The 115,343-nt window shown below is 37.6% G+C and carries 95 protein-coding genes, 3 tRNA genes and 7 pseudogenes (1 of these 105 running past the window's edge); 52 read left to right on the top strand and 53 right to left on the bottom strand.

Annotated features, from left to right (window positions below; translation table 11 throughout):
• Window positions 1–3, top strand: the 3' portion of a protein-coding gene (locus tag EJF25_RS06685) for an AraC family transcriptional regulator (protein ID WP_125040594.1). Its footprint begins 837 nt before the window's first position; only the last 3 of its 840 coding nucleotides appear in the window; its start codon lies off the left edge, out of view; the stop codon is at window positions 1–3.
• A 172-nt stretch (window positions 4–175) separates the two neighbouring features.
• Here the strand turns inward: EJF25_RS06685 and EJF25_RS06690 are convergent, their stop codons facing one another.
• The 4 genes from EJF25_RS06690 to EJF25_RS06705 form a co-directional block, all read right to left on the bottom strand.
• Complete coding sequence (locus EJF25_RS06690; protein ID WP_125040595.1) at window positions 176–2,383, bottom strand: heavy metal translocating P-type ATPase; 2,208 nt, start codon at window positions 2,381–2,383, stop codon at window positions 176–178.
• A 98-nt stretch (window positions 2,384–2,481) separates the two neighbouring features.
• Window positions 2,482–2,805: a heavy-metal-associated domain-containing protein gene (locus EJF25_RS06695; RefSeq protein WP_125040596.1), complete on the bottom strand. Its 324-nt coding sequence runs from the start codon at window positions 2,803–2,805 to the stop codon at window positions 2,482–2,484.
• A 36-nt stretch (window positions 2,806–2,841) separates the two neighbouring features.
• Entirely contained in the window at window positions 2,842–5,058 is a 2,217-nt protein-coding gene (locus EJF25_RS06700) for a TonB-dependent receptor (protein WP_125040597.1), read from the bottom strand.
• Between the two features lie 147 nt (window positions 5,059–5,205).
• Window positions 5,206–5,604: a hypothetical protein gene (locus EJF25_RS06705; protein ID WP_125040598.1), complete on the bottom strand. Its 399-nt coding sequence runs from the start codon at window positions 5,602–5,604 to the stop codon at window positions 5,206–5,208.
• A 186-nt stretch (window positions 5,605–5,790) separates the two neighbouring features.
• Between EJF25_RS06705 and EJF25_RS06710 the strand changes: the two genes are divergently transcribed.
• The 4 genes from EJF25_RS06710 (at window position 5,791) to gcvP (ending at window position 11,036) form a co-directional block, all read left to right on the top strand.
• Window positions 5,791–6,642 carry a DUF3298 and DUF4163 domain-containing protein gene (locus EJF25_RS06710; protein WP_125040599.1) on the top strand — a complete coding sequence of 284 codons (852 nt, stop codon included), beginning with the start codon at window positions 5,791–5,793 and terminating at the stop codon, window positions 6,640–6,642.
• Window positions 6,643–6,680: 38 nt separating this feature from the next.
• On the top strand, window positions 6,681–7,301 hold the full coding sequence (gene rsmG / locus EJF25_RS06715; RefSeq protein ID WP_125040600.1) for a 16S rRNA (guanine(527)-N(7))-methyltransferase RsmG: 621 nt from the start codon (window positions 6,681–6,683) through the stop codon (window positions 7,299–7,301).
• A 21-nt stretch (window positions 7,302–7,322) separates the two neighbouring features.
• Entirely contained in the window at window positions 7,323–7,961 is a 639-nt protein-coding gene (locus EJF25_RS06720) for an MBL fold metallo-hydrolase (RefSeq protein WP_125040601.1), read from the top strand.
• A gap of 177 nt (window positions 7,962–8,138) precedes the next feature.
• Complete coding sequence (gcvP, locus tag EJF25_RS06725) at window positions 8,139–11,036, top strand: aminomethyl-transferring glycine dehydrogenase (protein WP_125040602.1); 2,898 nt, start codon at window positions 8,139–8,141, stop codon at window positions 11,034–11,036.
• Window positions 11,037–11,272: 236 nt separating this feature from the next.
• Here gcvP and EJF25_RS06730 read toward each other — a convergent pair whose 3' ends face one another.
• The 15 genes from EJF25_RS06730 to EJF25_RS06800 form a co-directional block, all read right to left on the bottom strand.
• Window positions 11,273–11,842 (bottom strand): nitroreductase family protein, encoded by a 570-nt coding sequence (locus EJF25_RS06730; RefSeq protein WP_125040603.1) that lies wholly within the window; start codon window positions 11,840–11,842, stop codon window positions 11,273–11,275.
• A gap of 158 nt (window positions 11,843–12,000) precedes the next feature.
• A complete protein-coding gene (locus tag EJF25_RS06735; protein WP_125040604.1) occupies window positions 12,001–13,086 on the bottom strand; it encodes an HpaII family restriction endonuclease in 1,086 nt (361 codons plus the stop codon).
• 12 nt (window positions 13,087–13,098) lie between these two features.
• Window positions 13,099–13,707, bottom strand: a complete 609-nt coding sequence (locus tag EJF25_RS06740) for an IMPACT family protein (protein WP_125040796.1) — start codon at window positions 13,705–13,707, stop codon at window positions 13,099–13,101.
• A gap of 1,125 nt (window positions 13,708–14,832) precedes the next feature.
• Window positions 14,833–16,080 (bottom strand): DUF1015 domain-containing protein, encoded by a 1,248-nt coding sequence (locus EJF25_RS06745; protein ID WP_125040605.1) that lies wholly within the window; start codon window positions 16,078–16,080, stop codon window positions 14,833–14,835.
• Window positions 16,081–16,219: 139 nt separating this feature from the next.
• A complete protein-coding gene (locus EJF25_RS06750) occupies window positions 16,220–17,140 on the bottom strand; it encodes an NAD(P)-dependent oxidoreductase (RefSeq protein ID WP_125040606.1) in 921 nt (306 codons plus the stop codon).
• Window positions 17,141–17,242: 102 nt separating this feature from the next.
• Entirely contained in the window at window positions 17,243–18,310 is a 1,068-nt protein-coding gene (gene serC, locus EJF25_RS06755; RefSeq protein ID WP_125040607.1) for a 3-phosphoserine/phosphohydroxythreonine transaminase, read from the bottom strand.
• Window positions 18,311–18,887: 577 nt separating this feature from the next.
• Entirely contained in the window at window positions 18,888–20,222 is a 1,335-nt protein-coding gene (locus EJF25_RS06760; RefSeq protein WP_125040608.1) for a DEAD/DEAH box helicase, read from the bottom strand.
• Between the two features lie 40 nt (window positions 20,223–20,262).
• A complete protein-coding gene (locus tag EJF25_RS06765; RefSeq protein WP_125040609.1) occupies window positions 20,263–20,445 on the bottom strand; it encodes a hypothetical protein in 183 nt (60 codons plus the stop codon).
• Window positions 20,446–20,829: 384 nt separating this feature from the next.
• On the bottom strand, window positions 20,830–22,104 hold the full coding sequence (gene nqrF, locus EJF25_RS06770; RefSeq protein ID WP_125040610.1) for an NADH:ubiquinone reductase (Na(+)-transporting) subunit F: 1,275 nt from the start codon (window positions 22,102–22,104) through the stop codon (window positions 20,830–20,832).
• 18 nt (window positions 22,105–22,122) lie between these two features.
• Window positions 22,123–22,749: an NADH:ubiquinone reductase (Na(+)-transporting) subunit E gene (gene nqrE / locus EJF25_RS06775; protein ID WP_125040611.1), complete on the bottom strand. Its 627-nt coding sequence runs from the start codon at window positions 22,747–22,749 to the stop codon at window positions 22,123–22,125.
• A gap of 128 nt (window positions 22,750–22,877) precedes the next feature.
• Window positions 22,878–23,513 carry an NADH:ubiquinone reductase (Na(+)-transporting) subunit D gene (locus tag EJF25_RS06780; RefSeq protein ID WP_125040612.1) on the bottom strand — a complete coding sequence of 212 codons (636 nt, stop codon included), beginning with the start codon at window positions 23,511–23,513 and terminating at the stop codon, window positions 22,878–22,880.
• A gap of 21 nt (window positions 23,514–23,534) precedes the next feature.
• Window positions 23,535–24,209 (bottom strand): Na(+)-translocating NADH-quinone reductase subunit C, encoded by a 675-nt coding sequence (locus EJF25_RS06785; RefSeq protein WP_200832878.1) that lies wholly within the window; start codon window positions 24,207–24,209, stop codon window positions 23,535–23,537.
• A gap of 13 nt (window positions 24,210–24,222) precedes the next feature.
• Window positions 24,223–25,392 carry an NADH:ubiquinone reductase (Na(+)-transporting) subunit B gene (locus EJF25_RS06790; RefSeq protein ID WP_125040614.1) on the bottom strand — a complete coding sequence of 390 codons (1,170 nt, stop codon included), beginning with the start codon at window positions 25,390–25,392 and terminating at the stop codon, window positions 24,223–24,225.
• A 54-nt stretch (window positions 25,393–25,446) separates the two neighbouring features.
• A complete protein-coding gene (locus EJF25_RS06795; protein WP_125040615.1) occupies window positions 25,447–26,796 on the bottom strand; it encodes a Na(+)-translocating NADH-quinone reductase subunit A in 1,350 nt (449 codons plus the stop codon).
• Window positions 26,797–27,284: 488 nt separating this feature from the next.
• A complete protein-coding gene (locus tag EJF25_RS06800; protein ID WP_125040616.1) occupies window positions 27,285–28,685 on the bottom strand; it encodes a C1 family peptidase in 1,401 nt (466 codons plus the stop codon).
• A 217-nt stretch (window positions 28,686–28,902) separates the two neighbouring features.
• Between EJF25_RS06800 and EJF25_RS06805 the strand changes: the two genes are divergently transcribed.
• From EJF25_RS06805 to EJF25_RS06835, 7 genes are all read left to right on the top strand, one after another.
• Entirely contained in the window at window positions 28,903–29,949 is a 1,047-nt protein-coding gene (locus tag EJF25_RS06805) for an acyltransferase family protein (RefSeq protein WP_125040617.1), read from the top strand.
• An 85-nt stretch (window positions 29,950–30,034) separates the two neighbouring features.
• Entirely contained in the window at window positions 30,035–31,306 is a 1,272-nt protein-coding gene (locus EJF25_RS06810) for a BamA/TamA family outer membrane protein (RefSeq protein WP_200832879.1), read from the top strand.
• A gap of 123 nt (window positions 31,307–31,429) precedes the next feature.
• The gene (locus EJF25_RS06815) at window positions 31,430–32,179 is read left to right on the top strand and encodes a TolC family protein (RefSeq protein WP_125040618.1); all 750 of its coding nucleotides are present in this window, start codon (window positions 31,430–31,432) and stop codon (window positions 32,177–32,179) included.
• Between the two features lie 9 nt (window positions 32,180–32,188).
• On the top strand, window positions 32,189–34,420 hold the full coding sequence (locus EJF25_RS06820; RefSeq protein ID WP_125040619.1) for a GumC family protein: 2,232 nt from the start codon (window positions 32,189–32,191) through the stop codon (window positions 34,418–34,420).
• Entirely contained in the window at window positions 34,410–35,900 is a 1,491-nt protein-coding gene (locus EJF25_RS06825; protein WP_125040620.1) for an O-antigen ligase family protein, read from the top strand. The genes EJF25_RS06820 and EJF25_RS06825 overlap by 11 nt, the downstream gene beginning before the upstream one ends.
• A gap of 3 nt (window positions 35,901–35,903) precedes the next feature.
• The gene (locus tag EJF25_RS06830; protein WP_125040798.1) at window positions 35,904–36,809 is read left to right on the top strand and encodes a glycosyltransferase family 2 protein; all 906 of its coding nucleotides are present in this window, start codon (window positions 35,904–35,906) and stop codon (window positions 36,807–36,809) included.
• A gap of 24 nt (window positions 36,810–36,833) precedes the next feature.
• On the top strand, window positions 36,834–38,033 hold the full coding sequence (locus EJF25_RS06835; RefSeq protein ID WP_200832881.1) for a glycosyltransferase family 2 protein: 1,200 nt from the start codon (window positions 36,834–36,836) through the stop codon (window positions 38,031–38,033).
• Window positions 38,034–38,135: 102 nt separating this feature from the next.
• On the opposite strand, the pseudogene EJF25_RS06840 reads toward EJF25_RS06835, so the two are convergent.
• Window positions 38,136–38,529 (bottom strand): annotated as a pseudogene (locus EJF25_RS06840) (N-acetylmuramoyl-L-alanine amidase).
• Window positions 38,530–38,702: 173 nt separating this feature from the next.
• A pseudogene (locus EJF25_RS25525) lies at window positions 38,703–39,250 on the bottom strand (HU family DNA-binding protein).
• Window positions 39,251–39,482: 232 nt separating this feature from the next.
• On the opposite strand from EJF25_RS25525, the pseudogene EJF25_RS06850 reads away from it, so the two are divergent.
• Window positions 39,483–39,728, top strand: a pseudogene (locus EJF25_RS06850) (DUF4248 domain-containing protein).
• A gap of 100 nt (window positions 39,729–39,828) precedes the next feature.
• Here EJF25_RS06850 and EJF25_RS06855 read toward each other — a convergent pair.
• Window positions 39,829–40,113 (bottom strand): annotated as a pseudogene (locus EJF25_RS06855) (DNA primase); the annotation flags it as partial.
• A gap of 16 nt (window positions 40,114–40,129) precedes the next feature.
• Here EJF25_RS06855 and EJF25_RS06860 point away from each other — a divergent pair.
• The 13 genes and pseudogenes from EJF25_RS06860 (at window position 40,130) to EJF25_RS06925 (ending at window position 55,986) form a co-directional block, all read left to right on the top strand.
• Window positions 40,130–40,486 carry a hypothetical protein gene (locus EJF25_RS06860; RefSeq protein WP_125040622.1) on the top strand — a complete coding sequence of 119 codons (357 nt, stop codon included), beginning with the start codon at window positions 40,130–40,132 and terminating at the stop codon, window positions 40,484–40,486.
• 154 nt (window positions 40,487–40,640) lie between these two features.
• Window positions 40,641–41,756: a glycosyltransferase family protein gene (locus EJF25_RS06865; RefSeq protein ID WP_125040623.1), complete on the top strand. Its 1,116-nt coding sequence runs from the start codon at window positions 40,641–40,643 to the stop codon at window positions 41,754–41,756.
• 39 nt (window positions 41,757–41,795) lie between these two features.
• Entirely contained in the window at window positions 41,796–42,755 is a 960-nt protein-coding gene (locus tag EJF25_RS06870) for a glycosyltransferase (protein ID WP_125040624.1), read from the top strand.
• On the top strand, window positions 42,755–44,209 hold the full coding sequence (locus tag EJF25_RS06875) for a lipopolysaccharide biosynthesis protein (protein ID WP_125040625.1): 1,455 nt from the start codon (window positions 42,755–42,757) through the stop codon (window positions 44,207–44,209). Before EJF25_RS06870 ends, EJF25_RS06875 begins: the two co-directional genes overlap by 1 nt.
• Before the next feature lie 29 nt (window positions 44,210–44,238).
• On the top strand, window positions 44,239–45,369 hold the full coding sequence (locus tag EJF25_RS06880) for a glycosyltransferase family protein (RefSeq protein WP_125040626.1): 1,131 nt from the start codon (window positions 44,239–44,241) through the stop codon (window positions 45,367–45,369).
• Window positions 45,366–46,517, top strand: coding sequence for a glycosyltransferase family 4 protein (locus EJF25_RS06885; protein WP_125040627.1), 1,152 nt, complete (start codon window positions 45,366–45,368; stop codon window positions 46,515–46,517). The genes EJF25_RS06880 and EJF25_RS06885 overlap by 4 nt, the downstream gene beginning before the upstream one ends.
• Window position 46,518: 1 nt before the next feature.
• Window positions 46,519–47,430: an SP_1767 family glycosyltransferase gene (locus EJF25_RS06890; RefSeq protein WP_125040628.1), complete on the top strand. Its 912-nt coding sequence runs from the start codon at window positions 46,519–46,521 to the stop codon at window positions 47,428–47,430.
• A gap of 2 nt (window positions 47,431–47,432) precedes the next feature.
• Entirely contained in the window at window positions 47,433–48,482 is a 1,050-nt protein-coding gene (locus EJF25_RS06895) for a glycosyltransferase family 2 protein (protein WP_125040629.1), read from the top strand.
• Window positions 48,483–48,491: 9 nt separating this feature from the next.
• Entirely contained in the window at window positions 48,492–49,646 is a 1,155-nt protein-coding gene (locus tag EJF25_RS06900; protein ID WP_160119385.1) for a glycosyltransferase family 4 protein, read from the top strand.
• Between the two features lie 3 nt (window positions 49,647–49,649).
• Window positions 49,650–50,501 (top strand): glycosyltransferase family 2 protein, encoded by an 852-nt coding sequence (locus EJF25_RS06905; RefSeq protein ID WP_125040631.1) that lies wholly within the window; start codon window positions 49,650–49,652, stop codon window positions 50,499–50,501.
• Window positions 50,502–50,555: 54 nt separating this feature from the next.
• Window positions 50,556–51,771: pseudogene (locus tag EJF25_RS06910) on the top strand (glycosyltransferase family 2 protein).
• 118 nt (window positions 51,772–51,889) lie between these two features.
• On the top strand, window positions 51,890–54,571 hold the full coding sequence (locus tag EJF25_RS06915) for a hybrid sensor histidine kinase/response regulator (RefSeq protein ID WP_125040632.1): 2,682 nt from the start codon (window positions 51,890–51,892) through the stop codon (window positions 54,569–54,571).
• Window positions 54,572–54,690: 119 nt separating this feature from the next.
• Window positions 54,691–55,986, top strand: coding sequence for an endonuclease/exonuclease/phosphatase family protein (locus EJF25_RS06925; protein WP_235016757.1), 1,296 nt, complete (start codon window positions 54,691–54,693; stop codon window positions 55,984–55,986).
• Between the two features lie 1,003 nt (window positions 55,987–56,989).
• Here the strand turns inward: EJF25_RS06925 and EJF25_RS06930 are convergent.
• From EJF25_RS06930 to ettA, 4 genes are all read right to left on the bottom strand, one after another.
• Window positions 56,990–57,169, bottom strand: coding sequence for a hypothetical protein (locus EJF25_RS06930; protein WP_125040633.1), 180 nt, complete (start codon window positions 57,167–57,169; stop codon window positions 56,990–56,992).
• Window positions 57,170–57,352: 183 nt separating this feature from the next.
• Window positions 57,353–57,841 carry a hypothetical protein gene (locus tag EJF25_RS06935; protein ID WP_125040634.1) on the bottom strand — a complete coding sequence of 163 codons (489 nt, stop codon included), beginning with the start codon at window positions 57,839–57,841 and terminating at the stop codon, window positions 57,353–57,355.
• 415 nt (window positions 57,842–58,256) lie between these two features.
• Complete coding sequence (locus tag EJF25_RS06940; protein WP_125040635.1) at window positions 58,257–61,625, bottom strand: TonB-dependent receptor; 3,369 nt, start codon at window positions 61,623–61,625, stop codon at window positions 58,257–58,259.
• Window positions 61,626–61,838: 213 nt separating this feature from the next.
• A complete protein-coding gene (gene ettA / locus EJF25_RS06945; protein ID WP_125040636.1) occupies window positions 61,839–63,527 on the bottom strand; it encodes an energy-dependent translational throttle protein EttA in 1,689 nt (562 codons plus the stop codon).
• Between the two features lie 122 nt (window positions 63,528–63,649).
• On the opposite strand from ettA, the gene EJF25_RS06950 reads away from it, so the two are divergent.
• A tRNA-Lys gene (locus EJF25_RS06950) sits at window positions 63,650–63,722 on the top strand.
• Window positions 63,723–63,875: 153 nt separating this feature from the next.
• On the opposite strand, the gene EJF25_RS06955 is transcribed toward EJF25_RS06950, so the two are convergent.
• The 4 genes from EJF25_RS06955 to EJF25_RS06970 all read right to left on the bottom strand — a co-directional run bounded on the left by EJF25_RS06955 (window position 63,876) and on the right by EJF25_RS06970 (window position 66,418).
• Window positions 63,876–63,948, bottom strand: a tRNA-Lys gene (locus tag EJF25_RS06955).
• Window positions 63,949–63,981: 33 nt separating this feature from the next.
• Window positions 63,982–64,054, bottom strand: a tRNA-Lys gene (locus EJF25_RS06960).
• A gap of 89 nt (window positions 64,055–64,143) precedes the next feature.
• Window positions 64,144–64,947, bottom strand: coding sequence for an MBL fold metallo-hydrolase (locus tag EJF25_RS06965; RefSeq protein WP_125040637.1), 804 nt, complete (start codon window positions 64,945–64,947; stop codon window positions 64,144–64,146).
• An 82-nt stretch (window positions 64,948–65,029) separates the two neighbouring features.
• Window positions 65,030–66,418 carry a peptide MFS transporter gene (locus EJF25_RS06970; RefSeq protein WP_125040638.1) on the bottom strand — a complete coding sequence of 463 codons (1,389 nt, stop codon included), beginning with the start codon at window positions 66,416–66,418 and terminating at the stop codon, window positions 65,030–65,032.
• A 99-nt stretch (window positions 66,419–66,517) separates the two neighbouring features.
• Here EJF25_RS06970 and EJF25_RS06975 point away from each other — a divergent pair, with 99 nt between their 5' ends.
• Complete coding sequence (locus EJF25_RS06975; RefSeq protein WP_125040639.1) at window positions 66,518–66,937, top strand: BT0820 family HAD-type phosphatase; 420 nt, start codon at window positions 66,518–66,520, stop codon at window positions 66,935–66,937.
• A gap of 118 nt (window positions 66,938–67,055) precedes the next feature.
• On the opposite strand, the gene EJF25_RS06980 is transcribed toward EJF25_RS06975, so the two are convergent.
• Window positions 67,056–67,307 carry a DUF6965 family protein gene (locus EJF25_RS06980; RefSeq protein ID WP_125040640.1) on the bottom strand — a complete coding sequence of 84 codons (252 nt, stop codon included), beginning with the start codon at window positions 67,305–67,307 and terminating at the stop codon, window positions 67,056–67,058.
• 145 nt (window positions 67,308–67,452) lie between these two features.
• Between EJF25_RS06980 and EJF25_RS06985 the strand changes: the two genes are divergently transcribed.
• The 3 genes from EJF25_RS06985 (at window position 67,453) to EJF25_RS06995 (ending at window position 69,138) form a co-directional block, all read left to right on the top strand.
• Window positions 67,453–67,887: a copper resistance protein NlpE gene (locus EJF25_RS06985; protein WP_125040641.1), complete on the top strand. Its 435-nt coding sequence runs from the start codon at window positions 67,453–67,455 to the stop codon at window positions 67,885–67,887.
• 152 nt (window positions 67,888–68,039) lie between these two features.
• A complete protein-coding gene (locus tag EJF25_RS06990; protein ID WP_125040642.1) occupies window positions 68,040–68,477 on the top strand; it encodes a DoxX family protein in 438 nt (145 codons plus the stop codon).
• Between the two features lie 106 nt (window positions 68,478–68,583).
• A complete protein-coding gene (locus tag EJF25_RS06995) occupies window positions 68,584–69,138 on the top strand; it encodes a DUF3332 domain-containing protein (protein ID WP_125040643.1) in 555 nt (184 codons plus the stop codon).
• Window positions 69,139–69,196: 58 nt separating this feature from the next.
• Here the strand turns inward: EJF25_RS06995 and tamL are convergent, their stop codons facing one another.
• The 3 genes from tamL to EJF25_RS07010 all read right to left on the bottom strand — a co-directional run bounded on the left by tamL (window position 69,197) and on the right by EJF25_RS07010 (window position 73,439).
• Window positions 69,197–71,509 carry a translocation and assembly module lipoprotein TamL gene (gene tamL, locus EJF25_RS07000; protein WP_125040644.1) on the bottom strand — a complete coding sequence of 771 codons (2,313 nt, stop codon included), beginning with the start codon at window positions 71,507–71,509 and terminating at the stop codon, window positions 69,197–69,199.
• Window positions 71,510–71,721: 212 nt separating this feature from the next.
• Window positions 71,722–73,065, bottom strand: coding sequence for a M56 family metallopeptidase (locus EJF25_RS07005; protein ID WP_125040645.1), 1,344 nt, complete (start codon window positions 73,063–73,065; stop codon window positions 71,722–71,724).
• Window positions 73,066–73,076: 11 nt separating this feature from the next.
• The gene (locus EJF25_RS07010; protein WP_125040646.1) at window positions 73,077–73,439 is read right to left on the bottom strand and encodes a BlaI/MecI/CopY family transcriptional regulator; all 363 of its coding nucleotides are present in this window, start codon (window positions 73,437–73,439) and stop codon (window positions 73,077–73,079) included.
• A gap of 184 nt (window positions 73,440–73,623) precedes the next feature.
• Between EJF25_RS07010 and EJF25_RS07015 the strand changes: the two genes are divergently transcribed.
• Window positions 73,624–74,391 (top strand): RNA methyltransferase, encoded by a 768-nt coding sequence (locus EJF25_RS07015; RefSeq protein WP_125040647.1) that lies wholly within the window; start codon window positions 73,624–73,626, stop codon window positions 74,389–74,391.
• Here the strand turns inward: EJF25_RS07015 and EJF25_RS07020 are convergent.
• The 5 genes from EJF25_RS07020 to ileS form a co-directional block, all read right to left on the bottom strand.
• Window positions 74,342–74,716, bottom strand: coding sequence for a hypothetical protein (locus EJF25_RS07020; protein WP_125040648.1), 375 nt, complete (start codon window positions 74,714–74,716; stop codon window positions 74,342–74,344). The genes EJF25_RS07015 and EJF25_RS07020 overlap by 50 nt on opposite strands.
• A 4-nt stretch (window positions 74,717–74,720) precedes the next feature.
• Window positions 74,721–75,800, bottom strand: a complete 1,080-nt coding sequence (locus EJF25_RS07025) for a DUF4296 domain-containing protein (RefSeq protein WP_125040649.1) — start codon at window positions 75,798–75,800, stop codon at window positions 74,721–74,723.
• A complete protein-coding gene (locus EJF25_RS07030) occupies window positions 75,790–76,443 on the bottom strand; it encodes a lipoprotein signal peptidase (RefSeq protein WP_125040650.1) in 654 nt (217 codons plus the stop codon). Before EJF25_RS07030 ends, EJF25_RS07025 begins: the two co-directional genes overlap by 11 nt.
• 96 nt (window positions 76,444–76,539) lie before the next feature.
• Window positions 76,540–76,920 (bottom strand): TraR/DksA family transcriptional regulator, encoded by a 381-nt coding sequence (locus EJF25_RS07035; RefSeq protein ID WP_005931903.1) that lies wholly within the window; start codon window positions 76,918–76,920, stop codon window positions 76,540–76,542.
• A gap of 38 nt (window positions 76,921–76,958) precedes the next feature.
• Complete coding sequence (gene ileS / locus EJF25_RS07040; protein ID WP_125040651.1) at window positions 76,959–80,447, bottom strand: isoleucine--tRNA ligase; 3,489 nt, start codon at window positions 80,445–80,447, stop codon at window positions 76,959–76,961.
• 211 nt (window positions 80,448–80,658) lie between these two features.
• Here ileS and EJF25_RS07045 point away from each other — a divergent pair, with 211 nt between their 5' ends.
• The 5 genes from EJF25_RS07045 to sucD all read left to right on the top strand — a co-directional run bounded on the left by EJF25_RS07045 (window position 80,659) and on the right by sucD (window position 86,303).
• Window positions 80,659–81,711 (top strand): DUF2776 domain-containing protein, encoded by a 1,053-nt coding sequence (locus EJF25_RS07045; protein ID WP_125040652.1) that lies wholly within the window; start codon window positions 80,659–80,661, stop codon window positions 81,709–81,711.
• 652 nt (window positions 81,712–82,363) lie between these two features.
• Window positions 82,364–83,161, top strand: coding sequence for a bifunctional hydroxymethylpyrimidine kinase/phosphomethylpyrimidine kinase (thiD, locus tag EJF25_RS07055; RefSeq protein WP_125040653.1), 798 nt, complete (start codon window positions 82,364–82,366; stop codon window positions 83,159–83,161).
• Between the two features lie 92 nt (window positions 83,162–83,253).
• Entirely contained in the window at window positions 83,254–84,141 is an 888-nt protein-coding gene (fabD, locus tag EJF25_RS07060) for an ACP S-malonyltransferase (RefSeq protein WP_125040654.1), read from the top strand.
• A gap of 144 nt (window positions 84,142–84,285) precedes the next feature.
• Entirely contained in the window at window positions 84,286–85,434 is a 1,149-nt protein-coding gene (gene sucC / locus EJF25_RS07065) for an ADP-forming succinate--CoA ligase subunit beta (RefSeq protein ID WP_125040655.1), read from the top strand.
• Window positions 85,431–86,303 (top strand): succinate--CoA ligase subunit alpha, encoded by an 873-nt coding sequence (gene sucD, locus EJF25_RS07070; RefSeq protein ID WP_125040656.1) that lies wholly within the window; start codon window positions 85,431–85,433, stop codon window positions 86,301–86,303. Before sucC ends, sucD begins: the two co-directional genes overlap by 4 nt.
• Before the next feature lie 10 nt (window positions 86,304–86,313).
• Here the strand turns inward: sucD and EJF25_RS07075 are convergent, their stop codons facing one another.
• Window positions 86,314–87,048 carry a DUF4396 domain-containing protein gene (locus tag EJF25_RS07075; RefSeq protein WP_125040657.1) on the bottom strand — a complete coding sequence of 245 codons (735 nt, stop codon included), beginning with the start codon at window positions 87,046–87,048 and terminating at the stop codon, window positions 86,314–86,316.
• 138 nt (window positions 87,049–87,186) lie between these two features.
• Here EJF25_RS07075 and EJF25_RS25060 point away from each other — a divergent pair, with 138 nt between their 5' ends.
• The gene (locus tag EJF25_RS25060) at window positions 87,187–87,360 is read left to right on the top strand and encodes a hypothetical protein (RefSeq protein WP_187367590.1); all 174 of its coding nucleotides are present in this window, start codon (window positions 87,187–87,189) and stop codon (window positions 87,358–87,360) included.
• 70 nt (window positions 87,361–87,430) lie between these two features.
• Here the strand turns inward: EJF25_RS25060 and rbp are convergent, their stop codons facing one another.
• Complete coding sequence (gene rbp, locus EJF25_RS07080; protein WP_025075302.1) at window positions 87,431–87,676, bottom strand: RNA-binding regulator; 246 nt, start codon at window positions 87,674–87,676, stop codon at window positions 87,431–87,433.
• Between the two features lie 373 nt (window positions 87,677–88,049).
• On the opposite strand from rbp, the gene EJF25_RS07085 reads away from it, so the two are divergent.
• The 3 genes from EJF25_RS07085 to EJF25_RS07095 all read left to right on the top strand — a co-directional run bounded on the left by EJF25_RS07085 (window position 88,050) and on the right by EJF25_RS07095 (window position 90,073).
• Window positions 88,050–88,760, top strand: a complete 711-nt coding sequence (locus EJF25_RS07085) for an SIMPL domain-containing protein (protein ID WP_125040658.1) — start codon at window positions 88,050–88,052, stop codon at window positions 88,758–88,760.
• A gap of 11 nt (window positions 88,761–88,771) precedes the next feature.
• Window positions 88,772–89,305 (top strand): GNAT family N-acetyltransferase, encoded by a 534-nt coding sequence (locus tag EJF25_RS07090; RefSeq protein WP_125040659.1) that lies wholly within the window; start codon window positions 88,772–88,774, stop codon window positions 89,303–89,305.
• Between the two features lie 204 nt (window positions 89,306–89,509).
• Window positions 89,510–90,073 (top strand): Crp/Fnr family transcriptional regulator, encoded by a 564-nt coding sequence (locus EJF25_RS07095; protein ID WP_125040660.1) that lies wholly within the window; start codon window positions 89,510–89,512, stop codon window positions 90,071–90,073.
• A 181-nt stretch (window positions 90,074–90,254) separates the two neighbouring features.
• On the opposite strand, the gene EJF25_RS07100 is transcribed toward EJF25_RS07095, so the two are convergent.
• Together EJF25_RS07100 and EJF25_RS07105 are read right to left on the bottom strand one after the other, a co-directional pair.
• Window positions 90,255–90,569, bottom strand: coding sequence for a hypothetical protein (locus EJF25_RS07100; protein WP_125040661.1), 315 nt, complete (start codon window positions 90,567–90,569; stop codon window positions 90,255–90,257).
• Between the two features lie 307 nt (window positions 90,570–90,876).
• Entirely contained in the window at window positions 90,877–92,379 is a 1,503-nt protein-coding gene (locus EJF25_RS07105) for a glutamine synthetase family protein (protein WP_125040662.1), read from the bottom strand.
• Window positions 92,380–92,590: 211 nt separating this feature from the next.
• Between EJF25_RS07105 and EJF25_RS07110 the strand changes: the two are divergent.
• From EJF25_RS07110 to EJF25_RS07155, 10 genes and pseudogenes are all read left to right on the top strand, one after another.
• Window positions 92,591–93,479: pseudogene (locus EJF25_RS07110) on the top strand (polyphosphate kinase 2 family protein).
• A 92-nt stretch (window positions 93,480–93,571) separates the two neighbouring features.
• Window positions 93,572–94,285, top strand: coding sequence for a DUF169 domain-containing protein (locus EJF25_RS07115; protein WP_125040663.1), 714 nt, complete (start codon window positions 93,572–93,574; stop codon window positions 94,283–94,285).
• 373 nt (window positions 94,286–94,658) lie between these two features.
• On the top strand, window positions 94,659–95,390 hold the full coding sequence (locus tag EJF25_RS07120) for a nitroreductase family protein (protein ID WP_125040664.1): 732 nt from the start codon (window positions 94,659–94,661) through the stop codon (window positions 95,388–95,390).
• A 588-nt stretch (window positions 95,391–95,978) separates the two neighbouring features.
• Window positions 95,979–97,100, top strand: coding sequence for a DUF362 domain-containing protein (locus EJF25_RS07125; protein WP_125040665.1), 1,122 nt, complete (start codon window positions 95,979–95,981; stop codon window positions 97,098–97,100).
• A 72-nt stretch (window positions 97,101–97,172) separates the two neighbouring features.
• Entirely contained in the window at window positions 97,173–97,682 is a 510-nt protein-coding gene (locus tag EJF25_RS07130; RefSeq protein WP_200832882.1) for an ECF transporter S component, read from the top strand.
• 12 nt (window positions 97,683–97,694) lie between these two features.
• Window positions 97,695–98,630, top strand: a complete 936-nt coding sequence (locus EJF25_RS07135) for a DUF362 domain-containing protein (protein ID WP_125040667.1) — start codon at window positions 97,695–97,697, stop codon at window positions 98,628–98,630.
• A 6-nt stretch (window positions 98,631–98,636) separates the two neighbouring features.
• Window positions 98,637–100,196 carry a 4Fe-4S binding protein gene (locus EJF25_RS07140; protein WP_125040668.1) on the top strand — a complete coding sequence of 520 codons (1,560 nt, stop codon included), beginning with the start codon at window positions 98,637–98,639 and terminating at the stop codon, window positions 100,194–100,196.
• 125 nt (window positions 100,197–100,321) lie between these two features.
• The gene (locus EJF25_RS07145) at window positions 100,322–101,128 is read left to right on the top strand and encodes a patatin-like phospholipase family protein (RefSeq protein ID WP_125040669.1); all 807 of its coding nucleotides are present in this window, start codon (window positions 100,322–100,324) and stop codon (window positions 101,126–101,128) included.
• A 13-nt stretch (window positions 101,129–101,141) separates the two neighbouring features.
• Window positions 101,142–102,839: an alpha-amylase family protein gene (locus EJF25_RS07150; RefSeq protein WP_125040670.1), complete on the top strand. Its 1,698-nt coding sequence runs from the start codon at window positions 101,142–101,144 to the stop codon at window positions 102,837–102,839.
• Window positions 102,840–103,183: 344 nt separating this feature from the next.
• The gene (locus EJF25_RS07155) at window positions 103,184–103,660 is read left to right on the top strand and encodes a PepSY-like domain-containing protein (RefSeq protein ID WP_125040671.1); all 477 of its coding nucleotides are present in this window, start codon (window positions 103,184–103,186) and stop codon (window positions 103,658–103,660) included.
• Window positions 103,661–103,766: 106 nt separating this feature from the next.
• Here EJF25_RS07155 and EJF25_RS07160 read toward each other — a convergent pair whose 3' ends face one another.
• The 6 genes from EJF25_RS07160 to EJF25_RS07185 form a co-directional block, all read right to left on the bottom strand.
• Window positions 103,767–105,779, bottom strand: a complete 2,013-nt coding sequence (locus EJF25_RS07160) for an alpha amylase C-terminal domain-containing protein (RefSeq protein WP_125040672.1) — start codon at window positions 105,777–105,779, stop codon at window positions 103,767–103,769.
• A 12-nt stretch (window positions 105,780–105,791) separates the two neighbouring features.
• Entirely contained in the window at window positions 105,792–106,244 is a 453-nt protein-coding gene (locus tag EJF25_RS07165) for a NanQ anomerase/TabA/YiaL family protein (RefSeq protein ID WP_125040673.1), read from the bottom strand.
• Window positions 106,245–106,276: 32 nt separating this feature from the next.
• Window positions 106,277–106,942: a DUF2461 domain-containing protein gene (locus tag EJF25_RS07170; protein ID WP_200832888.1), complete on the bottom strand. Its 666-nt coding sequence runs from the start codon at window positions 106,940–106,942 to the stop codon at window positions 106,277–106,279.
• Window positions 106,943–107,241: 299 nt separating this feature from the next.
• Window positions 107,242–107,838, bottom strand: a complete 597-nt coding sequence (locus tag EJF25_RS07175) for an aminotransferase class IV family protein (protein ID WP_125040675.1) — start codon at window positions 107,836–107,838, stop codon at window positions 107,242–107,244.
• Window positions 107,822–108,838: an aminodeoxychorismate synthase component I gene (locus EJF25_RS07180; protein WP_125040676.1), complete on the bottom strand. Its 1,017-nt coding sequence runs from the start codon at window positions 108,836–108,838 to the stop codon at window positions 107,822–107,824. Before EJF25_RS07180 ends, EJF25_RS07175 begins: the two co-directional genes overlap by 17 nt.
• A 119-nt stretch (window positions 108,839–108,957) precedes the next feature.
• Window positions 108,958–109,692: a tetratricopeptide repeat protein gene (locus tag EJF25_RS07185; RefSeq protein WP_125040677.1), complete on the bottom strand. Its 735-nt coding sequence runs from the start codon at window positions 109,690–109,692 to the stop codon at window positions 108,958–108,960.
• Window positions 109,693–109,917: 225 nt separating this feature from the next.
• On the opposite strand from EJF25_RS07185, the gene EJF25_RS07190 reads away from it, so the two are divergent.
• Window positions 109,918–110,166 carry a hypothetical protein gene (locus EJF25_RS07190; protein ID WP_200832883.1) on the top strand — a complete coding sequence of 83 codons (249 nt, stop codon included), beginning with the start codon at window positions 109,918–109,920 and terminating at the stop codon, window positions 110,164–110,166.
• Window positions 110,167–110,487: 321 nt separating this feature from the next.
• Here EJF25_RS07190 and EJF25_RS07195 read toward each other — a convergent pair whose 3' ends face one another.
• The 4 genes and pseudogenes from EJF25_RS07195 to EJF25_RS07215 form a co-directional block, all read right to left on the bottom strand.
• Window positions 110,488–111,615: a cytochrome-c peroxidase gene (locus EJF25_RS07195; RefSeq protein WP_125040678.1), complete on the bottom strand. Its 1,128-nt coding sequence runs from the start codon at window positions 111,613–111,615 to the stop codon at window positions 110,488–110,490.
• Window positions 111,616–112,175: 560 nt separating this feature from the next.
• Complete coding sequence (locus tag EJF25_RS07200) at window positions 112,176–112,919, bottom strand: DUF5131 family protein (protein ID WP_235016744.1); 744 nt, start codon at window positions 112,917–112,919, stop codon at window positions 112,176–112,178.
• A 303-nt stretch (window positions 112,920–113,222) separates the two neighbouring features.
• A pseudogene (locus tag EJF25_RS25530) lies at window positions 113,223–113,784 on the bottom strand (PAS domain-containing sensor histidine kinase); the annotation flags it as partial.
• A 143-nt stretch (window positions 113,785–113,927) separates the two neighbouring features.
• On the bottom strand, window positions 113,928–115,313 hold the full coding sequence (locus tag EJF25_RS07215; protein ID WP_125040681.1) for a GDSL-type esterase/lipase family protein: 1,386 nt from the start codon (window positions 115,311–115,313) through the stop codon (window positions 113,928–113,930).
• Window positions 115,314–115,343: the final 30 nt, after the last annotated feature.

Genomic DNA, 115,343 nt, shown 5'->3' on the forward strand with positions numbered 1-115,343 from the left:
TAAAATAGATAATATCTTTGATTGTCTTATCATTCTGTCATCCAGAACGAAGTGAAGGACCCCTTCTTTCACTCATACAAAAGTAGATTCTTCGCTGCGTTCAGAATGGCAGAGCGAGATGATAACAATCAACAATAAGGTAATTTATTGATATTCCCTTTTGAGACATCCATTATTATTTTCTTCCCAGACTCAGAGAATTGAGTACCACACTTACACTGGAAAATGCCATAGCAGCACTTGCCAACATTGGATTCAATAATAAACCATTGAGTGGAAATAAGACTCCGGCAGCAATAGGAATACCAATCAGATTATAAATAAATGCCCAGAAAAGATTCTGATGAATCAGTCTTACGGTCTGTTTTGATAATTCAAAAGCTTTAGGAAGTAACAACAGATCGGATGTCATCAAGGTTACCATTGCCACATCCATTGCAATATCTGTTCCTTTTCCCATCGCAATGCTGACATCGGCCAAAGCCAATGCTTGTGAGTCATTAATTCCGTCACCAACCATAGCTACCTTTTTCCCTTGTAATTGTAGTTCACGAACAAACTCAGCTTTATCATCCGGCAAAGCATCGGCAACAAAGCGTTCAATACCCAACCGGGAAGAAACAGCCAACGCAGTACGCTGTCCGTCACCTGTTAGCATACAAATATCAATACCCAGACGCTTCAGTTCTCTTACAGCTTCCGCAGAAGTCGCCTTCACAGGATCAGAGACAGCAATAATGGCCAATAATTCACTTCCCCGACCAAAATAAATAATACCTTGACCATCGGACTCATATTGCACCAACATATCAGCCATGATATCTATTACTATTGCATTGAAGTCTTTCAGTAATTTATGGCTTCCAACCCAATAAGTATATCCTTCATAAGAAACTTTTATTCCTTTTCCGGTAATACTTTCGAAACTATCTAAAGTGACAGGCTTGATATTTTCTTCTTGTAGAGCTGCTACAATAGCACCTGCAAGTGGATGTTCAGATTTCATTTCCGCTGCCAACAATACATCTTTGAAATGTATTTCCTGTGGTTGCGCCCACAACCATCCAGTAGCAGTAGGATGACCTTCGGTCAATGTTCCCGTTTTATCAAGTACGATTACATCCACTTTTCTCATTTGCTCCAAAGCAACAGCATCTTTTATAAGAATATGCTGGCTGGCAGCTTTACCAATTCCGACCATTAATGCAGTAGGAGTAGCAAGTCCCAGAGCACAAGGACAAGCAATCACAAGTACAGATACGGCAGAAAGAATTCCATAGGAGATATATTCATTACCGCCAATCACAATCCATAATATAAATGTCAGAATAGCAATAACTAGTACGACAGGGACAAAAATACCCGTAATACGATCTACAATACGTTGTACGGGGGCTTTACTGCCCTGAGCTTCCTGTACCATACGGATGATACGTGCAAGCACAGTTTCAGTTCCAACCTGTGCAGCACGAATAATGAATGAACCACGTTGATTTATTGTTCCGGCTAGTACCTTATCTCCTTTTTTCTTTTCCACAGGAACCGGTTCACCACTGATCATGCTTTCGTCTACATAAGAATCACCTTCAGAAAGCTGGCCGTCTACAGGAATCTGCTCTCCTGGACGAACGACCACCAGATCTCCGACTTGCAATTGTTCTATCAGAATTTCTTCTTCCACTCCATTCCTTAAAACGCGGGCAATCTTCGGCTGCATTCCCATTAGTTTACGAATAGCAGTCGATGTATTCCCTTTAGCGCGTTCTTCCATCAGCTTTCCTGTCAGTACAAAAGCGATAATCACAGCAGAAGCTTCGTAATAGACATGCGGCTCCAATCCACGAGCATACCAGAACTCGGGGAAGAATGTATTGAATACACTGAATAAAAAAGCAATGGATGTACTCAGTGCTACTAGTGTATCCATGTTACTACGTCCTAACTTTGCCTGTTTCCATGCACCGGTGAAAAAAGAACCTCCGAAAAGGATCATTACCGGAATAGTAAGTACTAACTGAATCTCACTTGAATAAGGCATATGCATCAGCACCATAGAAAACAAAAGCAATGGAACAACCAGTATCCAAGCTCCAATAACTTTTCGTTTCAAACGAAGATAACGCTTATGCTGTTCCTCTTCCTGACGTTCTTCTTTATGTGCTTCTTCAATAATTAAATCGTATCCGGCAGCAAGCACTGCAGCACGAATCTCTCCGGGAGTCAATTGCCCGCTCTCATAGGATACGGTTAATGTATTCGTTGCAAAATTGACCGAAGCTTCTACAACTCCGGTCAGTTTCTTAACTGTTTTTTCGACATTATTAGCGCACCCTGCACAGTGCATATTCAACACAGGGAACGATTTCTTTACTATATTACCCATACAATCTATATTTAACCTCTCCCCTTCCTTCACCAAAAAGGAATTGAGAAGAGGCTGTTCTTTTATTTATAAACAAGCAGATACGGGTCTTTGTTCGATTACTTCTTATCTGCTTTCTTATCTTCCTTCTTTGTTTCTTTTACAAATTCCGCTTCATATTCGAACTTCTTAAAACCAGCCTGCAAGTTCTTTACATTCGTCTTTTCAGCATCATAAGTGATGGTTACCGTTTTTGTCTTCAGCTCGGTAGCCAGTTCTTTTACACCCTTTTCGAAGCGTATGTTGTTTTTCACTTTCCGTTCACAATTTTCACAGTGCATCTGAGATACTTTGAATACTGCTATACGGATATCTTTTGCCATTACGGCTGTTACACCTAAAAGAGCTACGATACATGTAGCCATCCATCTTTTTGTTTTCATTGTCTTTCTCTTATTCGTTTAAATATTATATAATTATCAATTTCTTGCCAAATTAAATCGTACTCCGATATAAGCTTTTGCTCCATGTACAGGTCCCCATATCATCGTTGAATCGAAATTATCTCCCCAAGGATTCGAAGCATCTATTATAGGATTCTTCTGCTTAAAATTAGTAAGGTTCTCCCCTCCTACATAGATAGACCAACGACGAAAATAACGGGTTATCTGTGCACTCACTTGTTCGAAACTACCATAGCGGCGCTCCCAGGACAGTCTTCCATCCGTCAATTCATAAGGGGACGGCATTCTGCCACTACCATTAAGCTGAAGCGTAGCATCAAATTGCCAAATTCCCATTGGAGTCTGGTAGGAAGCAGTCAATAGCCCCTTATACTTACTCGTCAGAGGCTTTTCCATCCGCTGACCTTTATAGGTAGTTTGTACATCTGTCAATCGATAAGCCCCAGTCAGTGTAAATCCTTTGAAAAAAGGATAGCTCGCTTCTATCTGGAATACATGAGAATAGGAACGTCCATCCAAATTATAAAAAGAGACTTCATGCGGATTACTATCCATGTCCACAATTACTTGTTTCAGAAAGTTTGTGTAATAATATTCTGCATTGACATTCAATGTCTTTCCAAAGATTGGAATATAAGTAGCTACGCTGGCCCCATAGTTCCATGCTTCCTCCATATCCAGATTTTGGGCTATCGCAACTTTTCGACTACTAGAGAGTAAGTAATTGTTTTCAGCTAAAACATGATTTGTCCGATAACCTTTTCCGGCTGAAAGGCGAAAATGAACATATTCATTCGGATTATATTTAAGGTGTGCACGCGGAGTCATAAAAAATCCATGCTCGCTACTGTAATCTCCACGCAAACCTGCCATAAACATCCACTGGTCATTCAGATTTAGTGTATATTGCACATAAGCTCCGGGCACAGCTTCTTTATCAAAAGCTTTACGCAAGAGCCCTTCTGCATCATTTTCCAAACGGTAATGTTGATCGAATGCATCATAATTAAAACTCAATCCTGCAGAAATACTATTCTGCTTATTTAATTCCGTCTCAAACATTAATGAAGCATACAGATTGGTCTGGTCCACATTATAAAGTTTCTTTCCATATAATGCATCTTGATTATGCCAGGTAGCAGATAAAATCAACGCTAAATTAGTGTTTTTCTCTTTATTAAAAATATAAGCATTTTTGGTAAAAAGCTCATAACGCTCCGTATCAATGCCGACTTTATATAAGTCTGAAGCTAACATATTTCCATGATGAGTTTGTCCACTGTTACGACTTTCGGATAATGCCTTAAATCCCGCCTGGAAAACATAATGGTCACCCATGTATGCCCAACGGTTCCATATATTATATTGTTCCACTTGCGGAATATCCACAAAACCATCATTATTGCCATCATGCGCTTTAGTCTCATTTTCGTAATGTGCCAATAGAGAGGTACTCCAACGTTTGGAAACCTTTAGAGTAGCATCTGCATTCGCTTCATAACGGTTGGTAGAACTCGCAAAAAGATTGGCAAATACCCAATCAGCTTCCGGCAATTGCGGTTTCTTAAACTCTACATTAATTTGCCCGGTAATGGCTTCATAACCATTTTTTACGGAAGAGGTTCCTTTTGAGACCTGTATACTTTGCATCCAAGGCCCGGGAACATATCCTAATCTATAAGGAGAAGCAGCTCCGCGATAGTTCGGAATATTCTCTGTAAGCATTTGTACGTAGGTACCGGACAAGCCTAAAAGTTTTATCTGCTTTGCTCCTGTCGCTGCATCCGAGTAGCTAACATCCACTGAAGGATTCGTTACAAAACTTTCTCCCAGATTACAACAAGCTGCTCTGCTCAATTCCGCACTAGTTATGATATCTTCATTAAGAACACTATTACGTATCTTCATTGTTCCCATTTTGCGTCTAACGACACTGATTTCATTTAGTTCTACTCCATCTTGAAGTACAATATCCAACTCATCATTCTTACCGCTAACATGAATCGTATCATTCCGGAAACCAATAAAACTTACCACCAACATATGTTCTTTTGCTGGTTTATAAATAGAAAAGCTACCATCTTCTTTTGTGGTTACACCTTGTCCTGTAGTCAACCAAAAAATATTTGCTCCAGGAACCGGTTCTCCAGTATTATCTTTTACTATTCCTCGCACTTGCGCACAGATATTGAATGCTAACAGCGAGAATAAACTTAATATTATATATTTCATTTATTTTATTTTCGAGATACAAAAATAGATTACTTCTAATGCAACCAAGTTGCATTACTTTATTCTTAGTCTAATTGACCAAAAGTAAAACACAGATTAACGCCGAATCCATTCAGGAATCCACGTCAGAAAAATATAAGATGTAAGCTAAATGATAAGTACAGAATGTAGTGCCAACCTCTGTCGAGGACAGCCATGTGGCGGATCCCAAAAACGAGAATAGACCTCCGAATAGTCCATACATATCGAAGCCATCCATTCATTTATCTGTCCATAAAATAATGCAATCACCGGAACAGAAACTGTCATCTCGGAAGTGTGCTTCATCAAATCAATCTTGTAGATAGTAGCTGTACAGCCTTCTTCCTTACAATCTTTCTTTGAATCACAAGAATGAACTTTTCGGCATTTAGAACAACCATCCATACAACAGTTCTGTGCACTCTCACAACGAACACAGCAATAATGCATAATAGACACCCCTACTCCTGAATAAATTATCAGAAGAGAAAGAAACATTACTGTTATGTAAGATAGTTTTTTCATTATGGGAACAAAGATAGTCATAAAAATAGAGAGCCCTATATTTTTAACAATAATAATGAGAAAGATCGATATGCCGTTCGAAATACCTAATATTTTTCCTTTTTTATTCGTCGGATTCGGTAAATTCATTTATATTTGTCGATAAGGAAAGAGACAACAAATATAGAATTTATAGTAAAAACGAATATGAAAAAACAATATGTCAGCCTGCTTGCGATTATCCTTTCGGCTAGCGGCTTTTTGTTTTCTTGTCATGACAAGATGAACAAAAATACAGGAGCATTAAAATTCGATAGTATTCAGGTAAACGAAACTGTACATCTCTTTAATGATACAGCTAAACCTGCATGTAACATAGTTGTTAATTTCACTTATGCTGTCAAGTCATCAGATCCGGTTTTAAAAGACAGCATCAACTCCTATTTCATTTCTACTTTCTTCAGTGATAAATACATTGGAGAACAACCTAAGAAAATCGTGAAAGAATATACAGACGAATATATCAACACATATCTTCACGACCAAGAACCGATGTATCTGGAAAGTGAAAAAAACAAAGATGACGAATCGGCAATAGGATCATGGTATTCTTTCTATAAAAGTCTTGAAAGTCGTGTACAACTTTATGAGAAAGACCTTCTCGTTTACCGTATTGACTATAACGAATACACCGGAGGGGCTCATGGTATGTACATGACTACTTATCTAAATATGGACCTTACCTTAATGCGTCCGCTTCGTCTGGACGATCTTTTCGTTGGAGACTACAAAGATGCGCTGACTGACCTGATTTGGAATCAATTAATGGCCGAAAACAATGTAACGACCCATGAAGCTCTAGAAGACTTAGGATATGCTTCTACCGGAGACATTACCCCTATAGAAAACTTTTATCTGAGTAAGGATGGTATTACCTTCTACTATAATATATATGATATCACACCGTACTCCATGGGACCGGTCAAAGTAACGATCCCTTTCTCCATGATGGAGCACTTGTTAGGTAGCAATCCGATTCTAGGAGATTTGAAAGGCTAAAAAGTCATAATCGATAAATTATAATTCAAAACAAGAAAGTGGAAATCATTCTTAAATATTTTCCGAATCTCACGGAAGAGCAGTTCAAACAGTTTGCCGCTCTATACGACCTCTATATTGATTGGAATTCTAAAATCAATGTGATCTCTCGCAAAGATATCGAGAACTTATATGAGCATCATGTACTTCATTCATTAGGTATCGCCAAAGTGATCAAATTCCATCCCGGCACTAGTGTCATGGATCTCGGTACCGGGGGAGGTTTCCCGGGCATTCCTTTGGCAATTCTATTTCCTGAGGTAAAATTTCATATGGTAGACAGTATTGGTAAAAAAGTACGTGTAGCAACAGAAATAGCCAATGCTATCGGATTGAAAAATGTCACTTTCCGTCATGCGCGTGCCGAAGAGGAAAAACAACAGTTTGATTTTGTTGTAAGTCGTGCCGTTATGCCTTTGGCTGATTTAATAAAAATCATAAAAAAAAATATATCCCCCAAACAACAGAACGCTTTGCCTAACGGATTAATCTGCCTTAAAGGCGGCGAGCTGGAACATGAAACAACGCCATTCAAGCATAAAGTCGTGATGAGCAACCTCAGTGACAATTTTGAAGAAGAATTCTTTAAAACCAAAAAGGTAGTGTATGTCCCACTTTAAAGAGAAATCATTATTAAAACCATGAAAATAAAGAGATTTGAATTTAATATGTTTCCTGTAAACTGTTATGTTATATGGGACGAGACTAAAGAAGCCGTGGTTATTGATCCCGGTTGCTTTTATGATGAAGAGAGACAGACTTTAAAGAACTTTATCCTTACCAATAATCTGAATGTAAAGCATTTGCTCAACACTCACCTACACTTGGACCATATTTTCGGCAATCCGTTTATGCTGAAAGAGTTCGGGCTGTCGGCAGAAGCTAATAAAGCGGATGAGTATTGGATTGACGAAGCTCCGAAACAAAGCCGTATGTTTGGTTTCCAATTACAAGAAGAACCTGTTCCATTAGGTAAATACCTTCATGATGGAGATATCATAACTTTCGGGAATACAAAACTGGAAGCCATTCATGTACCAGGTCATTCCCCAGGAAGTTTGGTTTATTATTGCAAAGAAGATAATTGTATGTTTTCAGGAGACGTATTATTTCAGGGAAGTATCGGTCGTGCTGACCTCACAGGCGGAAACTTTGACGAACTAATAGAGCATATTTGCAGCCGTTTGTTCGTACTTCCCAATGAAACAGTTGTTTATCCGGGACACGGTGCGCCCACAACTATCGGCATGGAGAAAGCTGAGAATCCATTTTTTAGGTAAAATGCTTCTGAAGCTACCTGATAATAGTAATAATCAGAAAATGAAAAAGCATGGAGCTGACTAAAAAGATAGAATCATTTATCTTCCTTACTATAAATATCTATAGGAAATACAAACAATGAATATTCAGACTTTTTAGTCAACTCCCCAAAAATAAGACTTTAAATTAATACATGTATGGACAATACAGAAACATCCAGAAATTCCTTCTCCTTTGTCGGAGAAAACTGGGGAACAACTTTTGCTAGCCGTCATATCGGTATCAATGAAGAAGATATCACTGTGATGCTTCGTAAAATTGGTGTGAATTCATTAGACGAATTGATTGACCAAATAATTCCTGCCAATATCCGACTAAAAACACCATTAGCATTGACACCTCCACTTACGGAGTATGAATTCAGCCGCCACATTTCAGAGCTTGCAAACAAAAATAAATTATATGCTACCTATATCGGTATGGGATGGTATAATACCATCACTCCTGCCGTAATCCAACGAAATGTATTTGAAAATCCTGTATGGTACACATCCTATACTCCTTATCAAACGGAAGTATCACAAGGACGATTGGAAGCACTGATGAATTTTCAGACAGCAATCTGTGACCTCACAGCCATGCCACTAGCCAACTGCTCGTTACTGGACGAAGCGACTGCTGCTGCCGAAGCTGTCAGCATGATGTATTCCTTGCGATCACGTGCACAGCAAAAAACAGGTGCAAATGTCGTTTTTGTCGATGAAAATATCTTTCCGCAAACATTGGCAGTAATGACCACGCGTGCCATTCCCCAAGGGATTGAGTTACGAGTTGGGAAATATAAAGAATTCGAACCGACACCGGAAGTTTTCGCTTGTATATTGCAATATCCCAATTCTAATGGAAACGTAGAAGACTACGCTGCATTTACTGAAAAAGCGCATACCGCGGAATGTAAAGTTGCCATTGCAGCAGATATTCTCAGCCTTGCTTTATTGACTCCTCCGGGAGAATGGGGGGCAGATATCGTATTTGGAACCACACAACGTCTTGGAACACCAATGTTCTATGGAGGTCCTTCAGCTGCTTATTTTGCTACACGCGACGAGTATAAACGAAATATGCCGGGACGAATCATCGGATGGTCTAAAGATAAATACGGAAAACTCTGTTATCGCATGGCTTTACAAACCCGCGAACAGCATATTAAACGTGAAAAGGCAACCTCAAATATCTGCACAGCACAAGCTTTACTGGCTACGATGGCAGGTTTCTATGCAGTTTATCATGGGCAAGAGGGTATCCGAACGATTGCATCACGTATCCATAGTATCACTGTTTTGCTCGAAAAACAACTGAAAAAACTTGGTTATACACAAGTCAATGCAAACTACTTTGATACTCTTCGTTTCGAACTCCCTGAACAAACTTCCGCTCAACAGATACGTACTATTGCACTAAGCAAAGAAGTCAATCTACGTTACTATGACAACGGAAATGTCGGCTTCAGCATTGACGAAACTACAGATATTGCTGCTACCAACGTATTACTTTCCATTTTTGCCATCGCTGCCGGGAAAGACTATCAGAAAATAGAAGAAATTCCCGAAAAATGGAATATTGACAAGTCACTAAAACGTTCATCATCTTTTCTGACGCATGAGGTATTCTGCAAATATCACACAGAAACAGAAATGATGCGATATATCAAACGTCTGGATCGGAAAGATATATCACTCGTACAATCCATGATTTCACTAGGATCGTGTACAATGAAATTGAATGCAGCAGCAGAAATGCTACCTCTGAGTTGTCCGGAATTTATGAGTATGCATCCGTTCGTTCCCGAAGAACAAGCAGAAGGCTATCGTGAATTAATCAATAATCTTAGTAATGATTTAAAAATTATCACTGGATTTGCAGGAGTAAGTCTACAACCTAATTCAGGTGCCGCGGGAGAATATGCAGGCCTTCGTGTTATCCGTGCCTATCTCGAAAGTATCGGTCAGGGACATCGTAACAAAATATTAATTCCTGCTTCAGCTCATGGAACAAATCCGGCTTCTGCTGTTCAGGCAGGTTTCGATACAGTTATCTGTGCATGTGATGAACATGGAAATGTGGACATGAATGACCTTCGTGCAAAAGCAGGAGAAAACAAAGGCGAGTTGGCTGCACTAATGATTACTTATCCCTCTACACATGGTATCTTTGAAACAGAAATAAAAGAAATCTGTGATATTATCCATAGCTGTGGTGCACAAGTCTATATGGATGGTGCAAACATGAATGCACAAGTCGGACTTACAAATCCGGGATTTATCGGTGCAGACGTTTGTCACTTAAATCTACACAAAACATTCGCTTCACCTCACGGTGGAGGAGGTCCAGGGGTAGGTCCTATTTGTGTAGCTAAACATTTAGTTCCTTTCCTCCCTGGACATAGCATTTTCGGTAATTCTCAAAATCAGGTATCTTCTGCTCCGTTCGGTAGTGCAGGTATTTTGCCTATTACTTATGGATATATTCGAATGATGGGAACGCAAGGTCTTACTCAAGCTACCAAGATAGCTATTTTGAATGCTAATTATCTGGCTGCTTGTCTAAAAGACACTTATGGAATAGTTTATCGGGGGGCTAATGGTTTCGTAGGTCATGAAATGATTCTGGAATGTCGCAAACTGTACGAAGAAACCAGAATATCAGAGAATGATATTGCCAAACGTCTCATGGATTACGGTTACCACGCACCTACCCTATCCTTCCCTGTTCATGGTACATTGATGATTGAACCGACTGAAAGTGAGAGTCTTTCTGAACTGGACAATTTCGTGAATGTAATGCTCACTATCTGGAAGGAAATCCAAGAAGTGAAAGATGGCGAAGCAAACAAAAACGACAATGTATTGGTGAATGCTCCTCATCCGGAATATGAAGTAGTCAGTGATCATTGGGAACACTGCTATTCACGGGAAAAGGCAGCATATCCGATTGAAAGCGTACGTGAAAATAAATTTTGGGTAAATGTAGCCCGGGTAGATAATACACTGGGAGACCGCAAGTTATTAGCAACACGTTACGGATCATTCGAATAGATTTTCTATCTATCAACAAAACAAAAGAACTGTTCCAAACAGATACTTTCTGTTATAACTAATAAAGTGCACCTTAAAAGTAGATAAACAAACTTATAAGGTGCACTTTACATAAGCCCTGGGATTACATTGACTGATCCCAAGACTTATGTTTTTTCATCCCAGATCTTTTTAGAATTCATTCCTGAACTCATGGATGTTCATCCCAGAGGTTATTGAAGTTATGCAGGAATCTCTTATTTTACAATCGTCACCGTTCCGACTTTTACTGTCTTTTCTTTCTTCGGTATCTGCGGATCGGCAAATCCCAATGCAACACAACCGTATACCTTATGATTTTCAGGAACACCTAATGAGGTAATAAATTCCCGCACTTCCGGATCATCGCAAGTTGTTCCAAGTTGATTAATCCAGCAAGAACCAATACCCAAGGAAGTAGCGGCCAAAAACATATTTTCAATAGCACAAGCACAATCCATACCAGCCCACCATTGAGTAGATTCGTTAGATACAATCACTAAAGTTGGCGCATGATAATAACAACAATAGCTTTGATTATGTCCACGTTCCTGCATACGTTGGTCATCACTTTTGGCAAATGCCCCTTTGATGCAGTTATTCAATTCAGTCAGTTTATCAGCGTTTTGAATAGCAGTAAAATGCCATGATTCATAATGCATTCCGTTTGGAGCATATGTAGCTGCTTCCAAAATAGTTTGCAAATCCTCGTAAGATATTTGCTGATCTGTATAAGCTCGCACACTACGACGTGCTTTAATATTTTCTAAAACTTCATTTGTCTTCATACTCCTTATCTCATTTCATTTCTGTACAAACTGTTTTTACTTCTCCTGATACTTCCGGTTCCATTACAATATAATTCAAGTCCATTCTCATACGAATAATCCAGATAACACAATTATATACAAAACCAGTTTTTTCCCTATGATTTATTCAGTTACACTTATCGTTTCGTCAACCCAATCTTAACATTCAACTTGAAATAATACGTACCATTCTCTTTTTCCAGGAAGCCGTATTTATCTTTATCCAACGATCCTTTCTCCAAACGTGAATTCCGGAAAAGAAAATCTTCCATCACCTGTTTTTCTGATTTATGATAACATAGCACATTGCCACCTCCATCCATTAGTAATATCCCTTCTACAGCAGAATCCTGCCCGTTATATATTTTTGCAGGACGCATCCCCAACGCCAATGCCATAAGGAACTGCTTTATCTTAAACTCATAAAAACAATGTTTATTTATCAATTCATTTTTTATCTTTAAAGGATTGATTTGCTTAATAAGCTCAGTTAATTCACTGATACGAGTCACATCATCTAAGTGCATAATACGTACCATTTCAGCCAACACTCGTGGAAAATGTAAATCAATCATCGACAAATTACTACGAAATATCCGATCGGCTACATCCGAATATTTAAGCACACCACCCAAACGTTCAATCATCATGATTCGCTCAGCCACCTCAGTCGGCGATTCCGGTAATGCATTAATCTTATTTACTGTGGGGGTAGCAAATTTGATTCCACTCTGTTCCAACTTCAAGTTTGCTGCACGTCCCCCATCTAGCAACGGATTCATAACACTCAACCGCGAGCGTACATTAAATCCGCTCAGAGGTGCTTCAGGATGCCAGAAAGCAATAGAAAAATCTGTGCGGTCTTCCGTCTTCGCCTCCAAATCAAAGATAGCCACTTCATCCAGAAACTCTTCCACCCCGTCAGGAGAAGTTACTTCATTCTCCGATGAACTCTTTACGGCCTGTAATATCAAATCTGCTACTATACTAAAATCTTCACGAGGTATAGATTTTGTACTGTTATCGCTTTCGATACGAATATCTTCTTTTTCTATATAATAACGACGTGTACCATCATGTTCTTCTCGCTGAATCATAGCGATAGGCCAACATACACCTCCTTTTTTCACATCAACTGTACCTAATGCTACTTTTCCGTCAGCAAGTAAACGGAAGAAGGTTACTAGTTCACACCATTCTCTTTTTGTTGCTTCAAATGCCATATATTTCTGTTCTCATTTTTTATCCATAATACGTGCTGTTTCCACCTTTTCCAACCTTGCACGCAACTTTGACATCATCGAACGACGGATTCTCAACGTCATACTGCAATCCATATCATAGGTTTGACTGATAATCTCCGGTTCTTCTTCTTTCACGATACGCATGATGTCATTCATAAAAGGATATTCAAACATTACCGTTACTTCTTCATCAACTGTTTTTTCTATAATAGTTGCAGCCGCAATTGCTTCGGCAGCAGCAGCTTTATAAGCTACAATCAAGCCACTTGTACCCAACTTAATTCCTCCGAAATATCGAACTACAATAATCAGAATATCAGTCAGTTCATTCGAATTTATCTGTCCTAGTATTGGTTTACCTGCAGTTCCGGAAGGTTCTCCATTATCGTTTGCACGAAAATCTTTTCGCATTGCTCCCAACATGTATGCATAACATACATGACGGGCATCATAATATTTCTTCTGATACGTTTCAAGATGTGTCTTAATTTCATCGATCGTACGCACAGGAAGGGCAATAGCAATAAACTTGCTTCGCTTTTCTGTATAAATACCTTCGGAAGGTTCGACTATGGTTTTATAAGTATCTTCAGCAGTCATGGTGCAAAGATACAGCTTTATTGATAGAATTCCATCTCTCACCTGGAAATTATTGTTTACTCAACAGGAACTTAAACAAGTTAAAAAATGCCTTGCAATTTTAGAAAAAACTCATATAGTCTTATAAAACAGTTTTCTAAAGAAACAAAGCCCGACTCTCAGATTCTGGGATGAATACAATAATAAACAAAATGTCTAATAGAAAGATACGGTATTGTTCTTCTAGCTTTCAGCTTAAATTTAGTTACCAATGTCTCTTGAACCCACATTATCATTATCTGTATTAGAACAATTGAAAGGAGGTACTAGACTTCTTTGGAAGATATATTAGAGTTACTCAAAAGATGTACTAGAGTTGTTTGAAAGATATACAATAACAGATCGAAAGATGTACATGACTTGGCTGGAAGATGTACTTAGATTAATCGTTTTTTTCACAAGATACGACTGTTCTTCTTTTGCAGATCGAGAAGTCAGTAGAACTGGATTGAACACTCGACTTTATTGAATCAAATACTTTAATTACTAATGAAATGTTTAACTTCAAACCTTTCAATGTTCTGTGATAAACTATTCGATCTTTTTTTTAATCACAAACGAGGTTTGAAACAAACATTGAGAAGATTATCATGAAAAATTTCAATCATTCTTTTAGAAATCCTGTCTACGGAAAGTAAATGAAATCTCTTTTCTGTCATGTCATATTTTACTGTATATCGTTATCAATCTGAGAGATATAATGAAGGAACATATTTATACCACTTTCTATTGTCGTAAAAGATTCAACCCGAAGAATGAGACATACAGAAAAGGAACTAAATCTGCTTCTTCATCATAAGTAATTATAACACATATAGATAGAACAAAATATGACGATGAATGAAAATGAAATAGCAATTATCAAATGAATGATTTTAGTATATGTTTTCCTAAAAAGAAACTATATATAAAACAAATAAAAAAATGAACGGTTAATCCGATAACTTCATACGGTTAATTTAATAACATTATACGATGAATTTAGTAACATTATACGGTCAATCATATATAAATGAGAGCAGTCAATTCAATACAATTAATAGGATGATTATGATGAACTGACCGCTCGAATTTATAAAAGTTCTCTTAGTCTAACTTATGAATCACTAACCCGGAGCGTAGTTTTGGTTCAAACCAAGTAGTCTTTGGAGGCATGATATTACCAGTATCCGCAATATCCATCAATTGTTTCATTGATACTGGATAAAGGGCCAAAGCTACTTTCATTTCACCACTATCTACTCTTTTCTTCAATTCTCCTAAACCACGAATACCACCAACAAAGTCAATGCGTTTATCAGAACGGAGATCTTTAATTCCTAGAATTTCATCCAATATCAGGTTAGAAGAAATGGTCACATCAAGTACTCCGATAGGGTCATTGTCATCATAAGTACCAGTCTTTGCAGTTAAGCTATACCACTTTCCCTCCAGATAAAGAGAGAAATTGTGTAAACCTGACGGTTTATAAATATCAATTCCCTCCTCTTTCACAATAAAGTTTTTCTGTAAAGCTGCCAAAAACTGTTCTGGAGTCAATCCGTTGAGATCTTTCACGACACGGTTATAGTCAATGATAGTTAGTTGATTTGCAGGAAAGCAAACGGCCATAAAATAGTTATACTCTTCATCCCCACAATGGTTTGCATTCTGCTTCGCTTTTTCGGCACCTACCAATGCAGCAGCTGCAGAACGATGATGCCCATCGGCAATATAAAGAGCCGGCATTTTTGCAAATTCAGAAGTGATAGTAGCAATATCTTCATCCTGATCTATAATCCAGAATGAATGACCAAAACCATCACCCGGAGCGATAAAGTCATAAACAGGTTTATTAGCTACATATTTCTTAATGATACCATCCAGTTTCACATTATCGGGATAAGCAAAGAAAACAGGTTCGATATTGGCATTATTCACACGAACATGTTTCATACGGTCTTCTTCTTTGTCACGACGTGTCAGTTCGTGTTTCTTGATAACACCATTCATGTAATCAGGTACATAAGCACCGACTACCAGCCCATATTGGGTTTTGCCGTTCATCGTCTGGGCATAGATGTAATAGTTCTCTTTTACATCCTGTACCAGCCAACCTTTGTCCTGGAAAAGTTGGAAATTCTCAGCAGCTTTTTCATATACACGCTCATCGTGTTCATCCGTACCGACTGGGAAATCTATTTCAGGTTTAATGATATGATAAAGGGACTTTTCGTTACCTTCCGCTTCTACGCGGGCTTCTTCGGAGTTCAGTACATCATAAGGACGTGAAGCAACCTGCTCAACCAGGTCTTGTGGAGGGCGAATGCCTTTGAAAGGTTTAATTATAGCCATGATATTAGGTATTTTATATGAAAAATTAAAAGCCACAGACTTATTGAAAATCTGTGGCTCAAATATACTACTTATTTCTATAATAGACGTTTTGTAGTGAACTGTTTTTATTCAAAATACTTACTAATGACTTTGAATATTACTTATTCACTCTGAATTTCTCGCAACCGTCTTTTAGGAAACCTACGATTTGTTTAGCAGCAGCAATACCTGCATTGATATTTGCTTCGGCTGTCTGTGCACCCATCTTCTTAGGAGTTGAGAAATAACGTCCTGCAAATTTCTCTGCAAATTCAGCATTAGCAGCAGGCATAATGTCTGTAAGATACTTAAAGTCAGCACGTTCTTCCATCAACTTAATCAACTCTGCTTCGTTGATAACTTCCTTACGAGCTGTGTTTACCAACATAGCACCTTTCGGCATATCTTTCAGCAAAGCATAGTTAATAGAGTTTTTAGTTTCAGCAGTTGCAGGAATATGAAGAGATACTACCTGACAAGTCTTATACAATTCTTCTGCTGAATCAAGTGCTTTTACACCATCTTTTTCGATCACGTCCTTCGGGCAGAATGCATCATAAGCGTACACTTCCATTCCGAAGCCTTTTGCTACGCGTGCTACATTGCGACCTACGTTTCCGTAAGCATGAATACCCAATTTCTTACCCATCAATTCAGTACCGGAAGTTCCGTTATAGAAGTTACGAACGGCATAAACCATCATGCCCAAAGCTAATTCAGCTACAGCATTAGAGTTCTGTCCCGGAGTATTCATCACACATACACCATGGGCAGTAGCAGCTTCCAAATCTACATTATCATATCCCGCACCTGCACGAACAACGATTTTCAATTCTTTGGCTGCATCCAATACTTCGGCATCAATAATATCACTACGGATAATGATAGCATTAACATCTTTCACTGCGTCCAACAGTTGAGCTTTTTCTGTATATTTTTCCAGCAAAGCAAGTTCATAACCTGCTGCTTCTATTTCTTTACGAATACCGTCTACAGCAACTTTTGCAAACGGTTTATCAGTAGCTATAAGTATTTTCATAATCTAATTCTATTTATAAAGACTCACCACAGATTACGCAGACTTCTTCAGATTATTTTATTCAATATCCGGAAATCCACGTAACCTGTGGCGAAAATAATATTAATGAAGTTTCTCAAATTCCTGCATACAGTCGATCAAAGCCTGTACGCTTTCTTTCGGCATTGCATTGTAGCAAGATGCACGGAAACCACCTACCGAACGGTGTCCTTTGATACCTACCATACCTCTTTCTGTAGCAAACTTCATGAAGTCAGCTTCAAGGTCTTTGTATTCAGGCGCCATTACGAAACAGATATTCATGCGTGAACGGTCTTCCTTAACAGCAGTGCCTACAAACATTTTGTTACGGTCGATTTCTGCATATAGCATATCAGCCTTTTCGATAGCACGACGTTGCATTTCTTCTACACCACCTTGTGCTTTGATCCAACGTAAATTCAGCAATGCTGCATAGATAGGTACTACTGGAGGAGTGTTGAACATAGAACCATTGTCAATATGTGTCTGATAATTCAACATAGACGGAATGTAACGGGAAACTTTACCTACAGCATCATTCTTTACAATTACAAAAGTAAGACCTGCAGGAGCCAAGTTCTTCTGTGCACCACCATAGATACAGATATATTTAGAAACGTCAATCGGACGTGAGAAAATATCAGAAGACATATCAGCTACCATAGGAACAGGAGAGTCAAGATCACTCTTCAACTCAGTACCGTAAATAGTGTTATTAGTGGTAATATGGAAATAATCTGCGTCTGCCGGAACTGTATAATCTTTTGGAATGTATGTATAAGTGGCTTCAGCAGAAGAGGCAACTTCGACAACCTCTCCGAATCCTTTCGCTTCTTTCATTGCTTTCTTAGCCCAAACACCAGTGTTCAAGTAAGCAGCTTTCTTTTCAAGAAAGTTGAAAGGCACCATGCAGAACTCCATACTAGCTCCTCCACCCAAGAACAATACCGAATAACCTTCGGGGATATTAAGTAATTCCTTGAATAAGGCCACTGCTTCATCAACCACAGGTTGGAAGTCTTTGGCGCGGTGGCTGATTTCCATCAGAGAGAGACCAGAGCCGTTGAAATCTAAAATAGCCTTCGCTGTATCCTCTATCACCTCACGCGGAAGAATGGAAGGTCCTGCATTGAAATTATGCTTTTTCATTTGAAGTTTGTTTTTGGTTTAACAATTTCGTTAGTTTATGTCGTTAGACCCTGCGAATTTACGAATTAATTTCCGCCACACAAATCTTTCCTTATAAAAATACTGTTTTAAAGCAGATTTCTCTTTCTTTTTATTGGTTTATACAGGATATATACACCATATTGTTATCTATACATATCAAGTTAGGGATTTTAGACGAAAATAAAAACTTGCTAGAAATATTGATATGAAAAGGCTTTTGATATAATTATAAAAAGAAGATTGAGGAATATTAAGATTCGGATAATGACTCAAAAATACCGATCTCTCAAATTACTCCATTCTCACTAATGCCTAAAATTACAAAATCTCTGCCTAAAAGTATATATTTAGACTTAATATATCTCCTATTAAAAGATACATATATTTCTACGGAACTAGCGTTCCCCAAAAATATGATACTATTTTTGACAACCTTCTAATAATATAACAACATATAAAAACGTCATATTAGTGTAAGTTCAATAACCAACCCATATAACGTTTAAACACCTCATCAATTACGAGGCAAATCCCAAAAGCATTTATTACCTCTTTTTTATTTGGCTTCTTCAATAATGGTTTTCATTCCTTTGATCTTCTCGCCTTGAATAAGATTTAATAATTGCTTCACCTTAGTACGACGAATTGCCACAAACGAATAATGTTCTTTCACATCAATGGCTCCAACATCTTCGCGACTTAGATTACCTTTTTTATATAAGAATCCGGCAATATCGATTCGGCTCAATTTTTCTTTCTTTCCTTTACCTATATATATAGTAGCCCAAACCGATTTCGGAGGACGAGGAGGAGACTCCGGTAATACTACCGTTTCTATGTCTTGCGAAATATAGGATGGCAATTTCTCTTCTTCATTAAGAATCAGATATGAAGTACCTGTTGCATCCCAACGGGCAGTACGACCATTGCGATGTGTAAACGCTTCTTCATTCACAGGCAAATGATAATGAATGATATGCTCAATTTCAGGTATATCAAGTCCACGTGCTGCAAGATCGGTAGAAATCAGAACATGACAACTGCCGTTACGGAATTTATATAATGCACGTTCCCGGTCGGGCTGTTCCATTCCTCCATGAAAACGTTCAGTAGACAATTTTTTCTCTGCCAATAATTTATGTACACGATCTACAGCATCCCGATGATTGCAAAAAACAATACTCGAACTACTGCCCAATGTACAAAGCAGATTATAAAGCGTATCTACTTTATCTTTCGAAGGAGATATTACCTTCATCAAAGTCAAACGAGAATCTCGCTCCTCAGAAGTTTCCGGAAGGAAATTCAATTTAACCGTTCGGTTTAATCCTGTAAATTGAGGGATCTCTTCAGCATCAGTAGCAGACAAAAGAATCCGTTTCTTTAATCCCGGTAGTTGATTGATAATCTCTGCCATTTCATCATGAAAACCGAACTCCAACGATTTATCAAATTCATCGATAACCAATGTATGGATAGTTTCTGGATTGAAATTTCCTTTTGATAAATGATCAGTGATACGTCCCGGTGTACCTATAATAATAGCAGGATGATTACCTGCAATACTTTTCTTCTCTTCAGCAATAGGATGTCCACCATAGCAGCAACAAGTCTTCCAGGAAGTATCCATTGATTTGAAAACAGTATCTATCTGCAAAGCTAACTCACGTGAAGGAACAAGAATCAACACCTGTACACTGTTATCACCCGATTTCAGAGTGAGCAACAAAGGTAACAGATATGCCAAAGTCTTGCCTGAACCTGTCGGCGACAAGAGAATCACATCTTTCTTGCCCATAGCTTGTTCAAGAGATGCTTCCTGCATCGGATTCAGCGCCTCAATATTCAAATTACGAAGGGCTGACTCTATTATTTCATTATTCTGTAACATGAAAACAAAGATATGAAAAGAAATGAAGAATGAAAGTAAATTATGATATTTTAGCCATGCCTGTTAATATGTAACGACCTTTTAAATCATGTTCCTTCATATAAATTACAACCTCCGCCCGGCAGGCTGATACCAAGGCATATCCTGTAAGATTCTCATTGATAGCTTTGGTAAACGAATATTCTGTGTCATTGTGGATAAAAGATATACGGTGATATTCCATAACATAATGTATTTAAAAGATCAATATTGGTGTCAAATGTACAAAAATAATAGATAATATTAATAAAGAACAGGAAACTATATTTGGAATCCATATGAAATTTATCAATTAGAAATGAAAGCGAAAAGCAAAAAAATAAACGGGAAATCTGAAAGACATGATTGTCTTTTTCAGATTTCCCATTAGTCTTATATGCTATATTTCTGATGAATATTCACTCAGGAAAATAGACTCTTTTATTCTAAAACTGTTCTTTCCATATTACAGTACATACTTCGTTTCTAAAACGATGCCTCAAGTATTTTTAATTCAACTCTCAACTTACATACTAAAAGCAGCAAAGAACTATTTTTGAAGTTTTACAAGTTCAGGCTTGTTCGAATATTATCCTCCGAAGTTATCGAACATCAAGTTCTGTGCCGGAACGCCCAGATCGTCAAGCATCTTCTCAACAGCTTTGGACATCGGACCAGGACCACACATATAATATTCAATATCTTCCGGTGCTTCGTGATTCTTCAAATATGTCTCATAAATTACATTATGAACAAATCCCGGAGTATATTTCACACCTTCTGCATCAGCTGCAGGATCCGGACGGTCTAGTGCCAGATGGAATGTGAAGTTCGGGAAGTCTCTTTCAAGCTGCAAGAAGTCTTCTAAATAGAATACCTCGTTCAAAGCACGTGCACCATAAAAATAAGACATTTTACGATCCGTAATATGCAATGTCTTCGTCAAGTGCATGATTTGTGCACGCAACGGAGCCATACCGGCACCACCACCAATCCACATCATTTCTTTCTTAGAATCTAAGATTGGATGGAAATCTCCGTAAGGACCACTCATAATCACCTTGTCACCCGGTTTCAGGGTAAAGATGTATGAAGAAGCGATACCCGCGGGTACATCCATAAATCCAGGACCTTGATCTTTCGGTTTAAACGGTGGAGTAGCAATACGTACTGTCAGCATAATACGGTCACCTTCTGCCGGGTAGTTAGCCATAGAATAAGCACGAATTGTTTCTTCGTTGTTTGTACACTTCAGACCAAACAGACCGAATTTCTCCCAAGCCGGCAAATATTCCTCACCGATCAGACTCTTATCAATGTCTTTATTGTAATCCATTGTATATTTAGGGATCTTGATCTGTGCATAAGATCCTGGGATAAAGTCCATATGCTCGCCCTTAGGCAGTGCAACAATGAATTCCTTGATAAATGTAGCAACGTTCTTGTTAGAGATAACTTCGCACTCCCACTCTTTTACGCCAAGTACAGATTCATCAATCTTAATAGCCATATCGCCTTTCACCTTTACCTGGCAACCCAGACGCCAGTGGTCTTGTTGCTGTTTGCGACTGAAATGAGGGACTTCAGAAGGCAAAATTTCTCCACCACCTTCAAGTACCTGACATTTACACTGACCACAAGAACCCTTACCACCACAAGCGGATGACAAGAATATTCCGTTTACAGACAGTGTGTTCAGCAAAGTAGAGCCGGAAGCTACTTCCAGTTCTTTTTCGCCATTAATTGTAAGTTTCACGTCTCCTGAAGGTACCAAGAATTTCTTGGAAACCAACAAGATGATAACAAGCAGCAGAATAACCACAAGGAATACCCCAATGCTCGCTAATATTAAATTCATATCCATTGTTTATTCCTTTCTTTATTAGATGTTCAAACCAGAGAAACACATAAATGCGATGGCCATCAAACCTACTGTGATAAATGTGATACCCAAGCCTTTCAAAGGAGCAGGTACATCAGAGTAAGCCATTTTCTCACGGATAGCAGCCAAACCAACAATAGCCAGCAACCAACCGATACCTGAACCCAGTGCGTAAGAGAGTGCATCCCAAATGTCACCAATATATTTCGGATCGCTCGGAGCCAGGTTGATACGCTGTTGCATGAACAGCGAAGCACCCATGATGGCACAGTTTACAGCAATCAACGGCAAGAAGATACCGAGCGAAGCATACAGCGACGGGCTGAAGCGCTCTACCACCATCTCTACCAATTGCACGATACCGGCAATAACGGCAATGAAAAGAATAAAACTCAAGAAACTAAGATCAACACCTTCGATGATAGCGTTAGCTGCCAACACCTTAGTTTGCAATAAGTAATTGACTGGAAGAGTAACGATCAACACGAAAGTTACAGCAATACCTAGTCCTACGGCAGTCTTCACATTCTTCGATACAGCCAAGTATGAGCACATACCCAAGAAGAATGCGAATATCATGTTGTCCACAAAGATGGAGCGGACGAATAAACTTAATAAATGTTCCATATCTTTAAATTAAGAATTAAGAAAGAAGAAGTCAGATTGAAGAAAGCACTACGAACAGTAACATAAAAGTGTACACACTGCGCAGTCCCAATTCTTCGTTCCTCATTTTTCATTCTTCATTTATATTATTACTTTTCTTGCAGTTCTTTGTGACGTGCACGTTGATACCAGATAATGCAAGCTACGATAATCAATGCCATCGGCGGCATCAACATCAGACCATTGTTTACGTATCCAGTTTTCTGAATCGGTTCATAGTTCAAGATGTTGAAACCAAGCAATGTTCCCGAGCCAAACAGTTCGCGGAAGAAAGCTACGATTACCAAAATTTTTGCATATCCCAAACCGTTACCCACACCGTCAAGGAATGATTCCCAAGGGCCGTTTTGCATAGCAAATGCCTCTAAACGTCCCATCAAGATACAGTTTGTGATGATCAAACCTACGTAAACAGAAAGCTGTACACTTACATCATAAGCAAATGCTTTCAGGATTTCACTTACGATAGTTACCAAAGCTGCTACAACCACCAACTGAACGATGATACGTATACGGTTAGGAATGGTTTTGCGCAACAGTGAAATAACGACGTTAGAGAATGCAGTAATCACTGTTACTGAAAGTCCCATCACGATAGCAGGTTCCAGTTTAGCGGTTACAGCAAGTGCCGAACAGATACCCAACACCTGTACGGTTACCGGATTATCCATTCCCAGCGGAGCAGAGAATACTTCTTTATTTCTCTTTGAAAACAACTGTCCCATATTCTTATTTCTCCTCCTTTATTATTTAGTTAAAAAACTCAAGTAACTACTCAGACAAGCCTTCAACATGGCATCCACACCCACTGATGTGATTGTACCACCGGAAATACCGTCTACCTGATAATCAGGTTTCTCTACCTTACCATTCTTAGTAACGCCAAGAGCGACAGCACCATTTTCTATTGTTTTCTTGCCTTCAAACTCTTTTTGGAACCAGTCAGTTGCAATTTCAGCACCCAGACCCGGAGTTTCACTTGCATGTGAGAAATAAGTACCATAAACAGTATCTTTATCTTCGTTCAGTGCAACATATCCCCAAATAGCCCCCCAAAGACCGGCACCGTATACAGGAACTACATATTTAGTCTGACCGTCTACTTCGCATACAAATACGTGCAAACGTTGATTCTCTTTTGCTTCCTTCTCGTAGTTGGTAACGAATTCACCTGTATTTTCAGCCAGCGTACCATCTACGTTCATCAGCATATCACCTTTTACATATTTCTTATATTCTGCATCCGCATCTTCCACATTCTTGATGTTCAGAGCAGCGAGAATTTGTTTCTTAGTATCCAACTGTACATTCTTACTTTGCGTTTCTCTTAAAGAAGAACTAACGAATGCCAGCAGGAATGCAACGATAACAACCATTACCGAAGCATAAATGATAGTATAACTATTACTATTCGTATTCATTTTCATTCGGTATTTATTGGTTAGACTTTACAGCGCGTTTTTCGCGACGAGTGATGTTGCTCTGTACTATACAGTAGTCAATCAACGGAGCGAAGATGTTCATCAGTAAGATTGCGAGCATCATACCTTCCGGATAACCTGGATTCAGTACGCGGATAACGATAGCCATTACACCAATCAGGAATCCGAAGATATATTTACCTGTTTCTGTACGTGCAGAAGTTACAGGGTCAGTAGCCATAAACACAGCACCAAAGCAGAAACCACCTAATACAAGATGTTCGTACCAAGGCATGTGAGCCATTGCAGTGTCAGGACCAATGGTATTAAATACCCAAGCCATGAATGCACCACCAACAAATACAGAAATCATTGTCTTCCAGCTTGCAACACCTGTCCACAAAAGGATAGCAGCACCAATCAGGATGGCGATCACACTTGTTTCACCGATAGAACCCGGGATTAGACCTGTAATCATATCCAGACTAAATGGAGGAACTGCACCGGTTGTTGCAGCTTCACCCAATGGAGTAGCTACGGTCAATCCGTCTACAGCCTGTCCCATACCAAAGATACTGTCACCAGATACCCAAACGGCATCACCGGACATCTTAGTCGGATAAGCGAAGAACAAGAATGCACGAGTAATCAATGCTACGTTGAAAATATTCATACCTGTACCACCAAATACTTCTTTTGCGAAGATTACAGAGAATGCAGTAGCTACGGCAAGAATCCACAACGGACAGTCTACCGGAACAATCATCGGGATCAGGATACCAGAAACCAAGAATCCTTCCTGAATTTCTTCCTTCTTCCATTGAGCTACAACAAACTCAATACCCAGACCTACTACATACGATACAATAATTTTAGGCAATACAGCCAAGAATCCGTAGATAAACATTTCGATGAAGCTGCCAGTAGCACCTGTATGAGTGAAATGTTGGTAACCTACGTTGTACATACCGAACAACAAAGCCGGTATTAATGAGATAACCACAATCGACATGATACGTTTACTGTCGATGGCGTCGTGTATATGCGTTCCCGTTTTCGCAGTCTTGTTGGGCACGAACAGGAATGTTTCGAAGCCGTCGAACACCGACTGGAATGCGTGGAATTTGCCGCCCTCTTCAAAGTTCGGCTTTATCTTATCGAGATAATTTCTTAACGCTTTCATTAATATATTTACAATTTTACGATTTACAATTTACGATTTGCCATACGAACATTATTATGCCATTTCTGCACGAAGCATGTCAAGTCCGGCACGAACGATGCGTTGCAGTTCCATCTTTGAGGAGCAAACGAATTCGCAGAGAGCAAAGTCTTCAGGAGCTACTTCATAGATACCCAGTGCTTCCATACGGTCGATATCAGCAGCAATGATCGCTTTAATCAGATATTCAGGCAGAATATCCATCGGGAATACCTTATCATATTCACCAGACATGATCATGTGACGTTCGCCACCTTTCACACGTGCATCCAATGTGTATTCCTTTTTGGCCATCAGCCAGCTGAAATAAGAGTGGTTAGCACTGTATTGATTAAAACGAGGCATAATCCATCCCAACATTTCGTGAATTTCATCACCTTCAGGAATCACAGTCAGTTGGCTGTCGAAAGCCCCAAGGAATCCGTTTGGAGACACTTGTTTACCTGTCAATACATTACCACTGATGTATCGCAAATCTTTATCAGTTGTTACGTTACCAGCAAAAACGTTTGTCAACAATGCACCTACCTGAAGTTTGCAATATGCAGGTTTCAACACTTCGGAACCTGTAACAGCTACAGTACGTGTAAAGTCTACACGACCCGTATTAAAGAGACGGCCGATAAAAATAACAGCTTGAGGATCGATAGTCCATACCGTTTCACCTTTAGATACCGGATCCAAATGGTTGATTTGAACACCTACATTTCCAGCAGGATTCGGACCATCAAATGCAGTAATGGTAACGTTCTTAGCCTGAGTCAGAGCAGCAGCAGTTTGTTTCACGCTGATATTCAGGTAAGTTTTTGCCATTTTGGCGAGAGCATCAAGACCTGTTTGGAAGTTTGTCTCTTCTCCTTTCAAGGCAAACTCGAAGTCGGGAGCCAATGGATTGGTGTCGAATGCAGAAACGAAGATTCCTTTCGGAGTAACCGTCGGATCAGCAATGATGGCATACGGACGTTGTTTGATAAATGCGAAAATTCCTGCTTCCAACAAAGCAGTTTTCACAGCATCAGCATCCATAGAAACCACATTCTTTTTACCGAAATCTTCGTAGTCTTGTTCAGCAGCAGCTTCCACTACGATGTTTAATACTTTACGGCGGGCGCCACGTTCTACGCTCGTCACTACGCCACTTACGGGCGAAACAAATTTCACTTCAGGATGATTCTTGTCGATAAACAAGGGTCCACCGGCCATCACATACTCCTGCTCTTTCACAACTACTTTCGGTGTCACTCCAGGGAAATCATCGGGTACAAGTGCGTAGAATCCCGGTTCCTTCACTGTTGCATACGTCTCAGCAGCTTTTCCTTTCAGGTTTATGTCAAGGCCTTTACGTAACTTTATTACATTTGCCATGCTATATAAAATAATGGTTTCATAAATTTGCCGCAAAAGTAATAAATAATAATGTGATTCAAGAGGAAAAAAGAGAGGAATTACGGAGAAATTTCCGTAATTCCTCTCGTGTTCGTACACGCTAGTATTATTCCTCTGTTTTGAAGTAAATAAAAGAACTAAAGAGAAATCGCAGAAAGCCTTTATACATGGTATATTCAAGTAAGGTTTTAGTAGTTCCCACTTGAGAGAGCTCTTTAATGCAAACTTTTTTCTTTACTTATTCTTCCATTTCACTAAAGGATAGAAGTCACTTCTACATAAATAGACTTCCTTCTTAAATACTTTGACATGATACTCTGATGGATATCTGTAGGACAAGAAAGAGGCAAACTAGTGTCTTTTAGGGAGTATCCCCTATTGAATATATCTCACCAAATCTTCAACCACAGAAGTTAATATCACAATTATGTATTACTAATAGAATCAAGTATGCAACAGAGAAGAAATTATTCTTCTCCGGCAAACATTGGATCCCAGGCAGGAAGACGTATAGGCTTCTGCTTCAGTATTTCAAGAGCTTCTGGAGTCGCAAATTTCGTTTCTACGACCAGACGGAACATATATTCATTGAACCATTCGTCAGTCATAATAAGATGTCCCTGATAGCCAGAACCAACTCCCCAACTATTTTCAACCATCCACTTGGTCGGCTTTCCATTTTTATCGAGATCTACAGCCATGAGAGTCATAGCATGACTGGAACCACTATCAAAGGTTTGAATACGTTGTTTCTTATCCATACCAAAAGAAGTCCCCATCAGAGATTCATAATCATAGTTTTTAACGTCAAGAAGGCCACGATCAGAATTCAGACATTTGCCTACATCACAAGAAAAGTACATCATAGTGCTATCCTTTAAGGAAGCAATTGCCATTTCCTTAATATCCTCGATCGGAAGATTCACATATTTCCAGTTAGTTCCGTCGTAACGATGCCGATCATAATCTATTTCGTAGCACTTATAATACTCGCGACTTGGATCGTTCATTAACATTACATAGTTACCGATTAAGTTTTCATCGCCAAACTTCTTCAGGAAAGACAGCGGAGTATATGTAGCCGTCTCAACAGCTTCACCTTTTGAGTTATATTGTGTCCATGTAAATTCAGTGGGAGGGACACCAAGATTCAGGACTAACATACGGTATATAGTACCTAGCATTTCCGTTTTAGCTTTTTTCAAAGCAGCAGGTTTAGCACCTTTTGACACCATGTCCCGAAGCTGCAATCCTTGTTCACGAAGCTTTAAAGTAATCAATCCTGCCATACGGGAAGTATTTTCACTGCTATTTGTTTCAGGCATCACTTCTTTGGGAACCAAGCCGTATTTGCTTACAATGTCTGCAACTCCTGTAAATGTACCTCCATCACTCAAAGGATGGTTAAAGAGCCATTCCACCATTTTATCGTTCATCGGTTTATCACTGGTGTCAATAATACCTTGTAAGAAAAGGTTTGCTTTTTCCAGTTGGTCAAAGAAGAAAGGATAAATCTGCGAAAATTCGAAAGAGCCAAGGTTATATTTAGCAATGGTTTTGGCGCGCATCACATTTAGCCCGGTGAAAAGCCAGCAACGTCCTGATGACTTCTGATCAGTAATACCTTTAGAAGACACTTTGATGGAAAAATGCGTATCCATACCTTTTAAATTATCCTGATTCAAAGCTAGCTTACGGATGTCGTTACTACCGATAGCGTTTCGGATTGCTTTATCAGCGGATGTTTCTTGATAAGTTTGTTTGATCTGCTGCATCATAGCATCGCTGATACCGCCTTTTCCTCCTTGTGCTTGTGCAGAATAATAAAGAGCACATAAAACAAATACAGATAAAATTCGTTTATTCATAACTTTAATATACTATTTATACTATTATCATCTTTACTTTTTGTGAACGTAAACTGTATGTTTGCAAAGATCACTGAATAATCAGACATATGCAAAAGATTTCAAAAGAAATATAGTTTAATGAATTAAAGAAATGATCTTCAAAAAGAACACACAAAAGGATAAATATAACAAATAGTTTATATATTTGCATCCTAAACAAAACAATCATACAAAGATGTCAAACATAAATTCAACACGATACAATTGGGTAGATTGGTGTAAATCCATTGCCATTTTTTTAGTCATTTGGGGCCATTTGCCTATGCATTCCATAGCTATATCAATAATCTATTCTTTTCATATGCCATTGTTTTTTCTTATATCTGGATATTTATATAAACCTCAAAAAACAGCAAAAGAAGAATTCAAAAAAGATTTCAAGACCTTATTTGTACCCTATTTAATCTATCAACTCATTTTTTATCCATATTGGATAGTAAAAGAATCTTTAGTCTTTCATCAATCATTCACTGTATATGACAGTATTATACGTCCAATTATTCAGTCATTGGTTTCAGATGCAATTAATGGACCTACGTGGTTTATATATTGTTTATTAGCATTCAAGATATATGCTTACTGTATACAAAAAAAAGGATCACTGTCTGTTCCACTTACATGTTTCAGTTGCATACTCTCAATACTCATATGCTTCTGGTTAAACAACAGATCTCTTTACGTAACTTATGCAATACACCATTTTTTCACTTTGCTAATATTCTTCTTTGCAGGACAAGCTTTAAAACACATCAATCTAAAATATATTTCAGATTCCTTATATAAAAGTATTATTTGGCTTTTATTCTTTACCATCATATTTGGTATATTAATCCGGACAGGATATAATTCTAGTTATACAACGTTATTAGAATCAGTCAAATTCTATACATTAGGTTTCACAGGGAGTGGCATGATACTAGGCGTTGGATTTATATTAAACCGTATTAATTCCAAAGTCATATATAATATTTCCATAGGAACCATGGTTATTTTGGGGATACACTGGATGTTGATTGGAGTCCTCAATTTCTCCATTGAGAAATATCTACATTTATCCGAGGATATTTCATACTCGACTTCTACAGCATTTTTTATAAGTGTAGCCATTACGATAATAATGTATCCAACGATTCTATTTTGTAAAAAACACCTACCTATATTATTAGGAAAAGGCTTTTCCTTCAATAAATGTAGAAAGCTTATTAATTCACCTTCAGTCTAACTTTTTTAGATTTATTATCTATGACAATAAAAACTAATCAAAATAAAATAGTTTCCTTTGCAGCCGAATTACTCAATGAGACAATATGAAGAAATATATAGTAGCTGTATTGATGATGTTCCTAGTCACCAATATTACATTAGCCCGGACCACCGATATAACAGTAGAAGGCAATGAACAACAAGAAATAACGACACACCTCAACAACGTCATTTCAAGTAATGACATTGTAGTTCTGGCAGACACTACTCCTATTCTTTCGAAACGTGCATTACGACGTCAGCGTGTGGCAAAACGGAATCTTCATTATAATATATTAGGTGGCCCCAGTTACACTCCAGACTTCGGTTTATTAGTAGGTGGTAGCGCATTGATGACATTTCGAATGAACCCAAGTGACACAACCCAACGACGTTCAGTAGTCCCCATGGCAATCGCCCTCATGTTCAAAGGAGGATTAAACCTGATGACCAAACCACAACTTTTCTTCAAGGGCGACCGTTTCCGTATCTTTGGAACTTTCTCATACAAAAATACATTAGAGAATTTTTATGGCATCGGATATACGACCAATAAGGATTACGAGCGTGGAAAAGAGACAAGCGAATACCGTTATAGTGGTATTCAGGTGAATCCTTGGTTCCTGTTCCGTTTAGGAAAAAGTGATTTCTTTGCAGGTCCTCAAATTGATTTCAATTATGACAAAATTACCAAACCTGCCCCTGGATTGGTAGAACAACCTTCATACATAGCAGCAGGAGGCACAGAACAAGGTTATAGTAATCAAAGTTCCGGTTTGGGGTTCTTACTGACGTACGATACACGAGATATTCCAGCGAATGCATACAAAGGTATTTACCTTGATTTTCGTGGCATGATGTACAACAAAGCTTTTGGTGGAGACAATAATTTCTATCGTTTAGAAATCGACTATCGTCAGTATAAAAGTTTCGGACGCCGCAGAGTTCTTGCCTGGACAGCACAAACAAAAAATGTATTCGGTAATGTACCTTTAACAAAGTATGTTCTTAGTGGTACTCCATTCGATCTTCGTGGCTATTATATGGGCCAATATCGTGACAAGTCATCACATGTGGTAATGGCAGAATACCGTCAAATGATTAATACAGACAAAAGCACTTGGATGAAGAAAATGCTAAGCCACGTAGGATATGTGGCATGGGGCGGATGTGGTTTTATGGGGCCTACTCCAGGCAAAATTGAAGGTGTACTACCTAATCTTGGAGTCGGTTTACGCATTGAGGTACAGCCCCGTATGAACGTTCGTCTAGACTTTGGCAGAAACATGGTGAATAAGCAAAGCCTGTTCTATTTTAACATGACCGAAGCTTTTTAACCTAACATATCCTTATAATCTACACAATTTTTGCAAAAATAAAGTAGAAAAACATCGCTCAATGAACTTAATTGTTACCTTTGTATATTCGAAAACAAACAAAAACAAAGACATAAGTTCATTATGAAGCATTTTAAGATTCCTATCATTATAACATTGCTACTGATAATTCCCATAAAAAGTATCATAGCACAGGAAGTGAGTGACTACACAAAGTTGGAACCTCAGGATTATTCTAAAATCACCCTTCCACCTTTAGACCTTCTTTTTGAGAATGCCAAAAGTGCTCCCACCTATGAGTTGGCAGCCGTACAAGAACAAATAGAACGAAAATTACTCGCAAAAGAAAAACGCGCCATCCTTAGTTTTTTCAGTTTGCGTGGCAGTTATCAATATGGTATGTTCGGTAATGAATCCACATTTACTGATGTAACTATTGCCCCCTATCTTAGTTATTCCACACAAGCACAGAATGGATATACAATAGGTGCAGGAGTCAATATCCCGTTAGATGGTCTATTTGATTTAACCGCGCGGGTAAAACGTCAAAAGTTAAGTGTACGTACAGCAGAACTTGAAAAAGAAGCCAAGTTTGAAGAAATGAAAAAAGAAATTATACTATTATATGCAACTGCCACTTCACAACTAAATATATTAAAGTTAAATGCCGAAGCCCTTATTTTGGCTAATGTTCAGTACGGTATATCCGAAAAGAATTTTGCTAACGGTACTATCGACTCTAATGATCTATCTTCTGAGAAATCCCGGCAATCAGTAGCACAGGAGAAATTTGAAAATAGCAAATCCGAACTCACAAAGAGCTTGATGGTACTTGAAGTAATTACACGTACCCCCATCCTCAAAAACAAATAAAACTTATTTATGGAATACATACTTTACATCACCAGGTTCTTATACCGTATTCGTTGGTGGCTAATCATTGGTACAATCCTTATAACATCCGCTACTTGGTGGTTGGGAAAGCAAATGATAGGTAGGAACTACCATACAGAAGCGACACTCTACACAGGAATCGCTTCAGGATATAGTATGGAAGGTGGAGGTAGCAAAGTAGACTGGGCAACCGCACAGAATGCTATGGATAATCTGATGAATATCATTAAATCAGAAAGTACATTGAAACGAGTATCTATGCGTTTATATGCACGTAGCCTGATAAATGGTGATCCCCATAAAGACAATGAATACATCAAAGCAAATAATTACAACCGGATTTATAACCACTTGAGTCAAAGTCCTAATGGAAAAGAAATACTTGCTTTGATAGATAAAAGCAGCGAAGACAAGACTGTGGAAAATTTCTACAAATATTTAAAGCCGACTCAATCTAACTACCTATATGGTATCTTTTATTACAACTTACATCATTATTGCTATAATGAACTTAAAAATATACAAGCAGCTCGTAAAGGGGCTAGTGATCTGATAGAAATAAGCTATGAAGCAGATGATCCGGGCATTGCATACAATACGATCGACATTCTTACCAAAGAATTTGTAAATGAATATCGTGCCCTACGTTATGCCGAGACTGATAAGGTAATTGAATATTTCAACAGTGAACTCAAACGAATTGGAAAGGAACTTCGTATAAATGAAGACTCCTTGACAAAATATAATGTAGATAAGCGTATCATTAATTATTATGATGAAACTAAAGAGATTGCTGCTATAAATAAAGAATTCGAATTACGTGAACAAAATGCATATATAGAAGTTAATAGCGCAAAAGCTATGCTAAGCGAACTAGAAACACACATGAACAGTAACGCAAAGCAAGTACTCAATAATATTCTGTTTTTGAACAAGTTGAATGAAGCATCTTCACTTACAGGAAAAATATCAGAAATGGAAACAGTCTCCGGTGGTGAGACCTCCAAACAGAAAGAAATACTTAAAAGCTATAAAGACAGTCTGACAATAGTTCGTAAAGAGTTATCTAATTTATCGGATAAATATGTAGAACATCGATACACCAAAGAAGGGGTGTCCAAGAACAATATCATTGAACAATGGTTGGAGCAAACTTTAAAATTCGAGAAAGCCAAATCTGATTTACAAATTATTCAAGAAAGCCAAAGAGCACTAGATGAAAGGTATAAGTTTTATGCTCCTGTGGGTTCTACTATCAAACGTAAAGAGCGTAATATAAATTTCATAGAACAGAATTACTTATCGGTGCTCAAGAGTTATAATGATGCTCTTATGCGAAGGAAGAATCTGGAAATGACATCAGCAACACTAAAGGTTCTGAATACTCCGGCCTATCCAATCAATCCAATGCCCACTCAATTGAGAAAGATAGTAATGGCAACCTGCGCTGGCACTTTTTTGTTCATATTAGGATTCTTCCTTATTCTTGAACTTTTAGACCGTACTTTACGTGACTCTATTCGTACCCGTCGACTTGTTGGTCTTCCATTACTGGGTGCTTTCCCTAAAAACTCTATTTTAGAATATCATGGTCAAGTTGAAAAGGCTCAAAACATTGCCAGCAAGCAATTAAGTAGTAGTATTTTGCAATTCTGCAATGAAAAGAAAGAAGGATTACCGTATATAATCAATTTTATTAGCACAGAAGGTGATGAAGGTAAGAGTAAACTTATTGATGAGCTGAAAGTATATTGGAGCAATATCGGTTTAAAAGTAAGAACGGTGATTGGGGGGAAAGATTTTAATCCCTCTTCTCGTGAATTTTACCTTGCTAAAAGTATCACCGACTTTTACATTCCGGAAGAAGAAGATATATTACTTGTTGAATACCCCAATTTGCGTGAAATCAATATTGCACCGGAGTTATTACAAGAAGCAAACCTGAATATAGTAGTTGCCAGAGCTGATCGTGGCTGGAAAGAAACTGATAAGCTATTAGTCGAGAAACTACAAAAACAAGTTGTACAAACACCTCTTTATGTATATCTAACTTATGCATCACGTAATGTTGTAGAAGATTTCACTGGTATGTTACCGCCTTATTCAATATGGAGAAAAATGGTTTACCGCTTATCTCAATTGGCATTGACCGAAAGTGTCTCAACATTGTTTAAAAGAAAGGAACAAGCAAAGGAAGCAACCAACGAAGATGATGATTGACAAGAAAAAATACGGTGAAAATTTAATAGCAATGGGCAACTTTTTTGCCAGTAAAGGATGGGTGTATTTAGTACTGTTAGGAGGTTTATATGTTTTATATAAAGCTATTTTTCGTACATCTACTCCTATTTTTCTAGCATTTAGCCTGTTACCGTTAGCCTTTTTCTTTTTTTTATTAATAATCAAATATTCCAAACAAGGTTTTTATACTTTATTTATCATTCAGTTTCTGATAGCAATAATTGGTATAGTGATAATAATACCAATAGGGATAAGCACATTAGTATCTACGTTGTTCGTAGCAGTCTTGGTCATTTCATATTCAATGTACCAGAAAATAGACTGGAACGAAAGTCGTAATGGCATGTTCTGGCTCTTTTTGATATTGGGGTTGTATTATATATTAGAAATTGCCAATCCAAACAATGTTCAAGCAGCTTGGAATGTCTCTATCACTCACTACTTTGTTTATCCACTGATATGCGCTGTATTGGTTCCATTAGCTATCCGTGACATTAAAGGAATCCAATGGCTATTAATTATCTGGTCTATATTCATCCTGATAGCTGCTGCTAAAGGATATTGGCAGAAAAATTACGGTTTTAATGAACGCGAACAATACTTCTTATTTGTATTAGGAGGCGCCAAAACGCATATTATTTGGTCTGGTATCCGCTATTTCTCATTGTTCAGTGATGCAGCAAATTTTGGTGTACATATGGCTTTAGCCATTCCTCTTTTTGGAATATCCTTACTTTATGTGAAAAATAAGTGGTTGAAAGTTTATTTTGCATTCATTGTTATAGCGGCGGTTTATGGTATGGGTATCTCCGGAACTCGTTCTGCGATTGCTGTCCCTGTAGGCGCATTAGGGCTTTTCATTATTCTCTCTCGTAATATAAAAATTAGTATTGCAGGAATCTCAGTTTTAGCATTGGTATTTATGTTCTTCTTGTTTACCGATATCGGTGATAGTAATCAATACATACGTAAGATGCGTACAGCTTTCCGTCCTTCCGAAGATGCTTCTTATCTTCTGCGTGTAGAAAACCGAAAAAAGATGAGAGAACTGATGGTTCATAAACCTTTCGGTTACGGAGTAGGATTATCTAAAGGTGAACACTTTCACCCCAAAGAACGCATGCCCTACCCGCCCGATTCATGGCTTGTATCGGTATGGGTGGAGACAGGAATAGTTGGGCTCATACTTTATCTCGTTATTCATGGCACTCTTTTCGCATGGTGCTCTTGGATACTGATGTTTAAAATAATAAACAAACAATTACGCGGATTGCTTACCGCATGGCTTTGCATGGCAGCGGGATTCTTCCTGTCGGCCTATACCAATGATGTGATGCAATACCCCAATACCATACCCATATACACTGCTTTCGCCCTCTGCTTCGCAGGACTACATATCGACAAACGGATACAGCAAGACAAGGGAAAGACACAGAAAGTAAAAACAACAAATAGATAAATGATGACCGACAGACCTCAAATCTCTTTTATTACCATCTGCTACAATGGTTTCAACGATACCTGCGAACTAATAGAATCTTTAGAAAAGAATATTCACTCCGTAAGTTATGAAATCATCGTTGTAGATAATGCATCACGTGCAGATGAAGCGATTGCGATCAGTAAATGTTATCCGAATGTTATCACTTTACGGAGCAAGGCCAACTTAGGATTCTCTGGAGGCAACAACCTCGGTATCCGCATTGCAAAAGGAAAATACATTTTCCTAATCAACAACGACACATACATCGAAACAGACGGATTCCACTCCCTAGTAGAACGTCTTGAAAGCCGTCCGGAAATAGGTGCTGTCTCCCCAAAGATACGTTTTGCTTTTCCACCACAAAACATACAATTTACGGGATTCACTCCACTGACACCCATCACTCTGCGCAACAGTCCTATCGGCTTCGGACACATTGATGATGGACGTTTCGACACCCCGCACCCTTCTCCTTATTTACATGGAGCCGCCATGATAATAAAACGAGAAGTGATTGAAAAGGTAGGATTGATGCCGGAAATATATTTTTTATATTACGAAGAGATGGATTGGTGTACCCAGATGACTAATGCCGGCTACGAACTATGGTATGAACCCCGTTGCACCATTTTCCATAAAGAAAGCCAAAGCACCGGACAACTTAGTAAACTACGTACTTACTACATGACGCGCAATCGTCTACTCTACGCCCGGCGCAACCGTACAGGATCTCATCGACTACTGTCTATACTTTATCAATCTACCATAGCCGCCGGAAAGAACAGTCTCCAGTTTGCCTTGAAAGGCCATTTCGACCTATTTTTCGCTGTATGGAAAGGAATTATAGGAGGTGTTTTCCTTACACCTCCTACAATAACAAAATAAAACAACACTCAATTAAGAACAACTATGCATATATTTACCTTGATCGACTGGATACTCTTTAGTTTGTTAGCACTCTGCGTTTTTTATTTACTATTCTACGCAATTGCTTCCAAATTTTACCGTCCGCGCAAATTCTCCATAGCCAAGACACAGCGCCGTTTTTTGGTACTATTTCCCGCATACAAAGAAGATCGCGTAATTGTATCCACCGTCCGCAGTTTCCTCAAGCAGGAATATCCACAAGATAAATTCGACATTGTTGTCATTTCAGACCAAATGCAACCAGCCACCAACGACACCTTACAAGCACTCCCCATCCAGCTACAAACAGCTGACTACGCCAATAGCTCCAAAGCTAAAGCGTTATCATTGGCAATGGATATCACCATGGATAAGAATCACGACATAGTTGTCATAATGGATGCCGATAATCTTACTACCCCAAATTTCCTGGCAGAAATCAACTGTGCATTCGAAAGCGGATGCCGTTCAATACAAGCACGACGAACAGGTAAAAACTTAAATACAGACATTTCTATTTTAGATGCAGTCAGCGAAGAGATCAATAATGGATTTTTCCGTAGTGGACACAATGCAGTTGGTCTATCAGCCGGTCTGACCGGTTCAGGAATGGCTTTTGATGCGGATTGGTTCCGCCAAAATGTAAAGCATCTGCAAACCTCCGGAGAAGACAAAGAATTGGAAGCATTGTTACTAAAACAACGAGTTCATACCGAATATTTGGCACAACTCTCCGTATATGATGAAAAAACGCAGAAGAAGGAAGCAATCAAGAATCAACGTAAACGCTGGATCGCCGCTCAATACGGAGCATTACGCGCTTCATTGCCAAATTTTCCGAAAGCATTTCTACATGGCAATGTTGATTATTGCGACAAAATACTTCAATGGATGTTACCACCTCGCTTAGTACAATTAGCAGGGGTTTTCGGCTTCACTTTTCTGATTACTGTCATTTGTATATGGATAAGTCTTCAAAATGAGAGCAATGAATGGTATATTGGAATAAAATGGTGGTTACTTTCAGTAGCCCAAGTCATTGCAATGATACTTCCTATGCCCAGAAAGTTATTTAATAAAAAACTAGGAAAAGCCATCATGCAAGTACCAACATTGGCACTCATCATGATAGCTAATCTGTTTAAGCTCAAAGGAGCCAACAAGAAATTTATACATACAGAGCATGGAGAGGAAAAAGAATAATCTCATGCGATCAATCGGTTACTATTAAGAGTCGCATTGCCTTGTGTTCTTTCTCAACAAATCCAAATATTCTTTTACATTGAAATATGGACATGCCTTAATTCACTCTTCCGGTTCAATCTCCCCATTCAGATCAGGACTTAAGTCCCGATGTCCACAACACAACAACCGGAATAATCACGCAGAAGCGTAAGAATGAGCACCCAAAGTGAATGTTTCTGCCATTCGGTACGAGTATCAGACGAATGCCCATGACAATTGGGCCTACCTTCGTAGCAGATACCAATACTTGTCAGATTGTGTCCTTTCACGTGAGCCCCGCGGTCCTCTCTAGCGAACGAGTAGTTTTGATATCTCCATTTTTACGAATATAAAAATGATAACTGATACCGTTGAACCCACGCCTTCGGTGGCACACTTCAAGATCCTATTCTGTAAAATCCCTGTCCGCCCTTAAGGCGGAACAGTGAATCACAATCAGGTCAATCTTCTTCATCGACCTGCCCTTTCATTCTTTTACTTTTTCTCTTTCTGCGAAAGAAAAAAATACTTCCAATACGATACCAAAATCTTATTAATCATCATCTTTCTGTTTTTATGAACGTTTTATAAATACCGTCAGCTGAAAGGGAAACGGGCCCATCTCCCCCTTCCAACAAACATTTATGACTAAAGAGTAGGATACGGAGATTCTCCATCATCGGATCCCCCACCTTCATTGCCACCTCCACCTTCAGAAGCGGATTTACCGGCAGAGATCAGTTCAAACATCACGTTATTTTTCCACCACGAGTAGTAGCAGTACTGTTATTAGCAAGACGCAATGAATTATCTATCTTGAAACGAACATTGACACGAGTAATATTCTTCACCGTACAATCTTTGGCTGCTTCCACTCTAGGACAGGTAAGCGTCGTATAAAAAATCCCTAATCCATCCACTTTCACTTTATTACCTGCCACAAGCACCTTCTTCATCGAACAGACAAAGGATTTCATAACGTGCACCACGTCCTCTACCGAAAGAAAAACAATAGATTCTATTTCACAAGCCAATGACTCAATGGAATAGATTTTCGACTCTCCCAACTTGAGCTTGAGAGCAAATACCATCGGCAATTCCTTATCGCTAATCTGTTTTCTGTGCTGATAACGCACTACGGAACTGTTACCATATAAAAATGTTTTAAGAAAAGAAGGATATTCTTCCTTTCTGATGATAAAACAAAGGTACAACAACCTGCCATTCGTCTTCGGAATAATACCGGGCTAAGCCTGACTACACAGAATTAAACAGGATTAAAGAATACATAGCAAAGAGTCATAGAAACCTCAGATAAAAAACAACAGAATACTTTTCATTTCCTATAAATTCACTCTCTCCGCCCTTGTATATTCCAGTAAAAAAGCGTAACTTTATAGCATTATAACAAACTAATTAGGTGAATAAATGAAAGCAACTAATCTCACACAAGAATACCGGAAAGAGAAAAGATTCAACTACCGAAGCTACAAAAAGGAGAACTGGTACAGCTATACCCTCCCAATATAAAGCAACAAAGCGCAGTAGAACGATTTAATAATATGGATAGAAACCTCCCCCGGATTAAAAGAACGGCTTATAGCTACCGAAATGAACGTCAAAAGCAGATATTACACTCCGGCACAAGTACGCCTTATAATAGAATTCCCATAAGAACCTTAGTCCAAAGAATAAAAAATAACATGAATCTGCTATTGAAGCAAGCTTTTATTTAACCCATTATTACCCAGTTATCAGTTAAATGATAAAAGAGTTATTCATTTGTCCAGTCCTCACTAAACAATTCCTTCTCCGACAACCAACAAGTATTATCGAACTCTGTATCACCGACTCGCCTGTCGGGTGGAACCGCAAAGTCTTTCGATTTCACAGAAGGCGAATAACGCCCATTGACCGGATCATAAACCAATGTAGCTATCCCTCTATGTCCCAAATGTTTGAATTTCCCCTTCTCCACATGTACACATGTCACTCCGAATTCATCATCTCGTTCAATAACCAGTCCGTAATCTGCTTTGTTATAAAAATCAGCAGAACCTACTTTTAGCCACAGGATGTATAATTCGGAAAATCCGTATGCTATCCTCCTTGTTTCACAACGAAGTCAATATGCGATCTTCTCTCAATTCGGGTACAAAATGGAGGCTGGAACACATGCGCAACTGTCACATACTGACACTTACGCCAAAGCATTCTTCCAACACTTTAAAGCATTAAAATGCATCTTCATGCTTCACTACCTCTATTATCAAGTCCATAAAGCAATACTCGAAGAAAAATGTATAGTGATGGAGCTAAAGAACTTCGAATACCTAGACAAATATGATCCGAAACAAGTCCTCTTTCTACAAGAATGTAACGACAAAGAAGAATTACTAAAACGACTCATCCAAGAACAGAAAATTCTCTAGATCAGTGGTAAACTAGTGGAACAACACAAGGAGAAAAAACGAAAAAAGAAAAAGCAAGACAAAAAGAATTGCACAAAAAAGAGGAAGTTATCATAACTTTTTCTATCTTTGTGTCAAGAGTATAAACTCGTCAAAACTAAGTTGAATAAAAAACATGAACGGTTGTAAAACGGACGATATAAGTATAAGAGCATTAATCATTTTTCGGGAAACCAGCGACACGGATAACCTTTTTGCACCTATATTGTGCGAGGCTATCCGGTTGACCGGCATTGATGTCCGATGTTCTACCGAAGAGTTTTGGGAGTCTGACACGACTTATGATATCATTCATTTTCAATGGCCCGAAGAAGTGGTAGGTTGGAACTGCAACGATCCTAACATTATTTCCCGTCTGAAAGAACGAATAGATTGGTGGCGTTCACAGGGAGCGCATTTTGTATACACTCGCCATAATATCTGTCCATCCTCTGCGAATGAAATCATTAGTCATGTTTATGAAATAATAGAAACAGAGAGTGACATTGTAGTACATATGGGACGCTACAGCCTTCATGAATTTACCCATGACCATCCCAATGACCGAAATGTCATTATCCCCCATCCTATTTACGAATATACATACCGGGAAGATATCAGTATAGAGCGGGCGCGTCAATATCTCAAAATGCCACAAAATGCGTTTATCGTTACTGCATTCGGAAAATTCCGTAATAATAAAGAAAGACGCATGACACTGGATGCATTCCGCAAGTGGAATAAAAACAATAAGTTATTGGTAGCTCCCCGTTTCTATCCTTTTTCAAGAATCAAAAAGTACGGTCGCAATTTCCTGAAACGTTGGGCCTCCCGTATAGGTTACTATCTGCTAATACCTTTACTTAACCGATGGCTGAATATACATGCCGGAGCTGAAGACGAAATAATAGACAATTGCGATTTGCCGTACTATATTGCTGCCAGTGACATAGTGTTTATCCAACGGAAAGACGCATTAAACTCGGCTATGGTCCCGCTCGCTTTTTTATATCATAAGGTAGTAGTAGGGCCTAATGTGGGAAATATCGGTGAGTTGCTATATGAAACAAGTAATCCATCCTTCAATCCTGATGACCTGCCAAGTATCGTGAAAGCGTTGGAAAAAGGAAATTTGCAGACTATCTGGTACAAAGGTGAAGGTAATTATTCGTACGCAATGGAACACATGAACATAAAAAAAATAGGAAAAGAGTACGCCCAGATTTACATGAACTTAACAAACAATAAATAAGCAGAAGCCATCTGAATGATGTGCAACTGATTAGTGAAAATGGAAAGCAATAAAATCAAAGTCAGTATTATCATACCCGTTTATAATACTGAAAAATATATCCGTCAAACAGTGGAAAGTATCATGAGCCAGACACTGAAGGAACTTGAAATCATTATCATCAATGATGGTTCGACGGACGAAAGCCTGAAAATCGTAGAAAAACTTGCCTTACAAGACAATCGTATACAGACATATTCACAAGCCAATCAGGGAGTATCCGTAGCCCGTAACGAAGGTATCGCACGTGCCCAAGGAGAATATATCTATTTTATGGATAGCGATGACTTGCTCGATACGGACGCTCTTGAAATGTGCTGTCATAAATGTGAAGAAGAAGAATTGGACTTTATCTTTTTTGATGCCCGTACTTTTCGAGAAGACAGTTTCACCAACACTCCCCAACTAAGTTATCAGCATACTGAAAAACTGGATGATAATAAAGTGTACAGTGGTATCGAGGTGCTCAAAATGCAATTGCAGAACTATGTTTTTACCCCTTCTCCTTGTCTCAATGTCATCCGCAGACAGTTTCTTGCCAATTGTCATCTACTGTTTTATCCGGGCATTGTGCATGAAGACCAATTATTCATGGTAAAACTTTACCTGCAAGCCCCCAAAGTAGCTTGTATTCGCCGAGCTTTTTTCCAACGTCGCCTACGAGAAAACTCTATAATGACAAGCAAATTTTCGTCCTATAATCTGAAAGGCTATCTTACCGTAACACATGAACTTCTGAACTTCAAAAAGCAAATTCAGAAGAAAGAAATTAAAGAAGTTATTGATCTGCACCTCTCACAAATGCTGAATGCTATCGCATGGCAAGCGCAAACACTTTCTCCGAGAAAACGTTTACATTTAGTACTCCGCTTTATTTTTCAGTATAAGCGATATGTATCAACCAGAGGTATAGCTGTCTTATTATTCAAACCATTTATCAAGCAACAATCTAACAAATAATGGCCAATAACATCAAGCAACAACTTTTTTCCGGTGTATTTTATACGGCTGTGGCCAAGTACAGTGGAATCATCATTTCACTCGTTGTAGCAGGCGTACTAGCACGTTTGCTTTCACCCGACGATTTCGGAATTGTAGCAATCGCCAGCGTCATTATCGCCTTTTTCAACCTTTTCACTGACATGGGGGTATCTGCCTCTATCGTGCAAAATAAATCATTGACAAAAGAAGAACTATCAGATATATTTTCGTTCACCGTATGGACGGGAATCGGAATCAGTATCTTATTTTTCACCGCATCGTGGCTCATTGCTGACTATTACAAAAGTGATATTCTACGGACACTTTGTCAGCTACTGGCAGTCAATTTGTTTTTTGCTTCAGCGAATATTGTTCCCGGGACGATGTTTTACCGGAATAAGGAGTTTAAATTCATCGCCATTCGGAGCTTTGTGATCCAAGTAGCAGGTGGCGCTGCCGCCGTAATTGCCGCTATCTATGGGGCAGGGCTCTATGCATTGATTATCAATCCGATATTATCTAGCATCCTGTTATTCGCCATTTCCTATCAGCGCTATCCCCAACGGCTACGTTTGACACTGGGAATGAAGGTGTTGCGGAAGATTTTCTCTTATTCCGCCTACCAATTCTTATTCAATATTATCAATTATTTCAGCCGTAACCTTGATAAATTACTTATAGGAAAATATATGAATATGTCTGCTCTGGGTTATTACGAGAAATCCTACCGGCTCATGATGCTTCCGTTACAGAATATCACACAAGTGATCACTCCTGTGATGCACCCGGTTTTCAGCGATTTTCAAAATGACAAAGAGCGTCTGGCATCCTCATACGAACGCATTGTACAGTTTTTGGCATTCATCGGTTTGCCATTGAGTATGCTGCTCTTTTTCACTGCTAAAGAAGTGACACTTATTATCTTCGGCGACCAATGGTTACCATCCGTTCCGGTATTCCAGATCTTATCACTCTCGGTAGGTATTCAAATTATACTTTCTTCTTCCGGCTCCATTTTTCAGGCATCAGGAGACACACGAAGCTTGTTTATCTGCGGAGTATTTTCGTCTATACTCAACGTGACAGGGATCTTGCTCGGAATCTTCTACTTCGGTACATTGACGGCAGTTGCCACTTGTATTACCGTCACATTTACAATCAACTTTGCACAATGCTTTTGGCAGATGTACCGAATTACCTTCCAAAGAAGCTTCTGGCAGTTCGTACGGCAACTCTTTTCGCCAATAGTAATCAGTTTATTAGTTGCGGCCTGCCTCTTGCCTCTAAATTATGCAATGGAAGGAATGAACATTTTTGTTACACTGATCGTGAAAAGTATAATTAGTTTTATTATCTTTGGAGAATATATACAATTGACGCATACTTATGACATTATAGGTAAAGCGAAAAGCATTTTGAAGAAAAAGAAATGATCTCATAATCAACAAAGGCAAACAAACAAATGAAAGCAATCTTCCTCATATTCCACGGTTTCGAAGAATCCAACGGAATCAGTAAGAAAATACGCTATCAAGTAAAAGCGCTTAAAGAGTGTGGAGTGGATGTACGTATCTGTTGGCTGGACGATACGGATAACCGGAAGCGCCGAATGGTGGACGATCTGGTTATAGAAAACTATGGAAATGGGATTAAAGGAAAAATACGGAAGCGTACCAATCTAGATTGTGTCTACCGATATGCAATGAAAGAAGGGATAGAAGTAGTCTATGTACGGTCGGACCATAATACGACTCCCTTCTTGATCAACCTTTACCGAAAGCTACGAAAAAAAGGAATAAAAATTGCTTTAGAAATACCAACTTATCCCTATGATCAAGAATATAAAGGGTTATCTTTTGGTTATCAACGAGTGCTGTGGATCGATAAATGTCTCAGGCACTTCATGGCTCATTATATAAATAAAATCGTTACTTTTTCCAATGATTCTTTTATTTTTGGGCGGCCCACTATTCAAATTTCCAATGGTATTGACTTTGACGTTGTTCCCTTAAAAAAACAACTACCGCACCCTTCCGAAAATGAGCTGCATCTAATAGCAGTTGCTACTATTCATCCCTGGCATGGTTTTGACCGCGCCATCTGTGGCTTGGCTGAATATTATCAGAGTAATGTTAATGCTACGCCCCCTCTCCGAGTATTTTTGCACATCGTAGGTGAAGGAGTGCCCGAAGTAGTAAGTAACTACCATCGTCTCACAAACGAAAATAATCTGCAAGAGTATGTTATTTTTCACGGTCCCCTGTTCGGTGGAGCTTTGAATGCTGTTTTCGACCAATGTGAGCTGGGAATCGGTAGTCTTGCAAGACACCGAAGCGGGATCACTCACTTACGTTCCCTAAAAAACAGGGAGTATGCTGCACGAGGTATCCCGTTTGCTTACTCCGAAATAGATGATGATTTTGAAGGAATGCCATATATACTCAAAATAAAACCAGATGAATCACCTCTTAACATAGCACAAATCATCCGTTTCCAACAAACAGTATCGATACCGCCGCACGAGATCAGGCAATCTATCGAACAGAGTCTATCATGGAAAGTACAAATGAATAAAGTTATAGACAGCCTATGAATAATTCAACCATTAAAATAGTATATTGCACCGATGACCTGTATGGTCCCGGAGGTATGCAGCGGGTACTGTCTTTGAAAGCCAGTTATCTGGCAGACGTATTAGGATATGATGTTACGATATGTCTGACAGAGGAAAAGGGACGTCCCCTCTTCTATCCCTTATCTTCCAAAGTACACGTAGTCAATTTTGACATCAACTTTTACCGGATGTACGACCATACACCGTTCCCATTAAAGGTTTTGAAATATAAACTTTATATGAGACGATATAAAAAGATGCTTTCACAAAAGCTGATGGAATTAAGACCGGATATCACTGTTTCCCTACTTAGAAAAGACATAAACTTTATCAACTCCATTAAGGACGGAAGCAAGAAAATAGGAGAAATACATTTCGATAAAAGTAATTACCGGATTTTCAACGGTCCGTTACCAGCTTTTATCTGCAATATGATCTCGCACCAATGGATGAAACAACTCATCAAGCAACTCAGAAAATTGGATACATTTGTCGTACTAACCAATGAAGACTTGGAAAATTGGACTGAACTGAACAACGTAATCTGTATCCACAATCCGGTTTCATTTGATAATATACCTGTACATTCCTCTTCGACCAGCAAACAAGTGATAGCTATCGGCAGATATACCTATCAAAAAGGAATTGATTTGCTTTTACAAGCTTGGCAAAAAGTAAGCCAACGCCATCCGGATTGGAAGCTACAAGTTTTTGGTGATGGGGCACGGGAGTCATACTTACAATTAGCGGAAGATTTAAATATAAACCACTCTTGCCATCTCAATCCTCCGACAAACAATATAACCGACAAACTGATCGAAAGTTCGATATTCGTTCTTTCGTCAAGATATGAAGGAATGCCAATGGTACTAGGCGAAGCTATGGCACACGGTTTACCTCCAGTGGCTTTTACCTGCCCCTGCGGTCCACGTGACATCATAATGGATGGAGAGGATGGGTTACTTGTTGAAAATGGGAATATCGATCAGTTAGCAGAAAAGATATGTTATCTCATCGAGCACGAAGATATCCGGAAAGAAATGGGGAAGAATGCCACACAGAATATCAAACGTTTCTACATTAAAAATATTATACCATATTGGGATGAACTCTTTAAAAAACAGTAAGATGAACGTTCGGCAACTCATACAAACACTTCGCTACAAGTTAAAATATGGCAGCACAGTAGAGTGGTATAACTTTTGGTATATCATTTTGCGAAAACGGCAAAATATCATTCCTAAAGTTACTTCTATCGACGAAACAATTAAGAAAATTATTACAAGCCATTGTTCAGTCAGCCGCTTTGGCGACGGAGAGCTTTTGCTCACTAATCCGAACAAAGAAATTGGCTTCCAGAAAGGAAATCAGCAGTTGGCTCAGAGATTGAAAGAAGTGCTAACGAGCCATGAAGAAGGGCACATTGTATGTATATCTGATGTTTTTGAGAACTTATACCGTTACAATCGGAAAAGCCGCCGGTTCTGGAGAACTCATTTTTTCCTGTACGGTTCCTACTGGGATGAGTTCCTCACTCCCGGACAAACTTACTATAATACCTTTGTCACACGTCCTTATATGGATTTCGCACAAAAAGAGGATTCTGCACGTTGGTTTCGTGCTATGAAAGGCATTTGGAATGACAGAGATATCGTTTTCATTGAAGGGGAAAAAAGTCGGTTGGGAGTCGGTAATAATCTGTTTGACAATGTTCGGAGTATCCGCCGGATTCTTTGTCCGACAAAAGATGCATTCGACCGTTACGATAAAATCCTGAAAGAAGCCAGAAAGTTGGAAAAGGGGGTTCTTTTTCTTATCGCTCTAGGTCCCACAGCTACAGTATTGGCGTACGATCTGTCGCGAGCTGGCTATCAGGCAATTGATGCGGGACACGTAGATGTAGAATACGAATGGTGGCGAATGAGAGCCAAAAGAAAAGTGAAACTGGAACGAAAATACGTGAACGAGGCTGCCGACGGAAAGCAGGTTGCCGACGCAGGTGAAGAATATAGCAAACAAATTATTGCTAAAATAAGCTGAGTATGAAGTATTTTGTAACGATTGCCATCCCGCTATACAACGCCGGTAAATATATTAATGAAACAATGGAGTCTGCCCTGAACCAGACTTTTCAGGAGATAGAATTCCTTATCATTAATGACCGAGGAACGGACGACTCCGTAAAAATGATCCGGCAGTTACAGGAAAATCATTTACGGGGAAAAGATATACGTATTGTATCGCATGACCACAATTTGGGAGTAGCTGCCGCCAGAAACACAGCTATTAACAAAGCACAAGGAGACTATCTTTTCTTTCTGGATAGCGATGATCTTATCACGCCTGATTGTATTGAAATACTCTATAAGACTGCCACCAAGGAAAAGGCGGAATTAACCTATGCATCTTATCGGGAAGAATGGGAAAACAAGAAAAAATGCGGAACGGATTTTATATTATCAGACATGAGGTTCGACGGTGAAGACCAATTAGCCCAATTTGCCAATCAGAACTTATATCGTACACTACGCTCCTTTACGTGGAATGTACTGTATGACTTATCCTTCCTTCGTAGTACGCACGTTAAGTTCCAGTCGGTCACTATTTGGGAAGATCTGCTTTTCTACTATGATCTTATCCCTTTAGTGAAGAAAGCTGTTCTGATAAAAGATATTACTTACATATATATCAAACGGGAAGGCTCTCTCTCAAATTATCAGCCCCGTACAGAGATTCCACGAGAAGAAATCAGAGAACATATACAGATCAGAGAGTATTGCAAAGAGAGATGTAAGCAATTGACTGGTAAACCATATTTTGACAATCTGGTAACAAAAACGATGAAGCTTTGTGTAGATACTGCCGCCGTTGCCATAGAAAAACGTAAGATGTTTGTTCCCCGACTGGAGACTTCGGAGATCAAAAAATTATTGAAACATCCTCTGAGTTACTCTGATATCCGTAAACTCAAAAATTATCGAACGTTTAATACACTAACATATATCTTAAATTTACTGCCGGGTTGGATGATTACTTTTTTACTGGCAACTTATATTCGTACACTAAAGACGTATAGAAAACATAAAAATTAAATGCATATTATGAGAATCGTATACATATTTCAATCATTGGCAAAAACGGCAGGTACAGAGCGTATCCTAACGGACAAGATGAATTATTTCGCAGAACACACTTCGAACGAAATTACTCTTATCACTTGTGAACAGGGAGATCATCCCCACCCTTTTCCTCTTTCACCCAAAGTGAAACATATCGATTTAAACGTACGTTTTTTCACTTTGTCCCGCTATGGTCGAATCAAGCACAGATTCATAGAGCTCATTATGAAGCACGAATATAAGAAGCGGCTGAAAAAATGCTTAAAACAAATTCAACCGAATGTTATATGCTGCACTACTTATGCTTTATTTGAAATAAGCGCTGTGATCCGTTTAGCTAATGGAGCAGTTAGTGTTGTTGAAGCTCACACAGCCAAAGAATCTAACGAGAAACAACAAAATTTTCCTCCTAATAGTATTCGCAGATTTATTGCAAAGTTGTATGATAACCATGTCTATAGAACGATCAGTAAATGTCAGGTGTTGGTTGCTCTTACATCCGGAGATGCAGAGAATTGGAAGAACGTAAAACAAGCAGTAGTCATCCCCAATATGCTGGGGCATTACCCCATAGAACTCAAGCCATATCCTAAGACAAACAGAGTGATTACTGTAGGGAGACTCACCAAACAAAAGGGGTATGATCTCTTGATTGATGCTTGGAAAATTGTACATGAGCATCACCCGGAGTGGCATCTGGATATTTATGGAACAGGAGAAGATAAAGAAAAACTGACTCACCAAGTCTCACAACACAACCTCAATGAGGTGATTCACTTTCATGCTCCTACGCTACAGATTTTTGATAAATATATGGAGAGTGACTTTTATGTTATGAGTTCCCGCTGGGAAGGTTTCAGTCTTGTATTGATTGAAGCGATGTCATGCGGTCTGCCCTGCGTTTCGTTTAATTGCCCACATGGACCGGAAGACATTATCAAAAATGAGGAGGATGGTTTGATCGTGGAGAACGGAAACATAGAGCTATTTGCCGAGAAGATCAATTATATGATAGTACAGAAAAATGTTCGTAAAGAAATGGGACGTAAGGCAAGAGAAAATATAAAACGTTATCTACCTGAAAACATTATGCCCCAATGGCAACAATTATTCGAATCACTAACCAACAATAAGTAATGTATGACTAAGTGGTATGAGCCTTATATGGAGGTATATGAAAAGCCGTTTGCGGACGCTCCGAAAAGCGTGATTGATAAGGTGCGCGGGAATCTGCAAAAGTTACAAAGCGAATCTCCATTTGTTACTATATCTATAATAGGATATAATGAAGAAAAGCATCTGTTGGCCTGTCTCTGGTCATTAAGTGAAATGAAATGTAAGTATCCAGTAGAAATTATTGGAGTAGATAATGATTCAAAAGATCGTACAACTGAGGTGTTTGAAACGTGTGGCATACCTTATTATACGGAACTTCAACATAGCTGTGGCTTTGCCCGTTCTTGTGGTCTTAATCATGCACGTGGAAAATATCATATAAACATTGATTCAGATACTATGTATCCACCTCATTATGTAGAGACTATGATTGACGTACTTGAACAACCCGGAGTTGTTGCAGTAAGTGCATTGTGGAGTTATGTTCCCGACAAATCTCACTCTAAATTGGGATTAGCTTCTTATGAAACTGCTCGTGACATGTATTTATGGTTACAATCTTTCAAGCGTCCGGAGCTAAGTGTACGAGGATTGGTTTTTGCTTATCGTACAGACTACGCTCGAGAAGTGGGTATCCGTACGGATATCAAACGTGGTGAGGATGGGTATCTGGCACTGCAACTGAAAGCATATGGAAAAATCGTTTTTGTACGTAACAGGAAAGCTCGTGCTATTACCGGATATGGAACAGTCGGTGTAGATGGTACATTACTCAATAGTTTCCGGGTACGCGTTATCAAAGCGATAAAGGGGATGACCGGATTGTTTACTAAAAAGTTGGAATATAAGGACGAAGAATCTAATCTGATAAAATAGTAATTGAAAAGCGGATTAAATAATAAGACACATGATATTAAATTATATATGACTATGAATAATACCTTTACCCTCTGTCTCGAAATCCTTTTTTGGTTTGCCCTGTTCATCGTATTCTACACTTATCTGGGCTACGGTATTCTGCTCTACGCTCTTGTTAAACTGAAAGAACTTTTCGTAAAACCAGTGAAACGATCGCTTCCGACATCGGACAGTGATCTGCCGAAGGTAACTCTTTTCATCACAGCTTTCAACGAAGAAGATGTAGTTGACAAAAAAAATGATGAACAGCCTCGCATTGGATTATCCTTCGGATAAACTTCACATCGTTTGGGTGACGGATGGTAGCAATGATGGAACCAACGACCGCCTGCAAACCCAATGGGACGGAAAGGTTACTGTTTACTTTCAACCCAAACGACAAGGTAAGACTGCTGCCATGACACGTGGAATGACGTTTATTAAAACTCCCATTGTTGTCTTCACTGATGCTAATACAATGATAAATAGTGAAGCAATCCGGGAAATAGTGCTCGCTTTTCAAAATCCCAAAGTTGGCTGCGTGGCAGGAGAAAAACGCATTGCTGTACAAAGCAAAGATGGAGCTGCTGCGGGTGGAGAAGGTATTTACTGGAAATATGAATCGAGTTTAAAAGCACTTGACGCACGACTTTATTCTACTGTTGGAGCTGCCGGAGAGTTGTTTGCAGTACGTCGTGAGCTTTTTGAGCCAATGGCACCGGATACCTTGTTGGATGACTTTATCCTTTCCCTCCGTATTACGATGAAAGGATATATTATTGCTTATTGCACCAATGCCTACGCCATCGAAAGCAGTTCTGCGGATATGCGTGAAGAAGAAAAAAGAAAGATACGTATCGCTGCCGGTGGATTGCAATCCATCGCTCGTTTGCGTCCTTTGCTAAATCCCTTCCGTTATGGGGTTCTTAGCTTTCAATACACCTCACACCGGGTATTAAGGTGGTCTGTTACTCCATTTTTATTGTTTGCATTATTTCCACTAAATATAGTACTTCTGTTTTCTAGTAGCGCACCTGTATTCTATGGGATTCTGCTCATTTTACAGATTCTGTTCTATGTAATGGGATACTGGGGGTATTATTTATCTACCAAACAAATAAAAAATAAGTTGCTTTTTATCCCCTACTACTTCCTTTTCATGAACGTTAATGTACTAAAAGGCATCGGTTATCTGAAGCAAAAAAAGGCAAATGGAACATGGGAAAAGGCAAAACGAGCAGAGTCTTAACTAAATGGATCAGAAAATACAACTTATTGATTGATAATTCTATAGATTGTACAAACAATTGACCAATTCTTTTGTTATCTTTGCCGGAAGAAAAACTCCTATAATCTAATTAAAGGGCATGAACAGGACATTACATGATGCAAACAATGCACAAAGGATATTGAAACTTACTGCTGATACGATGTTACTGATTGATCGGGGCGGTGTTTGCATAGATATCAATACTCATAGCGAGTTGTGGTTTTTACAAGAAGAGAAATTACTTGGCAAAAATATATTTGAATTACTCCCCGAATATACAAGAGAGAAGGTGTTTCCTATTTTCCAAACTGTATTGAATGAAAAACGAAGTATCACTAAGAATTTCAAATTGGAATTGTCAAATGATACGTATTATTTCAAATGTATCATGTATCCTTACGATGACATGGTACTGTGTCAATATCGCGATATCACGCAACGTAGCAATGTAAAACGCCTGCTGGAACAAGTGAACAGGAATCTACGCGAAATACAGAAGGTAGCACAGATTGGACAGTGGACGTACAACACCCGAGAAAATAGATTCCATTATATGGGGCATACCGGCATTTTATGTACCGAAGATGTGAAAAGCATTTCATTCAACGACTATATACAATCCATCGTTGAAGAGGACCGTTATATCTTTAATGACTGGTGCAAAAGAAATATAGAAAACTTTGATCAGGAAAGTATTAGCTACCGCATTCTTCATAATAATGAAATATACTATGTGCAACTTCAAGCATATGCGCACGAACAACTTTCTGATGGTAGCTTTAACATCGAAGGGTATATCCAGAATATTACCGATACTCAACGTCGCAGAAATGATATCAATACCTTAACACACGCTATCAATAATGCCAAGGAGAGTATCTTCGCCACTAAAGAAGATGGTACGCTCATCTTTGCCAACCGCCAATTTATGCAGAATCATGGAATTTCCGAAAATGAGGATATCAGTAAGCTGAAAATTTATGAAGTGGTAGCCGACATAAATACACAGAAGGAGTGGCGCGAACGATGTAGGAGTATTATGACTTCAGGAAGCAATTATATCATCCAAAATCCTTCCAAGAATAATAAGGATATTTTAGCGTACGAGGGTATTATGTATAATGTTACCAATGATTCAGGAGAGGAAAGTTACTGGTCGTTCAGCCATGATATTTCTGAAAGATTACGTTATGAAGCGCAAATCAAACGATTGAATCAAATCATGGACACGACGATCAACAATCTTCCCGCAGGTATCGTCGTGAAGGATATTAACAATGATTTTCGTTATATCTATCGAAACCGAGAATCATATAACCGAGATATTTGTAATGGAGATTCTATCGGTAAAAATGACTTTGACTACTATCCGCTAGAAGTAGCTGAAGAGAAAAGAAAAGGAGATATTGAAGTTGCCACTACCGGAAAGAAACTTCATTGGACAACTGAGGGAAAAGATAAGAATGGAAATTTACTGATCCTTGACAAACGAAAAATGCGTGTGGACGGTGATGAGATGACTTCTTCAATTATCATCAGCATAGAATGGGATATCACAGCTATGGAACTGATGAAACGGGAATTACAAGCCTCTAAAGAAAAAGCAGAATTATCTGATAATTTAAAGTCTGCCTTTCTTGCTAATATGAGCCATGAAATCCGTACTCCGCTAAATGCTATTGTCGGATTTTCACATTTAATCGCTGAAAGTGAAGATCGGGCAGAACGAAAATCGTATTATGAAATTGTTGAAGCCAATAATGAACGTTTGTTGCAATTGATCAATGAGATACTCGATCTCTCAAAGATTGAATCTGGCATTGTAGAATTTACTTATAGTCCTACAAATCTCCACAAACTTTGTAAAGAGGTGCACGACGCTCATGTATTCCGTACTCCTCCGGGGGTTGGTCTGATTTATGAACCTTCAAACGAGAAGTTGATGATAACGACAGACAAGAACCGGGTGTTTCAGGTATTCTCAAATCTGATTGGAAATGCTTTCAAATTCACGAAAGAAGGAAATATCAGTTATGGATTTGAACAGAAGAATGATTATATTATCTTTCACGTTACAGATACCGGAGCGGGTATTGAATCAAGTAAAGTAGGACGCGTATTCGAACGCTTCGCTAAACTGAATAATTATGCTCAGGGTACTGGATTGGGATTGTCAATCTGTAAAACAATTATTGAAAGACTTGGAGGAGAAATTTCAGTTACATCTGAAGTAGGTAAAGGTACTACTTTTACTTTTCATCTACCTTATGAAGCGAAGCAACTCTCGGCAGAATCATCGACGTTACCAAACGGAACAGCTTCATTGTCCGATGAGTCTCAACAATCCGATAGCAATAATCCTGTTGTAAACTCTGAATTGTCTACCTTTGCTACACCCGAAATAGAAAAGACTTTTTCTAAGCCTACCATATTAATAGCTGAAGATACGGACAGTAATTATGATTTGTTGAACGCTATCTTAGGTAAGCAATATAAGCTTGTACGCGCACATGATGGCATAGAAATAGTCACCATGTACGATGAAGTAAAACCGGATCTCATTTTAATGGATATAAAGATGCCTAATCTGGACGGATTCGAGGCTACAAAAATCATTCGCGAATTATCGTCTGATGTACCCATTATCGCTCAAAGTGCTTACGCGTATGGCCATGATCTGAAAACGGCTAAAGAAGCGGGATGTAATGACTTTATTGCTAAACCGATCTCACAGGTCAAGTTAAAGGAAATAATAAAGCAATGGCTACCGCAAACTTAAAAGATCAGAAACAACCGGATAGGAAAAATGTAGATAGCCAAAGAACCAAGTAGGGCAGTAACTTGACAGCAATAAGCATATACAATAAATTGAATAAAAAAATAGAGATCAAAGGAAGTATGAAGGCTTTGTACAGATTATTTTATTATATATCGATTTTACTAACAGGAATTCTCGCAATCTTTACATTAGCCGGAATTTTTGTTGAGGATACTCCACCAGATAACTCAATGTTATTGCCTTTCATCGGGTTAATATTACCTATGCTTTTGCTTATGAATCTAGTTGTGACCATCTATTGGGTTATTCGTTGGAGATGTTGGGTATTTATCCCAATCATTGCTATTGTTGGTAATTGGACATTTCTAAGTCGTGTATTGCAGTTCCCTCTCTTTGATTCGGCTGCTAAGCCCATAACAAGTGTGATTATCGAGAAGAGAAATCAAACAGGTAATAGTAAGGAAATTGAAATTGGGAATGATCAAAAAATTCAAATAGTATCCGAACAAGAAACTCAAATGGAAGCTAATCAAGATACTTTAGTGGAAACTAATTCTAATATTTCGCTAGTATCTGATCAAAAAGTAGATTCAGTAGCTATTGCGATAACTGGAAATTCTTCTTCTTCTGCTGCTGCTTTCTTAACGGTAGCAACTTACAACGTTGATAGCTTCAATCAAGAACATACAGGGTACTCCTGTAAACAAATAGCCGAGTGCATGAAGAATCTAGGAGTGGATATCTTCTGTTTTCAGGAATTTGGTATCAATAAAGAGTTTGGAGTAGATAGCCTTTATGTATCACTTTCAGAATGGCCTTATCATTATATCCCTTCTTCTCCTGAAGGAGAAAATCTTCTTCAGCTCGCTTTGTTCAGCCGTTATCCTATCCAGGATCAACAGCTTATCACCTACCCTGAGTCTAACAACTGTAGCCTTTGGTGTGACATCGACTTCAACGGACGTACAGTCCGTCTATTCAACAATCACTTGCAAACCACCGATGTTAGCAGTAATAAACGTAAACTGGAAAAAGAACTTAAAGCTGATGACTCTGCAAAAGTTGAACTTGCAGCTATCACCCTTGCTAACAGTCTGTACAATAACTTCAAGAAACGTGCCACCCAAGCTAATCAAATCAATCAACTGATTAAAGTTTCCCCCCATCCTACTCTTGTCTGCGGTGACTTCAACTCTCTACCTTCCTCTTATATTTATCGTACGGTAAAAGGAAATCTGAATGATGGTTTCCAGACCTGCGGACATGGGTATATGTACACTTTCCGCTATTTTAAACATTTGCTAAGAATCGACTATATTTTTCATTCTCAGGAATTTGAAGGAATGGATTATTTTTCTCCGGATATTAATTACAGTGATCATAATCCGGTGGTGATGAGGATGAAACTTAATTAGCAGAAACCTCTTTTAATACTGATTCTATCAGATTCAAACTTTTAATCTGTGGGAATTGCGCTAATTTATTTTTCTTATCTTAATAAGATCGAATCAACTTTTTTATAATGCAACTGTAATTTTAAAAGATAATAAACTAAAAGTAAATTAGCTAATTACCTTTCTGATTATCTAATCTTAAAAAGGAATATTCTGCAAATGTTCCATTTAGGATAATTGTTACTGAGTAAAGTATAGTTTCATATAGTTTTTGCTCAGCATTTTTGCATAATGTCCCCCTCGGGTATACAACTAAAATTTAGTTTTTTCTCATACTCTTTTATCGCTTCATACTTTTTTACCTCAAAATTATCATATTAAGATATATATATCCTGAGAAGGTTATCTAATATTCTTTTTTTTGACTATACCAACAGTTCTTTTCTTCTTTTCAACTTTGTTTATTATATAGGCCGAATTAACTGTATGTATTATTCTGAAAAAGATCCAAAATATTTCTGCCTTCTTGTTCCTTTCTTTGACTTTGGCTAGGAAGTATTTTTTGGTATTCCTAAATTTCACTCCAGCTTGGTTACTCTCTCCCAACTGGGTACCGAACACCCTATTTCACGAAGCTTTTCATCTTTATAAGCTTGTCCACCTTATACGCCATAGTATAAGATGACTTTTACTGTAAAACGTATGACAGGATCCTCTTTAAGAGATCAATTCGAATTTAAATCATTATGAGTCCCATATACAATATAATCAGGATTAATTTTTTCAGTCCAAATTATATCTTGTCCCACAATTTCCACATCTGCAATTTCTTTTACAGCAGGATTAATCATAAGGAAAAGCTCCTCCTTCTGTTCCGGTTCCACTTAATGCCATATTTACCTTTATAGTCATACTTATGGGAGTTTCTGTACTACCTCCAATAACAACATTTAATAAATTCACAAAGTGCCTTTGGAAAATCCGCTGTTGCTGCAGACAATGCACTAAAAATCCCCTTTGATATTTATAAAAAAATATAACTATTAATTCCTAATTTATTTGTACCTTGCTCTTTATCAATTGTATTTTTGGTAATAAAATCCCTCCCAATCCCAGCAAGTACACCAGTTCCTACAGTTTTTCCAATCCAAATTAACGGTGTAAAGAAATTCGGTTCAGAAGCCCTCCCAATAACTCCATTCAATTGACCAACTGCATTTCCTCCGAATTCTATTCTTTAAATATTATAATAATTTAAACTACAACTTAATTGAATTTGATCATACGGAATCTGAGTCAAACTTGGATCGTATGCCATTTCATACTGCATCATACACCAGCTATTCGAAGCTAAAGGCAAAGACCCATCATGCGGAGCAGACTGCATCTAAACATATTGAGTACTCCTTTTGTCAGCATCAGCAACTTCTTGCCTCAATAAGTTCAGTAACCTAGTACCATGATTAGAAATAAGAGAAATTCCATCTTGAATATAAGACGAAGTTGTTAAAAATGAAGTTGTTAAATAAAGATAGACACGCATAATCCCCCTGTACTTACTATAAAGTATAAAATATGGATTTATTAAAAGAGTAGTAACACTGCTATTAAACGTATTATATAATAATTCCCAACCATCAAATGCTCGTCTATCATTAATAACATCAAGTCCATACATTCCAGCCAAACTGCTCTGACCAACCCATGGAGAAGGTATCCGAGACTGTATAGATGGCGTTGGGATCCAATCCGCATTCTCCCAATCAAAAGAAGGAGTTGGTATAGCATGCGTTTGCACCTCTGTTGCATTATTCAACTCATCAATCTTATAATCATCACTACAACTTTCAATTGAAAAACTAATAAAAAGACTCAAAACGACCAATAATACTGATCATAAAGACTTAATAACTAATATTTTCATAATGTTCTAAATTTAAAAGTTAATACTCTGAATAAAATACTGACATCATTCATAAATAACAATTTAGATAAGTAATCAATTTTCCATAGGCTATTGTATTTTTCTTAAATAAAATACAAAAAAAGTAAGTAAACAAAATTACAAAGCTATTTTCTTACATGAGTACGATAAAAAATCATAGCTACATTACAATATATGGTACATAAAGATTGATAATTATGTTAATTTTTCACATAAAAAAGCATAGTGTTATATCCAAATGTTCATATATAAAACTTGCCCAAATATACATTAAAACTTTGTATACTTGGGCAAGAGATAATTCTAAGAGGAGATCAACCAATAGTCTTTTTCTTAGAATACCTTATTAGTTAAAAATATAACGCACACTAAATTGTACTGAATAAGTGGAATTGAAACTTTGATAGGTACGATAAGTATCTTTCATAATATCTTGCCCATTCTTATTCATTGTATATTTACCCGTTTTAGTGTCATAACCCAACAATGATGAATTATTAACTTGCTTATATAAACCCCAACTATTATTTAATAAGTTAGGAAGGTTCTTTATATCAACACCTACTTGCAAAATATTCTTCTTTCCATTAACTTTTAGGAAAAAATCCTGATTCAACTTGAAATCAACCTGATGATGCCAAGGCATAATAGCACCTCCTCTTTCTGCATATTTTCCTTTCCGGTTCTTTAAATAACTATCTTGATTAATATAATTCCAGAAGTCATCTTTCTGATCTTTCGCTGAATATGTCACATTACCCGATTTATCTGTAACATCAGCAAAATTCCATTGATCTAAGTCGCCACGTGAAGCTGGGATATATAATAAGTTATTCGCACCATAATCACCTACAACATTTCCAGAGAAAGTGTATGAGTAACGGCTATATGAATAGGTTCCCGCAAATCCCATCTGCATTCCTTCATACAACAATGAGACACTTGTTGCGAAATTCTTTCCATACTCTTTACGATAACCAATAGTCGCCAGTATACGGTCAGGAGCTACATATGTTCCATATCCCAATTCGTGCTCATTAATACCATTCACAGAATAAGTGTTTGTCTTATAAGCAGATGTTACTTGGTCTCCGATGCCATCACCATATGAACGTGCTTTTGAGTGAGTATAAGCAAATGACAAGTTAAGACCAAAGCCAAAGTTCTTACGCAATTGTGCAGAAATTGAATAATAATATGCACCTTTTTTCCAATTCTCCAACAAATAAACATTCTGATACTGATTCGTCCAAGTCTTATCTCCATACATCGTATATACATTACGCACATCATTAGGTGAGATTGTTTTAGTATCTTCTGATGGCTTATAACCACGATTAGAAACTACTACTGGATTATAATCACGACTGTATATTCCTTCTACTGTAAAATTAACGTCACCTGGCAATTTCATATCGAAAGCCAACGAAGTCTTCCAAGTAGAAGGCATCTTTAAGTCTTTATCAATAATTGTAGGATCCTTAGGAGCTACGATATTATTAGGAGTAAAATTTCCATTATATAAATCCTGCAAGATATCTTTTACATTAGCATGAAAATTTGGTTGTCTAGTCACTTGTGAAGTAGCTTCATTATAATAGTACGAAGTCTGTCCTACACCTGAATTTCCTACTGCTGAAACTAACCAAACGAAAGGTAATCGTCCAACAAATAAGCCCGTACCACCACGTAACACATATTTGCGTTCACCAGTTATATCCCAATTAAAACCTACACGAGGAGATACTGACAGTTTAGTCCCAGGCAATTGATCAGTTGAATATTGTGTATCACCAAAATTTAGTTTTGCAAAATCTTCATTATAATTACCTTTCAACGAAGGATAAATAGGTAACTCAAAACGGACTCCACCAGTTACCTTCAAGTTTTCTGATACAGCAACTTCATCCTGTAAATAAAGAGAATATTGTTGGAATTTCATCTCAGCCATAAATTGAGACAGATCATCAGCATTTGAATGGGTAATACCAAAAGCTGAAGGTTTACGACCTTCAACGAAGGATTCCCATGAATCAAACACATAAAATCCACCGCCCGCTTGCATATATCCATTGGTAGCTTTTGTATGTTCATACTGAAGACCGACCATGAATTTATTTATTCCTAAGTTCCAGTTAAATTCATCTGTAATTGTATATACGGAAGTCTTACGAAGGTTCCCTTCTGTAAATACATCCATACCAAAATTAGCATAAGTTGCTCCATCTTTCAAAATATCCACAGTTGGAAATGCCATTCCATCAAAACTACGTGGCTCATTCTGATAAGAATACGCAAAACGTAACATATTATTCATAGCACCTTCTGCAATACGGGAATTCCATTCGCCTGCTAAAGAAGTAAAATCACGTACTTGATAATAATTAGAATTCTCAAATCCCATTGCATATTTTGAAGAACGTCCGGCATCCCTTCCTCCCTGTATTCCTTGCGATCCCGGATATATTTTAGAAGCATCTAGCGGATTCGTTGATGACGAAGGGAAATTAGAATCTTTAGTATGAGTCTTAGAAAAACGAAGACTTATTTTATTATTTTGATTGGCATTCCAATCCAAACGGGTCATAATACGGTAGGCAGGAGTATTAACCGAATAGTTATTGTAACGACCAGGATCATAGCCATATTTATCTTTCAGATAATTTCTGATATCGTTTAATCCAACCCATGTGTTTTTTGTTCCATCGGGATTTGTCTGAATAATCGTATTTTCTACAGGACGATGAATATTTCCTGTATAATTCTGATCTAAAGACGTACGTGGCTGAAAACTAGAACCTGCTGACACATTATCTTCATACTCACCATTTACAAAGAAAAACAATTTATCTTTGATGATCGGACCACCAATACTAGCACCATATGTATAATATTGCGATTTTGAACGATTCAGTTCATATCCATCAACTTTATTTCCTTTTAATTTCTCATTATTGAAATACATATAGGCTGTTCCACTAAACTGATTGTTTCCCGAACGAGTTACTGCACTGATGGCACCTCCCGTAAAACCGCTCTGACGAACATCAAATGGAGTAACAGATACAGCAACCTGTTCCAATGCATCTAAAGATATAGGAGCACCATTTGCAGGAAGGTTTCCACCCAAACCAAAAGTATTATTAAAGGCAGCACCATCTACAGTCACAAACGACTGACGGTAATTACCACCGCCTACTGCAAATCCATTACCAACATCAGCACCTTGCGGAGAAAGACGCATAATATCACTAATGCTACGAGATATTGTAGGAGTGGCAGTTATTATTTCGCGATTCGCATTCATGATTGCACCTGCACGGTCGCTCTTCATATTACTATTTCTTGTAGCAGTAACTACTATTTCATCCAATAACTCTGAACTTTCCTTCAAAGATACATTCAGTACATAATTTTCTCCCAAAGATAGATTAATTCCCTTATAAATAGCAGTCTGATAACCTACATAAGAAATTTCAACTTTATAGGGTCCTCCCGTACGCATACCTTGAAGATTAAATTGTCCGCTGACATTGGTCACAGTGCCGTAACGTGTTCCAGAAGACTCATGGATAGCAGTAATTGTTGCTCCAATAATCGGTTCATCTTGTGCTGTCACTTTACCGCTCATGCTAGCAGTTGTAACCTGCGCACTCATCGTAGCAGTAATTAGCAATATTACTACCACTAGAAAAGATCGCATTCTTTTTAACATAATGTAATTGATTAGTTTTACTAATTGTTTTGTTCATTAAACTGAGCACAAAGATAATTAATATTATTTAGATTTACATTACATTTGCAATACAATAATTTAAGAGAGATAAACATTTCAATGTGAACAAAACAAAAAGCCCCTACAAGTATTTGTAGAGGCTTTGTGCTGAAATACAAAAGATTGTTGTATTTTCCCGACTATTACAACGTGTTAATCATTCATTAACTTTCTATAACGAACACGCTTCGGCTCTTCATTACCTAATCGCTTCATTTTGTTTTCTTCATATTCCGAATATGATCCTTCAAAATAGAAAACATTGGAATCTCCTTCAAAAGCTAGAATATGTGTACAAATACGGTCAAGGAACCATCGGTCATGAGAAATAACAACTGCACAACCTGCAAAATCCTCCAAACCTTCTTCCAATGCTCGCAACGTATTTACGTCTATATCATTGGTAGGTTCGTCAAGTAATAGCACGTTACCTTCTTCCTTCAAAGCCATAGCCAGATGCAGACGATTTCTTTCACCACCAGAAAGTACGCTACAAAGCTTTTCCTGATCTGCTCCTGCAAAATTGAAACGAGAAAGATATGCACGCGCATTGATATCACGTCCTCCCATACGAATCAATTCATTGCCACCAGAAATCACCTGATAAACACTTTTATTCGGATCAATATCTTTATGCTGTTGATCTACGTAAGCCACCTTTACAGTCTCTCCCACATCAAATTCACCTTTGTCTACTGTTTCCATTTCCATAATCAAGCGGAATAGGGTAGTTTTTCCTGCACCATTCGGACCGATTACTCCAACAATACCATTAGGAGGAAGCATAAAATTCAAATCGTCAAACAATAATTTATCGCCATATGCCTTCGCTACATGTTTGGCTTCAATTACCTTATTACCCAAACGCGGACCATTCGGAATAAAGATTTCCAACTTTTCTTCCTTCTCTTTTACATCCTCATTCAATAATTTATCGTATGAATTAAGGCGAGCTTTTCCTTTTGCCTGACGAGCTTTCGGAGCCATGCGTACCCATTCCAATTCGCGTTCCAACGTTTTACGGCGCTTACTGACAGTTTTTTCTTCCATCTCCATACGCTTGGTCTTTTGTTCAAGCCAAGAAGAGTAGTTTCCTTTCCATGGAATACCTTCTCCCCGATCCAGTTCAAGAATCCATCCGGCTACGTGATCAAGGAAATAACGGTCATGTGTTACAGCAATTACCGTACCTTCATATTGCTGCAAATGTTGCTCAAGCCAATCAATAGATTCAGCATCCAAATGGTTAGTTGGCTCATCAAGCAACAGAATATCAGGTTTTTGCAACAGCAAACGACAAAGAGCCACCCGACGGCATTCACCTCCTGAAAGATTCTCTACCAGCTGATCTTCAGGCGGACAACGGAGTGCATCCATTGCACGTTCCAATTTGCTATCCAAATTCCAAGCATCAGTTGCATCAATAATATCCTGTAATTCTCCTTGACGCGTAAATAGAGCATCCATTTTGTCCTGATCTTCATAGTACTCAGGCAAAGCAAATTTTTGGTTGATTTCTTCGTATTCCGTCAGTGCATCAACGATAGGTTGTACACCTTCCATTACTATCTCTTTTACAGTTTTGGTATTGTCTAGGTATGGTTCTTGCGCCAAATACCCTACAGAATATCCTGGAGAGAACACGACTTCTCCCTGATAGGATTTCTCCAAACCTGCAATAATCTTTAACAACGTAGATTTACCGGAACCATTCAGACCAATAATACCGATCTTCGCTCCATAAAAAAACGACAGGTAAATGTCTTTCAGCACATTTTTATTTGGTTGGAAAGCTTTGCTCACTCCCACCATTGAGAAGATAATTTTTTTATCGTCAGCCATATATTATTATTGTATATTGTTGATAATCGCACAAAGATAACAAAAATGTTTGAAATGCTTTGGAGTTCTAAAAAAATGTTCTACCTTTGCACCCGCATTTCAAAAGAAAGAGCAAAAGGATTGATTCGCTAGCTCAGCAGGTAGAGCACAACACTTTTAATGTTGGGGTCCTGGGTTCGAGCCCCAGGCGGATCACTTGAATGAAAGAAAAAATTGTAAAATCTCTGATAATGTATGATTATCAGAGATTTTTCTTTTATGTAACACCTACAATTTATCACTAATAGTAAAATGGTAAGTAATAAAAAAGAAAAGGAGAACTAAAAAAGCTCTCCTTAATTGTCTTCGTACACCCTCAGGGATTCGAACCCTGGACCCACTGATTAAGAGTCAGTTGCTCTACCAACTGAGCTAAGAGTGCAGAATTATTATAACAATTGCCAACTGATATTTGTACACCCTCAGGGATTCGAACCCTGGACCCACTGATTAAGAGTCAGTTGCTCTACCAACTGAGCTAAGAGTGCCTTTTTCCTCGTTTGCGGTTGCAAAAGTAGGTCTTTTATTTCATTTGTCCAAACAATAATGCAGCTTTTTTACTGTCTTTTTTTCGTTGTTATTCGAACACATAAAGCTCAGAAGGCGTATTCCGCTTTAAAGCAAGTAGTTGCACATCTTTGCCAACAATAACTCCTTTGTTCTTTAATTTCCATTCTACAGTTTTGTATGCCAACTCCGGATGATTATTGTCCTTACTTAGATGACACAACCAGATATATTCCAAATGTTCAGTGATATTTTCTGCTAAGAACTCAGCTGTATCAGAATTACTCATATGTCCAGTTTTACTTGTGATTCTTTCTTTCAGATATTGGGGGTAAGGTCCCATCTTAAGCATTTCCTCATCATAATTAGCTTCCAGTATCAAATAATTGGCTTTACAAATATAATGAGCAGCTGTAGGAGTAATTTCACCAAGGTCGGTCAGAAAAGAGAATACTTTTCCATCTACCTCTATACAATATCCAACATTATCAGTGCCATCATGAGGAACTTCAAAAGATTCGATATGAAAATCATCCAAAATCATAGGCTCTTGTTTCTCCAAATAACGAGCCGAAGTAATAAGTTTTTCCGTCATGCAATAACTACGGTTAATACCTTCATGAACACGTTTTGTTGTATATACAGGAATATTTAGTTTCTCTCCCAGATGCCCTACGGCTTTAATGTGATCTGCATGATCATGCGTGACAAATACAGCACGTATGCTATCCATCAAAATGTTGAAGTCCTTCAGCGTTTTTTTTATAGTACGAATGCCAATTCCTGCATCTATTAATATTCCAGAGGTTTCGGTGCCTAGATAATAACAGTTCCCACTACTGCCACTTGCCAGACTTATAAATCTTACTTTCATGTTTTATCTTCCTTCATTAAAAAACAAAATGCCACCACTTTTACAGCAAAGTGACGGCAAATATACGCAAAAAAGAAGATAACTATCGAGAAGATTCCTTCTTTTTGTCGATGGATTCGGTAATTTTAGCGAATAAAAGTAGAGCTACGGCAGCAATCAACCCAATTGCAGCAAAATAATACCAAATATAATGAGCATTTGCGCTAGCCAACTCCCATGCCCCTCGAGTCTCAAACAATGCAGGATCTGGACAATACTTAGTCAATAAGATTCCCGCCAATCCAAAACCGAAAATAGAAGAAAGAAAAGAGTGTAAATGACTAAATCCTAAATACATACCCTCTTCTCCTTTGGGTGCCTGTAATGAAAAATACTCCAGATAACGCGGTGATATGAAACATTCGGCAAGTGCTTGCACCACAATACCAGCTACCATCATCAAAGTAATGTTACTCATACCGGAAATAATATCGTTTCCTAAAATGTTACCACAAGCCATCAACAAAGCCGAAACTGGGATCAAAAACATTCCCACATTCATAGAAGTTATTGCACTACGCTTTGCCATCAGACGCGTAATAAAGCTAACACAACATACCACGACAAACGGATTTACATTGGCAATCCAACCTGGTTTTGCTGTTTCGCCAGCCATGCGTATCACATACTTAGGCATTGTTGCATAAAGTTGCTGCTGTACCATCCAAAAACCAGTCACTATCAGAATAAGAACCAATAAACGCCAATTTGTTACAATTCTCATAAAACCCTGTCCTATTTCATGTAAGCTCTTTCCTTCACCGGCTGTATGGGTAGATCTATAAAAGAGAATTACAGCAAGTAAAGCAATGATAGTCATTGCCCCGGAAAAATAATTAATATAGATATAAGCTTGTTCACCAATCATATTTCTCAGAGGATCTATAATTGTTTTACCAGTGAAAGCACCCACATTTACCATCATATAAAAGATGGAATATCCACGAGCACGTGTTGCTTCAGTTGTTTCTTTGGCTACCGACGCTGAAATAATGGATTTAATAAAGGACCCGCCGATCATCAGAATAAACAAGATAGGAACAATCGTCCACCGGGCATAGCTATCTGGTAAACCATTGAATTGAGTCGTTTCACCATAGCTTACCAATCCTGTCGCTTCGAGAAATGTAGGCAAGGCACCTAACCCTAAATAAGCAATAGATAACAAAGTAAAAGCTAAGATCATTGATTTCCGGAAACCAATCTTATCAGCATAAGCCCCTGAGAAAATAGGTAATAAATACAATCCACCGGAGAAAAGACCGGAAATCATACTTGCTTCAAAATCATTGAAACCTAAAATATTGGATAAATAAATAGTGAGAACGATAAATACGGCATAATAGGCCATACGTTCAAACAGTTCGACTGTGTTGCTAACCCAAAAAGCTCGTGTAAAACCTTTGGCTGCACGCTGAGGGGAATTGTTCATGTAAAATGTATTTTATTAATATGTTAATTCGCGACAAAGATACATTTTTTTAGCATACAGTTCGTATCTTTGTTACAAATTACGTATTCTAAATAAGTTATGGTTATAGCGGTTGATTTTGACGGAACAATTGTAAAGCATCGATATCCTCGTATTGGAGAAGAAATCCCCTTTGCTATTGAAACTCTGAAATTATTACAACAAGAGCAACATCGTTTAATCTTGTGGAGTGTGCGGGAAGGCAAATTATTAGATGAAGCAGTAGAATGGTGCAAAAACAGAGGATTGGAGTTTTACGCAGTCAATAAAGATTATCCTGAAGAACAGAAAGATCACCTAAGTTTCTCACGCAAACTAAAAGCCGACTTATTTATTGATGACCGAAATCTTGGCGGACTTCCTGATTGGGGATTGATTTATGAAATGATCAAAGAAAATAAAACTTTTGCAGAAATATATAATTCAGACGTAGAAAGGCTTACAACTCCAAAGAAAAAAAGTAAATGGTTTCCATTTTAATAACGGTGTCGTTACAATAGTTGATGATGCAAAATACGGAATAACTCTTTTTTAATTTCCTATTATTTTGCATCATCAATAAGTGAAGAACATAGTTCTCTAATCTCCACTTTTATATTTACTTTTCTTCCCTACTCTCCCACTTTTCTCTGTATTCCCATAGTTGCTCAATAGTAGAATGAAATGTTGGATTTTCCCAGTTTCTAGAGATCATTGCAATCAATGATTCTAAATAAAGTTTTCCATTAATAATGGACGTACATTTATTAATTTGATATTTCTCCGTTGGATAATTTTTAGTCTCAAGCATCTTCTTTGCCCAGCCTATTAATTCTTGAACCGATTCATTGTCATAAGTATGTTGTGCCATATTCACTGTAATTTTTCACAAAGATAATAAGTTTATCAGTTCATAAATAAAGTTATAGTTCATTTTTATGGTAGATATACTAAAGATTACTTCATATCTTTATACTCCAATAACTAGATTTGATAAAACTTAAAAAAGTAAAATCATGAAAAAGATTCTCATTTTAGCGTGTTCATGTATGCTTCTTGTAGCATGTGGTAACAGCTCAAAAGCTAATAAAAGTACTGGAATTGATAGTACTTCTACCAAAGTAGTCGATACGCACAGTACAGAAATATCTCTCGATTATGAAGGTACTTATAAAGGAGTTTTTCCGGCAGCTGATTGCCCCGGTATCGAAACAACTCTCACTTTAAATAAAGACAAAACATTTACTCTCCATTCCGTTTATATCGACCGGAATAGTTCTTTTGACGAAAAAGGTACCTACACCCTGAAAGATAACATATTGACTTTAAAAGAAGAAGGTGGAGAAGAATCGTACTATAAAGTAGGCAAAAACCACCTGCGCAAACTGATGGCAGATAAAAAAGAAGTTACCGGTGAACTTGCAGAACATTATATTTTGAATAAAGAATAATCTTAAAATCATAGACATTTAATAAATAGTGGGAATAAGAAGGTACACCAACTAGTTTATTCCCATTATTTATTTTCCAATATTTACTTTCCATAAAGAACAAAATCAAGATATTTTATGTTTATAAAGATGAACTTAAAATAGAATAACTTATGGTTTACAACTTTTTATTCCCAACTAAGCCAAATACAACTAAAGTATCTTTGTTCCTATTGGCAGTCCGAATTATATTCGGAATATTATTAATGAATCATGGTATTCAGAAATGGAGTAATTTTCAGGAACTTTCGATGACTTTTCCTGATCCTCTAGGTTTAGGAAGTCCCCTATCTCTCGGATTAGCCATTTTTGGAGAACTTGTATGTTCAATGGGGTTCATCATTGGTTTTTTATATAGACTAGCAATGATTCCAATGATCTTTACAATATCCGTCGCTTTTTTTGTGATTCATGCCAATGATGTCTTTGCAGTAAAAGAGTTAGCATTCATCTACTTAGTAGTATTTATATTCATGTATATTGCAGGACCTGGTAAATTTTCTATTGATTATTTTATAGGAAACCAACTAATAAAAAGGAATATGAAATAAAACAAAAATGAGAATTCACAACTTAAGCTGATTAAAAAATATTATATTTGCATCCAATTAAGAAATATAATAGTAACATTGTTTATTAATCAGAATTTGTTAAGTTATGAAAAGAAACAGACTAACATTAGTAGCAGTTGTACTGAGTGGAAGCTTACTATTCAGTTCCTGTGTAGGTTCATTCGGTTTATTTAATCGTCTGACTTCTTGGAACCAATCTGTTGGAACCAAATTTGTAAATGAACTTGTATTTTTGGCATTCAACATCATTCCTGTTTACGGTGTGGCTTATCTGGCCGATGCTTTAGTAATCAACTCTATCGAGTTCTGGAGTGGTACCAATCCGATGGCTAATGTAGGAGACGTGAAAAAGGTGAAAGGAGAAAATGGAAACTACATGGTAAAAACACTTGAGAATGGTTATTCCATTACTAAAGAAGGCGAAACTGCTTCTATGGATTTGCTCTATGATCAAGCAACTAATACTTGGAATGTAGTTGCCAATGGTGAGACTGCTCCCCTTGTTAAAATGAACAATGACGGTACCGCTGATATGTTCATGCCGAATGGTGAAAGAATGAACGTAACCCTTGATGCCCAAGGCATGATTGCAGCTCGTCAGGCTACAACAAGTAATCCGATGTTTTTTGCAGCTCGCTAAGAACTAAAAGAACAAATACAAAAAAGAGATGGAACACAACGTTTCATCTCTTTTTGTATCAGAAAGGATATCCTACCGCAAAATGGAAAGCAAAATCACGACTAAACTTAGGATGAATGATCGGATAATGTTCCTTCTTAGTCTCATAAGCCGGGTTTATAGCTTTCATACCTCCATCAAAACGGAGAATAAAGAAGTCCAGATCTAAACGAAGTCCCAATCCATATGCCATAGCTATCTGCTTATAGAATCTATTAAATTTAAAGACTCCTCCTGGTTGATTAGCATAATCACGAATAGTCCAGATATTACCTGCGTCAATAAATAATGCGCCCTGAAACTTCCAAAACAGCTTACTGCGATACTCAATGCTGGCATCTAATTTAATATCTCCCGATTGATCCATTAAGCTTCCTTTTCCTGCAAAAGAACCTGGTCCCAGATCACGTACCGACCATCCACGAACACTATTGGCACCACCGGAAAAATACTGCTTCTCAAATGGAATCGTCTTTGCATTACCATAAGGTACAGCCACCCCTATACCTGCATGAAAAGCCAATGAGTTACGGTGATCAATTCTTATATTTTTAGCAAAATCAAATTCACCTTTAACGTATTGTGCATAAGGGATTCCTAAAATAGCATATTCACCATTATCATTCTTTCGGATATTTGTCGCTTTAGATAAAGCATACATAATATTTCCTGCCGATTCAAAATTGAAACGTACAGAATAAGAATCGGATGATATTGTATTATTCACAATAGAACCTCCTGTACTATTGTAGTGATAACTATACCCCATATTAATAATCAGTCGGTCCTGATAATTATATTGGAAAATATCATTTTGTCCTTTATTGATATAATCTTCTCTAAACTTAGGAGAGATGCGTGGCAAATAAAGGAAACCGATATTAATCAAATCAATCTTATGTTGAATTTTCAGACGTTGAGACCACTTGTAGCTCCATGATGCAGAAGCCATTGTACGCAAGAATTCAGGACGCAGCTGGTAATTGTACTGTAATCCAAACTCCGTCGTAGCCCTAATTCTACGCTTAAAGTCAGAAGAGACAAATGGAAATAAAAAATTCGGGAAATTGATACTTGTCTCTACACCAAATTCTGTATAATTATTATTTGAGTATCCTGCCTGAAGCCCGGAAATAACTTCGTAAGCTCCACGAAACTTGACCATAAAAGTTTCCGACCCATGAAACAAGTTCCGATTCTGAAAAGAAACGGAAGCTGCTGCCCCCAAGTCGCCAGCGGAATTCGTCCCTTCCACTTCAAAAGCAATAGATTTATGTTTGCTTTTGGTCAGCATCACATAACAGTTAAGTTTTGCCGTATCACCTACCTGAGTTTCTATGAAACGAATATTCGTATATTTTAATGCAGACAAGCGACCAAAACTAGAATAAGTTTGCTGTACATCTTGTTCTTTATATAAATCACCGGAAGCAAAACGAAGATTATCTGTCAGCACTTTAGGACGCAAATAAAGTTTATCTTTATAATAAATAGGAAATCCTTTATAATGAATAGAATCATTTATATTAATGCTACTTAATGCTGACGACTGCAATACATCATAATCTGTTATAAAATTTATCTTATTGATCTGATATTGTTTATGCGCTTCAGCAGAATCATTTTCATGAGCTCTATACGCTCGTAAATGCAAAGTTAAATCTACATCATAAGTATTGCGAACAGTGTCTGCCGTATAACCGATATAATCTTTATTAAACTTATAATAACCGTTTTGAAGTAGTTTATTAGTTATACGTTGTCTTTCTGCATCCAATACATTTACATCAAATATCATTCCTTCTCTTAATAAACTCTTCACCGAGTCCTGTCTTAAAAGAGAATCTATTTTAGTATCATGTATATCGAGTTTTAAAGATTTAATAATATAAGGTTCACCAACCGTTACATCATACAGTAATTTAATCTTTTTTTTCTTAATCTTTGTCGATCTTTTTACGGTAGCAGCCATATAACCCATATTACGCACTGCTTTCATAATTTCCTCCTGAGACCGAAGAGCTTCACCCTCATTATATATAACAGGAGCATCACCTATCCTTCTCAGAAACTTATTTCCCCATTTAGTTGAATCACGTCCTGAAAGGTTATAAACATAAAGTTGGGTTTTAATGAGACTAAACCATTTTGCATTGGAATTCTGACGTACATACATTTTCAGGGATGAAGGACGAACATTTTTATTATCTGTATGGATTTTGACTTCATCCAACAGATAAGAGCCATCCGGCACAAACTTCGTTGCAGTACACGAAGCTAGCAACAAGATAATAATAGCACAAGTAAATAAGCCATGAAATCCTTTCCTCATACGGTATCCCTATAAACCTGAAGTAAAATGTATGGCAAAGATAGAGCATATTTTCCGTTCGGAGAAATTATCAAAACGATAAATGACATTTAAAATGTACTTTTTACCACAGTGCGGAAATTTTCACAACAATAACAAATGTATGATTAATAACATGTCTGTGATAATTTCCGCAAACTGTGGAAAGAAGAAAGATTTCTAACAGAATTCAATCATCTAAGTCTGAATATGACAGGAACTGTAAATTTAACATTCACTGGTTTCCCCTTATTAGTACCCGGTTCCCATTTAGGCATTTTATTAATTACACGAAGAGCCTCTTTATCCAGATACGGATCAACACTACGTGCAATTTTTGCCTCTGAGATAGAACCATCCTTACCGACTACAAATTCTACGACAACACGTCCTTGAACACCCTTTTCCTTTGCGTTGGTCGGATACTCAATATTTTCACCTAAATAAGCCAAAAGAGCTGACTGTCCACCCGGAAAAACCGGCATATTTTCTACAATATCATGAATAGTGGAATCGTTTTTCACTTCATCAGCTTTTGCCTTACTCATTTCTGCCATTTCTTTCGTATTATGGTTACGATCATCAATCTTAACCACTGCCGAAGAATCCTTTTTTACTTCACCAGTAGACATACCACTTTCTGCTTTATTTGCACAATTACTGAAAAGTACCAATAATGCAACTACTGGTATAAACATCAGATATTTACTTAACATGATGTTACTGGTTCGTTTTTTATTCAACATCTTAATTCGTTTTTTTAAAGGTAATACACTAAAATTATTATATATGTTTGCTGCAGCCAATGATGAATGTTCCATTCCTAATAAATGGTATTGATAAGACTTTTTATCATGCCCTAAAGTTATTACTTGTTTATCTGCCAGATACTCATGATTCATACGGATTTCACTACGTATCAACCACGCAAACGGATTAAACCAACATAATATAATTATCAATTGAGCCAATAGAATATCCAATGAATGAAACTCGCGCATATGTGTACGCTCATGTATCAATATCTCACTGATCTCTTTATCCGAATGTCGTGCCGGGTTAATGAATATCCAATGAAAAAATGAATAAGGTTCATCTATTTCTACCGATTGATATACATACGTACCATTCAAAAAGCAATGACTAGAGCGAAGTAATAAAGTATGCATTTTGAACATCTCAAATGTTGTACGTAGTATCAGTAGAGCAATCCCTATTCCATATATCATCCATAAATAAGTATCAACTGTCCAACGTATATTCTCGGCACCAGAAAAAGTACTGAATGCATGAACCGAAACTTCTGGCAGAATTTTTGCATAAACAACTGCAAGTGTTTCTCCCACTGGATGATTACCCCAATCAGCCCAAACCGGAAAATCAATAAAAGGATAAACAAATGAAGTCACACATATTAATAGTAACATCATCCGTCTCAATCTGAAAAATGTATCCTTACTAAAAGACAACTTATAGAAAGTATATAATACAATCAATGCAACATTGACTTTTATTAAATAAATTACAAAAGATTCCATACGTATTCAGTTTATGATTCCTCATTTTCTATTATTTTCATCAATTCTTCAAGCTCCTTTTTACCGATCTTTCGATCCCGGACAAAGAATGAAACCATTTCTTTATACGAACCAGTAAAATACTTAGTTACTATCCCATTCAAAAAGTTACGTTTATAATCGCTTTCTTTTACCAATGAATGGTATTGAATAGAATTTCCTAATTTGAATGGCGACAAATACTTCTTCTTCTCTAAATTACGAACGACTGAAGCTACACTCGTATAAGGAGGCTTTGGATCTGGCATTTCATTAACGACCTCTCGGATAAAACTTGGTCCCATTCTCCAAAAGTAAATCATTACTTCTTCTTCTTGTTGCGTCAATCTTTCCATACAATTTCTATTTTATATTGAATATCAAACTACTATTTTTAAGCAAATCTACTAAAATTAAGTAGATAGTATATTTTTATTTATGCAATAATTGTTAATAGCCTGAATAATTATCAGGAAAAAATAGAAATAATAACCGATTAATTGGAAATATCTTTATAGCTTTGTCCAAAATATCAATTATATGACATCACTAAGCAAGAACAAAATCAAATATATCCACTCGTTGGAACTAAAAAAGATACGTAAAGAAGAACAAGTGTTTCTGGCAGAAGGTCCTAAGCTAGTTAGTGATTTGCTTGGATATTTTCCTTGTCGCTTTTTGGCTGCTACAAGTTCTTGGCTACAAAGCCACCCAGATTGTAAAGCACATGAAATCATAGAGGTCTCACAAGAAGAACTTTCCCGTGCCAGTCTATTGAAAACTCCACAACAAGTACTTGCTATTTTCGAACAACCACAATATAAATTAAATCCGGAGATCGTTCACCAATCACTTTGTCTGGCTCTGGATGACGTACAGGATCCCGGTAACCTAGGGACAATTATCCGCTTAGCCGATTGGTTTGGCATCGAACATATTATCTGTTCAACAAACACAGTAGATGTATACAATCCCAAAACAGTACAAGCCACCATGGGAGGAATTGCCAGAGTGAAAGTACATTATACTCCCCTACCTGATTTTATCAGTTCACTTGGAGACGATACACCAATATTCGGAACATTCCTGAATGGAGAAAATATGTACGAACAACCATTAACCACCCATGGACTTATTGTAATGGGCAACGAAGGTAACGGAATAGGAAAAGAAGTGGAAGCTTTGATTAACCGGAAACTATATATTCCCAATTACCCACAAGGTCAGAAAACCTCGGAATCACTTAATGTAGCAATTGCTACCGCAGTAATCTGTGCCGAGTTTCGGCGACAGGCTGCATGGAAATAAAATCGAAGGGATAAAATAAATAAGGATACAGAGTTTTACTCTTCTGTAATGACTCCTCAAATACCTTAAAAAAACATTGAGAAGATTGATTTGAAACATAGGGAAGATTAGATTCAAACATTGGGATGTTTGTAAAAATCATCCCAATGTTTTTTATCTCATTTGTGGAAAGCAAAGCTATTACTCCCGGCAGCCATTCAACAGATTCAATTTCCTCAGTTAATGGAAAAACAACCTGAGCACTTCCTCCTTCGACCTCCACCACGTGCTGTTTAATAAAACCAATACCCGGCAAAAACAGATAATGAGCTGCAAAACGTTTCATAGAATTAACGAGTAGTCTGTTGGCGCCTCTGCTGCTGTCTACGCTGATTTATCTGACGCTCTCTTCTCTGTTCTATCCGTTCCCGTTGAATATGCTGTTCCACTTCTATTTGTTCCGGTCTCTTTTCCGGACGAGCGCCCGACCGGCGACGATTCATTTCCTCCGGAGTCAAACGCTGATTGTCATCCTTCAATCCTTCTTCAGTCTTTAAGGAATCCATATTCTCTTTAGTAGCAGAAACCTTCTTCAAAGAATCCGCTTGTAAAGCTTCAATCTTATTCAGAGAATCACGTACAACAAATGAAAGTGTATCTTTACAGTGGTAACGAGTCATAACAAAACGATCCGCCAATAACGGAGCACTCTTCAAACTATCTTCCACCGAGTAGAAAATAAAGCCTTTTATCTCCTTCATACCACCTAATGTATCAGCATACAAACGAATTTGCTGAACACCCGGAGAGGTAAACGTTTTCCAATGACTAACTGTATCCTTTTCATATATTACTTGTAAAGCCATTGTCGTTGCTCTCAAAGAATCAGCAAGCATCGGTCCCAGAAAACTATAACGTACTTCCCATACCAATGTATCACGATCTTTGTAATTTGAGTCTGTTGGCAAAACAAATGAATATCGGTTATTCATCATCTCACCTGTCAGACGTATCATACGTTGCCAAGGCCAAACATCAATACTATCACCATTCTTTGTCATTTTTGGCTTTTTATCGCGTTTGGCAATCAAATCCCCTATAATCTCTTGCTCACTTTTCAAACGGTTCTTCACCTTTTCATAGACTTTCGATAAAACCTCTGTATTACGTGTATACCAAACCATTGATGAATCAAACACAGCTTCTGTAGTACCGTATTTCTTAAAAACAGCATCGATATAAAGAGACTTCTTATAATTTTCATTATAAGGTAAATTTTCTCCCATAGCTTTTGCTATATGATAATCATACAATATATCTTCCATCTTCGATTCCGGAATGACATCATCGGGTCTTTTCACTTTACATCCAGCAATCGCCAACGCTAACATACAGATGCAACACAGATGAAATCGAAACCTATTTTTCATGATCCACATTTTCCTTTTTATTATCCAATGAATGATAAGATTCATTCAGATATTTACTATAAAAAAGTAACAAAGCAATAATACCACAGCTAATGGCAGCGTCTGCAAAGTTAAAGATTGGACTAAAGAAAATAAAATGCTCTCCGCCTACAAACGGCATCCATGTCGGCCAGTTTGTTTCAATTATCGGGAAATAAAACATATCTACTACCTTGCCGTAGAACCAAGTAGAATATCCTCCCCCTTCAGGCATAAAACTAGCAATCTGCGAATGAGTACTTTCATTGAATATTACTCCATAAAATATACTATCGATAATATTCCCCAAAGCCCCTGTCAAGATCAGAGATACACAGATAATATAACCTGTTTTGAAACCTTTCTTAATAATTTTATAAAGATACCAGCCAATCAAACCAACTGCCACAATACGGAAAGTGGTAAGGAAAAGTTTTCCAAATATTTCCATACCGAAAGCCATTCCGTTGTTTTCAGTGAAATAAATATAGAACCAATCTGTCACACGTATACTTTCATGCCAATACATGTGTGTTTTGATCCAAATTTTAATAACTTGATCGATAATCAATACAGAAAAGATAACAAGCAGAGCAATTCTCCCTTTCGTAAGTAGTTTCTTCATTTGTCTGTCTAAAATTAAAAATAACGAGCTACAAGTGCCGTGCGAAAATATTGCGCAGCTACTTGTAGCCCGTCACTAGTAGCTTGTAGCTAACTATTATTTCTTACCACTGTTCTTTGCTTCGATGCTCAACGTTGCATGAGGAACAGCACGCAAACGTTCGGCAGGAATTAACTTTCCGGTTTCACGGCAAATTCCATACGTCTTATTCTCAATACGCACTAAAGCAGCCTGCAATCCTTGAATAAACTTTAGTTGGCGTTGTGCCAAACGAGTTGTTTCTTCTTTGGAAAGCGTATTTGCCCCCTCTTCAAGAACTTTATATGTAGGAGATGTATCGTCGGTATCATTACCATCCAATCCCATCAGACTCATCTTCAACTGATCATAGTCACGTTGAGCCAATTCCAGCTTCTCCATAATAATGGCACGGAATTCCTCGAGTTCCGCATCCGAATATCTAGTCTTTTCTGCCATAACTTTACTAGTTTAAAAGGTTAATCAATAATTTAGTATTAGTCTTTTATCACATTGACAAACAAAGAGAAATCATCAAAGTTTAGCTCTGTACCATCCTTCACTTCATCTACCAAATCGAGCGATGTTCCTAAAACTTGGTTACAAATATAAGTATTATATTCTTTTACCGCATCATCCGTTTGCGTATTTTTCGAGATTGTTATTTTTATTTTGTCTGTAATCTCGAAACCACTTGATTTACGGATATTTTGGATACGGTTTACCAATTCGCGGGCAATACCTTCACGACGTAATTCTTCGGTTATTGTAACTTCAAGCGCTACAGTCAGCTTACCTTCGTTAGCAACCAACCATCCCGGAATATCTTCACTGAAGATTTCAACATCCGACGTTTCAATAACAGCTTCAGTACCATCTAAGTTCAGTAAATATTTGCCATTCTTTTCCAATTCGTTAATTGCTTCTTGTGACATTTCAGCTACGGCAGCAGCAACAGCTTTCATTTGTTTACCAAATTTCGGTCCCAGCTTCTTAAAGTCACATTTCACTTTCTTCACCAATACTCCGGCAGCACCATCAACGAACTTGATTTCTTTCACATTCACTTCATTCATAATCAAAGCTTTTACGGCTTCAATATGTGCTTTCTGTTCTTCGTCTGCTACGGGAATCATAATACATTGCAATGGTTGGCGAACTTTAATATTCACTTTACGGCGCAAGGCCAATACCATGGATGTAACATCCTGAGCCATCTGCATACATGCTTCCAATTCCTTGTCTATCATGTCTTCCTGATATTTCGGGAATTCAGCCAAATGGATAGAAACAACATTATCACGTCCTGTAGCTGTGATTAAGTCCATATACAAACGGTCTGCGTAGAATGGAGCAATCGGAGCCATTAACTTAGCCACTGTTTCAAGACAAGTATATAAAGTCTGGTAAGCAGACAGTTTATCCTGAGTAAATTCACCACCCCAGAAACGTTTACGGTTCAGGCGTACATACCAGTTAGACAAATTGTCATTAACAAAGTCTGAAATCAGACGGCCCGCTTTAGTCGGTTCATATTCGTTGTAGCAAGTATCTACTTCTTTAATCAAAGTATTCAGTACAGACAAAATCCAACGGTCAATTTCCGGACGTTCAGTCATCGGCACATCAGCTTCTTTATATTCAAATCCATCCACATTAGCATAAAGTGCAAAGAATGAATATGTATTATATAAAGTACCAAAGAATTTACGACGCACTTCTTCAATTCCTTCCACGTCAAACTTCAAATTATCCCATGGAGAAGAATTAGTAATCATGTACCAACGTAATGGATCAGAACCATATTTTTCAATGGTTGAGAATGGATCAACAGCATTACCAAGACGTTTAGACATCTTGTTACCATTCTTATCAAGTACCAAACCATTAGAAATAACAGCCTTATAAGATACGCTATCAAATACCATTGTAGCTATAGCATGCAATGTAAAGAACCAGCCACGTGTCTGATCCACTCCTTCGGCAATAAAATCAGCCGGATACACCTGACGGCTATCCAACAATTCTTTATTCTCAAAAGGATAATGAATCTGTGCATAAGGCATAGAACCTGAATCAAACCAAACATCGATCAAGTCCATCTCACGTTTCATCGGTTTTCCATCCTTAGATACCAGAATAATATCATCCACATACGGACGATGAAGATCAATCTTATTATAATTATTCTCGCTATACTCACCCGGCACAAAACCTTTATCCTTGTATGGATTCGATTTCATGAATCCGGCTGCTACCGATTTTTCAATTTCATTATAAAGTTCTTCTACTGATTCAATGCACTTTTCATCCGTATTATCTTCCGTACGCCAGATGGGTAATGGAGTTCCCCAATAACGGGAACGGCTTAGATTCCAATCATTCAGATTTTCCAACCATTTACCAAAACGACCGGTTCCTGTAGATTCCGGCTTCCAGTTAATAGTCTTATTCAATTCCATCATGCGTTCTTTACAAGCTGTAGAACGGATGAACCAACTATCCAACGGATAATAAAGTACAGGCTTATCTGTACGCCAACAATGTGGATAATTATGAACGTGCTTTTCAATTTTGAAAGCCAGATTATTTGCTTTCATCATCATACAGATAACAATATCCAATGATTCGGCAGCCTGTGCAGCCTTCTCATCAAATTTCCCATCTACTGTAAATTGCGGATCATATGCATTCTTTACCCATGCTCCCTGGTACTCTTTGTATTTATCAACATCTACACACTCCTTTACAAAGGTCTCATCTAATTCATCCAACAAATAGAATTTCCCTGTCAGGTCTACCATAGGACGAGTCTCACTTTTTTTATTGATCATGAAAAGAGACGGGATTCCAGCGGCGCGTGCTACATTTGCGTCATCCGCACCGAAAGTAGGTGCGATATGAACAATGCCCGTACCATCTTCTGTGGTTACATAATCACCCTGAATCACACGAAATGCCTTATCACTAGCTTTCCAACTACCATCTTCGAATACTTCAACCGGTTTCACCCATGGAATAAGCTGTTCATACTCCATACCAACCAAATCCGAACCTTTATATTCGGCTATCACTTTGAATGGTACTAGTTTATCTCCCAACTTATAATCTTCTAATTTCAAGTCAGCTGCTTTTGGATTGAAATGAGTATTCAATAAAGCTTTCGCCAAAACTACTGTTATGGGCTCTCCTGTATAAGGATTGTATGATTGTACAGCTACATAGTCAATTTTCGGGCCTACACAAAGTGCTGTATTTGAAGGCAATGTCCAAGGTGTCGTTGTCCAAGCAATAAAATAAGGTGTTCCCCATTCTGCCATTTCCGGTTTAGGATTCTTCATCTTAAATTGTGCAACAACCGTTGTATCTTTTACATCCCGATAACAACCAGGTTGGTTCAACTCGTGAGAACTCAATCCTGTTCCGGCAGCCGGTGAATACGGCTGAATAGTATATCCTTTATAAAGTAAGCCTTTCTTATGCAACTGTTTCAACAGCCACCACAATGTTTCAATATAACGATTGTCATAAGTGATATAAGGGTGTTTCATATCCACCCAATATCCCATCTTGTGAGTCAGGTCTTCCCATTCCTTGGTAAACTTCATCACATCCTTACGGCAAGCTGCATTATATTCGGCAACAGAGATTTTCTTACCGATATCTTCTTTTGTAATGCCCAATGCTTTTTCCACACCCAGCTCTACAGGCAGTCCATGCGTATCCCATCCGGCTTTACGCTTTACTTGATAACCTTTCATAGTTTTGTAACGGCAGAAAATATCTTTAATAGTACGAGCCATTACATGGTGAATACCCGGCATACCGTTAGCCGAGGGAGGTCCTTCGAAAAATACAAACGAAGGACAGCCTTCACGTTCTGTCATACTCTTGGCGAAAACTTGATTTTCGTCCCATTTCTTCAGCACATCTTTGTTCACCTGTGAAAGGTCAAACTGCGAATATTCAGTAAATCTCTTACCCATGGTTGTATCTACGATTTTACTATTTACAATTTACAATTTGAGGGGTATCCCCATTTTTAAGGGTGCAAATTTACAAAAACATTTGTTTAATCGAGCAAAAAGCGATGACTTTTAATCGGATTCACATGAAGTTATCAATTAGAAATTACCTTTGAACCTAAACAAAACGAGTATACCCTTGTTTTAGTTGAAATTTTAAAGCAATTTAATTATGAATTACGGAATGAGTATTTTATTCAGAGCAATCCCTCTGATAATGGCCGTTTTTTGCTTCGGATATGGTGCATTTATTTACGGATATGGAGATGCGCCAAGCCGCGTAGTAGCCGGTCCCGTTGTGTTTTCACTAGGTATGATATGTATTGCATTGTTCTGTACAGCAGCAACAATAATCAGGCAAATCATACATACTTATAATAAATCGTCAAAGTATGGTTTACCAATACTTGCCTATACAGTTGCAGTCATTACCATCATCGGAGGTATATGGATGTTCACAAATTCTACGTCCTCTTCCTCTTTTGTTGCAGGTCATGTAGTAGCAGGTGTAGGATTGATAACCATGTGCGTAGCAACGGCTGCAACTTCTTCTACACGTTTTTCTCTAATTCCTGCCAATTCTAAAAGTATCGGAAATGACGTACCTGATGGAGCTTTTTCGGAAGGACAGGAACGTGCCTTGAAATTAGTAGCTATTGTCACATCAGCAGTTGCCTGGATATGGGCATTTATCCTATTGGGAAGTAGTCACTCTCATCCCGCTTATTTCGTAGCAGGTCATGTAATGGCAGGAATCGCATGTATTTGTACCAGCTTGATTGCTTTAGTAGCTACCATTGCCCGTCAAATTCGTAATGTATACTCCGCGAAGGAACGCAGTAAATGGCCAGAACTCGTTTTGTTAATGGGGACTATCTCTCTCGTCTGGGGACTCTTCGTTATTCTTGCTGATTCAAGTAGCACAAATGGAGTAATTGGATATATCATGATCGGATTGGGGTTAGTCTGCTACAGTATTTCCAGCAAAGTGATTTTACTGGCAAAAATCTGGCGCCATGAATTCAAATTATCCAATCGCATTCCTCTAATACCGATATTGACAGCACTGAGTTGTTTGTTCCTCGCTGCTTTCGTATTTGAACTTGCTTCGATGCATGATGATTATTTTATTCCATCTCGCGTTTTGGCAGGGCTCGGAGCTATTTGCTTTACATTATTCTCCATCGTAAGTATTTTGGAGAGTGGAACATCCGGTAAGGGATAGAATATATTGAAGATAAGCGATGGCGAGACTTTTGTATTTGTAAGAAACCCTTAAATATCTTCTATTATAGTTCACTTATTATCAACCATCTGTGACAAAATGACACTTATGACAATAGTTTTTGGAGTATATATAAAGAAGAAATAATTAAATTACTTATCAAAAAATAAAATGGAATATTTGTTTTTCCCTATATATATTATAATTCAAGATAAAAAACGTCATTAGTGTCATACTTCTCAGTAATTGAATATAAAAAAGACCGTATAATTGGAGATAATTAACCGCTAAGTTTGCCCTAATTTAGCGGTCATTTTCATTCAATCGACTGCTAAGTTTAATCAAATTATACAGTAATTTTGTTTGAATTTAGCATATCTTTTTAATCAAAAAAAAATAAAAAACTATCTATCATCCATTACATACCATACCTTATTGTTATCTTACAAATCACATTATGTATTTTAGTCGTTCCGGTAAGGAGTTATTGTACTAAATACAAAAAGAACAATACGACTTTATTATCAGTACTTTTCATCAGTTTTGCTTTTTAATATGACAAGAGTAGTTATTGTATTTTAAACGACATCTCATTTTGTACCTTACTGTTTTTTATTTTATCTTTGCGGAAGAACTATAAAAAAAATCTAAAATGAAACGTCATCCGATCATTTTATCCATTGCCGGTTCTGATTGTTCGGGAGGGGCAGGTATTCAGGCAGATATCAAAACCATTTCTGCATTAGGAGGCTATGCAGCGTCTGCCATTACAGCCATTACGATTCAAAACACATTAGGAGTACAGGCTGTACACACATTACCTTCCGAAATTGTCTGCAAACAGATTGAAGCTGTGATGGACGATTTGCAACCGGATAGTATCAAAATAGGCATGATTGATGACACTTCCATTGTTCACGTAATAGCTGATTGTATCAAGAAATATAAGCCCAAAAATATAGTTTACGATCCGGTTATGGTATCTACCAGCGGACGTCAATTAATGACCGGAGATGCGATTCTAGAAATTAAAAAAGAACTATTTCCACTTACATCTTTAATTACTCCTAATTTGGATGAAATTGCAGTCCTTACGGGAAAAATACTACACACTCCGGATGAAATGACAGAAACAGCCCGGGAACTTTCTGAATTATATAATATTTATGTTCTTATAAAGGGAGGACACCTGCCAGGCGACGAAATGTGTGACGTACTTCATACATTAGATGGTAATACATATATATATAAAAAGAAAAAGATTAAAAGTAAAAACCTACATGGTACGGGCTGTACACTCTCCTCAGCTATTGCAACCTATCTGGCAAAAGGATATTCAATGAATGAAGCCGTTCGTCAAAGCAAAGAATACATCAATAACGCAATTATAGCAGGAAAAGAACTAAATATCGGTCACGGCAATGGACCGTTATGGCATTTCCCCGATTGAACTGCACAAAAATAAACAATTTGTGCGATCATTTTATAAAAAAACTGTACCTTTGCACCCTCAATTAACAATAAATTAAAATATTGAATAAGATGAAAGCATTTGTGTTTCCCGGTCAAGGAGCTCAATTCGTAGGAATGGGTAAAGACCTGTATGAAAATTCTGCTTTAGCAAAGGAATTGTTTGAAAAAGCAAATGATATCCTCGGATATCGCATAACAGATATCATGTTCAACGGAACTGACGAAGATCTGCGTCAGACAAAAGTTACTCAACCGGCTGTATTCTTGCACTCTGTAATCTCTGCTCTTTGCATGGGTGACGATTTCAAACCTGAAATGACTGCCGGTCATTCTTTAGGTGAATTCTCTGCATTGGTTGCTGCCGGAGCTTTGAGTTTTGAAGATGGTCTGAAATTGGTTTATGCACGTGCGATAGCTATGCAAAAGGCTTGTGAGGCTACTCCTTCTACTATGGCTGCTATCATCGCGTTGCCGGATGAAAAAGTAGAAGAAATCTGTGCTACTGTAAATGCAGAAGGTGATGTTTGTGTTCCTGCTAACTTCAACTGCCCGGGACAAATCGTTATCTCAGGTTCTGTTCCAGGTATTGAAAAAGCTTGCGAACTGATGAAAGCTGCCGGAGCAAAACGTGCTCTGCCGCTGAAAGTAGGTGGTGCTTTCCACTCTCCACTGATGGATCCTGCGAAAGTAGAATTAGAAGCAGCAATCAACGCTACTGAAATTCATACTCCCAAATGTCCGGTTTATCAGAATGTAGACGCGCTTCCACATACTGATCCTGCAGAAATCAAAAAGAATCTGGTTGCTCAGCTGACTGCTTCTGTACGTTGGACTCAAACTGTTAAGAACATGATTGCTGATGGCGCAACAGATTTCACAGAATGTGGTCCTGGTGCAGTATTGCAAGGTTTGATCAAGAAAATTGATGCTACGGTTGCTGCTCACGGCATAGCATAATCAAATAAACTAAATAATTCACAGAAAAGGAATGTTCTTTAGGGAAGCATTCCTTTTTTATTTATCCTCTTCTCATTTACTTATCCCACAACTTTTTTGCTATCCTGATTGTTTTATATATAAGAAACACTTAATCCATCATCCATGAAAGTACATGAATATCAGGCAAAAGAGATCTTTTCTAAGCATGGGATTCCAGTCGAACGGCATGTGCTATGTCACACTGCCGACGAAGCAGTAAAGACCTATCAAGAAATAGGAACAGACAAAGTAGCTATAAAAGCTCAAGTTTTGACAGGTGGACGCGGAAAGGCGGGAGGCATTAAACTTGCCAACGACAAAGAATCCGTACGTCAATACGCTAATGAAATCCTAAATATGACTATTAAAGGATTTCCTGTAAAACAAATACTTGTCAGTGAGGCTGTTGATATAGCCGCCGAATATTATCTTAGTTTTACTATCGATCGGAATATGCGATCAGTTGTTTTAATCATAAGCGCATCCGGTGGAATGGATATCGAAGAAGTAGCTCACAAAACTCCGGAGAAGATTATCCGTTATAACATTGATCCATTTGTCGGGCTTCCTGCATATTTGGCACGTCGTTTCGCTTTTACATTTTTCAAGCGAAATGAATTAGCAGAACGTATGAGTTCTATTCTACAAAAACTTTACAAGACGTTTATAGAAACTGATGCTTCGTTAGCCGAAATCAATCCACTGGCATTAACTACCCAAGGTACACTTATAGCTATCGACGCCAAAATGGTTTTTGATGATAACGCACTCTACCGACACCCCGAAATACACGCTCTTTTTGAACCGACTCCTGAAGAACAAATAGAAGCAACAGCGAAAGACAGAGGTTTTAGTTATGTACGTATGGATGGAAATATTGGCTGCATGGTGAACGGTGCCGGATTGGCAATGACCACAATGGATATGATTAAACTTCATGGGGGGACTCCTGCTAACTTCCTGGACATTGGAGGAAGCTCAAATCCTGTAAAAGTAGTTGAAGCTATGAAGCTATTGTTGAATGATTCAAAAGTAAAAGTTGTTTTCATCAATATTTTCGGTGGTATTACCCGTTGTGACGATGTAGCGTTAGGATTAATTCAAGCTTTTGACCAACTACAAACAGATATTCCGGTCATCGTTCGCCTCACCGGAACGAATGAAAATACAGGTCGGGGATTATTAAGAGACCATAGTCGTTTTCAGGTAACAGAAACAATGAATGAAGCGACTTTATTGGCAGTACAATCAGTGAAAGGAGGAAATGTATGAGCATACTTATTAATAAAGAGACTCGCCTATTGGTACAAGGAATTACAGGAAGAGACGGACATTTTCATGCTGTGAAAATGAAAGAATATGGTACCAATGTTGTAGGTGGCACTTCTCCGGGAAAGGGAGGAACTGAAATCGACGGACTTCCGGTATTCAATACGATGTATGAAGCTGTGAAACAAACACAGGCTAATACCTCTATCATTTTTGTCCCTGCAAGTCATGCGGCTGATGCTATCATGGAAGCAGCAGATGCAGGAATTAAATTAATTATCTGTATATCTGAAGGCGTGCCTACATTGGATGTCATCAAAGCCTATCGTTTCACCCAACTCAAAGGAGCTAAGTTAATTGGTCCGAATTGCCCCGGACTAATTTCACCAGAAGAAAGCCTTGCGGGTATTCTACCGGGAAACGTATTCAAGAAAGGAAATATTGGAGTAATCAGCCGTAGTGGAACTTTAACTTATGAGATTGTTTATCATCTGACCGCAAATGGCATGGGACAATCAACTGCCATTGGTATGGGTGGTGATCCGGTCGTTGGGCTTTATTTCCGTGAATTATTGGAAATGTTTCAAAATGATGATGAGACAGAAGCAATTGTCATGATTGGCGAAATCGGTGGAAATGCCGAAGAACTGGCTGCCGAGTATGTACAAAGACATATCACCAAACCAATCGTTGCTTTTATTGCAGGGCAATCCGCTCCTCCGGGAAAACAAATGGGACATGCTGGAGCTATAATTTCCGGAAACTCCGGTTCTGCTAAAGAAAAGATCACCGCACTTACAGCTGCGGGAATTCAAATGGCTAAGGAACCATCTGAAATTCCTATACTTCTAAAAGCGCAGCTAAGTGAATAATTTATTTAGATTACATACCTTTCTTCACTCCAATCTTTATTAGCAAAGCGTTCATCGGATAAGCACAAATAAAACCGAAAAGCATGGCAATCTGCATCATAAACCAGAACATCCAAGTATCTTTCGGCAACGGAGTAGCGGCAAATAAAACAAATATAACAATAGCCATCCAGCCATACATTCCAATCTGCCAAGACAAAAGTGAGAAAAAGTCAGCCTTGAAAGCACGGGACAAGGCATTCCCCACAGAAATCTTTTCCATTTCACGAATAGCATAAAATTGAAAATAAACTCCAATAATCAAAGCTAATATAAAATCAAGTACCCAGTTCCCCAATACCTGATTCCCTGCAATTGTTACTGGAAAATAGTTTGTGAACCACTCACCAATAATATCTGCTAATGTACAACCGGCTCCACAATGGAGTGCAGACAATGCTACAGACTGCCAATGAGGACGGTTCATTCCACCCATAGACATATCCATTGACATTCCCTTCATTCCGGACATATCTGTCTCTTTCATGCCAGACATATCCATTTTCATATCCCCCATTTTCATTGGAGTACTTCGCCCAAATTTGTTATAAGCCCATAAAGCCAGATAACTTCCCCACAATGCAGTCAATATCCACACTGCATTCATTATTTTCATTGATTGCGGACGACGAGTCAGGTCTATTGCTATATGAACAGCAATCCCAACACCTGAACATACTAAAAATACAGCGATCAGATTGAGCATAATTATATGTATTAAAAGATTCAGATTTACAACAGCCAATATCACGAATGGTTCACCCTATATTATCAATATTGATTTTATTGAACCATTTGTTATATTTGCTTGTTATAACCTTGTCAATCAAAAACAATAACAAATATGAGTAGACGTAGTCAATTAGAGCATGAAGTATCTGTTGCTCAGGAAAGGATCAAAAAGGCAGCTAAGGATACACCCAAAGATATCCTGAAATTATGGGAACAAAATTTGGTAGATCTGGAACTGGAACTCAATAATATGGTGGACGATGAAGAGGATAACAATGAGGATTAGTAATCAATGAAAAAAGAGTGCGCTATCAATAGATAACGCACTCTTTCTTTATACTAATATTGATTTTCCATTAGTTCTTCGGCAATGCTTCTTTTACAACCATTGGACGACCAACATATTCTGCACCGTTCAATTTCTTGATAACGTCTGCAGCTTCGGTATCATTCGGCATTTCGATAAACGCAAAACCTTTAGATCTTCTTGTTTCACGATCAGTGATTAATTTAACTGAAGCAACTGCTCCATACTCTTCCATTACATGTCTCAAATCTGATTCCTTAACATTATAGTTAAGATTTCCAACATACAAATTCATAAAATTCAAATATAAAAAATTAATAATTCAACAAGAAAGTTTTTTGGAAGTTCTTAATCAGAAATGGATATACTCAATAAATGAGAAAATACATGTGAAATAATCAAATCGAAATAAACCTTTTATTGTTGTTCGGTACAAAGGAAACTCTTTTTTACGAATAATGCACTATAAATGCTCTTTTTCTTTATCATAAAAAATCTTTTTTATAATTATAGTCCAATACTTAACATTATCTTCTCAAATAAAGTATCTGCGAATATAAAATATCTGCGAATAATACCCCCCAATATATATTTTATAGCTTTTATCCACATTACTTACTTTTTTATTTTAACTTTGCCCATGTATCAAACTCAAAATAACCAGCAATATGAGAAAAGCTATTTTATTAAGCGTTTTACTGCTTAGTTATTCAGTAATGCTTCACGCACAGAACGATGATTCATCAAAGTACATTGAAGTAACCGGTAGCTCTGAGATTGAAGTAGATCCGGATGAAATTCATCTAATCATCCAGATTCAAGAATATTGGGAAGAAGAGTTTCAGGATAATACCAAACCTGAGCAATACAAAACAAAAGTTCCTATCGAAAACATCGAAAAGGATTTAATGGCTACTTTGCAAAACATAGGAGTTGCCCCTTCTAATATTCGTGTATGGGAAATAGGTAATTATTGGCGCCAAACTGGTAAAGACTTCTTAGTCAGCAAAGAATTCGATCTGAAACTTGATAATTTCAAGATCGTTGATGCAATTATCAAGAATATCAACCATAAAGGAATAAATGCACTCCACTTCGGAGAATTGAAAAATAAAGATCAAGCATCATATCGCAAACTGGGAAAAATAGAAGCCTTAAAAGCTGCGAAAGTTAAAGCAACTTATCTTGTCGATTGTATGGGGAAACAATTGGGAGATATTTTACGTATCATAGAGCCAGAAGAACAAGGCAATCATTTTATGCCTGCGCAAGCTTCATTTAGCAATGCAACTTTTACCTCACCGAGAGATCCAAATTCAACAGCACTCCGAAAAATTAAATATAAATACGAAATGAAAGCTAGATTTGAGATTAAATAATCAGAATGATTATGGAATATATACTCCGAACTTGGAAAGATTCAGATGTCCAGTCATTAGCTACGCATCTGAATAATAAAAAGATATGGGATAATTGCCGGGATGGGCTTCCTTTTCCATATACAGAAAAGGATGCAATTAAATTTATTACTTATGCTACTAAACAACCGACACAAAACGAATTCTGTATTGAAATAAATAATGAAGCAGTAGGTAATATCGGGTTCCTCCGCGGAACAGACGTCGAAAAGTTCAATTCGGAAGTCGGTTATTGGTTATCAGAGAACTATTGGAATAAAGGAATAATGAGCATAACCTTAAAGGATGCAATAAGACGTTACTTTCAACAAACAGACATAATACGTTTGTATGCTTCGGTCTATGAATTTAATACAGCTTCTATGCGCGTATTGGAGAAAGTAGGGTTTAAGAAAACCGGAATACATCACAAAGCTTGCTTTAAAAATGAACATTTTATAGATGCACATTATTATGAGTTATTGAAACAGAATTTTGTCTTGGGCGATTGGATTGATATAAAATAATAAAGCACATTAATATTCAATACATTCATCTATTCTTTGACAAATAAGTATCTAGGATAAATCATACATAGCTTTAATAAATGAAAAAGTTGTGTTCAGAAACGGGCACATATTTAAATTATCTTTTTAAATAAACAAAGATTAGTCGCAATATTACTTTTTCAAATATATTTGCTGACAATAAAAACACGAAAACAACTATGTATGAAGAACTTCAACCATTATGCTGAACGTGAAGAGTTCTCTGCGTTCAAAGAGTTTTTTCTGAAGTATGGTCAATACAAGGAGATTAAAAAGAAAGAGTATTTCGCCCAACAGGGATTTCAGACCGGGAATGGAGCGTATATACAAGAAGGCTTATTTCGATATGTTTGTACAGACGACAGAGGATGTGAGCATATCGTAGGCTACTCTTTTGCCGGAGAATATGTAGGTGACTATCCTGCTTGTCTCAGAAGAGAAAAAGCAATGGTAAGTATACAGGCTGCCACCAATTCAATAATCTATTATGCCCCGGCTGAAGAAATGAGGAAATTCTTCACGGCTAATGAAGCCAACCAACAATTGGAACGAATTCTGGCAGAGGAATTGTTTGTACAAACCTATAAACGTTTATTGGATGTCTATTGTAAGACTCCAACTGAACTATATTGGGATTTAGTAAGCCGCTACCCTGACTTTCAAAATTACATCACACTCAGAGAAGTTGCCTCTTTTCTCCGGGTTACTCCGGAAACAATTAGCCATATTCGTAAAAAGATAGAATAATCTATACCGATATAAATATCATAAAGTTCCGATTCATCACGAACCGGAACTTTAACATAGGCTATTTATTACAATAAAGTTTTGCTTAATTGCATCATCTTCATTAGTTTATATTACGTTCATTATCTTCTTTATGGAGAAGTTTACAATCAAAATAGCATAAACTAATTTAGTGATACTTTTATTCAACTACTTCCCCTTTTTCATTCATCAAAACGGTTACATCTTTAGCGTCTTTTGTGGTAACTATCACTTTATAGACTTTACCACTCTCCTTCTCTGCAACAAAAGCTTCCTTAATAGAAGAACCTTCATAGGTTTTCGCAATTGCCTGTGTTACTGCTTCGGGTAGATCCTTCACCTCTATTTTGGTAAACTCATCCTGTGGATTTTGTGCCACAGTTTCTACTGCTGTAGAATCCTTAACTACTTGTGCAAATGCTACAGAACTTCCTAATCCCATTACTAATGCTACTGCTACTAATACCTTTTTCATAATCGTAATTGTTTAAGTGTAAATAATAAAACATTTATTTGTTCTCTCTAATGCTTATCTTAATGCAAAGCAAATGCCAAAGTGGAGATTATACAATTTATCATTGATATTCAGCAACATAACAAAAAAGACTAGTAAGTATAAATGTAGAACTTGTGTAGAATGATGTGGAATTTCAATACACAGTTGTGGAATAATGACTCATTTCATAGATTTAACCAAAAGTTTATAGAAAAACAAAAAGCTTAAATCCGATATTCGTGCTGAAATCAGATTTAAGCTTTAGTGTATTATTACATTGATTTTACTATCCGCAATGGAAATACTTATTCACTAAATCAAGCATTGCTTGTGGGTTACCCTCCAATTCTGCACGTAACGTCTTATCCTCGTAACTGCGAAGTTTACGAATAATCCCTTCAATCATTGACGGGCTAAATACATTATATTGTTCAAAGATAGCACGTTGTTGCTGCAAGCAATCAGCAGACGCCACACAACTATCCGGCAACTGGGCCAACGATTTCAACTTATCTTCATTTTCCTTCTGATGAATATTTACATTCACATAAGTCTTAGCAGCAATATCCAGAGCATTCTCTATCTCAAAACCATGCCGACAGGCAACAGCTAATCCGGCAAGCAACTGATAAATATCTGCCGAACCGTCCGGTGAACGCATCTCAACTGTCTGTTTCTGACTGGTATCGTAATGGCTTTCAGACTCCAATGGATTTGCCAGTACACACATATCCGATTTAGCAGCCCATCCCAGAGGAACACGGACCAATACAGAACGATTACGATCTCCCCAACAAACATTCGTCGGTGCTTCCTGATGGGGAACAAGGCGGAAATAAGAAGTTGGATTCGTATTCCCGAAAGCTGTTATTGAAGGAGCAAGAACCATCATACCTGCAATTGCCTTACGTGCTGTTTCCGACAAAACTCCATCCTTTAACATTTGGTTTTTACCATCTTTGACTATACGCATATGAATATGTAGTCCCGATCCGGCTTTTCCTGCTGTAATTTTAGGAGCGAAGGTCACATTGTATCCATATTCAAATCCTAAGTTACGTATCACCCATTTTGCCACCATCAATTGATCTGCGGCTTCTTCTACGCGCACAGGTAGAAACTCAATCTCATTCTGCTCATAAATATAATCATCCAAGGTGAAATTTCCAACCTCAGAATGCCCATATTTTATCTGTCCACCCGTTTGTGCAATATATGACATACATTGCGTACGGAATTCATTAAATTTAGCATAAGGACCTGATTCATGATATCCGCGTTGGTCGGTTGCCTGAAACGTATCTGTATCCGGTGCTATCACATAATATTCTAGTTCGCCCATCGCCTGAAACTCCATACCTGTAACATCTGTAAATGTCGTACTAGCCTTGTGGAGTGTATGCTCAGGAGAACTTTCCAAAGGTTGGCCATCTTTATTAAAGAAAGAACAAAGCATGGCCAACGTGGGAATTTCCGCAAAAGGATCTACAAATGCGGTACGGAAACGAGGAATGACATAAAGATCACTACTTCCCGCCTCTATAAAAGAAAAAAGGCTGGAACCATCTACCCGCTCTCCACAAGTAAGAATAGCTTCCAGATAAGCCTGATTGTTGATAACGAAATTCAATGTTTTCAGACGACCATCACCCGCCGGATACATAAAATTCACCATGCGAATGTTGTTCTGCTGAATAAATGAGATAATGTCTGCCTTAGTAAACTCTGAGGTAGGCTTTTGCAAGTATGCCACCAGCTGATTGGCATTCATTGACAGTTCTTGATTCATAATCGGTTGTTTTTATTGTTGTATCGTTTTTCTACAGTAATCTTAAAATTGTTTTTCACGATAACCATTTTAAAGTCACTGAGACAAATATAAGTAATTATCTTTTAAGACATATAGTTAAAACACATATTTTATCTATCTTCATCAAAAAACTAATCAATCTCTCTAAATGTTTTTATTAGATTAGTAGAAACTTTCAAATTTCAAACTTATGGAAAAAGACATTTTTAAAGACTTATTGGCTAAACCGGGAAAGAATCATCTGGTAGCTGATTTCGACTCATCTTTTACTGGAGGTATCTCTAAGCAAGATGCTAAGGAACAATTAGCAAAAGATATTGAAAAACTTTCCGACCTCCAGAGTAAACTTTATGCACAGGACCGATATTCCATTCTTATCATTTTTCAGGCAATGGATGCTGCCGGCAAAGATGGAACCATTAAACATGTTATGTCCGGCATCAATCCGCAAGGTTGCCAGGTTTTCTCTTTCAAACAACCATCCGTTGAAGAATTGGATCATGATTACCTTTGGCGTATTAATCGTTGCCTTCCTGAAAGAGGAAGAATCGGTATTTTCAACCGTTCACATTATGAAGACGTATTGATTGCTAAAGTGCATCCTGAAATCATTCTGTCGAACAAACTCCCAGGCATTGAAAATATAGATGATATAGATGTTGATTTCTGGAAACATCGTTACCGCCAGATTAATGATTTCGAACGATACCTGACGGAAAACGGAACGATTATCCTAAAGTTCTTTCTTAATGTATCGAAAGCCGAGCAAAAAAAAACGTTTCTTGGAACGACTGGAAGATAAGTCTAAAAATTGGAAGTTTTCTTCTGCCGATATCAAAGAACGTCAATTTTGGAATGAATATATGAAAGCTTATGCAGATGTACTTACAGAAACTTCTACAGAAGTGGCTCCGTGGTATGTTATTCCCGCTGATAATAAATGGTTTATGCGATATGCAGTAAGCAAAATCATTGGTGAACGCATGAAAAGACTGGATTTACATTATCCCACACTTTCAAAAGAAGGATTAGAGAAGCTTGAAGAATGTAAAAAGAAGGTTTCCGATATTAATTTCTAATTTATTAATTATTAATTTCTCAACAATTGGTGTATCGCTTTTTTATTCTAACTTTGTGTATAACCTTTAGGTTAAACAAAAATCAATGTATCATGGAAATCAAAACATTTATTCAAAACTTTAAAGAGGCATTCGGTGAATCATCGGAACTACCTCTTGTATTCTGGTACTCTGATATTCTGGAAGGAGAAACTGAGAAAATAAACGGCTGCTTCTTCAAAGAAATGAAAATCGTTAGAAATGGTGGAATTATCAGTCTGAATGCTGAAACGATCGGTTGTGGTGGGGGTAAATTCTATACAGGATTTGCTGAGATGTCGGAACATATACCAACATTCGTTTCCCTCAAAGAGAGATACAAACAAACTCCTGAAATGGTGACCGACTTTATTCGTCAGATGGAAGTGCCCAAAACTGAGAATAAATATCTTCATTTTGCTCGTATAGATAAGGTAGAAGATTTAGAGAATAAAGAAGGAATTATATTTCTGGCAAATCCTGATATGCTTTCAGGATTGACAACTTGGGCTTTCTTTGATAACAATGCACATGATTGCGTCGTAGCTACCTTCGGTTCCGGTTGTAGTACAGTGGTGACACAAGCCACCATTGAAAACCGAAAGAATGGCAAAAGAACTTTTATCGGATTCTTTGATCCTTCTGTGCGACCTTATTTTGAACCGGATAAATTGAGCTATACGATACCAATGTCCAGATTCAAAAAGATGTATCAGACAATGCGCCAAAGTTGTCTGTTTGATACACACGCATGGGGAAAGATTAAGGAAAGGATGCAACTTCCATAGTTTTTATCCCGAAAATAGTTTTTTCTTGAATGAAAAGGTGAGGTTATTCTTCTTTGTGTAATAATGTATATCGATGTAAGCAAAAACAGTATATTAAGATTTTAGGATATAGACACCATCTAGTAAAATAAAAACAGAGACGATAAAAACAGTATAAATTAGAAATAAAATATAATCTTAGATTAGGTAAAACCAATGTTGCTTTACTATAAATTGTTTCAAGTAAGAAACCAAGAGTTTAAACAAACGAGCTAGAAATTTGAACATTCTCAATCACTCCATCGTTTGTTCAAGGATAAAACGTCTGTTTCTCCGACACAGTTCAGGCAATCATTAAATCTAAAAAAAATATTTTAATCAAATTAGTAGAATTATGAATTTAGATGAAGTTCTCCATTACCGTCGTTCCGTACGGGCGTATGATAAAGAAAAAACTATAGACCCGGAAAAAGTAAGACATTGTCTGGAACTGGCAACGTTAGCTCCTAATAGTTCAGATATGCAATTGTGGGAATTTTACCATATCACACAACCTGAATTGTTGGCAAAAGTTTCAAAAGCTTGTCTTGATCAGAAATCGACTGCCACTGCTTCACAAGTGGTCGTTTTCGTTGTACGGCAAGATCTATATAAGAAGCGTGCAAAGTATGTACTTGAGTTTGAGAAAGAAAATATTCACCGTAATAGTCCGAAAGAACGTCAGGCTAAACGTATTAAAGACCGGGAATTGTACTATGGGATATTAATGCCGTTTGTTTATGCACGTTTCTTCGGAATTTTAGGGCTGTTCAGAAAACTGCTGGCTAACGTCATAAGTATTTTCCGTCCGATGATGCTCGAGGTTTCTGAAAATGACATGCGTGTCGTTGCACATAAATCTTGTGCACTCGCTGCCCAGACATTTATGATTGCAATGGCAAACGAGGGGTATGACACTTGCCCGTTAGAAGGTTTGGATAGTCGGCGGCTTAAAAAAGCACTGAAATTGCCTTATGGAGCTGAAATAAATATGGTTATCCCCTGTGGTATACGGGATGGAAACAAAGGAATCTGGGGAGAACGGTGCAGGGTACCGTTTGATGACGTTTATCGTAAAATCCAATAGTTCCTGATTATCAGCTATTTTTATTGTTATAACATACTGACTCATAAAAAAGAGCAGTATGTCAGTGGTAGTTATTGTCTTCTCTAAATTCTATTGAGATACCTCCATATAGATTATGAAATATTACGAGAAGAACGACTGAATAAGAATCTTCATTTTGCAGGAAACTCTTTGATCAAGAGCCCTTTATACAACAACCTTAGTTTGCCATTCAGATCGTACTAATAATCTATACCTCTACATCTAATAATATAAAGTCACAAAACTTTGTTCCATTTAATACAAAAAACAGTTTCGGCCTTATGAAACTAAACGTAAACCTATTGCAAAGCTAAAGTATGGTTACCTCTTACGGTCCCTTGCTCTAGTTTTTATTTCACTCTACATTATATTCAAGCTCCTCCTGATTAGATTTACTTTCACAATAGTCATAAACAAAAATAAGAAAACATATAGTACATAAGAGCGTTAAAAATTGGATAACGACTTCCTTTTTTCAGTTTTTTTTGCGAAAAAACAACAGAATAACAATGTGCTATTCAAAAATTACATTACTTTTGTAAGCAACAAACTCACAAATTACTAACTATGCAAACATCAAAAGTATATTATACAAATCTTAGAACTACTCCTACGTCCAATCTTTTGGATAAGATGGAACGTCTAGTAAAGAAAGCAGGTATCACTACCCTACCTCTGAAAGACAGTTTTGTCGCTATCAAAATACACTTTGGAGAACCAGGAAACCTAGCATATATTCGTCCCAATTATGCTGCAAGAATGGCTAATTTACTTCGAAGCTCTGGTGCTAAACCATTCCTGACAGATTGTAATACGCTCTATTCTGGTCGTCGTGCCAATGCTGTAGATCATTTGCAAAGTGCAATGGAAAATGGTTTCAATCCAATTTCTGCTCAATGTCAGGTTATTATTGGTGATGGCCTGAAAGGAACAGACTGTAAGGAAATAGCATTAGATGGTGAATATTGCAAAGCACCAAAGATAGGAACTGCCATTGCCGATGCAGATGTTATCATCAGTATGAATCATTTCAAAGGGCACGAGCAGGCAGGTTTCGGTGGGGCATTGAAAAATCTGGGTATGGGATGTGCTAGTGTTGCCGGTAAGTTGGAGCTTCATAGTGCCTCTCAACCTAAAATAGATACGGAAAGCTGCATAGGATGCAATATCTGCGTAAAACATTGCGCCCATGATGCTGTACATTTGAATGCTCAGCGAAAAGCAGAAATTGACTACGACAAATGTATCGGTTGTGGTCAATGTGTAGCTCTTTGCCAGTATGACGGAGCAATTATGGGCGATGAAGATACTTCCGAACGGCTAAACTACAAGATCGCAGAATACTCATTAGCAGTGGTTAAAGACAAACCTCATTTCCATGTCAGTTTTATTATGAACGTATCACCCGAATGTGATTGTTGGAATCATAACGATGCAGCTATTATTCCGGATTTAGGAATACTTGCTTCGCTCGATCCGGTAGCGCTGGATAAAGCTTGTGCCGATATGGTAATCAAAGCCCCTATCCTACACAGTGGTAACCGATTGTCCGAAAAACATGACCATGATGATCTCTGCGGGTGTGATAAGTTTCACTTGATGCACCCAAATACCAATTGGCTTGCCGGACTGGAACATGCCGAAAAAATCGGATTAGGAACAATGAATTACGAGATTATACAAGTCTGATTAAACCATTTCTATCAAGAAAGGTCTAATTATTAGGACATTATCATATAAACATTAAAGTTATTAATGAAAATGGAAACATCTGCCAAACTCTATTCGCTGAATTACAGCAACGTGAAAACATACCTGTTCGCATTATTATTTGTAACAGGTAACATCGCTCTACCACAATTATGTCACCTCGTTCCTTATGGTGGTCCGACTTTATTGCCCATCTATTTTTTCACGTTAATTGCTTCATATAAATATGGTTTTCGGGTAGGATTACTAACAGCTATTCTCTCACCTGTCATCAATCATTTGCTATTTGCAATGCCTACAGCCGCAGTTTTACCGGCAATATTGATAAAATCAACTTTACTTGCAGGAGCTGCTGCAATTGCTGCACGAACAGTAAAATCAGTCTCCCTGTTAGCAGTTCTCGGAGTTGTGCTCTCTTATCAAATCATAGGGACTGCATTCGAATGGATACTTGTAGGAGATTTCTATGCAGCAGCACAAGATTTTCGCATGGGTATACCAGGAATGCTTATTCAATGGTTCGGCGGCTACGCCTTGCTGAAAGCAATTGCTAAACTTTAAAACTAAAAAAAGATGGATAGAAGGGACTTTTTTAAAGCAGTGGCAATTACCGGTGCTGCTTTTACCATACAACGGTCTGAGGCAATGGAAGTTCTTACTCAGACAATCAATACACCTAAAGGAGGTAAACCGGATCTGGTAGCTGTTATAGGGGGCGAACCGGAAGAGATGTTTCGACGTGCTATTAAAGAATTAGGTGGCATGAAACAATTTATAAAGCCCGGCCAAAAGGTAGTTGTTAAACCCAATATTGGTTGGGATAAAGTCCCTGAGTTAGCTGGAAACACCAACCCTAAATTAGTGGCTGAAATCATCAAACAATGTTTTGCTGCCGGAGCGAAAGAAGTAACTGTATTCGATCATACTTGTGACGATTGGCAAAAATGCTACAAGAATAGTGGCATTGAAGCTGTAGTTAAAAACGCCGGTGCAAAAATAATGCCAGCTCATTTGGAATCTTATTATAAACAGATAGACTTGCCGAACGGTGTAAATATGAAAAAGGCAAAAGTACATGAGGCTATCGTAAACTGTGATGCATGGATCAATGTGCCTATCCTCAAAAACCATGGAGGAGCTAATCTGACGATTTCTATGAAAAATCATATGGGCATCGTATGGGATCGCGGCTTCTTCCATCAACATGATTTGCAACAATGTATTGCAGATATTTGTACCATGGAAAAGAAAGCAGTTCTCAATGTCGTCGATGCCTATCGTATCATGAAGACAAACGGCCCACGAGGACGTTCCGAATCAGATGTAGTATTGGCAAAAGGCTTGTTCATTTCCCCGGATATTGTAGCAGTAGATACTGCTGCTGCCAAATTCTTCAATCAGGTCCGGGATATGCCTCTGGATACAGTAGGACATCTCTCCAAAGGAGAAGCACTGAAAGTCGGAACAATGGATATCGACAAACTGAATGTGAAGCGAATTAAGATGTAAAACACAATGTTAAGAAAGATACGTATAGGAATATCAGTTATATTATTTGCACTGATAACTTTTTATTTTCTCGATTTTGCAGAGCTATTACCTAATAGTTTCCACAGGTTAGCACATATACAATTTGTTCCTGCCCTGCTTTCGCTTAGTGTAGGTATACTTATTGTATTGATAGTGCTTAGTCTGTTATTCGGTCGTATTTACTGCTCCACTATTTGTCCGATGGGAATTCTGCAAGATATTATTGCAAAGATTTCAAAATCAACCGGAAAGAAGAAAAAAAGATATAGTTACAGTGCAGCCAAAAATATATTACGCTGGGGCATACTGGGTATAGTTATCATTACTTTTTTATGCAAACTCCCTCTATTACTGGGTTTGCTTGACCCATATAGTGCTTTTGGACGAATTATTACCAATGTATTTAAACCTGTATACATATTAGGCAATAACCTGCTGGAATCTATTTTCTCTAAGTTTGATAATTATACGTTTTATCGGGTAGATGCGTCTATTCTTAGTCTTTCATCTTTTGTCATTGCGATCGTTACATTAGGAATCATCGTTATACTTGCATGGAAGCATGGACGTACATGGTGTAATACAATATGTCCTGTAGGAACTGTTTTGGGATTCTTGAGCCGATTTTCACTGTTTAAAATCCGAATCGATACCAACAAATGCAATGGTTGCGGGCTCTGTGCAACTAAATGTAAAGCAGCTTGTATTGATAGTAAAGAACACTTTATCGACCACAGTCGTTGCGTAGATTGTTTCGATTGTTTGGATGCTTGTAAACAGAAAGCTTTAATATACAGCCCTTCTTTAAAGCAACAACAAAAAACTCCTAAGAAAAAGCGGAAAATTTCAGTAAAAGAGGAAACACAGGCTGTAGATATGTCCAAACGCCGTTTCCTAACAGCAGGTATAATGGCTGGAACAACTCCTAAGATTCTGACTAAAGCCAAAGCTTCTGTTGCTACTATGGGAGGTCAGAAACCATACACAAAGAGAAATCCGATTACCCCTCCGGGATCAGTTAGCAGAGAAGAATTCCAACAGAAATGTACATCATGTCATCTTTGTGTAAGCAAATGTCCATCTCATGTATTGAAACCATCTTTCTCCGAATATGGACTTTCAGGCATGATGCAACCCACCGTAAGCTTTGATAAAGGCTTCTGTAATTTTGATTGTACGGTCTGTGGTGATGTTTGTCCCAATGGTGCTATTCGTCCGCTAACTGTAGAACAAAAACATCTCAATCAAATGGGATACGTCGTTTTTGTTGAGGAGAATTGTATTGTATATACTGAAGGAACAAGTTGTGGAGCATGCTCTGAGCACTGCCCTACACAGGCTATTTCTATGGTACCCTTCAGAAACGGATTAACGCTCCCCAAAATTAATAAAGAAATATGTGTAGGATGTGGAGGATGTGAATATGTATGTCCATCCCGTCCATTCCGTGCAGTATATATTGAAGGAAATCCCGTTCAGAAAGAAGCGAAACCCTTCAAAGAGGCAGAAGAGCAAAATGTAAAAGTAGATGATTTCGGATTCTAAATTGTAATATAAAGACGAATAATCGTTTCTGGAATTGGGAACTATTCAAAAAACTATTTGTTATATTCCTTCTACTATCAATAATTTCACTAAATTCGTACCGAATAAAAGAAAGGAAATAACTCATGGAGGTAATTACCAACAATTGGAATAACCGTAAATATCAGATAGGATACGCTTTAAGCGGGGGATTTATCAAAGGATTTGCACATCTGGGAGTAATGCAGGCATTGTTAGAGCATGATATCAAACCTGATATCATCTCTGGTGTTAGTGCTGGTGCACTTGCTGGCGTCTTTTATGCTGATGGCAATGAACCACACAAAGTACTTGATTACTTTTCCGGACATAAATTTCAGGATTTAACAAAACTCGTAATTCCTAAGAAGGGATTATTCGATTTATGCGAATTCATAGACTTTCTCCGAACCAATCTGAAAGCAAAGAATCTGGAAGAGCTCCAAATCCCACTTATAATCACAGCTACTGACCTCGATCATGGACGTATGGTTCACTTCCATCGCGGTTCCATTGCCGAACGGGTTGCAGCTTCCTGCTGTATGCCTGTTATGTTTGCCCCTGTCAATATTGAAGGAACAAACTATGTAGATGGTGGATTAATGATGAATCTTCCGGTTTCCACCATCCGTAGGATTTGCGACAAAGTAGTGGCAATCAATGTAAGCCCTATCATAGCAGAAGATTATAAAATGAATATTGTAAGCATTGCTATGCGTTCTTTCCATTTTATGTTCCGTGCCAATACCTTTCCCGAAAGAGAGAAATGCGATCTGTTAGTCGAACCATACAATCTCTATGGCTATAACAATACGGAATTGGAAAAAGCGGAAGAGATCTTTGGACAAGGTTATCAAACTGCTAATAATATAATAAAGCAACTGCTGGAAGAGAAAGGAAAAACTTGGAAATAAAAATCTACTCTATATGAATGACGATAAAAAAATAATCATTTATCAGGTGTTTGCCCGCCTGTTTGGGAACAATAACAACCATTGCATATATAATGGAGATATTGCCACTAACGGATGTGGTAAAATGGCTGACTTTACTCTCAAAGCTTTAAATGAAATTAAAAAGTTAGGAACCACCCACATTTGGTATACAGGAATTATCGAACATGCAACACAGACTGATTACCGAAGATATAATATACGTCCTGACCATCCGGCAATTGTAAAAGGAAAAGCTGGTTCGCCCTATGCAATCAAAGATTATTATGACGTAGATCCAGATATAGCAAATGATGTACCGGAACGGATGAGAGAGTTTGAGAATCTGGTACACCGTACTCATCGGGCAGGTTTGAAAGTAATTATTGATTTTGTTCCTAATCATGTTGCCCGTCAATATCATTCTGACGCACAACCGGACGGAACGACAGAACTTGGAGCAAATGATGATCCAAGCTACTCTTTTAGTCCTTACAACAATTTCTACTATATTCCACAAGCCGAACTTCATGGACAATTTGATATGAAAGAAAGTGCGGCTGAGCCTTATCGGGAATTTCCTGCTAAAGCTACAGGTAATAACCGTTTCGATGCAACTCCAAATATCAACGATTGGTATGAAACAGTCAAACTAAACTACGGAGTAGATTATCAGAACGGCGGAACTTGCCACTTCTCCCCGACTCCGGATACTTGGATTAAGATGTTGGATATCCTTTTATTCTGGGCTTCGAAGAATATTGACGGATTCCGTTGTGACATGGCCGAAATGGTTCCTGTAGAGTTCTGGGAATGGGCAATACCTCAGGTTAAAGAAGCGTATCCTGATGTTCTTTTTATTGCAGAAGTCTATAATCCGAATGAATACAGAAATTATCTGTTTCGCGGAAAATTTGATTATCTATACGATAAAGTCGGTTTATACGACACGCTTCGCAATGTAGCTTGTGGATACACATCCGCATCGGCTATCACACATTGCTGGCAAAGTCTAAACGGGATTGAAAAGAAAATGCTGAACTTCCTGGAAAACCATGATGAACAGCGCATTGCTTCTGATTTCTTTGCTAGTGATCCACGCAAAGGTATTCCTGCTCTTGTTGTTTCTGCTTGTATGAATACCAATCCTATGATGATTTATTTTGGTCAGGAATTTGGAGAAATGGGGATGGATAGCGAAGGATTCAGCGGAAGAGATGGTAGAACAACTATTTTCGACTATTGGAGTGTAGATACTATTCGTCGTTGGCGAAATGGTGGAAAGTTTGATGGTAAAATGTTGTCCGAAGAACATAAGAGATTATACAAGGTCTATCAGAAAGTATTGACGTTGTGTAACGAAGAACGGGCCATTGCACATGGCGTTTTTTTCGACCTTATGTATGCTAATCAAAATGGATGGCGCTTCAACGAACATAAGCAGTATACTTTCATGAGAAAATTCAAAAATGAGTTATTGTTTATCGTTGTCAATTTTGACAGTCAGCTGGTGGATGTTGCGATTAATGTGCCTTCACACGCATTCGACTTTTTGCAGATTCCTCAAATGGACAATTATCAGGCAATAGATTTATTGACAGGTGCAAAAGAATGTATTTGTTTATTACCTTATAAGGCTACAGAGGTTTCCGTAGGAGGATATAATGCAAAAATATTAAAGATTACATTTTAAGTTGGCTGGGCAAAAGTTTTATCAAAGTTATATAAGAAGCCAAGAAGATTAAAGTCTTTCAAAAAATATAGATGATGCGAATCAAATATACTTAATTTAAAAGAAATAAGCGGTCGTTTATGCAAAACGGACCGCTTATTTCTTTCATAAAACGACCGTTCAGTAAGATTAAATGAAGCAATTTAAATAACTGTACTACTAATAAATAGATATAATATGACGATGACAAAAAACTATCATTACCAACATAATTCTAGATATACCCTTAATTATGCTCCCATGACAAAACAAAAATTCTTAGAAGCTGTTTAGTTAGATAAAATAATCTCCTAAACCAACAACTTATGAAGAAATTTAGTCTATTAACAATTGTGTTGCTCTTGTCTGTATCTATCTTTGCTATTGCACCTCCTTCAAATGTACAGGCAGCTTTCAAAAAGATGTACCCAAAAGCAAACGGTGTAGCTTGGTCACAAGATTCCGGTTACTATTGTGCCAACTTTGTAATGAACGGATTCACCAAAAGCGTCTGGTTCAATGCTCAAGCTCAATGGGAAATGACACAAACTGATCTTGTAAGTCTCGATCAACTTTCTCCAACAGTTTACAATTCCTTTGTAGCAGGACCTTATGCCAGTTGGGTGGTAGAGGATGTTACAATGGTAGAATTTCCTAAATGGCAAGCCATTATCGTGATAAAAGTAGGGCAAGACAATGTAGATATCAAATACCAGCTTTTTTATACTCCCAGTGGAATGATGTTACGAAAACGTAATGTAAGTTATATGTACGATATACTTGGTCCTAGTACATTCTTATAAACAAGTAAATTTTTATAAAAAGAAAGCCCTTGCAACTTCAATCATTATTGCAAGGGCTATTCTTTATATCAAAAATTAATTTTCTTCTTTTATTCTTTAATAATGCTTATTTCTTTTTTCTTAAAACAACAGCAGAACGCGCAGGAATATATAGTTTTAACCATTCCTTATTTTCTTTTTTATATAAAGGATCTGTTATTGTAAAATGAACAACAGAATCGTCTGCAAAACCATTTCCTCCAAATGTAGTGTTATCTGTATTCAGAATCACTTCATAGGCTCCCGGAGTCACTAAGAAACCATAGTCTGCAAATGATTGCTTTGGATTAAAGTTGAAAACAAAAATAAGATCCTTCCGCGCATAAGCCAATATCTGATCTTTATCGTTGTGCCAAACTTCCTGAACCGGAGTTGCCTGGAAATCTTTCACACTCTTAATCACTTTCAGCATTTCTGCGTCAAAGTCACCCAAGTAATGATATGCCAAATTCTTATTATCCACCAAATCCCATTGACGGCGAGCATATTTACAAGACCATTCATTACCTTCACGTGGGAAATCAATCCATTCAGGATGACCGAATTCATTACCCATAAAGTTCAGATAGCCACCATTGATAGTCGAAGCCGTCAGTAATCGAATCATTTTATGTAAAGCAATACCTCTATTGACTATATAGTTCTCATCCCCTTTCTGCATATGCCAATACATATCAGCATCAATCAGACGGAAAATAATAGTCTTATCTCCTACCAATGCCTGGTCATGACTTTCTGCATACGAAATAGTCTTTTCATCTTGACGGCGATTTGTCACTTCCCAAAACATACTTGACGGCTTCCAATCTTCATCAATCTTTTCTTTAATTGTTTTAATCCAGTAATCCGGAATATTCATTGCCATACGATAATCAAAGCCATAGCCTCCGTCTTCCACTTTAGCTGCAAGGCCCGGCATACCGGATACTTCCTCCGCTATCGTTATTGCTTTAGGATTTACCTGATGAATCAATTCATTAGCTAATGAAAGATAACAAACAGCATTATCATCTTGATGACCATTGAAATAGTCTCCATAGTTGCAGAAAGCTTCCCCCAAACCATGACTATAATATAACATAGATGTTACACCGTCAAAACGGAATCCGTCAAATTTATATTCATCCAACCAATATTTACAATTGGAAAGCAGGAAATGAATTACTTCATTCTTTCCATAATCAAAACATAGTGAATCCCACGCCGGATGTTCTCTACGGCTACCCGGATAGAAATATTGATTTGGATCACCGGCAAAGTTACCCAGTCCTTCTACTTCATTTTTCACCGCATGAGAATGGACAATATCCATAATCACTGCAATCCCCATTTGATGGGCTTCGTCAATTAATGCTTTTAACTCGTCGGGAGTTCCAAAACGGGAAGAAGCTGCAAAGAAACTAGACACATGATAACCAAAACTTCCATAATAAGGATGTTCTTGAATAGCCATAATCTGAATACAGTTATATCCTTCTTGTGCAATACGAGGAAGAATTTTCTCCCGGAATTCATTGTAAGTGCCTACTTTTTCTTCCCTTTGTGCCATTCCAATATGGCATTCATATATCAACAGTGGATTAGTACTAGGCTTAAATGTCTTTTTCTTAAAATTATAAGGACTTTCCGGAGCCCATACTTGTGCACTAAATATTTTAGTATTCTCATCCTGAACCACACGTGTAGCCCATGCCGGAATACGTTCTCCTTGTCCACCCTCCCAATAAACATTCAACTTATACAAATCACCATGTTTTATCGCATCTGCAGGAAGATTAATCTCCCAATTACCGTTTTTCAGTTTTTTCAGTTTATAGGTCGCTTTTTCCTCCCAATTATTGAATGTACCTACCATATAAATATGTGTAGCATTGGGAGCCCATTCCCGAAATGTCCATCCGTTCGGTGTACGGTGCAAACCGAAATAGAGATAACCCGATGCAAAATCCGAGAGAGTCTGTTTACCTTTATTGGTCAATTCGGCTTCCTTGTTCAATACATGCTGATGACGGCCAACAATAGCATCGGCATACGGTTCTAACCAAGGATCGTTTTTGATAAGATTCAGAGTCTTTTCCATATCAGAATTGAATTAAGATAAAGCTTTTACTTTTACGATTACTTTTTTCACTCCTTCCGGACTAATTCCGGGAGCATGTCCATCTTGTGGGAAAAAGATAGTAAACATTCCAGGCTTCACAGCAAGATAAGTATCAGCTAACCCTTCAAAAAAAGTAATATCTTTTTCCCTATTGTAAGGAGCATTTGCAGGAACACAGTCTTTAGCAGCAGTATACCCCATTACCTCTGTTCCCGACAATGGAATTTGAATATCAATATACTCTCTATGTGTCTCTAATTTTACTTCTTCTTTTGTCTTAGGCTGTGTCTGTGCTATATTCACAAACAGATCTTTTCCTTTCAACTCCGTCTTACCGATCTCCATAGCCTGTAAGTCATGAGAGTTTAAAAACTCTATAGCTTCCGCAAACAAAGGATTCAAAGAGGTATATTTTTCAAGATTATCCAAAGTATCTATAACCATAAAAGCTCAATTTTAAAGTTTATATTTAGGTATTATTCAAAATCATCAATCGTATAATTTATAAAATCAGAGAAGCGTTTGAATTGCTGGAACACTTTCCCTATTTGCTCCATCATATCAGGCTGAGAGAAAAAGTTATCAGGAACATTATATGCACAAGTATATTGCCTGCATTTTAAATAATCAATATACTTAAAATCTTTCGGAAAACCCTTAGGAGCTGTTTTCATGAAATCCTCTCCCACCACAGAAAAGTATTGTTTAAATTTCGGATCTTCTACTATTGAAATGTATTCTTCCACGTTATCGTAAATAGATTGTCTGACAGCTTTCATCACATTAGGAGGCAAACACAAACTACCTCCGGCAAGCATACAACCATCTGGTTGAAGATGAATATAATAACCACAATGATTGGATTTCTTTCCTTTAGCATTGATGTATCCGCCAAAATGTATCTTATATGGTGTCTTATCCGCAGAAAAACGGGTATCCCGGTAAATACGATACGTACAGTCTTTAGGTTGAACTCCCCGGATAGACTCATCAAACAGAGAAATACGGGCAATCACTGCGGCCAGAAAATTTTCAAACTCAATACGGGCTGTTTCATATTCTGCGCGATGTTCATTAAACCACTCTCGATTATTGTTCGCAGAAAGATCTTTTAAAAATTGAAAAATAACGGGTATATTCATCTTCATTATTTTCTATTATTATCCTACAAATGTACAATTTTTATTTCATATAAACTACAAAACGCTACAAAAGCACATAAAAGGACATAAAAAAAGCATCGGCTATATATAAACCGATGCTCTAACACATTTATCATAAAAACAGACTCTTCTGCTTCTGACGTACTTAAGCTTTCACAAGTTGCGTACAATCTCTTTTTAATTAATCTTATATCTAATACTATGAAAAACACATAAATATAACAGATTAAAAAGAGTATTTGTTCAGTAATTCTTCGAATAAATCCGTTAATTATAGTTTATAAAATCAAACATTTTTCATTAACAGCAAATTTTATCTGCTCCCAATCAATCATCGCATTAAACAGCATGATGTACGAATAATCATTTATTTGCGACAAAGGTATATCCTTCTCTACGATCAAATGCTTTTCTAAAAGCTTTGCTCTCTTAGTACCTTTTAGTAAAGGATGAGCCGGAGTAAACCATGTATTTCCATTATATAAAGCAATATTAGCAATGGATGTATCCGCCAGAAATCCATTCTTTATCACCAATATATCATCTGCTGTCCCTCGTTGGGAAAACAAAATGTTCAATCTTTCCCGATCTACTTTCTTGTAGGTATAATCAATCGTATTATCAACAATCAAACGCAAAGAAGATACCTCCCTAACTTGATAAGAAGCGTATGTAATCTCTTCTATCCGCTTTCCATATACAATCCGGCATTTCTGGACACCGAGGATGTTTGGTGGGGAAATAAATTCCTTCAAATCAATGACAGCTATATCATTCCAAAAAGCAGCACGAGTCCGGTTAAAACGTTCTGTATGATAATCTAAGTTACAGATTTGTCCATTCTCTATTCGAATGGTTTCAATAAATAGGCACATATATTTTTTGTTTCATTTCATTATACTCGCTTTCCACATCACTCTGACAAGTAATACCGCCTCCACTTTTAAAATACATTTTTCCGTTTTCTTGTTCCACAAAACGTATCATAACAGCACTATCCAGGTCGCTACCGTCAAAATATCCCATAACACCAGTATAGAAACCTCTATCATAGTTTTCTGCTTCTTCGATAATCTGCATCGTCTTTTTCTTAGGCGCTCCTGTAATAGAACCTGCTGGCAAGAGTTTAAAAATAATGTCTCCTAATACAGACTGATAGTTTTTGGGTAATATTCCTCGAATTTCAGAACTTGTTTGAAGAATAGTACCTCGATTGGTTTGCAACTTATCAATATAACGATATCTTGATACTGACACTTGTTCTGCCACCATACTCAAATCATTGCGGATCAAATCTACAATAGTTGCATGTTCAGCAATCTCTTTAGAATCGTTCATCAATATTTGGGCAGCACATGGTAAAGAGGCATCTATTGTTCCTTTCATCGGATAAGAGCTAATTTTTCCTTTGCATACTCTGATAAATATTTCAGGAGAGAAAACAGTAAACCTATCTTTTATCCACAATTTATACATAGCTTTTGAACGGAAAAAAAGATCTCTCATATTAAGATTAGTTTCTATCGGAGTACAACACGTCAAATTGGTGAGAAAGCTATTTCCTACAAATATATTTTGCTGAACGATCTGAAACGAACGTTTATAAACATCAAAGGATTCAGGAAAAGATTGCCACTGAACAGGTGTATTAAAAAAAACATTATGTTTCGAAAAAGCTGAAACGCTATTTTCCTTCAACAGCGGTAGATTAGTAAATCCATTCAAATTATATAGTATCTCAGTAGAATCAACAGACGAAACCTCCTCAACATAAGATGCATCTTGTGCATAATTAATAATAAATATAAAAGGGCTGGTATTTCGTCCCAAACGATTCATTCGCTCGATTGCTTGATCTTTAGTATATAATCGCATATATTTCCTATTTTGAAGGAGCAAATGTATACAAAAACTATAGGACTTGAAAAACAAGGTACAAAAAAGGGTTGCTAAACTTGATTGTTAGCAACCCTACTCAGTCTATAGTTAGAAAATTATTTCATTGCACCCTGTACCTGAGTGAGCATCGTTTTAATTTCAGCTCTCTCCGGAGAAACTTTTTGTGCTTCTTCCAAGTAATCTACAGCTTCCTTAAAACGAGCATCAGCTTTTACTTTTTCTGCAGCGTACTTGTCTGCATCTGATGTTGCCAACGGAGTAGCAACTTTCAATATATTGGCTCCATCATTATAACACAATACTCCTAAACTATACAATGCGTCAGTTTTGTATTTCTTATTATTCAGGGGAATTACTTTTTTGAATGCTTCTTCCGCTGCTTCATTCTTACCAGCTTTCTGAGCCGCAATTCCAGCTTTCAAGAAATGTAAACCATAATTTTTAACCATTGATTTATTATCCGGATCAACTTTCAGTCCCTCTTCAAGAGTAGCCACAAACTCATCCGTTTTTTTCAACTCGCTTAAAGCTAAAGCCTTACGAGCATAAGCATTTCCTACATTATATTTCTTCTGAATAGCTATATCAAAAAAAGTCACAGCTTCAGCATATTTCTTAACTTCATCAGCAGCCATACCACAATAGTAAGCAATTACTGAATCCTGATTATTAATTTGTTTTAGGTATTCGCTAAATTTAGCATAAGCTACAGGATAGTTCTTAGCATTGAACGCCTCACTACCTTCTTTTTTTAATTGGTTAGGGTCGGTTTGGGCAAAAATGTTAGTCGCTGCAATGCAAATTGCAAATAAAAAAATCAATTTCTTCATAACTTTAATGTGTTTTTTAGTTGTTAATCGTTCAAAAGTATAAGTTATAATAGAAAGATACAACTCTTTTTTACCTTTTTTGAGCTTTTTGAAAGCTCTATAACGTTCGTTATTCTTTGTAAAAGGAATTATAAGCAAGAAAAAGCTTCTAACATCTGTATTTCTTTATAAAGAATCCGGATAAAATATAAATTTGCTCACAACCGACACATGTCGATCATATCCATGACACGAGCTAAAAACAACATGAAATATGAAGTTATTCAAAAGCGTGAGGTAGACCAACAAACTGGTATTATCAGTGATTTGACCATAAGACTTTCTGGTCCCATTGTTTCCAAGGACTACCCTGATGAAATGAGGCTCATAATCTATGAAGATTACACAGAAGGTAAGAATACTGTATATCGATTTTTGACGAATGAATTTGAACTTACGGCAATCACTATAGCCGGACTTTATAGAGAGTGTTAGCAATTGAACTTTCCTTTAAATGAATAAAACAGCATTTGCATATTCAGTCGTTCTTCGGAACAACAGAAGATGCCGTACATACGTAGATATGGATTGCCTTCTGCGACTATCTGAAAAAGCTATATCATATGGAACAAAATCTTTATACAATCTCTCAAGCGATAAGGTTAATTCTGTTTGAAAGAGTACCCTTAGGATATTTTAATCAATTTGATAATTCTAAATTAGAGCCGGATACGGACGAGCAACTTAGCTTGTTCTAAACTATTCCGGACACTAGTAATAATATACATGATTATAAAGATATAACAAACCGAATTTTCAGTCTTGCTTTTTATCTCCTTTCATTTTGGATTTACACGTTTTGTATCCATCTGTCAATGTTTTCATAAATGCCACGATATCTGCCTCTTCTTTAGCAGTCAATCCTAGATTACCCATCTCTTCCCCATTCACAGTAACAGGATACTCAGCAGGAGGATATTCATTACCCACATCCCGGACATTATAAAAATGAACAATATCTTCCAGCGTCCTAAAATACCCGTTATGTCCGTAAGGAGCAGTCAATTCTACATTACGGAGAGTAGGTACACGAAACTTTCCATTTTCACCTTCGGATGTCACAATGGCACCTAAACCTAGATCAATAGAATCAGAAGTTAACAGGAAATATTTGGGAGGTACCTTATAATGTGGATTGTCCGGGTTCCTGGGTATTCCTAGATTATCATATGTAAAATCGGTAAAGAGAATTCGGTGAGTCCGTTCATCCCGCTTCATTACATGGCAATTAGCACATTGCCCCTCAGTTTTAAACAATTCCATCCCCCTCATTTCTTGTTCTGTTAGCTTGCATTTCCCCTCCATATAGGCATCGAATTTGGAAGAAAAAGGAGATATCTCTTCTGAAGATTCATACGCAGCCATTGCATCAGTGATATATGCAAAGATTGAATCCGTATTATCAGTCTTTCCATAAATGCGTACCAACTCTGAATAATAGGCAGTACGCTTTACCTTTTCTACTACCATATTTTTATCTGCATTCCCCATTTCGACAGGATTCACCAAAGGAATCCCGGACTGGTCCTGCAAAGAAGGAGAACGTCCATCCCAGAATAGGCCACCAACATAAGTCGAATCAGAATCATCATAATGTAATTCTGGTATATACTTGGCATAACATATACTCATGGAATTACGTTGAGAAAAGAGGCTAGCTATGGCACCAGGAGAAACAGCACGATGCTTCTCGTCACTGAAACCCTTCGAATGATCATGGCAGGTTGCACATGACTGTCCTGCAGGCTCGGACAAAGTAACATCATTAAAGATAAGTTTTCCCAGTGTTTCTTTATTACTGCATTTCTTGAGATGTGTATGTCCACATGCAGTAAACAGCGAGCCAAACAAGACCATATAAAGTAGTTTCTGTATAATACTCATAGTCAAATGTGATATAATAACGTTTTAATCCCAAAATTAGTCAAATTATAGAATGTTTTTGCCAAATTACAAATAACATATAACACTTCTCTCAGATTACCGGGTCAGCTTTGTCGTACAACAAATAATCAAGTATTTCATATTCCATTTATTTTTATTATAAACTATTTTACAGTATTCCGATAATTATAATTATCTCCCCAAAGACAACATATCATTGATAATTTCAGAAACTCTCTCATATTCAAAAACAGTAAAACAATTTGCAATAAACTAATAATCCGTTCTACCGTTTTTTAATTTATAAAGAAACTGATTTCTATATATATTTTAAAGCATTCAAGTTTCCTATGTAAAGTGTAAGTATGCATATATTCACTTATATCTTAACCAAATTAGTCACATGGAAACAAAAGCAATTGATGACGAAAAAACAATAAGTTCTGTTAGACGAATCACATTTGTATTCCAGATCCCTTTCAAATTTTGGCAGACTCTACAATTCCAAAGTAATACAAAACACGAAATCAGGGATAACGATAATCTAACAGTCAAACTATTTATTTGAAATTTATTCCGGCTTTTCGTGCTTGTGAATGCTGTAATTGGCGTTTGATAGAATATAGTTTTTTACCTTTGATAAATTTTGCTCCAGTTTGTTTGAACCAGAATGCAATGTCATTCTCTACACATACATTATGCAGTTCCATCACCCAATCGAAATCGCATGGACGAGCCTCATATCCCGATTCTCCTCCCACAACTATCTGTTCGATCCACATACCAATATCGAAAGCACTCAGGTCTATCTTTTCTAAAAGAGGTTCGCAGATTATGATTTTATGTTTGATAGGTGCAGCTTTGTATATAGGCAAGCGGTAGTCGGCACACATCTGATTCTCAACCGTACAACAGATAGTCACATTCTCATACCCATCACCCCAATCTTCAGGTAAATTCTGAGCAAAACGATCAATACGTTTAGTAATCATCATAAAATTAAGATCACTGCGCTCACGCATCATCGCCCACGCCTCCATACGCCAAAGGTCGGCATCTTCGATAAAGAAATCGGATGTAAAACAGGTATATACCATTGTCCCTGAAGGAACTTTGTAATCCCCATTGCGTTTCCTGCGTATTGGCAAATCGAAGTTTTTCGTTTGCGACACTACTGAACTATCCACATCACGCTTGACATCACCACGATAAACGTAGCAGTGTTTGCAACCTGGGCTTAACTTGTGGCAACCGTGCCATAAATTCCACATCACTGATCCTTTCACAATAGCGTTCGTTGGCATTACAATTTTTGTCGTTATTGAAATTTATTTCCCAAACAATTTAAATAAGTATTCAATTAAACTACCTTTGTTGAATCTTAAATTTATTGCAATAATTAAAGTCAGACATTGATCTTTTGGTATGAACTCATTGCGTTTCCAATAATCACATGCCTTTTATACTGAACTTCATAAAACTTTCTATATCAAAGTATAGTTTACCTAACATACAAAATGGAATTTCCGACAGAGTTGTTCCTTCTTTCTCACCGATATTCTTATACCAACTTTTCTGAGTATATCCCTTCCGCGTAAGAATATTAAATCGTATTGGAACGTAAAATCTGCATCTTCATGCTTTCGCATTTTTTCCTTCACTTCTTCCGGAAGAATCGGATTATCAAAAACATTGATACCTAGAATTTCCTCTTTACTGTTTAGATAAAACATTTCCAGTTCTTTATCATTCTGATCTATTAAAATTCCATCCTTATTATAAACTTCAATGCCTACCCGCAAATGCTTATATATTGTGAAGAAAGCGTTCGCTACGCTGTATAGCCTGATAAACAGTGGCCACATCCGGTCCATCCTGAGTTTCTGCAATACTGTAAATGATGGTATTTTCCTCTTCATTCGTTAGTTTGAAAACAGATTTTGCTACGTATCCAGATAGGTCCTTTGACAGTATCGAGCAAGTACACGGTGTCCGGAATTGTTGTACATCAAAAGAATGAACAGTTATATGACGCTGCTCTTCTTGCAAAATACGATGATTAAAATCTTCAAAACTGATAACTCCGCTTTCATCTAACCCCAATAGATTAGAAATATATTCAGAACAAATATAACTTTCATTTGCTAAATTAGCTTTCCACCACCCCATATCAACACTTGTGTTGATACAGTCTTTAGTCTTTCAAAAAGTCATCTCTTAGCATATAAACAAGTATTTTCACTAAAAAACTTTCCACAGACTCCTGACGTTTTACAAACCTAAGACGTCAGGAGTAATAAAAAATAATTAATCTATTTCTTTAAAGACTGATACACAGTTTTCGCCATAACCTTTGCACCTTCTTCGTTAGGATGAATACGGTCCGGGAATAATTGAGGCATTCCATCCATTGCTGCATGAAGATCTATAATAGGTAAATCATTTTTCTTGGCTACTTTCTTGATCATTGGAATAATTTCCTTAACAATAATATCATCGTTTATATGTTCTCCAACTTGATAAGCTTTAGAAGGAAAACAAAGATAAATTTTCGGCTGAACAGATAATGCTTTAAATGAATCAATCATAGTTTGTAGATCCTTCATATAATCTGCCTTGTATTTCCAATTAAATGATTTACTGTCATTAGTCCCTAACTTGATAACGACTATATTAGGCGCAAAGGCCAATGCATCTTTATATGCTTGTTCTTTCATATATGGATGATCACCTTTATTTAATAAAGTGCGTGCACTGACTCCGAAGTTTTTCACCCAATAGCTATCCCCTAACAGACGGCTTAATACAGAAGGATAACTATCATGTTCCGGATTTCTTGTTCCTACTCCATACGTAATACTGTTACCAATACATGCCACGCGCACAGCGTCTTTACGAATGGCTTTAAAACTACGTAACCAAGAAGTCAGTTCGTCAAGCATTTCATTTTTATAGGCAAAATCCTCACGAATGCCCCAACCATGACCACCACTTGGATAAATATGAAGAACGGAAGGAACTCCCTTCTTATTCAAAGCCAGATAATAATTAACTCCATTGGCAGGCGGAACCACCTTATCATCATCACTATAAACAATGAAAGCACGAGGAGTTTCTTTCGTCACCTGCTTTTCATTAGAATATTCGTTTTCCAGGTCAGTAGAAGCCTCTTTACCCAAAAGAAAATCATGAGAACCCATATGAGTATAAGATTTATCCATTGTGATCACCGGATAGAATAAAATCTGGAAATTAGGACGAAGTTCCGGTTTAGTATGTGTAGCAATAGTCGATGCAAGATGTCCTCCTGCAGAAGAACCCATGACACCAATATCATTCGGATTCAGATTCCATACATCAGCACTGTCCCTTGCCATTTTCATAGCTGCTTCCGCATCAGAAATAGGAATTGTATGATCCCCGTTAGGCATACGATATTTCACAACAATCAAAGCAATACCTTGTTTATTAAAATAAGGCGCCCAATCGTATCCTTCATGGCCTACAGCCAGATTCACATATCCCCCACCAGGAAAAGCAACTACGGCACGACCTGTTGCCAACTCCGGAGCCGGAAGGAAAACTCGTAGTGATGGTTGTTCAATATCAAAAGATTTGGGAGCATTTTGAGCAGCTACCCGCGAACCTGCTAACAATATGATTAACAGTAAGAAGAGAGTAGAAAATTTCTGTTTCATAGTATCTTTATACTTTGATTAATGAATAAT

It is taken from the genome of Bacteroides faecalis (assembly GCF_003865075.1).
Classification (GTDB): Bacteria; Bacteroidota; Bacteroidia; order Bacteroidales; family Bacteroidaceae; genus Bacteroides; species Bacteroides faecalis.

Coding starts and splice junctions, on each gene's coding strand:
- EJF25_RS06690 (WP_125040595.1), bottom strand. CDS start 2,383: ATGGGTAATATAGTAAAGAAATCGTTCCCTGTGTTGAATATGCACTGT.
- EJF25_RS06695 (WP_125040596.1), bottom strand. CDS start 2,805: ATGAAAACAAAAAGATGGATGGCTACATGTATCGTAGCTCTTTTAGGT.
- EJF25_RS06700 (WP_125040597.1), bottom strand. CDS start 5,058: ATGAAATATATAATATTAAGTTTATTCTCGCTGTTAGCATTCAATATC.
- EJF25_RS06705 (WP_125040598.1), bottom strand. CDS start 5,604: ATGAAAAAACTATCTTACATAACAGTAATGTTTCTTTCTCTTCTGATA.
- EJF25_RS06710 (WP_125040599.1), top strand. CDS start 5,791: ATGAAAAAACAATATGTCAGCCTGCTTGCGATTATCCTTTCGGCTAGC.
- EJF25_RS06720 (WP_125040601.1), top strand. CDS start 7,323: ATGAAAATAAAGAGATTTGAATTTAATATGTTTCCTGTAAACTGTTAT.
- gcvP (WP_125040602.1), top strand. CDS start 8,139: ATGGACAATACAGAAACATCCAGAAATTCCTTCTCCTTTGTCGGAGAA.
- EJF25_RS06730 (WP_125040603.1), bottom strand. CDS start 11,842: ATGAAGACAAATGAAGTTTTAGAAAATATTAAAGCACGTCGTAGTGTG.
- EJF25_RS06735 (WP_125040604.1), bottom strand. CDS start 13,086: ATGGCATTTGAAGCAACAAAAAGAGAATGGTGTGAACTAGTAACCTTC.
- EJF25_RS06740 (WP_125040796.1), bottom strand. CDS start 13,707: ATGACTGCTGAAGATACTTATAAAACCATAGTCGAACCTTCCGAAGGT.
- EJF25_RS06745 (WP_125040605.1), bottom strand. CDS start 16,080: ATGGCTATAATTAAACCTTTCAAAGGCATTCGCCCTCCACAAGACCTG.
- EJF25_RS06750 (WP_125040606.1), bottom strand. CDS start 17,140: ATGAAAATACTTATAGCTACTGATAAACCGTTTGCAAAAGTTGCTGTA.
- serC (WP_125040607.1), bottom strand. CDS start 18,310: ATGAAAAAGCATAATTTCAATGCAGGACCTTCCATTCTTCCGCGTGAG.
- EJF25_RS06760 (WP_125040608.1), bottom strand. CDS start 20,222: ATGTTACAGAATAATGAAATAATAGAGTCAGCCCTTCGTAATTTGAAT.
- EJF25_RS06765 (WP_125040609.1), bottom strand. CDS start 20,445: ATGGAATATCACCGTATATCTTTTATCCACAATGACACAGAATATTCG.
- nqrF (WP_125040610.1), bottom strand. CDS start 22,104: ATGGATATGAATTTAATATTAGCGAGCATTGGGGTATTCCTTGTGGTT.
- nqrE (WP_125040611.1), bottom strand. CDS start 22,749: ATGGAACATTTATTAAGTTTATTCGTCCGCTCCATCTTTGTGGACAAC.
- EJF25_RS06780 (WP_125040612.1), bottom strand. CDS start 23,513: ATGGGACAGTTGTTTTCAAAGAGAAATAAAGAAGTATTCTCTGCTCCG.
- EJF25_RS06785 (WP_200832878.1), bottom strand. CDS start 24,209: ATGAATACGAATAGTAATAGTTATACTATCATTTATGCTTCGGTAATG.
- EJF25_RS06790 (WP_125040614.1), bottom strand. CDS start 25,392: ATGAAAGCGTTAAGAAATTATCTCGATAAGATAAAGCCGAACTTTGAA.
- EJF25_RS06795 (WP_125040615.1), bottom strand. CDS start 26,796: ATGGCAAATGTAATAAAGTTACGTAAAGGCCTTGACATAAACCTGAAA.
- EJF25_RS06800 (WP_125040616.1), bottom strand. CDS start 28,685: ATGAATAAACGAATTTTATCTGTATTTGTTTTATGTGCTCTTTATTAT.
- EJF25_RS06805 (WP_125040617.1), top strand. CDS start 28,903: ATGTCAAACATAAATTCAACACGATACAATTGGGTAGATTGGTGTAAA.
- EJF25_RS06810 (WP_200832879.1), top strand. CDS start 30,035: ATGAAGAAATATATAGTAGCTGTATTGATGATGTTCCTAGTCACCAAT.
- EJF25_RS06815 (WP_125040618.1), top strand. CDS start 31,430: ATGAAGCATTTTAAGATTCCTATCATTATAACATTGCTACTGATAATT.
- EJF25_RS06820 (WP_125040619.1), top strand. CDS start 32,189: ATGGAATACATACTTTACATCACCAGGTTCTTATACCGTATTCGTTGG.
- EJF25_RS06825 (WP_125040620.1), top strand. CDS start 34,410: ATGATGATTGACAAGAAAAAATACGGTGAAAATTTAATAGCAATGGGC.
- EJF25_RS06830 (WP_125040798.1), top strand. CDS start 35,904: ATGACCGACAGACCTCAAATCTCTTTTATTACCATCTGCTACAATGGT.
- EJF25_RS06835 (WP_200832881.1), top strand. CDS start 36,834: ATGCATATATTTACCTTGATCGACTGGATACTCTTTAGTTTGTTAGCA.
- EJF25_RS06860 (WP_125040622.1), top strand. CDS start 40,130: ATGTATAATTCGGAAAATCCGTATGCTATCCTCCTTGTTTCACAACGA.
- EJF25_RS06865 (WP_125040623.1), top strand. CDS start 40,641: ATGAACGGTTGTAAAACGGACGATATAAGTATAAGAGCATTAATCATT.
- EJF25_RS06870 (WP_125040624.1), top strand. CDS start 41,796: ATGGAAAGCAATAAAATCAAAGTCAGTATTATCATACCCGTTTATAAT.
- EJF25_RS06875 (WP_125040625.1), top strand. CDS start 42,755: ATGGCCAATAACATCAAGCAACAACTTTTTTCCGGTGTATTTTATACG.
- EJF25_RS06880 (WP_125040626.1), top strand. CDS start 44,239: ATGAAAGCAATCTTCCTCATATTCCACGGTTTCGAAGAATCCAACGGA.
- EJF25_RS06885 (WP_125040627.1), top strand. CDS start 45,366: ATGAATAATTCAACCATTAAAATAGTATATTGCACCGATGACCTGTAT.
- EJF25_RS06890 (WP_125040628.1), top strand. CDS start 46,519: ATGAACGTTCGGCAACTCATACAAACACTTCGCTACAAGTTAAAATAT.
- EJF25_RS06895 (WP_125040629.1), top strand. CDS start 47,433: ATGAAGTATTTTGTAACGATTGCCATCCCGCTATACAACGCCGGTAAA.
- EJF25_RS06900 (WP_160119385.1), top strand. CDS start 48,492: ATGAGAATCGTATACATATTTCAATCATTGGCAAAAACGGCAGGTACA.
- EJF25_RS06905 (WP_125040631.1), top strand. CDS start 49,650: ATGACTAAGTGGTATGAGCCTTATATGGAGGTATATGAAAAGCCGTTT.
- EJF25_RS06915 (WP_125040632.1), top strand. CDS start 51,890: ATGAACAGGACATTACATGATGCAAACAATGCACAAAGGATATTGAAA.
- EJF25_RS06925 (WP_235016757.1), top strand. CDS start 54,691: ATGAAGGCTTTGTACAGATTATTTTATTATATATCGATTTTACTAACA.
- EJF25_RS06940 (WP_125040635.1), bottom strand. CDS start 61,625: ATGTTAAAAAGAATGCGATCTTTTCTAGTGGTAGTAATATTGCTAATT.
- ettA (WP_125040636.1), bottom strand. CDS start 63,527: ATGGCTGACGATAAAAAAATTATCTTCTCAATGGTGGGAGTGAGCAAA.
- EJF25_RS06965 (WP_125040637.1), bottom strand. CDS start 64,947: ATGAAAGTAAGATTTATAAGTCTGGCAAGTGGCAGTAGTGGGAACTGT.
- EJF25_RS06970 (WP_125040638.1), bottom strand. CDS start 66,418: ATGAACAATTCCCCTCAGCGTGCAGCCAAAGGTTTTACACGAGCTTTT.
- EJF25_RS06975 (WP_125040639.1), top strand. CDS start 66,518: ATGGTTATAGCGGTTGATTTTGACGGAACAATTGTAAAGCATCGATAT.
- EJF25_RS06980 (WP_125040640.1), bottom strand. CDS start 67,307: ATGGCACAACATACTTATGACAATGAATCGGTTCAAGAATTAATAGGC.
- EJF25_RS06985 (WP_125040641.1), top strand. CDS start 67,453: ATGAAAAAGATTCTCATTTTAGCGTGTTCATGTATGCTTCTTGTAGCA.
- EJF25_RS06990 (WP_125040642.1), top strand. CDS start 68,040: ATGGTTTACAACTTTTTATTCCCAACTAAGCCAAATACAACTAAAGTA.
- EJF25_RS06995 (WP_125040643.1), top strand. CDS start 68,584: ATGAAAAGAAACAGACTAACATTAGTAGCAGTTGTACTGAGTGGAAGC.
- tamL (WP_125040644.1), bottom strand. CDS start 71,509: ATGAGGAAAGGATTTCATGGCTTATTTACTTGTGCTATTATTATCTTG.
- EJF25_RS07005 (WP_125040645.1), bottom strand. CDS start 73,065: ATGGAATCTTTTGTAATTTATTTAATAAAAGTCAATGTTGCATTGATT.
- EJF25_RS07010 (WP_125040646.1), bottom strand. CDS start 73,439: ATGGAAAGATTGACGCAACAAGAAGAAGAAGTAATGATTTACTTTTGG.
- EJF25_RS07015 (WP_125040647.1), top strand. CDS start 73,624: ATGACATCACTAAGCAAGAACAAAATCAAATATATCCACTCGTTGGAA.
- EJF25_RS07020 (WP_125040648.1), bottom strand. CDS start 74,716: ATGAAACGTTTTGCAGCTCATTATCTGTTTTTGCCGGGTATTGGTTTT.
- EJF25_RS07025 (WP_125040649.1), bottom strand. CDS start 75,800: ATGAAAAATAGGTTTCGATTTCATCTGTGTTGCATCTGTATGTTAGCG.
- EJF25_RS07030 (WP_125040650.1), bottom strand. CDS start 76,443: ATGAAGAAACTACTTACGAAAGGGAGAATTGCTCTGCTTGTTATCTTT.
- EJF25_RS07035 (WP_005931903.1), bottom strand. CDS start 76,920: ATGGCAGAAAAGACTAGATATTCGGATGCGGAACTCGAGGAATTCCGT.
- ileS (WP_125040651.1), bottom strand. CDS start 80,447: ATGGGTAAGAGATTTACTGAATATTCGCAGTTTGACCTTTCACAGGTG.
- EJF25_RS07045 (WP_125040652.1), top strand. CDS start 80,659: ATGAATTACGGAATGAGTATTTTATTCAGAGCAATCCCTCTGATAATG.
- thiD (WP_125040653.1), top strand. CDS start 82,364: ATGAAACGTCATCCGATCATTTTATCCATTGCCGGTTCTGATTGTTCG.
- fabD (WP_125040654.1), top strand. CDS start 83,254: ATGAAAGCATTTGTGTTTCCCGGTCAAGGAGCTCAATTCGTAGGAATG.
- sucC (WP_125040655.1), top strand. CDS start 84,286: ATGAAAGTACATGAATATCAGGCAAAAGAGATCTTTTCTAAGCATGGG.
- sucD (WP_125040656.1), top strand. CDS start 85,431: ATGAGCATACTTATTAATAAAGAGACTCGCCTATTGGTACAAGGAATT.
- EJF25_RS07075 (WP_125040657.1), bottom strand. CDS start 87,048: ATGCTCAATCTGATCGCTGTATTTTTAGTATGTTCAGGTGTTGGGATT.
- EJF25_RS25060 (WP_187367590.1), top strand. CDS start 87,187: ATGAGTAGACGTAGTCAATTAGAGCATGAAGTATCTGTTGCTCAGGAA.
- rbp (WP_025075302.1), bottom strand. CDS start 87,676: ATGAATTTGTATGTTGGAAATCTTAACTATAATGTTAAGGAATCAGAT.
- EJF25_RS07085 (WP_125040658.1), top strand. CDS start 88,050: ATGAGAAAAGCTATTTTATTAAGCGTTTTACTGCTTAGTTATTCAGTA.
- EJF25_RS07090 (WP_125040659.1), top strand. CDS start 88,772: ATGGAATATATACTCCGAACTTGGAAAGATTCAGATGTCCAGTCATTA.
- EJF25_RS07095 (WP_125040660.1), top strand. CDS start 89,510: ATGAAGAACTTCAACCATTATGCTGAACGTGAAGAGTTCTCTGCGTTC.
- EJF25_RS07100 (WP_125040661.1), bottom strand. CDS start 90,569: ATGAAAAAGGTATTAGTAGCAGTAGCATTAGTAATGGGATTAGGAAGT.
- EJF25_RS07105 (WP_125040662.1), bottom strand. CDS start 92,379: ATGAATCAAGAACTGTCAATGAATGCCAATCAGCTGGTGGCATACTTG.
- EJF25_RS07115 (WP_125040663.1), top strand. CDS start 93,572: ATGGAAATCAAAACATTTATTCAAAACTTTAAAGAGGCATTCGGTGAA.
- EJF25_RS07120 (WP_125040664.1), top strand. CDS start 94,659: ATGAATTTAGATGAAGTTCTCCATTACCGTCGTTCCGTACGGGCGTAT.
- EJF25_RS07125 (WP_125040665.1), top strand. CDS start 95,979: ATGCAAACATCAAAAGTATATTATACAAATCTTAGAACTACTCCTACG.
- EJF25_RS07130 (WP_200832882.1), top strand. CDS start 97,173: ATGGAAACATCTGCCAAACTCTATTCGCTGAATTACAGCAACGTGAAA.
- EJF25_RS07135 (WP_125040667.1), top strand. CDS start 97,695: ATGGATAGAAGGGACTTTTTTAAAGCAGTGGCAATTACCGGTGCTGCT.
- EJF25_RS07140 (WP_125040668.1), top strand. CDS start 98,637: ATGTTAAGAAAGATACGTATAGGAATATCAGTTATATTATTTGCACTG.
- EJF25_RS07145 (WP_125040669.1), top strand. CDS start 100,322: ATGGAGGTAATTACCAACAATTGGAATAACCGTAAATATCAGATAGGA.
- EJF25_RS07150 (WP_125040670.1), top strand. CDS start 101,142: ATGAATGACGATAAAAAAATAATCATTTATCAGGTGTTTGCCCGCCTG.
- EJF25_RS07155 (WP_125040671.1), top strand. CDS start 103,184: ATGAAGAAATTTAGTCTATTAACAATTGTGTTGCTCTTGTCTGTATCT.
- EJF25_RS07160 (WP_125040672.1), bottom strand. CDS start 105,779: ATGGAAAAGACTCTGAATCTTATCAAAAACGATCCTTGGTTAGAACCG.
- EJF25_RS07165 (WP_125040673.1), bottom strand. CDS start 106,244: ATGGTTATAGATACTTTGGATAATCTTGAAAAATATACCTCTTTGAAT.
- EJF25_RS07170 (WP_200832888.1), bottom strand. CDS start 106,942: ATGAATATACCCGTTATTTTTCAATTTTTAAAAGATCTTTCTGCGAAC.
- EJF25_RS07175 (WP_125040675.1), bottom strand. CDS start 107,838: ATGTGCCTATTTATTGAAACCATTCGAATAGAGAATGGACAAATCTGT.
- EJF25_RS07180 (WP_125040676.1), bottom strand. CDS start 108,838: ATGCGATTATATACTAAAGATCAAGCAATCGAGCGAATGAATCGTTTG.
- EJF25_RS07185 (WP_125040677.1), bottom strand. CDS start 109,692: ATGAAGAAATTGATTTTTTTATTTGCAATTTGCATTGCAGCGACTAAC.
- EJF25_RS07190 (WP_200832883.1), top strand. CDS start 109,918: ATGACACGAGCTAAAAACAACATGAAATATGAAGTTATTCAAAAGCGT.
- EJF25_RS07195 (WP_125040678.1), bottom strand. CDS start 111,615: ATGAGTATTATACAGAAACTACTTTATATGGTCTTGTTTGGCTCGCTG.
- EJF25_RS07200 (WP_235016744.1), bottom strand. CDS start 112,919: ATGCCAACGAACGCTATTGTGAAAGGATCAGTGATGTGGAATTTATGG.
- EJF25_RS07215 (WP_125040681.1), bottom strand. CDS start 115,313: ATGAAACAGAAATTTTCTACTCTCTTCTTACTGTTAATCATATTGTTA.